Annotated in this window: 86 protein-coding genes and 3 pseudogenes (1 of these 89 running past the window's edge); 44 read left to right on the top strand and 45 right to left on the bottom strand. The window is 71.2% G+C overall.

The window, feature by feature from the left end; genetic code table 11:
• Both KUM49_RS40755 and KUM49_RS40750 read left to right on the top strand, forming a co-directional pair.
• A protein-coding gene (locus KUM49_RS40755) for a SpoIIE family protein phosphatase (RefSeq protein WP_308406980.1) crosses the window boundary here: on the top strand, positions 1–948 show its 3' end. Its footprint begins 1,173 nt before the window's first position; only the last 948 of its 2,121 coding nucleotides appear in the window; its start codon lies off the left edge, out of view; it ends in the stop codon at positions 946–948.
• 91 nt (positions 949–1,039) lie between these two features.
• Positions 1,040–2,023 (top strand): SDR family oxidoreductase, encoded by a 984-nt coding sequence (locus KUM49_RS40750; RefSeq protein ID WP_217241982.1) that lies wholly within the window; start codon positions 1,040–1,042, stop codon positions 2,021–2,023.
• Positions 2,024–2,123: 100 nt separating this feature from the next.
• On the opposite strand, the gene KUM49_RS40745 is transcribed toward KUM49_RS40750, so the two are convergent.
• The 5 genes from KUM49_RS40745 to KUM49_RS40725 all read right to left on the bottom strand — a co-directional run bounded on the left by KUM49_RS40745 (position 2,124) and on the right by KUM49_RS40725 (position 5,922).
• Positions 2,124–2,369, bottom strand: coding sequence for a hypothetical protein (locus KUM49_RS40745; protein ID WP_217241981.1), 246 nt, complete (start codon positions 2,367–2,369; stop codon positions 2,124–2,126).
• A 19-nt stretch (positions 2,370–2,388) separates the two neighbouring features.
• On the bottom strand, positions 2,389–3,663 hold the full coding sequence (locus KUM49_RS40740; RefSeq protein ID WP_217241980.1) for a cytochrome P450: 1,275 nt from the start codon (positions 3,661–3,663) through the stop codon (positions 2,389–2,391).
• A 63-nt stretch (positions 3,664–3,726) separates the two neighbouring features.
• On the bottom strand, positions 3,727–4,035 hold the full coding sequence (locus tag KUM49_RS40735; RefSeq protein ID WP_217241979.1) for a hypothetical protein: 309 nt from the start codon (positions 4,033–4,035) through the stop codon (positions 3,727–3,729).
• A 58-nt stretch (positions 4,036–4,093) separates the two neighbouring features.
• Positions 4,094–4,747 (bottom strand): response regulator transcription factor, encoded by a 654-nt coding sequence (locus KUM49_RS40730; protein ID WP_217241978.1) that lies wholly within the window; start codon positions 4,745–4,747, stop codon positions 4,094–4,096.
• Positions 4,735–5,922 carry a histidine kinase gene (locus tag KUM49_RS40725; protein WP_308406979.1) on the bottom strand — a complete coding sequence of 396 codons (1,188 nt, stop codon included), beginning with the start codon at positions 5,920–5,922 and terminating at the stop codon, positions 4,735–4,737. Before KUM49_RS40725 ends, KUM49_RS40730 begins: the two co-directional genes overlap by 13 nt.
• A 135-nt stretch (positions 5,923–6,057) precedes the next feature.
• Between KUM49_RS40725 and KUM49_RS40720 the strand changes: the two genes are divergently transcribed.
• From KUM49_RS40720 to KUM49_RS40710, 3 genes are all read left to right on the top strand, one after another.
• Complete coding sequence (locus KUM49_RS40720; RefSeq protein ID WP_217241977.1) at positions 6,058–7,605, top strand: alpha/beta hydrolase; 1,548 nt, start codon at positions 6,058–6,060, stop codon at positions 7,603–7,605.
• A 187-nt stretch (positions 7,606–7,792) separates the two neighbouring features.
• Positions 7,793–8,707 carry an expansin EXLX1 family cellulose-binding protein gene (locus KUM49_RS40715; RefSeq protein WP_217241976.1) on the top strand — a complete coding sequence of 305 codons (915 nt, stop codon included), beginning with the start codon at positions 7,793–7,795 and terminating at the stop codon, positions 8,705–8,707.
• 352 nt (positions 8,708–9,059) lie between these two features.
• Positions 9,060–9,821 carry an SDR family oxidoreductase gene (locus KUM49_RS40710; RefSeq protein ID WP_308406978.1) on the top strand — a complete coding sequence of 254 codons (762 nt, stop codon included), beginning with the start codon at positions 9,060–9,062 and terminating at the stop codon, positions 9,819–9,821.
• Positions 9,822–9,969: 148 nt separating this feature from the next.
• Here the strand turns inward: KUM49_RS40710 and KUM49_RS40705 are convergent, their stop codons facing one another.
• From KUM49_RS40705 to KUM49_RS40695, 3 genes are all read right to left on the bottom strand, one after another.
• Positions 9,970–10,842 (bottom strand): helix-turn-helix transcriptional regulator, encoded by an 873-nt coding sequence (locus KUM49_RS40705; RefSeq protein ID WP_217241975.1) that lies wholly within the window; start codon positions 10,840–10,842, stop codon positions 9,970–9,972.
• 485 nt (positions 10,843–11,327) lie between these two features.
• Positions 11,328–12,548 (bottom strand): metallophosphoesterase, encoded by a 1,221-nt coding sequence (locus KUM49_RS40700; RefSeq protein WP_217241974.1) that lies wholly within the window; start codon positions 12,546–12,548, stop codon positions 11,328–11,330.
• Between the two features lie 228 nt (positions 12,549–12,776).
• Complete coding sequence (locus KUM49_RS40695; protein ID WP_217241973.1) at positions 12,777–14,243, bottom strand: non-reducing end alpha-L-arabinofuranosidase family hydrolase; 1,467 nt, start codon at positions 14,241–14,243, stop codon at positions 12,777–12,779.
• Between the two features lie 900 nt (positions 14,244–15,143).
• Between KUM49_RS40695 and KUM49_RS40690 the strand changes: the two genes are divergently transcribed.
• The 11 genes from KUM49_RS40690 (at position 15,144) to KUM49_RS50475 (ending at position 35,190) form a co-directional block, all read left to right on the top strand.
• Complete coding sequence (locus tag KUM49_RS40690; RefSeq protein ID WP_217241972.1) at positions 15,144–16,574, top strand: endo-1,4-beta-xylanase; 1,431 nt, start codon at positions 15,144–15,146, stop codon at positions 16,572–16,574.
• Between the two features lie 845 nt (positions 16,575–17,419).
• A complete protein-coding gene (locus tag KUM49_RS50480; protein WP_217241971.1) occupies positions 17,420–20,656 on the top strand; it encodes an EAL domain-containing protein in 3,237 nt (1,078 codons plus the stop codon).
• Positions 20,657–20,728: 72 nt separating this feature from the next.
• Positions 20,729–24,013, top strand: a complete 3,285-nt coding sequence (locus tag KUM49_RS40680; RefSeq protein ID WP_217241970.1) for an amino acid adenylation domain-containing protein — start codon at positions 20,729–20,731, stop codon at positions 24,011–24,013.
• A complete protein-coding gene (locus KUM49_RS40675) occupies positions 24,010–24,798 on the top strand; it encodes a leucyl/phenylalanyl-tRNA--protein transferase (protein WP_308406977.1) in 789 nt (262 codons plus the stop codon). Before KUM49_RS40680 ends, KUM49_RS40675 begins: the two co-directional genes overlap by 4 nt.
• A 167-nt stretch (positions 24,799–24,965) precedes the next feature.
• The gene (locus tag KUM49_RS40670; protein ID WP_217241968.1) at positions 24,966–25,379 is read left to right on the top strand and encodes a two-component system response regulator; all 414 of its coding nucleotides are present in this window, start codon (positions 24,966–24,968) and stop codon (positions 25,377–25,379) included.
• Positions 25,379–25,753, top strand: a complete 375-nt coding sequence (locus tag KUM49_RS40665) for a response regulator transcription factor (protein WP_217241967.1) — start codon at positions 25,379–25,381, stop codon at positions 25,751–25,753. The genes KUM49_RS40670 and KUM49_RS40665 overlap by 1 nt, the downstream gene beginning before the upstream one ends.
• Positions 25,753–26,850: a HEAT repeat domain-containing protein gene (locus KUM49_RS40660; RefSeq protein ID WP_217241966.1), complete on the top strand. Its 1,098-nt coding sequence runs from the start codon at positions 25,753–25,755 to the stop codon at positions 26,848–26,850. The genes KUM49_RS40665 and KUM49_RS40660 overlap by 1 nt, the downstream gene beginning before the upstream one ends.
• Entirely contained in the window at positions 26,847–28,334 is a 1,488-nt protein-coding gene (locus KUM49_RS40655) for a glycosyltransferase family 2 protein (RefSeq protein WP_217241965.1), read from the top strand. Before KUM49_RS40660 ends, KUM49_RS40655 begins: the two co-directional genes overlap by 4 nt.
• A complete protein-coding gene (locus KUM49_RS40650; RefSeq protein WP_217241964.1) occupies positions 28,331–30,430 on the top strand; it encodes an ATP-binding protein in 2,100 nt (699 codons plus the stop codon). The genes KUM49_RS40655 and KUM49_RS40650 overlap by 4 nt, the downstream gene beginning before the upstream one ends.
• 369 nt (positions 30,431–30,799) lie before the next feature.
• On the top strand, positions 30,800–33,589 hold the full coding sequence (locus tag KUM49_RS40645; RefSeq protein ID WP_217241963.1) for a response regulator: 2,790 nt from the start codon (positions 30,800–30,802) through the stop codon (positions 33,587–33,589).
• Positions 33,590–33,648: 59 nt separating this feature from the next.
• The gene (locus KUM49_RS50475) at positions 33,649–35,190 is read left to right on the top strand and encodes a GGDEF domain-containing protein (RefSeq protein ID WP_217241962.1); all 1,542 of its coding nucleotides are present in this window, start codon (positions 33,649–33,651) and stop codon (positions 35,188–35,190) included.
• Between the two features lie 74 nt (positions 35,191–35,264).
• Here the strand turns inward: KUM49_RS50475 and KUM49_RS40635 are convergent, their stop codons facing one another.
• The 4 genes from KUM49_RS40635 to xylB all read right to left on the bottom strand — a co-directional run bounded on the left by KUM49_RS40635 (position 35,265) and on the right by xylB (position 41,226).
• The gene (locus KUM49_RS40635) at positions 35,265–36,788 is read right to left on the bottom strand and encodes an aldehyde dehydrogenase family protein (RefSeq protein WP_217241961.1); all 1,524 of its coding nucleotides are present in this window, start codon (positions 36,786–36,788) and stop codon (positions 35,265–35,267) included.
• Positions 36,789–36,937: 149 nt separating this feature from the next.
• Positions 36,938–38,209 carry a GAF domain-containing protein gene (locus KUM49_RS40630; RefSeq protein WP_217241960.1) on the bottom strand — a complete coding sequence of 424 codons (1,272 nt, stop codon included), beginning with the start codon at positions 38,207–38,209 and terminating at the stop codon, positions 36,938–36,940.
• 266 nt (positions 38,210–38,475) lie between these two features.
• Positions 38,476–39,684, bottom strand: coding sequence for an ROK family transcriptional regulator (locus tag KUM49_RS40625; protein WP_217241959.1), 1,209 nt, complete (start codon positions 39,682–39,684; stop codon positions 38,476–38,478).
• Positions 39,685–39,780: 96 nt separating this feature from the next.
• A complete protein-coding gene (gene xylB, locus KUM49_RS40620; RefSeq protein WP_217241958.1) occupies positions 39,781–41,226 on the bottom strand; it encodes a xylulokinase in 1,446 nt (481 codons plus the stop codon).
• Positions 41,227–41,343: 117 nt separating this feature from the next.
• Between xylB and xylA the strand changes: the two genes are divergently transcribed.
• Positions 41,344–42,510: a xylose isomerase gene (xylA, locus tag KUM49_RS40615; RefSeq protein WP_217241957.1), complete on the top strand. Its 1,167-nt coding sequence runs from the start codon at positions 41,344–41,346 to the stop codon at positions 42,508–42,510.
• Positions 42,511–42,886: 376 nt separating this feature from the next.
• Positions 42,887–43,219, top strand: coding sequence for a hypothetical protein (locus tag KUM49_RS40610; protein WP_254402540.1), 333 nt, complete (start codon positions 42,887–42,889; stop codon positions 43,217–43,219).
• 164 nt (positions 43,220–43,383) lie between these two features.
• On the opposite strand, the gene KUM49_RS40605 is transcribed toward KUM49_RS40610, so the two are convergent.
• Positions 43,384–44,652: an SWF or SNF family helicase gene (locus KUM49_RS40605; protein ID WP_217241956.1), complete on the bottom strand. Its 1,269-nt coding sequence runs from the start codon at positions 44,650–44,652 to the stop codon at positions 43,384–43,386.
• Positions 44,649–47,504 (bottom strand): DEAD/DEAH box helicase, encoded by a 2,856-nt coding sequence (locus tag KUM49_RS40600; protein ID WP_217242149.1) that lies wholly within the window; start codon positions 47,502–47,504, stop codon positions 44,649–44,651. The genes KUM49_RS40605 and KUM49_RS40600 overlap by 4 nt, the downstream gene beginning before the upstream one ends.
• A 172-nt stretch (positions 47,505–47,676) precedes the next feature.
• Between KUM49_RS40600 and KUM49_RS40595 the strand changes: the two are divergent.
• Positions 47,677–47,951 (top strand): annotated as a pseudogene (locus KUM49_RS40595) (fatty acid desaturase); the annotation flags it as partial.
• A 116-nt stretch (positions 47,952–48,067) separates the two neighbouring features.
• On the top strand, positions 48,068–48,250 hold the full coding sequence (locus tag KUM49_RS40590; RefSeq protein ID WP_217241955.1) for a hypothetical protein: 183 nt from the start codon (positions 48,068–48,070) through the stop codon (positions 48,248–48,250).
• Between the two features lie 154 nt (positions 48,251–48,404).
• On the opposite strand, the gene KUM49_RS40585 is transcribed toward KUM49_RS40590, so the two are convergent.
• Positions 48,405–49,286 (bottom strand): hypothetical protein, encoded by an 882-nt coding sequence (locus KUM49_RS40585; RefSeq protein WP_217241954.1) that lies wholly within the window; start codon positions 49,284–49,286, stop codon positions 48,405–48,407.
• Between the two features lie 133 nt (positions 49,287–49,419).
• A complete protein-coding gene (locus KUM49_RS40580) occupies positions 49,420–49,716 on the bottom strand; it encodes a hypothetical protein (protein WP_217241953.1) in 297 nt (98 codons plus the stop codon).
• A gap of 99 nt (positions 49,717–49,815) precedes the next feature.
• Here KUM49_RS40580 and KUM49_RS40575 point away from each other — a divergent pair, with 99 nt between their 5' ends.
• Positions 49,816–50,721, top strand: coding sequence for an oxygenase MpaB family protein (locus KUM49_RS40575; protein ID WP_217241952.1), 906 nt, complete (start codon positions 49,816–49,818; stop codon positions 50,719–50,721).
• Positions 50,673–51,248 (top strand): annotated as a pseudogene (locus KUM49_RS40570) (alpha/beta fold hydrolase). Before KUM49_RS40575 ends, KUM49_RS40570 begins: the two are co-directional and overlap by 49 nt.
• A gap of 23 nt (positions 51,249–51,271) precedes the next feature.
• Here KUM49_RS40570 and KUM49_RS40565 read toward each other — a convergent pair.
• Positions 51,272–51,871, bottom strand: coding sequence for a class I SAM-dependent methyltransferase (locus tag KUM49_RS40565; protein WP_217241951.1), 600 nt, complete (start codon positions 51,869–51,871; stop codon positions 51,272–51,274).
• 152 nt (positions 51,872–52,023) lie between these two features.
• Here KUM49_RS40565 and KUM49_RS40560 point away from each other — a divergent pair, with 152 nt between their 5' ends.
• From KUM49_RS40560 to KUM49_RS40540, 5 genes are all read left to right on the top strand, one after another.
• On the top strand, positions 52,024–52,797 hold the full coding sequence (locus tag KUM49_RS40560) for an MHYT domain-containing protein (RefSeq protein ID WP_217241950.1): 774 nt from the start codon (positions 52,024–52,026) through the stop codon (positions 52,795–52,797).
• Positions 52,798–52,858: 61 nt separating this feature from the next.
• Positions 52,859–55,393 carry a nitrate- and nitrite sensing domain-containing protein gene (locus tag KUM49_RS40555; protein WP_217241949.1) on the top strand — a complete coding sequence of 845 codons (2,535 nt, stop codon included), beginning with the start codon at positions 52,859–52,861 and terminating at the stop codon, positions 55,391–55,393.
• A complete protein-coding gene (locus KUM49_RS40550) occupies positions 55,390–55,827 on the top strand; it encodes a roadblock/LC7 domain-containing protein (protein ID WP_217241948.1) in 438 nt (145 codons plus the stop codon). Before KUM49_RS40555 ends, KUM49_RS40550 begins: the two co-directional genes overlap by 4 nt.
• 22 nt (positions 55,828–55,849) lie before the next feature.
• A complete protein-coding gene (locus KUM49_RS40545) occupies positions 55,850–56,263 on the top strand; it encodes a DUF742 domain-containing protein (protein ID WP_217241947.1) in 414 nt (137 codons plus the stop codon).
• A gap of 103 nt (positions 56,264–56,366) precedes the next feature.
• Positions 56,367–56,972 (top strand): ATP/GTP-binding protein, encoded by a 606-nt coding sequence (locus KUM49_RS40540; RefSeq protein ID WP_217241946.1) that lies wholly within the window; start codon positions 56,367–56,369, stop codon positions 56,970–56,972.
• A 15-nt stretch (positions 56,973–56,987) separates the two neighbouring features.
• On the opposite strand, the gene KUM49_RS40535 is transcribed toward KUM49_RS40540, so the two are convergent.
• Positions 56,988–57,416 (bottom strand): PPOX class F420-dependent oxidoreductase, encoded by a 429-nt coding sequence (locus tag KUM49_RS40535; protein WP_217241945.1) that lies wholly within the window; start codon positions 57,414–57,416, stop codon positions 56,988–56,990.
• Between the two features lie 94 nt (positions 57,417–57,510).
• Here KUM49_RS40535 and KUM49_RS40530 point away from each other — a divergent pair, with 94 nt between their 5' ends.
• Both KUM49_RS40530 and KUM49_RS40525 read left to right on the top strand, forming a co-directional pair.
• Positions 57,511–57,924: a roadblock/LC7 domain-containing protein gene (locus tag KUM49_RS40530; RefSeq protein WP_217241944.1), complete on the top strand. Its 414-nt coding sequence runs from the start codon at positions 57,511–57,513 to the stop codon at positions 57,922–57,924.
• Between the two features lie 127 nt (positions 57,925–58,051).
• On the top strand, positions 58,052–59,029 hold the full coding sequence (locus KUM49_RS40525) for a DUF6397 family protein (RefSeq protein ID WP_254402539.1): 978 nt from the start codon (positions 58,052–58,054) through the stop codon (positions 59,027–59,029).
• Here KUM49_RS40525 and KUM49_RS40520 read toward each other — a convergent pair.
• Together KUM49_RS40520 and KUM49_RS40515 are read right to left on the bottom strand one after the other, a co-directional pair.
• Positions 59,016–59,882, bottom strand: a complete 867-nt coding sequence (locus KUM49_RS40520; RefSeq protein WP_217241943.1) for an acyl-CoA thioesterase II — start codon at positions 59,880–59,882, stop codon at positions 59,016–59,018. The genes KUM49_RS40525 and KUM49_RS40520 overlap by 14 nt on opposite strands.
• 19 nt (positions 59,883–59,901) lie before the next feature.
• Positions 59,902–62,415, bottom strand: coding sequence for a DEAD/DEAH box helicase (locus KUM49_RS40515; RefSeq protein WP_217241942.1), 2,514 nt, complete (start codon positions 62,413–62,415; stop codon positions 59,902–59,904).
• A 145-nt stretch (positions 62,416–62,560) separates the two neighbouring features.
• Between KUM49_RS40515 and KUM49_RS40510 the strand changes: the two genes are divergently transcribed.
• Complete coding sequence (locus KUM49_RS40510; RefSeq protein WP_217241941.1) at positions 62,561–63,355, top strand: metal-dependent hydrolase; 795 nt, start codon at positions 62,561–62,563, stop codon at positions 63,353–63,355.
• Positions 63,356–63,630: 275 nt separating this feature from the next.
• On the opposite strand, the gene KUM49_RS40505 is transcribed toward KUM49_RS40510, so the two are convergent.
• The 4 genes from KUM49_RS40505 to KUM49_RS40490 all read right to left on the bottom strand — a co-directional run bounded on the left by KUM49_RS40505 (position 63,631) and on the right by KUM49_RS40490 (position 68,270).
• Positions 63,631–63,882: a type B 50S ribosomal protein L31 gene (locus KUM49_RS40505; protein ID WP_217241940.1), complete on the bottom strand. Its 252-nt coding sequence runs from the start codon at positions 63,880–63,882 to the stop codon at positions 63,631–63,633.
• Between the two features lie 54 nt (positions 63,883–63,936).
• Positions 63,937–64,407: a DUF5709 domain-containing protein gene (locus KUM49_RS40500; RefSeq protein WP_217241939.1), complete on the bottom strand. Its 471-nt coding sequence runs from the start codon at positions 64,405–64,407 to the stop codon at positions 63,937–63,939.
• Positions 64,408–64,695: 288 nt separating this feature from the next.
• Positions 64,696–66,477, bottom strand: coding sequence for an ABC transporter ATP-binding protein (locus tag KUM49_RS40495; protein ID WP_217241938.1), 1,782 nt, complete (start codon positions 66,475–66,477; stop codon positions 64,696–64,698).
• Positions 66,474–68,270, bottom strand: a complete 1,797-nt coding sequence (locus KUM49_RS40490) for an ABC transporter ATP-binding protein (RefSeq protein ID WP_217241937.1) — start codon at positions 68,268–68,270, stop codon at positions 66,474–66,476. The genes KUM49_RS40495 and KUM49_RS40490 overlap by 4 nt, the downstream gene beginning before the upstream one ends.
• A gap of 186 nt (positions 68,271–68,456) precedes the next feature.
• Between KUM49_RS40490 and KUM49_RS40485 the strand changes: the two genes are divergently transcribed.
• From KUM49_RS40485 to KUM49_RS40475, 3 genes are all read left to right on the top strand, one after another.
• Positions 68,457–69,209 (top strand): L,D-transpeptidase family protein, encoded by a 753-nt coding sequence (locus tag KUM49_RS40485; RefSeq protein WP_217241936.1) that lies wholly within the window; start codon positions 68,457–68,459, stop codon positions 69,207–69,209.
• A gap of 57 nt (positions 69,210–69,266) precedes the next feature.
• Positions 69,267–70,889: a peptide-N4-asparagine amidase gene (locus KUM49_RS40480; RefSeq protein WP_217241935.1), complete on the top strand. Its 1,623-nt coding sequence runs from the start codon at positions 69,267–69,269 to the stop codon at positions 70,887–70,889.
• A 172-nt stretch (positions 70,890–71,061) separates the two neighbouring features.
• Positions 71,062–72,537 carry a cation:dicarboxylate symporter family transporter gene (locus KUM49_RS40475; protein WP_217241934.1) on the top strand — a complete coding sequence of 492 codons (1,476 nt, stop codon included), beginning with the start codon at positions 71,062–71,064 and terminating at the stop codon, positions 72,535–72,537.
• A gap of 68 nt (positions 72,538–72,605) precedes the next feature.
• On the opposite strand, the gene KUM49_RS40470 is transcribed toward KUM49_RS40475, so the two are convergent.
• On the bottom strand, positions 72,606–73,061 hold the full coding sequence (locus tag KUM49_RS40470) for a MarR family winged helix-turn-helix transcriptional regulator (protein ID WP_217241933.1): 456 nt from the start codon (positions 73,059–73,061) through the stop codon (positions 72,606–72,608).
• A gap of 93 nt (positions 73,062–73,154) precedes the next feature.
• Here KUM49_RS40470 and KUM49_RS40465 point away from each other — a divergent pair, with 93 nt between their 5' ends.
• Positions 73,155–74,972, top strand: a complete 1,818-nt coding sequence (locus KUM49_RS40465) for an ABC transporter ATP-binding protein (RefSeq protein ID WP_217241932.1) — start codon at positions 73,155–73,157, stop codon at positions 74,970–74,972.
• A 43-nt stretch (positions 74,973–75,015) separates the two neighbouring features.
• Complete coding sequence (gene mltG / locus KUM49_RS40460) at positions 75,016–75,858, top strand: endolytic transglycosylase MltG (RefSeq protein ID WP_217241931.1); 843 nt, start codon at positions 75,016–75,018, stop codon at positions 75,856–75,858.
• Positions 75,859–75,871: 13 nt separating this feature from the next.
• Here mltG and KUM49_RS40455 read toward each other — a convergent pair whose 3' ends face one another.
• From KUM49_RS40455 to KUM49_RS50950, 5 genes are all read right to left on the bottom strand, one after another.
• Positions 75,872–76,948: an NAD(P)-binding domain-containing protein gene (locus tag KUM49_RS40455; protein WP_217241930.1), complete on the bottom strand. Its 1,077-nt coding sequence runs from the start codon at positions 76,946–76,948 to the stop codon at positions 75,872–75,874.
• A 63-nt stretch (positions 76,949–77,011) separates the two neighbouring features.
• The gene (locus KUM49_RS40450; RefSeq protein ID WP_217241929.1) at positions 77,012–78,037 is read right to left on the bottom strand and encodes an ABC transporter substrate-binding protein; all 1,026 of its coding nucleotides are present in this window, start codon (positions 78,035–78,037) and stop codon (positions 77,012–77,014) included.
• A gap of 41 nt (positions 78,038–78,078) precedes the next feature.
• Positions 78,079–78,819: an ABC transporter ATP-binding protein gene (locus KUM49_RS40445; RefSeq protein WP_217241928.1), complete on the bottom strand. Its 741-nt coding sequence runs from the start codon at positions 78,817–78,819 to the stop codon at positions 78,079–78,081.
• On the bottom strand, positions 78,792–79,676 hold the full coding sequence (locus KUM49_RS40440) for an ABC transporter permease (protein WP_217241927.1): 885 nt from the start codon (positions 79,674–79,676) through the stop codon (positions 78,792–78,794). The genes KUM49_RS40445 and KUM49_RS40440 overlap by 28 nt, the downstream gene beginning before the upstream one ends.
• 140 nt (positions 79,677–79,816) lie before the next feature.
• Positions 79,817–79,900 carry a putative leader peptide gene (locus tag KUM49_RS50950; RefSeq protein WP_313884353.1) on the bottom strand — a complete coding sequence of 28 codons (84 nt, stop codon included), beginning with the start codon at positions 79,898–79,900 and terminating at the stop codon, positions 79,817–79,819.
• A gap of 166 nt (positions 79,901–80,066) precedes the next feature.
• On the opposite strand from KUM49_RS50950, the gene KUM49_RS40435 reads away from it, so the two are divergent.
• Positions 80,067–80,489, top strand: coding sequence for a secondary thiamine-phosphate synthase enzyme YjbQ (locus tag KUM49_RS40435; RefSeq protein WP_217241926.1), 423 nt, complete (start codon positions 80,067–80,069; stop codon positions 80,487–80,489).
• 358 nt (positions 80,490–80,847) lie between these two features.
• On the opposite strand, the gene KUM49_RS40430 is transcribed toward KUM49_RS40435, so the two are convergent.
• The 5 genes and pseudogenes from KUM49_RS40430 to KUM49_RS40410 all read right to left on the bottom strand — a co-directional run bounded on the left by KUM49_RS40430 (position 80,848) and on the right by KUM49_RS40410 (position 86,545).
• Positions 80,848–81,069 (bottom strand): hypothetical protein, encoded by a 222-nt coding sequence (locus tag KUM49_RS40430; RefSeq protein WP_217241925.1) that lies wholly within the window; start codon positions 81,067–81,069, stop codon positions 80,848–80,850.
• A 314-nt stretch (positions 81,070–81,383) separates the two neighbouring features.
• On the bottom strand, positions 81,384–82,283 hold the full coding sequence (locus KUM49_RS40425; RefSeq protein WP_217241924.1) for an amidohydrolase family protein: 900 nt from the start codon (positions 82,281–82,283) through the stop codon (positions 81,384–81,386).
• A gap of 365 nt (positions 82,284–82,648) precedes the next feature.
• Positions 82,649–83,890, bottom strand: a complete 1,242-nt coding sequence (locus KUM49_RS40420; RefSeq protein ID WP_217241923.1) for a VWA-like domain-containing protein — start codon at positions 83,888–83,890, stop codon at positions 82,649–82,651.
• Positions 83,887–85,078: pseudogene (locus tag KUM49_RS40415) on the bottom strand (AAA family ATPase). The gene KUM49_RS40420 and the pseudogene KUM49_RS40415 overlap by 4 nt, the downstream one beginning before the upstream one ends.
• Positions 85,079–85,159: 81 nt before the next feature.
• Complete coding sequence (locus tag KUM49_RS40410; RefSeq protein ID WP_217241922.1) at positions 85,160–86,545, bottom strand: hypothetical protein; 1,386 nt, start codon at positions 86,543–86,545, stop codon at positions 85,160–85,162.
• A 222-nt stretch (positions 86,546–86,767) separates the two neighbouring features.
• On the opposite strand from KUM49_RS40410, the gene KUM49_RS40405 reads away from it, so the two are divergent.
• The 5 genes from KUM49_RS40405 (at position 86,768) to KUM49_RS40385 (ending at position 95,223) form a co-directional block, all read left to right on the top strand.
• Positions 86,768–87,943, top strand: coding sequence for a cytochrome P450 (locus KUM49_RS40405; RefSeq protein WP_217241921.1), 1,176 nt, complete (start codon positions 86,768–86,770; stop codon positions 87,941–87,943).
• Between the two features lie 12 nt (positions 87,944–87,955).
• Positions 87,956–89,164: a cysteine desulfurase-like protein gene (locus KUM49_RS40400; protein ID WP_217241920.1), complete on the top strand. Its 1,209-nt coding sequence runs from the start codon at positions 87,956–87,958 to the stop codon at positions 89,162–89,164.
• A gap of 22 nt (positions 89,165–89,186) precedes the next feature.
• Entirely contained in the window at positions 89,187–90,002 is an 816-nt protein-coding gene (locus KUM49_RS40395; protein ID WP_217241919.1) for a DUF427 domain-containing protein, read from the top strand.
• Positions 90,003–90,114: 112 nt separating this feature from the next.
• On the top strand, positions 90,115–93,489 hold the full coding sequence (locus KUM49_RS40390) for a pyruvate carboxylase (RefSeq protein WP_217241918.1): 3,375 nt from the start codon (positions 90,115–90,117) through the stop codon (positions 93,487–93,489).
• Between the two features lie 270 nt (positions 93,490–93,759).
• Entirely contained in the window at positions 93,760–95,223 is a 1,464-nt protein-coding gene (locus KUM49_RS40385) for an alpha-amylase family glycosyl hydrolase (RefSeq protein WP_217241917.1), read from the top strand.
• Positions 95,224–95,259: 36 nt separating this feature from the next.
• On the opposite strand, the gene KUM49_RS40380 is transcribed toward KUM49_RS40385, so the two are convergent.
• From KUM49_RS40380 to KUM49_RS40340, 9 genes are all read right to left on the bottom strand, one after another.
• The gene (locus tag KUM49_RS40380) at positions 95,260–98,169 is read right to left on the bottom strand and encodes an AAA family ATPase (RefSeq protein ID WP_217241916.1); all 2,910 of its coding nucleotides are present in this window, start codon (positions 98,167–98,169) and stop codon (positions 95,260–95,262) included.
• A 163-nt stretch (positions 98,170–98,332) separates the two neighbouring features.
• Entirely contained in the window at positions 98,333–99,340 is a 1,008-nt protein-coding gene (locus tag KUM49_RS40375; protein WP_308406975.1) for a (-)-alpha-amorphene synthase, read from the bottom strand.
• Positions 99,324–100,715, bottom strand: coding sequence for a cytochrome P450 (locus KUM49_RS40370; RefSeq protein ID WP_254402538.1), 1,392 nt, complete (start codon positions 100,713–100,715; stop codon positions 99,324–99,326). The genes KUM49_RS40375 and KUM49_RS40370 overlap by 17 nt, the downstream gene beginning before the upstream one ends.
• 351 nt (positions 100,716–101,066) lie before the next feature.
• On the bottom strand, positions 101,067–103,964 hold the full coding sequence (locus tag KUM49_RS40365; RefSeq protein ID WP_217242148.1) for a glycosyl hydrolase 115 family protein: 2,898 nt from the start codon (positions 103,962–103,964) through the stop codon (positions 101,067–101,069).
• A gap of 451 nt (positions 103,965–104,415) precedes the next feature.
• The gene (locus KUM49_RS50470) at positions 104,416–106,293 is read right to left on the bottom strand and encodes an NlpC/P60 family protein (protein WP_308406974.1); all 1,878 of its coding nucleotides are present in this window, start codon (positions 106,291–106,293) and stop codon (positions 104,416–104,418) included.
• Between the two features lie 342 nt (positions 106,294–106,635).
• Complete coding sequence (locus KUM49_RS40355) at positions 106,636–107,694, bottom strand: NAD-dependent epimerase/dehydratase family protein (RefSeq protein ID WP_217241913.1); 1,059 nt, start codon at positions 107,692–107,694, stop codon at positions 106,636–106,638.
• A 174-nt stretch (positions 107,695–107,868) separates the two neighbouring features.
• Complete coding sequence (locus KUM49_RS40350) at positions 107,869–109,563, bottom strand: DapH/DapD/GlmU-related protein (RefSeq protein WP_217241912.1); 1,695 nt, start codon at positions 109,561–109,563, stop codon at positions 107,869–107,871.
• A gap of 49 nt (positions 109,564–109,612) precedes the next feature.
• Positions 109,613–110,296, bottom strand: a complete 684-nt coding sequence (locus KUM49_RS40345; RefSeq protein ID WP_217241911.1) for a response regulator transcription factor — start codon at positions 110,294–110,296, stop codon at positions 109,613–109,615.
• Positions 110,293–111,150, bottom strand: coding sequence for a sensor histidine kinase (locus KUM49_RS40340; RefSeq protein WP_374200265.1), 858 nt, complete (start codon positions 111,148–111,150; stop codon positions 110,293–110,295). The genes KUM49_RS40345 and KUM49_RS40340 overlap by 4 nt, the downstream gene beginning before the upstream one ends.
• A 160-nt stretch (positions 111,151–111,310) precedes the next feature.
• Between KUM49_RS40340 and KUM49_RS40335 the strand changes: the two genes are divergently transcribed.
• Complete coding sequence (locus tag KUM49_RS40335) at positions 111,311–112,018, top strand: ABC transporter ATP-binding protein (RefSeq protein WP_217241909.1); 708 nt, start codon at positions 111,311–111,313, stop codon at positions 112,016–112,018.
• Complete coding sequence (locus KUM49_RS40330) at positions 112,015–114,327, top strand: ABC transporter permease (RefSeq protein WP_217241908.1); 2,313 nt, start codon at positions 112,015–112,017, stop codon at positions 114,325–114,327. Before KUM49_RS40335 ends, KUM49_RS40330 begins: the two co-directional genes overlap by 4 nt.
• 33 nt (positions 114,328–114,360) lie before the next feature.
• Here KUM49_RS40330 and KUM49_RS40325 read toward each other — a convergent pair whose 3' ends face one another.
• The gene (locus tag KUM49_RS40325) at positions 114,361–114,843 is read right to left on the bottom strand and encodes a MarR family winged helix-turn-helix transcriptional regulator (RefSeq protein WP_217241907.1); all 483 of its coding nucleotides are present in this window, start codon (positions 114,841–114,843) and stop codon (positions 114,361–114,363) included.
• Positions 114,844–115,002: 159 nt separating this feature from the next.
• Here KUM49_RS40325 and KUM49_RS40320 point away from each other — a divergent pair.
• Positions 115,003–115,343: alpha/beta hydrolase (locus tag KUM49_RS40320; RefSeq protein WP_217241906.1), on the top strand; the 341-nt coding region annotated here is incomplete at its 3' end.

Below are 115,343 nucleotides of genomic sequence, written 5' to 3'. Positions count from 1 at the left end.
TTCTTCTCCGACCCGGAGGAGATGCGCCGCATCTACCCCGAAGCCCCGCTGATCAGCGGCAAGCAGGCCTGGGCCTTCCTGCCGCTGATCATCTCCGGCCGGCCCGTCGGCATCTGCATCCTGTCCTACGACAGCCCCCACGAGTTCCCTGCCGAGGAACGCGCCGTCCTGACGTCGCTCGCCGGGCTCGTCGCCCAGGCCCTGGACCGCGCCCGCCTGTACGACACCAAGCACGAGCTCGCCCACGGCCTCCAGCAGGCACTGCTCCCGCGCACCCTGCCCCGGATCAGCGGCCTGCGGGTCGCCGCCCGCTACCTGCCCGCGACCCGTGGCATGGACATCGGCGGAGACTTCTACGACCTGATCCGGCTGGGCGACACGGCAGCCGCGGCCGTCATCGGCGACGTTCAGGGCCACAACGTCGCCGCCGCCGCCCTGATGGGCCAGGTCCGCACCGGTGTCCACGCCCACGCGACCCTCGGCACGGCTCCCGACCAGGTCCTGGCCAGGACCAACCGGCTCCTGACCGATCTCGGCCCCGACCTGTTCACCAGCTGCCTCTACGTCCACCTCGACTTCGCCCGCCGGCGCGCGACCCTGGCCTCCGCCGGCCATCCGCCGCCGCTCCTGCGGCTGCCCGACGGCGACACCCGGCCCGTCGACGTCACGCCGGGTCCGCTCCTGGGGATCGACCCCGACGCGGTCTTCCCCCTGACCGAGATCCCGCTCACCCCGGGCGGGCTGCTCGTCCTCTACACCGACGGCCTCGTCGAGACGCCGACCGTCGACCTCGACGACTCCATCGCCCACCTCGCCCACCACCTCGCCCACGCCGACGACCGGGACCTGGACCTGCTCATCGACGAGCTGCTGCGGAAGGCCAGCGCGACCGAGCAGCGCACCGACGACGTCGCACTCCTGGTGCTGCAGCACGGAACGGGCCGGTGACAGCCGAGATGACTCGGCGGTGCCGGGTACCCGGTCCGCTGCGGAGCCGGACACGAGGCGTCCGGCTCGGGCAGATCCGAGGAGGTACGGGATGCGGTGGCGAAATCATGTGGTGGTGGTGACCGGAGCGTCCGGCGGGATCGGACAGGCCACGGCCGAGGCGTTCGCGCGCAAGGGATGCGCCGTGGTGCTGGCCGCACGCCGTGAGGAGGCGTTGGAGGCGACCGCGCAGGAGTGCGCGAAGCACCGGGGGGCGCGGACGCTGGTCGTGCCGACCGACACGACGGACGTCAAGGCGGTCGAGGATCTGGCGCGGCGTGCCGTGGAGGAGTTCGGGCGGATCGACGTCTGGGTCAACAACGCGGCCGTCAACGCCTTCGGCCGTTTCGAGGACGTGCCCCTGGAGGACTTCCGCAGGGTCCTGGACGTCAACGTGATGGGCTACGTGCACGGGGCCCGAGCGGCTCTGCGGGTGATGCGGGAGCAGGGGACGGGCACGCTGATCAACATCTCGTCCATCGTGGGTGCCGTCGCGCAGCCGTACAGCCACCCGTACAGCATGTCGAAGCACGCCGTCCAAGGGCTCGGATCGAGCCTTCGGCAGCAGCTGCGGGTGGAGGGGGTGAAGGGCATTCACGTGTGCACGGTCATGCCCGCGACCATCGACACCCCGCACTTCGAGCAGGCGGCGAACTTCACCGGGCGCAAGGTGGTCGCCATGCCCCCGGTCTACAGCCCGGAACGGGTCGCCCGAGCCGTCGTGGACCAGGTCCGGCACCCGCACCGTGAAGTGGTGGTCGGCCCCGCGGGCCGGGCTCTGGTACGTCAGTCCCGGCTGGCACCGGGACTGGCGGAGCGGGCGATGGCACGGCAGACGGACAAGACCCATCTGTCCCGCGAAGAAGCCCCGGCGACACACGGAGCGCTGCACGTACCGGCTCCCGGCGAGGGAGCAGTGCACGGCGGCTGGGGCGGGCGCCGGCGCACCGCGCTGCGCAGGACGGCCGTCGCCGCCGCGGTGGCGGGAGCGGCCGTGACCGCCGGCCGTCGGGTTCTGACCCATTCGGGAACCTGACAAGAAGCCGGCCTGAGCGGTTCGCAACGCAGGTACGCCGTACAGCGGCAAGCTGTACGGCGTACCTGCGCGCGGGCCGCCCGCCGGGCAGCCGTAGTCCTCAGCCGCCCTGCTCCCGCACGGTCGCGTCGAGGGCGGCCGCCACCGCGTCGGGATCGCCGGACGCCGACGGGTCGGCGTCCAGGCGTTCCCTGAGATCCCGGCCGGACACCACGGGCATCGCGCCGCGACAGCGCTCCGAGTCCAGGTCCGGCGCCGGGACCACCTCGGCCCGGCCGCGGAGCAGTACCAGCACGGCGTCGTCCTCACGGTTCAGCAACTCGCGGACATGCTCGCCGGTGATCATCGGATGGCCTCCTCCTGGATCAGACCGCCGTCCTCGCGGCCAGGTGAGCGGGCGCCGGTACACGGACCGCCTCCATGACGAATCCGCTGCGAACACGGGCCGGCAGGCGGGTCAGCGGGATCCGCAGGTCCTGGTCGGGCACGTCGTACTCCAGCCGGGCAAGCCGTGGGCCGAGAGCCGTCAGCAGCGCGATCGTGACGTCCTCACCGGGGCAGCGGTGACCGGTGGACCGGTCGCCACCGCCCTGCGGAACGAGCTCGTCCCGCTGGGGCGGCCGCTCCAGGAAGCGCCGCGGGGCGAAGGCGTACGGATCGGTCCAGAGGTCGGGGTCGTGGTTCTGGCCGTAGAGGTCGAGCAGGACCAGCGTGCCGGACGGGATCGGTTCCCCCCGCCATTCCAGATCGGTGACGGCCCGGCCGCCGAGGAAGGGGGCGAAGGGGTAGAAGCGCCGCAGCTCGTGGGCGAAGGCCACGGCGTACGAGGGGTCGCCCTCGCGCAGCTCTTCCCGGATCTCGGGCCTGCTGTGCAGTGCGTGACCGGCGTACGCGACGAACCAGCACACCGCGACGGTCGGTCGGATGACGTTGAGCAGTTCGACCGCGGCGGTGTGCGGGTCGAGGAACTGCCCGTCGGCGTCCCGGTGCAGGGCCACCACGTCCAGCGCCGATCCGGCCGGCGCGGTGACGGTCCCCTTCCGTACGTCGTCGACCAGGCCTCCCAGCCACGCCTCACTGCGGGCCCGCGCGTGGCGGGCCCGCCAGTGGCGCGGTCCGGGCGTGGCGAAACCGTCGACCATGGCGACCAGATCCCGGGCCAGGAGGTCGGCGTCGGCGAGGGGGATGCCGGACCACCGGCAGACGCCTCGGGTGAGGATGCGGCTCGCCTCGTCGAACAGGACGACCGACGGACGGTCGGACCACGAGCGCACGGCCTCGTCCCACACGTCGGTGACGTCGCCGACCAGGCCGGCGACCGCTTCCGGACCGGTGAGCAGGGAGAGGAACATCTCCTTGCGTACCCGGTGGGGCTGTCCGTCCAGGGTGTGCACGGCTCCGTGACCGAACAGTGTGCTCAGCACCGGACCGGGAAGCGCCGTCCGGCGCTCCACATGCCGCTCGTCGTAGAAGAACCGCACTCCTTCCGGCCCGTGCAGCGCCACGGCGTGCCGGCCCATCAGCCGGGTCCGCACGACAGGGCCCGCGGCACGGCGCCGGCGATCGGGAAGCCAGGCGTACCCCTTGGCGAGGAGGGCGAGTGAGCTGTCGGCGATCGGGGGGCGACGACTCTGATTCATGGCTCGACGAGTGCCCGGCGGCCCCGGCCGGAAACGCGGCCCGATCGCCACCGGCCGCCGCACTCACGGCCGGGGATCGATGCGCTGCCACCTCGGTCGTGCGTCAGCGCCACGGCGTCCGGCGACGGAGGCACAGCGCGGACACTGGCGTCGTACCCGGTCCGCGGCTCCGCCGGACTCCGGGAAGGTGTCCAGCCAGACGACGTGCGGGAAGCGGACCAGTTGCGAGCGGCTGAGTGACAGCCCGCACACGGTCTGGTTCATGCCCGGCTCCCAGGCGTGGACCTCACCCGCGGGCAGCCGGCGCCGGCCCTCCTCCTCGTCGGTCCACTGTCCCGAGGCGGCTACGGCGTACTGCTTGACGCGTCCCATGGCGTGCGCGGGTACCCGGCGGCCCGATCCGTGAATCGTCGTGCCGCGTTCGAACCGGTCAGAGGCGGTGGCGGTGCTCGAGGTGGGCGAGTACCGCCTGGACCCGGCGGTGACCGCTGCCGGCGGTGGCCAGGCCGAGCTTGGCGAAGATGCGCCCGATGTGTTTGTGGACGGCGTTGTCCGTGACGGCCAGCCGGTCGGCGATGGCGGTGTTGTCGTGCCCTTCGGCCATGAGGGCGAGGACCTGGTGTTCGCGCGGGGTGAGGCGGGACAGGGGGTCGTCGTCATGGCGGAGAAGGAGTTGGGCGATGACCTCGGGGTCCATCGCGGTGCCGCCGGCGGCGACGCGGCGCAGCCCGTCGGTGAACTCCGCGACCCGGCTCACCCTGTCTTTCAGCAGGTAGCCGATGCCCCCCTGGCCGTCGGAAAGCAACTCCCGGGCGTACTCCCGCTCGACGTACTGCGACAGCACGAGAACCGGCAGGCCCGCGTGGAGACGGCGTGCCCGCAGAGCGGCGTGAATCCCCTCGTCCTTGAACGAGGGCGGCAGCCGTACGTCGACGATCGTCACGTCGGGCCGGTGCTCGGCGACAGCGGCCAGGAAGGCGGGGCCGTCGCGGGTGACCGCGGCGACCTCGAAGCCCTTGGCCGCCAGAAGCAGCTCCAGACCGCTGGACAGCAGCACGTTGTCCTCGGCGATCACGACCCGCACGGCACCTCCACGGCGATCCTCGTCGGGCCGCCCGGAGGGCTGGTGATCCGGACGGTGCCGTCGAGGGCCAGCACGCGGCGGCGGATCCCGGCGATGCCGGTGCCCAGCGTCTCGTCCGCGCCGCCGATCCCGTCGTCGCCGACCTCGATCGACAGCCGGGCGCCCGTACGCCGGACGTGTACCTCGGCGCGTGTGGCGCGGCCGTGTTTGGCGGTGTTGGTCAGCGCCTCGGCGACCACGAAGTAGGCCACCGACTCCGCCGCGGCCGGGACCGCGTCCAGCGTGCCGACGTGCAGCCGGGTCGGCACGACGGAGTCGGCGGCCAGCGCCGCCAGCGCTCCGCCCAGGCCGCGGTCGGCCAGGATCGGCGGATAGGTGGTGCGGACCACGGTCCGCAGTTCCGTCATGGCCTCCTCGATGCCTTCGTGCGCCTCCCGGAGCAGCCTGGTCACGCTCTCGGGAGCGTCGGTGAGCGACTCGCGGGTCACTCCGAGCCGCACCGCGACCGCCACCAGCCGGGCCTGTACGCCGTCGTGCAGGTCACGCTCGATCCTGCGCAGCTCGGCGGCGTGGGCGTCCAGGGCTCCCGCCCGCGTCCGGGTCAGTACCTCCACCCGCCGCGCAAGTCTTTCGGTGGCCGACGGCAACAGCAGCGCCAGGCAGATTTGGGCATGCGCACGCGCCAGCAGCGGGCCGCCCCACCAGGCCGCCGCTGCGAGGACGACGGCCTGCAACGGTGCCGCGGTCAGCGCGCGCGCCCAGTCGGTCACCGGCACGTCGCCGATCAGATGCGGCCCCGAACCGGCGGGAAACACCCACCACAGCGTCATGGCCACCAACGCCGTGAACAGGTTGCCCACGCACAACAGGACGGCCAGACCGAAGGGCAGCCCCGTGGCCACGTGCGCCACCGGCCACAGCATGCCTCGGCGCGCGCCGGAATCGTCGCGCATCCGACGCCACCAGGCGCGGGGGCCCCCGGGCGGTGCCGCCGGCCGAGCCGGAACCGCGACGCCGAGCAGCCTCCTGGCCCGCCGCCGGTGCCAGTCCCCCCAGGCGTGCGCCGGAGCCGGCAGCACCAGCAGCGGCAACGCGACGAGGGTGACCAGGGCGGTCGGCAGACAACCGAGCAGGTAGCCCGTGCCGCGCAACGGCTGTGCCCAGCGTCCCGGCACGCCCGCCCCCTTCCACCCGCCGACCGAGTACTCAGTATCAGGGCACAGCGTCGGCGAGGCAGTACAGCTACCTGTACCTTCAGCCGGCAGTCGGCTGCATTCTCCGGGCGCCGAGGCGGACCTAGCGTCACGGCCATGACGAAGAAGACCCGACTGGGCACCCTGGCACGCCGGTTGGCCGCACCCGGCGCCGCCCTGGCCCTGGCGGCCTCGGGCACCGCCGCGCTCGCCACGAACGCCCCCGCCTCGGACCTCGCCGACTACCACCGGCAACAGGTCCGTTGGGCGGACTGCCGGCAGGGACCGGACGACGAACCGGGCACCGGCCTGGACCGGGCCGGTGCCCGGTGTGCCCAGGTCACCGTGCCACTGGACTACAGCCGGCCGAAGGGCCCGACGATCAAGATCGCCGTGTCGCGGCTGCCGGCGACCGATCCGGCCCGCCGGATCGGCACCATCGTGCTCAACCACGGCGGCCCCGGCGAGCCGACCCTCGGCATGCCGTTGGAGACCCGCGCGCACCTGGGCAAGGCCGGCGCACGCTACGACCTGATCGGGCTGGATCCGCGCTTCGTGGGGCGCAGCACCCCCCTGGACTGCGGATGGCCCGCCGGCCTCTGGATACGCTCGGCCGGATCCGACCGGGCGGGATTCGACCGGCAGATCGCCTTCCAGAAGGACCTCGCCGAACGCTGCGAGCGCCGGCACGGCGATGTGCTGCCGCACGTCAACACCCGTAACACCGCCCGGGACATGGACATCGTCCGCACTGTGCTGGGCGAGCGCCGGATCTCCTACCTCGGCTACTCCTACGGCGCCTATCTCGGTGCCGTCTACGCCCAGATGTTCCCCGGCCGCACCGACCGGATGGTCCTCGACAGCGCCGGTGATCCACGCCGGTGGGGCCCCAGGCCGCTGGTCGGCACGGAACCCCCCTCGGAACGGGCCCTGCGCGCCTGGGCGTCCTGGACCGCGGCACGGCACCACGACTACGGCCTGGGCCGGACTCCGCGCGCCGTGCTCGCCACCGTGGACCGGATCGTCCAGGCGTCCTCGACGCGTCCGCTGCGCGTCGGCTCCTACACGGTCGACGAGCACGTGATCCCGTACCTCGTGTACGGCGGCGTCGGCAGCGACCAGGACCAGGCGCGCGCCGGGTTCGCGTCCACCATGCGCGTGCTGGACGAGGCGACGAGCGGGGCCACCGTCACCCCGAACCCCGAACTGGAAGGGGTCTTGCGCTTCACCCTGGACGGCGCGACCTCGCACCTCGTCAGTCCGGCGGCGGCGATCATGTGCGGTGACGGCGCCGCCCCACGCGACCCGGAGGTCTACTGGAACGACATCCAGGACAGCCGGACCCGCCACCCCCTGTTCGGGCCGATCACCCACAACATCGCCCCGTGCGCCTTCTGGCCCGAACCGCCACGGGAGCAACCGGCCAGGATCGCCAACCGGGCCGCGGCACTGATCGTCTCCGCCACCGGTGACACCGCCACCACCTACCGGGGCGCCCGGGCCCTGCACCGGCAGATGACCGGCTCCCGCCTGCTCACCCTGCGCGGCGCCATCGCCCACGGCATCTACGGCGCCTACGGCAACGACTGCGTCGACCTGAAGGTGAACGCCTACCTGGAGTCCGGAACGCTCCCCACCAAGGGCCTGACGTGCCGGAAGCCGTGACCGGAAGCTGTGAAGGGAGGCCGTGACCGGAAGCCGCGAGCGGTCCGGGCGTCCCGTTCACGCGGCGCCCGGACCGCTCCCGGCCCCAACTGCGCCCCGGAACCGGGCTTGCCGCCCTGCCCCGGGTCTGGCACGATCACTGCGCCCGTCACTCACCACTCCCGGTGGCGGCCGTCAAGGAGGTCCGGTGTACAGGCGCTGGCTGTTCCTCTCGGCTGCCGCGGTGCTCATAGTCGCCTCCCTGGTCGTGGTGCTCCTCCCCGAGGGCGAGGCCGACACCAGGCACGCCGCGCCCACGCCGGTCGCCGGCACCTCGGCGAACGCCCCGACCGCGACGGGGTCTCCGCGCCCCTCCGGCAGTGCGACCACCGCGTCGGCGAAGCCCTCGGCCAAGGCCACCTCACGGACGCCGTCCGCCGACGCGACCACCGCGTCGGCGAAGCCGTCGCCCACGGACGCCCCGCAAGCGGCGTCCGCCGGCGCACCGTTGGCGGGACGCATACGGCCCGGCGTCACCTACGAAGGCGTCGCCACCTTCTACGACTCCGACGGCGGAGGCGCCTGCCTGTACGACCCGAGCGACGACGTCATGACCGGCGCGATGAACTCCACCGACTACGAGTCGGCGAAGGCCTGCGGCGCGTACGTGTCGGTCCGCGCGGCCGACGGGACCTCCATCACCGTCCGCATCACCAACGAATGCCCGGGGGAGTGCGCTCCGGGGCAGATCGACCTCAGTGCGGAGGCCTTCGCCAAGCTCGCCGACCCCACGCTCGGCCGGATCGCGATCACGTGGAAGCTGGTGAGCCCCGCGAGCTCAGGCACGATGTCGGTCCGGTACAAGACGGGGTCCACGCGCTACTGGTGCGGCATCCAGGCCATAGGGCACCGGAATCCGGTGGCCCGTCTGGAGGTTCGCGCCGGCAGCGGCTGGCGTCAGCTCTCCCGTACCGACTACAACTACTTCATCTCCGAAGACGGCACCGGGTGCGGCGGCGCGATCAGGGTCACCGACATCTTCGGAGAACGGCTCACGGTCGACGGGCTCGCGATCCGTCCGGACGTCGTACAGCCCACGAGGGTCCAGTTCGCCGGCCACTGACCCCGCCGCCCGGTCGTGCCGCACATCTGCTTCTTGACGGCACGGATGAAGTGACTGCTGTCGGCGGACCGTCAGTGGGCATCGTGTTCCGACCTGCTCGGTCGGCCGTCCGGCGAAGCGACCCGAGCCGGCATGTTCCAGCCTCCTGTGACGGACGTACGCGCTCACTGACTCGTCGGCCAGTCCCGCCAGTTGGCTCGGCCACCACGATCCGCCGGCTGGGCCGGCCGTCGGGGTGGGTGCAGTACTCCTAGGAGGATCCCGGCCTTCTCCTGCCCTCGAAAGCACGGCAAGTTCGCAGGTGAACGATCCGTTGGCAGGGCTTCAGCCCTGGCTGAGCAAGGAGGACGCGGTGACTCGGACAACCCCGGAGATCACAGAGCAGGACAGCCGGAAGGTCGTACTCGTCACGGGTGCCACAAGCGGCATCGGCGAAGGCATCGCCAGGCGGCTCGCTGCGGAAGGGCACCACGTCGTTGCCGGCGGGCGTCGGGAGGATCGGCTGACCAGCCTGGCCCAGAGCATCCGGGCCGACGGCGGCAGCATCGACGTACGACGTCTCGACGTCACCGACCGGGCCGACGTGGCCAGGTTCGTCGACGAGACCGTCACCGCTCGGGGGCACATCGACGTGATGGTCAACAACGCCGGCGTCATGCCGCTGTCGCGGCTCGACTCACTGCTGGTGGACGAAGGGGACCGGATGGTCGATGTCAACGTCAAGGGACTGCTGTACGGCATAGCGGCGGCCATGCCGCACTTCCAGCGCCAGAGCAGCGGGCACTTCATCACCATTGCGTCCGTCGGCGCCTACTCCGTGGTTCCCACGGCTGCCGTGTACTGCGCCACGAAGTATGCGGCCTGGGCGATCACAGAGGGCCTGCGGCAGGAGGCTGACCCGTTCATCCGGGTCACCACCGTCTCACCGGGCGTCGTCGAGTCCGAACTGGCCGACACCATCACCGATCCAGGAGCCGCGGCGGCGATGAAGGATTACCGCTCGGCTGCCATCCCGCCCGATGCCATCGCTCGTGCGATCTCGTATGCGATCGGTCAGCCCGCCGATGTCGACGTCAACGAGCTGGTCATCCGGCCTGTGCGGCAGCGCCCGTGACGTTCTCGGCCGCCCGGGTCGTGCCGCCGCTGCGGAACCCGGCCCGGGACGACGGAACTCGCCCGCGCGGCGCTGGAAGGGGCGACGGCGTCGCCTCCGTCGTGCGGGTCCGTGGCCCGCCGCAGCGGAGGGAACGGCCGAGGCGTGTTCAGTCGCCTGTGCCGATGTCCCGCTGTACGGAATCCGCACCGTGCGCCGTCTGCGTCGCGGCGAGGCTGCCGAGCAGTGACAGAGCGTGGTCGGAGGGACCGCCGGGCTCGGCCTGGTAGACGACGAGTTGTTGGCCGGGCGCGCTGTTGATGGTCAAAGTCTCGTAGTCCAGGGTGAGTTCACCGACGACCGGGTGCCGGAAGCGTTTGGTCTCACGCCGCTTCTGGCGGATGTCATGACGCGACCACAGCCTGCGGAACGCTTCGCTCTTGAGCGACAACTCGCCCACCAGCTCGATCAACCGCGGATCGTCGTAGTCGGTTCCCGCCGCCTCGCGCAGACCGCCGACCGTGTTGGCGGCGACCCGGTCCCAGTCCGGGTAGAAATCCCGGGCGTCGGGGTCGAGGAAGACGAGCCGCATCAGGTCCCCGCTGTAGGTGTGGCCGGCGAACAGGGCGCCGCCGAGGGGGTTGTGCGCGAGTACGTCCATACAGCGCCCCAGGATCACGGCAGGCGTCCCGGTCCAGGTGTTCATCATCCGCAGCAGAACGGGACTCACCCGCTGACGCCGGGCGGTCTTGCGGGAACGGCCCGGCACGGGCCGGGCCAGTTGGTGCAGATGAGCCGTGGCGTCGTCGTCCAGCAACAGTGCCCGGGCCAGCGCGTCGACCACCTGTACCGAGGGGCTTCTCTCGCGGCCCTGCTCCAGGCGTATGTAGTAGTCGGTGCTCAGCCCGGCCAGCGTGGCCACTTCCTCCCGGCGCAGGCCCGCCACACGGCGGTGGCCGGTCACGGGCACGCCCTGCTCCTCGGGCTGCACAAGGCCCCGCCGAGCTCGCAGGAACCGCCCCAGCAGGTTGTCGCTGTCCATGCCATCGACAGTAGCCGCGCACCCCCTCCCGTGCGGCTGCGCAGGGTGGCCGCGATACTCCCAGGCTCGTCGGCTTGGGTGCCGGGGGGCGCTGAACCACGGCAAGTGCCGCGAGCTTGCTGCGTCGTCGTGGCGCCGCCCCCACTCCGTGCACCCCGGTGTCGTCGCCGTGCGACTACTGGTTGAGCACTTGGCGAACAGGGCCTTGTCCGTACGCAACCTGAACCTGCGGCGGTCGCTCGACGCGCACCGGTGCGTGCAGGACCCAGCCGTGCCCGGCCCGGCGGAGTGGTTCGGTCAGGTTGAACGGCCCGATGCCGTGGGTCTCGAACTGGCGCAGTCGCCTGGTCAGGCGGGTCGTCTCGGCCGGCTCGCTTCGGACTCCGAGGCGAGCAGAAGGGGCTGCTTCGGACCGGGCAGCGGCGGCAGCACTCCGCCGAGGCGGGTCGGCAGGACCACAAGGGGATGTGTCGCCCCGGCGAGTGCTACATCGCGGTGGGCGGGTGCGGGGAGCGGAGTACGAGCAGGGTGATCTCGCTGGGGGCGAAGACGCGGAACGGCGGGCCCCAGAAGCCGGTGCCGCGGCTGGTGTAGAGGAGGGTGCGGGGACCGTGGTGACTGAGGCCGGCGAGGGCGGGCTGGTCGATGCGGACCAGGTGGTGGAAGGGCCAGATCTGGCCGCCGTGCGTGTGGCCGGAGAGTTGGAGGTCGATGCCGGCGGCTGCTGCCCGGTCGATGAACTTGGGCTGGTGCGCCAAGAGCAGGACAGGTAGGTCGGGGTCGGCGCCGTCCAAGGCTCCGGCGAGGTGGGCGCGGTGGCCTGCCAGGCCGGAGGACTCGGCGGTGACGTCATCAACGCCGGCGACCACAAGGGCGTCGCCTCCGCGTTCCAGCAGCAGATGGCGGTTGCGCAGCGGCTCCCAGCCCAGCTCGTCCATCAGGTCGACCCAGCCCTGGGCCTCGCTGTAGTACTCGTGGTTGCCGGTGACGTACACACGGCCCCGGGTGGCCCGCACGGTTGCGAGCGGGGCGGCCTGGGCGCGGCGGCGTTCGGCCGTGCCGTCCGCGATGTCACCGGTGTGACAGACCAGGTCGGCTTCCAGGGTGTTCACCGTCTCGCACACCCGTGCCGACCAGCGGGCGCGATCGAGCGGGCCGTAGTGGGTGTCGGTGATGAGGACGACGCGGAAGCCGTCCAACCCGGCACCCAGGCGTGGGAGTCGCACGTCGAGTCGGCGCACGCGCGGCACGCGGCGGGCTTCGGCGTACCCCCAGGCGAGCAGCACGGCGGTTATGCCGAGGACGGCCCAAGTGACGATTCGGGCCCGGTCCTGACTGTCGCCGACGCCGGCCACGGTCAGGGCGAGCCGCAAGAAGACGCCGAGCAGAACGGACCAGGTGAACAGAACCCAGCTCGTGCCCAGCAGGGTGTCACCGATGATCGCTGCCCGGTCCTGCTGACGCCGGCCGTGGCCGCGCGCCATCGCGAGCGGCATCCCGACCAGGCCGACGACGAACAGGGCGGTGCCGGCCGGCGCGACGGGCAGCGGCCAGTTCTGGCCGGAGAACAGGAGCACCCAGCAGGGCACGGTCCACAGAAGTACGGGGGCGATCAGGGGGAGATAGCGCATCAGGCGGTGCAGCCGGCTCTGCCGCGGAGCTTGCGCTTCGCTGTCGGGGGGTCGGGTGTTGCTGGTGTCGCTCACGCTTCCCCTGTCTGACCGGGCTGCCGTTTCGCGCACTGTATCCGGTCGCCCTCGGGCCGACCGGACCGGCGTTCATGGGAGCGGCGTCCTTCGGGCTGGTGGATGTTGCCCGGTCCCGCGTCCCGTCGCCGTATGAGCGCTGACGTTGTCGCATGACCCGGGCGGGCTCGGCCTTCCGCCGAGCCCGCCACGCCGACTCCGTACGGGAGCCGGACTCGAGTCACGCCGTCAGCGCTGCAGTGTCAGCAGACCAGGACGGTAGGGCAGGAGGCCGTAGTCGCCGCCGGAGTTGGGGCTGCGCCCCTGGTAGAGCAACTGCAGATTGCAGGGATCGACGGTCATGGTCTGATCGGGGCTGGTGCGGATCAGTTCGCCATGGCTGATGTCGTTGGTCCAGGTGGCGCCGCTGTTGGCCTTGCCGGCGAAGGGATTGCTCTCGGTCGCGGCCTGGGGTGTCCATGAGCCGTTCAGACTGGTGGCCGTGAACGAGCGGAAGTAGCGGCCCTGCGAGCCGATCGCCTCGACGATCATGAGGTAGCGGTTCTGCCCCTGCAGCTTGTAGACCTGCGGGGCTTCGAACAGGTTGTTCGTCGTGTCGCTCATGACCACTGTCGAGGTCGCGCCGAAGCTGCCCGGGAAGTTCCCGATCGGCATACTGGCCCGGTAGATCTTGCCGTTGTCACCGGCGAAGAACAGGTACATGTTCGTCCCGTCACCGATGAGCGTCTGGTCGATGGGTCCTGTCCCGGAGTCGCTGATGCTGGCGGTGGAGAGCACCTGCTGGGATGACCAGCCATTGGGGTTGGTGGGGTCGCTCGACGTCCGGTAGGAGAAGGCGGTCCCGCCCCACTGGTAGGCGAGCACCCAGATGTTCTTCGGCGCGAAGTAGAAGAGCGTGGGTGCGACGGTGGAAGTTGACATCGTGTTCTGGCCGGCCGAGGCCATCTCCGACCAGTTGGTGAACAGGCCGAAGTTCATCGAACCCCAACTCGTCCCCGTGTCGTGCGTCGTCGCGTAGACGAGTTGCCTGCCGTTGTAGGGGACGACGGTGAAGTCCTTGAGCGAGACCCACCCCGGCTTGGGCTGCGCCAGCGCGCCCGTTGATGTCCAGCGGTAGGTCGACGGAAGATCGCACGGGCCGGGGCTGTCGCCGCCGACCTTGACGAGCTGCCACTGCTGGTTGGTGCCGCCCCAGTCGTCGTACTGGACGATGTTCCCGTTGTCGGCGCTGGAGGCGCCTTGCACTTCGAGGGCCTTGTTGCTGTGGCGCGAGATGAACCGCACGTAGCCGTCCGAGCTGTCGGCCAGCCGCCACTGCTGGTTGGTGGCGTTCAGGTCGGCCCACTGGACGATCGAGCCGCCGTTCGCGGTGGACCAGTTGTGGACGTCCAGCACCTTGCCCGAGTGGCGGGACTTGATGCGGTGGTAGCCGCCCCCGGAATCGACGAACTGCCACTGCTGTTGGTTCTGATCGTTCCTGGTCCACTGGGTGATGCGGGCGCCGTCGTTGGTCGCCATGTTGTAGACATCCAGGGCCTTGCCGCTGTTGCGGTTGACCAGCACATACGAGGCGTTGGGGTCTACGGTCGCCGCGCGGGCGGGCTGGGCGCCGAGGAAGGTGGCCACGAGCAGCAAGGGGGCGAGGACGGCGAGTAACCGTCTGAGGCGGACCGGGGAGGGGTGGCGAAACCACATCAGAGAGCACTCCTTTGGGGGCGGGGATGGGGGACCCGATGAACCGCGGAGCGGACTGCCGGGGCTGGGACGAGCTCGAAACATTTCGAAGAATTCCCGGAAGCTTTGACGCCACAAGCTAGGAATGTGGGGCGCTCTGGTCAAGGCCTGTCGCCGATCTGTCCACAAACAGCGCCTCCCCTTCGGGCTCGACAAGCTGCCGCGCCGACCGGAAACACAGCTGTACGCGATACGGCTCACCGGTCCAGGGCGTCCGCGCGGAGGAGAGACGTCGAGAAAGCGGCGTCCGCGCACTCGTCCCTGCCTCGGCCCTACGGCTCTGCCGACTGCGGCGGCGGGGTTCGCGGTCCGGCTCGCCGGGATCCGGAAAGTTTCGGGCGAGGAACGGAAATTTTTTCTGCGCGGAGTATTGACGATGCATCGTCAACACATCAATCATCCCTGCCTGAGGAACCGGCCATAGTTCGAGATCTCGAACCGTGTCGGCCCTGAGCAATCTGTGCGGCACGGCAGATCCACGCACAGCTGCACGACAGATCCGCGCATCCCTCAGAACACCTGCGCCACCCCATGTCGGTCCGGTGAGGTTCGCACCAGCGCACCCTGGCTCTCCGCGTAGTCGGAGAGGCGCGCGACGCCGCGTGACGGTCCCCCGGCTGAGTCGCGATGGAGTGCCCCCATGCCTGTGTCGAAACACCGCCGCCGCCCGCCGTACGTCACTCGACGGCCGACCGGAAGCCGTCCGTGCCGGTTGAGAGCGTCCCGGTCCCATGACCGCGCTGTCGGGTAATTCCGTGCTGCCCGGGCTCCGGCCCGCCCCCTCCGTCTGCCGAGTGGGAGCGGACGACGCATTCCCCGGCGCTTCAGTCCTTCCGTGATTTCTACCTTGGAGGCACATTCATGGGCTCGTATGCCCTTCCCGGACCCGTAGTCCGCCGCAAGATCCGCGGCCTGCTGTTGGCGCTGGTCGTCGGCGTCCTCGGTGCGGCCGCCGCACTGGTCGCACCGCCGACCGCACACGCCGCCGAGAACACGCTCGGCGCCGCGGCGGCGCAGAGCGGCCGCTACTTCGGCACCGCCATCGCCTCGGGCAGGCTGGGCGACTCGGCGTACACGACGATCGCGGGCCGTGAGTTCAACTCGGTGACGGCCGAGAACGAGATGAAGATCGACGCCACCGAACCGCAGCGGGGCCAGTTCAACTTCACCGCCGCTGACCGCGTCTACAACTGGGCGGTGCAGAACGGCAAGCAGGTGCGCGGCCACACCCTGGCCTGGCACTCCCAGCAGCCCGGCTGGATGCAGAGCCTCAGCGGCAGCACACTGCGCCAGGCGATGATCGGCCACATCAACGGCGTGATGGCCCACTACAAGGGCAAGATCGCCCAGTGGGACGTCGTGAACGAGGCCTTCGCCGACGGCAGTTCGGGAGCCCGGCGCGACTCCAACCTGCAACGCACCGGCAACGACTGGATCGAGGTCGCCTTCCGCACCGCGCGCGCCGCCGACCCGGCCGCCAAGCTCTGCTACAACGACTACAACGTCGAGAACTGGACCTGGGCCAAAACCCAGGCCATGTACGCCATGGTCCGGGACTTCAAGCAGCGCGGCGTGCCGATCGACTGCGTCGGCTTCCAGTCGCACTTCAACAGCGGCAGCCCCTACAACAGCAACTTCCGCACCACCCTGCAGAACTTCGCCGCCCTCGGCGTCGACGTGGCCATCACCGAACTCGACATCCAGGGCGCTCCGGCCACGACCTACGCCAACGTGACCAACGACTGTCTGGCCGTTCCGCGCTGCCTCGGCATCACCGTCTGGGGTGTGCGCGACACCGACTCCTGGCGAGCGGAGCAGACGCCGCTGCTGTTCAACGGCGACGGCAGCAAGAAGCCCGCCTATACCGCCGTCCTCAACACACTCAACGGCGGCTCTTCTACGCCTCCTTCGGAGTCCGGACCGATCAAGGGCGTCGGTTCGGGCCGCTGCCTGGACGTGCCCGGCACCAGTACCACCGACGGCACCCAGCTCAACCTGTGGGACTGCAACAACCGCACCAACCAGCAGTGGACGTACACCGCCGCCGGCGAGCTCAGGGTCTACGGCAACAAGTGCCTGGACGCCGCCGGCACCGGCAACGGCACCAAAGTCCAGATCTACGGCTGCTGGGGCGGCGACAACCAGAAATGGCGCCTCAACTCCGACGGATCCATCGTCGGCGTCCAGTCCGGCCTCTGCCTCGACGCCGTCGCAGGCGGCACAGCCAACGGCACCCTGATCCAGCTCTACTCCTGCTCGAACGGCAGTAACCAACGCTGGACCCGCACCTGATGGGACCTGCCGCAAACAAAAGGTGAGTCGCTGAAGACCTACGTAAGTCCTGGTCAATCGCATCACAGCGGCAAGGCGGTGGACGCCTCCAGCGCGTCCACCGCCGACGGCGCGCTCTGGAAGAAGCCCAGCTTCTTCGGCGAGTAGCTCACCAGCAGATTCTTCGTCTGTTGGTGGTACACGCGCCGCGTCCGCGCTGACCTGCGAAAACGGGACCGCGGTCAGAGGCGGGCCGTGACCTGGTCCGGGAATGGCCCGGACCTTGGTCCCCGACACGTGGCCCGAATCGCCCGGGCGTCCAGCAGAGACAACGGGCGACGCGCTCTGGCGCCTGCTCGGCGGGCGGTGCAGTGTGGGCACGCGTGCCGCTGACCTGTGTGAACAGCGCCCCGGCGAATCGGGCCGCTTCGCCGGCCCGTGGATGGTCCGGGTCATGCTCCTTACCCATGGACCACTGGCGGCCTGCCTGCGGGGCAAAGGTCCGGCGGTGAACGGAGAGCATGGGCTCGACGCTCCGTCAGTGGCCGATCGTCGCCGGGAGGACCCGGCCCGGTTTCCGCGTCCTCCATTTTCACGCATGTGGTGGTATCTCGCGAGGTGACTCGGTATCTCTCCGTGGGCGTGCGGGAAATGGCAATCTCGGTACGCTGGATGAAGGACACGTCGATGTCTCGGTGTAGAAGGAGTCCGCATAACGGCGAACCGTGTATACCGCAGACCGTGTATACCGGCGACCGTGCATACCGGAAAATCGTGTTCACAGGCGATCAGGGCCGAGTCCCGGCCTGGCGCACGGAGAGTTCCCCTTAAGTCAGCCCGGCCCCCACGGGCTTCTCCGCCGCCCGGTGCCGTTCGCCCAGCTCAGCCGGTCCGAAAAGTGGCCCATCAGGAGGTTAGTTGGGATGAACGCGCGACTGCGAAGCCAGGCTGCGATGGCCGCCGTCAGTTCATGCATCGTCGTGCTGACCGCGTTCTACTACGTATTTCCGGAAAAACGGCTGCTCTTCGTCGCCATTGGAGCGACCGGCGTCATCGGTATCGTCCTTGGTGTCTTTCTCAACCACCCGGCGCATCGACTCCCCTGGCTGTTGCTCGCCGCGGGGAACTTCGCCTTCGCCGCAGGCCAAGCCACCCAGATCATCCTCATCCAGTTGCTCGACGAGGAGATCCCGTTCCCGTCGATCGCCGACGGCTTCTATCTCGCCGCATATCCGCTCTATGCGGCCGGGCTGCTGGGCTTCGTGCACTGGCGCACAGGTTGGCGCGACCGGGCGAGCCTCGTCGACGCGCTGACACTGACGGTCGGCCTGGCTCTGCTGTCGTGGCTCTTCCTCATCGATCCGTACGCCCGTGCCGCGGGTCTGAGCTGGTGGCAGAAGGCGTTCGCCATCGCCTATCCGCTCGGCGACATCCTCGTCCTGGCGATGCTGCTGCGGCTGCTCGTCGGACGGGGCGGCAAGAGCCGCTCGCTCATGCTGCTCACCGTGGGCACCCTCGGCCTGCTCACCGCCGACGTGCTTTACGGGCTGATCCAGCTGAACGGAACGTGGCGCACGGGTAGCGCGGTCGAACTCGGCTGGGCCGTCCTGTACGGCGCCTGGGCGGCCGCCGCGCTCCATCCGTCCATGCGTCGGCTGACGCAACCGGTGCAATGGCGAGCCGAGACCGGCACGGGCCGGCTGAGCCTGCTCACCCTGGCGTCGCTGATCGCCCCGGCCATCCTCCTGACGGAGGCGGTGCGCGGCGTCAGGTCCAACGTCGGCGTCATCGGGGTCTTCTCCGCAGTGCTCTTCCTCCTCGTGCTCTACCGTCTGTCGGGGGTGGTGGCCACCCACCGGCGGGCGGTCGGCCGGGAGAAGGTGCTGCGCAACGCGGTGTCGTCGCTGGGCGGAGCGGGCGAGCTGCGGGATGTGGCCGCCGCCGTCCACTCCGCGGTGACGCAGCTGATGTCGCACGGGCCACCGCGTTCCGCGCTGCTCACCCTGCCGGACAACACGTTCTGGGTGAACGGGGCGCACGACGCCCTGCGCGGGCCCCTGACCGTGCGGGCGACCGCAGCCGTACGGGAACTGATCGCGTCCGGCGAGAACCGCCTGGTGAGCCTCGACGGTGTGGGGCCCGATCTTGCCGCCCGCCTCATGGGCTCGGACAAGGAGCCGACCCGCACCGGCCACGCGCTGGTCTGCCCGCTCGCCGCGCAGGATCACCCCTCGGGCGATCCATTGATGGGGGTGCTGATCGTGGCCGGGAACGAGCAGGACCTGCTCGTGCTCCGCGACACGCTGGCGACTCTCGCCGCGCAGGCAGCACTTGCCGCCGCGCGGGTCACCCTCGCCCAGGAGGTCAACCGGCGCAACAGCGAGATGTACTTCCGCACGCTGGTGCAGAACGCCTCCGAGGTCATCCTGATCCTCGACGACGACGACCGGGTCCGTTACGCCAGCCCCTCAGCCGGCCAGGTGCTCGGCGTTCCGGACCTGCAGGGCACCCTCCTCGTCGATCTGGTGCCACCGCAGGACAGCCGCGCGGTGGTCGAGACACTCGGCCGGATACGGAAAGGCGAGTGCCAGAGCAAGCGCGAGCACTGGCGCATGCTCCGCGCCGACCGGTCGTCCATCGAGGTCGAGGTGAGGTGGAGCGACCTGCGGGAGGAGGCGACCGTCGGTGGAGTCGTGCTCACCTTGCGGGACGTGACCGAACAGCGCAAACTCGAACGCGAACTCACCCACCAGGCGTTCCACGACTCGCTCACCAACCTGGCCAACCGCGTGCTCTTCCAGGACCGGGTCAACCACGCTCTGGCGCAGGCTCAGCGCGACGGCACGGTGGTCGGTGTGCTCTTCATCGACGTGGACGACTTCAAGGTAATCAACGACATACACGGCCACGGTGTGGGCGACGAACTCCTGGTCGCGCTGTCACTCCGGCTGCAGACCGCCGTGCGTGCCTCCGACACCGCCGCGCGCATCGGCGGCGACGAGTTCGCACTGCTGGTGGAGGGCTCCGTCACGACGGAGGGTGTGGAGCGGTTCACCGAACACCTGATGAGCGTGTTCGCCGAGCCGTTCCGGCTCAGTGTGGGGCCGATGAGCACGTACGCCAGCATCGGCGTCGCGACGACGGAAGACAGCATCGACTCGGTCGAACTGCTGACACACGCTGATCTCGCGCTGTACTCGGCGAAGATGGCGGGCAAGCGCCAGTGGCGCCACTACCACCCGGAACTGCAGAGCGGCATGGCTGAGCGTGCCAATCTGCAGGAGGCCCTGGACAGTTCGACGATCGAGACTTCCTTCCTGGTGCTTTACCAGCCCATCGTGGAGCTGGCCAGCGGTCGGATCGCCGGCTTCGAGGCGCTCGTTCGCTGGCCGCACTCCACGCGCGGCATGGTGTTGCCGGAGCAGTTCATCACGCTGGCCGAGGAGAGCGGGCAGATCGTCCCGCTCGGCGCGTGGGTGCTCGACCAGGCCGCGGCCGAGACGGTCCGGTGGAAGGACTCCGTGCTGCGCGGCGGGGCGGCCGACCGCAACGTCCCTTACATCAGCGTGAACGTGTCGCCACGTCAGTTCCGGGACGACGAGTTCTACAACGTGGTCCGGCGTGCCCTGGATCTCTCCGGCATCGAACCGTCGTCTCTCGTACTGGAACTGACCGAGAGCGTGCTGATGTACAACGACGAACGTATCCTGGCCGAGATGAATTCGCTCACAGACCTCGGTATCCGTATCGCGATCGACGACTTCGGAACGGGCTACTCGTCGCTGAGCTATCTGCGTGAGTTCCCCATCTCGATACTCAAGATAGACAAGTCGTTCGTCGACGAACTCGGGCACTCGTCGGAACAGTACGCCCTTGTCGAGGGCATCACGCATCTCGCCGACACCCTCGGCCTCACGGTTATCGCCGAAGGAGTGGAGAACGTGAGGCAGCAGGAATTGCTGATCTCCATGGGCTGCCGGTTGGCTCAGGGGTATCTCTTCGCCGAACCGGTCAGCGCCGAGGAGGCGGAACAACTCATCCTCGCGCCGCCGCTCGGCCGCCTGGCCGGATTGCCTGTGAGGCCCGTGGAAGGGGAGCGGTGATGGCGGCGGCCCTTTCCCGCTAGGGGCGCAGATCGTGCTCCGCAGGGCGCCGCGCGAAGGCAGGAGGCCCGAGTGACGGAACGTGAACAGTTGCCGGCAGAGTCGGCTGCACCGTGCGTCGTGCTGCGCAACGACGAGGAGCAGTACGCGATCTGGCCCGCCGACCGCCGGATTCCGGCCGGGTGGCGTCGGATCGGCGGACCGGAGTCGGCCGCGTGGTGCGCGAGTCTGGTCGACCGCCTGTGGACCGACATGCGGCCCGCGAGCGCCCGCGCCGAGGGCCGGCCCCCGGAGTCCTGGCCGAGCACCGTGCCTGAGCTGGTCCGGGAGCGGGCGCGGCGTGAGCCGTCCGCTCTCGCGGTGCTCTCGGACGACAGTCGGCTCAGCTACGCCGAGCTGAGCGGCCGCGCCGACCGGCTTGCCGACCAGTTGCGGGAGGCGGGCGTCGGCGCGGAGTCCGTCGTCACCGTGTGCCTCGACCGCGTGCCCGAGCTGATCGTCGCGCTGCTGGCGGCGCTGAGCTCCGGAGGCGCGTTCCTGCCCCTCGACCCGGCGACTCCACGGCAACGGATGGTCGCACTGCTCGGGGAGACCGGTTCACGCCTCATCGTCTCGAGCCGCGAGCACGCCCCGATGTTCGCCGGGTGCGAGGCGCGGATCGTCTACGCCGAACCCCCCGGAGCACCGGCCACGCAGGCGCCGCTGGAGGCACCGCGGCCGGCCCGCGGCCCCCGGCCGGACGACCTCGCCTACGTGATCTACACCTCCGGATCCACCGGGCCCCCCAAGGGGGTGATGATCAGCCACCGGTCACTGGCCCACTCGCTCACCGCGGTGGCCCGGGCATACGAACTGACGCCCTGCGACCGGGTGCTGCACGCGGCGGCGCTCGGCTTCGACACCTCACTGGAGCAGATCTTCGCCACGCTGATCAGCGGCGCGACGCTCATCCTCGCGGGAACAGCGACGTGGGCGCCCACCGACCTGCTGCGCCGCCTGCCCGAGCTCGGGATCACCGTCGCCGACCTGCCCCCCGCCTACTGGCACCGGATCGTCTCCGTGGCGGACCGCGGCGAGATCAGCGCGTCGCTGAGGCTCGTCATCGTGGGCGGCGAGATCGTCACCGCGAAGGACTGCCGCGCCGTTCTGCGCCGGATCCCCGGTGCACGGCTCGTCAACGCCTACGGGCTCACCGAGACCACCATCACCTCCACGCTCTGCGACCTGAACCAGGAAGCGCTCGCCGCGCCGGACACCGCCATCGCCCCGGTCGGCAGGCCCCTCGAGGGCAACCGTGTCCACGTGCTCGACGCCGAACTACGCCCGGTGCCGCCGGGCGAGCGCGGCGAAATCTACGTCGGCGGTCAGGGGCTCGCGCGTGGTGTCTGGCGGCAACCCGCCCTGACCGCACGGCAGTTCCTGCCCGAACCGTACGGTTCCGCGCCGGGGGACCGGATGTATCGCACCGGGGATCTGGGCCGTTGGCGCTCGGACGGCAACCTGGAAGTCCTGGGCCGGATCGACGACCAGATGAAGATCCGCGGGTTCCGGGTCGACCCGGCCGAGATCGAGGCCGCGCTCGTCTCCCGCCCGGAGATCGGCCAGGCGATGGTGGTGGCCAGGACACGCGAGGACGGCGACCGGGACCTGATCGCGTACTACACGCCGGCCTCGCCGCAGGCGGCCGGCGGCGAGGCGGCGCTGCGACGGCTGCGGCCGGCACTCGCCGAGGTCCTGCCGGGCTACATGATCCCGGCAGCGTTTCACGCGGTGGAACGGCTGCCCGTCGCGCCCAGCGGAAAGCTCGACCGCAGGGCCGTGCCGCAATCCGGGACCGCGGCGACGACGGCCGGCGCTGACGACCGTCCCGTGCCGCAGGGGCTGGCCCAGCTGTGGTGTCAGATCCTGGGTGTCGACTACGTCCGTCCGCACGACGACTTCTTCGAGCTGGGCGGCAACTCGCTGCTGGCCATGGAGATGCTTGCCCGGACCCGTGTCATATTCGGCATCGGAGTCACACAGATCCGCGACCTGACCCGTTCGCTGCTGCGGCAGCCGATGCTATCCGCGTTCGCCGAGTCCGTTCGCCAGGCACGTGCCGGCACACTGACCCACCCGGAGGGCGGAAGCGTCGACTTCGCCTCGGAGACCGATCGGCGCGTTCCGGCGGTGGGCCGTGACGCGCCGGCTCCCGATCACCGGCACCCCGGCGACGTCCTTCTCACCGGGGCGACGGGATTCTGCGGCGCGCACATGATCGACGAGCTGCTGCGCAGCACGACGGGCCGGATCCTCTGCCTCGTCAGGGCCTCGGACGAGCAGCACGGCATGGAGATGATCCGCTCGAGCCACCAGCGGTACGTCCTCAGCGATCTGTCCAGCGCGCGCGTCCAGCCGGTCGTCGGCGACCTGGGCAAGCCCGGACTGGGGCTGTCTCCCGGCCGGTTCGAGGAGCTGGGATCGACCGTCGACGCCGTCTACCACTTCGGCGCCCAGGTCAACTTCATCTACCCGTATCACGAGTTGCGCGCGGTGAACGTCGACGGAACATACGAGATCATCCGCCTCGCCGCCGGCAGGGCCGTCCCCGTCCACTTCGCCTCCAGCATGGCGGTGCTCGCCGGATTCGGGCCGGCCGGGGTGCGCGAGGTGACCGAGAGCACGCCCCTGGGCTTCCCGGAACATCTGTCGGTGGGATACGTGGAGACAAAATGGGTCGCCGAGGCGCTGCTGAAGAAGGCGTCCGACGCGGGCTTGCCGGTCGCCGTCTACCGCCTGATGGACATCACGGGCAGCAGCGGTACCGGCGTGGTGAACACCAGCAGCGAAATGGCCGCCCTCATCCGCTTCATCGGGCGGACCGGGCTGTGCCCTGACGTCCCGCTGCCGCTGGACTTCCTGCCGGCCGACCGCCTCGTCCGCGCAATCGGACACATCTCCACCCGCCAACCCGCGCGCGGTGAGGTCTACCACCTCACCAACCCCCGTCCCACCCTGCTGGATTCGCTGGCCGAGCGCATGCGCCAGCGGGGATATCCGGTGCAGAAGATCCCCTACGCCGAGTGGATCGCCGCTCTGGTGAAGTACGCGGCCGGACACCCCACCGACGCGATAACACCGTTCGTCCCGCTCTTCGTCGACCTGTGCCACCACGCCGACATCACCGTGAGCGAGATGTACTTCCAGGGTGTTTTCCCGGAGTTCACCCGCAACAACGCGGAACGGGCACTGGTGGACGCCGGGATCGACATTCCGCCCGTGGACGCGGAGATGATGGACCGCTACATCCACTACCTCGAACAGCCCGAGCCCGTCCGGCAGGTGAACAACCGAGGGCAGGGAGCGGCACGGTGGTGAGCCGATGCCCCGGCTGGGAGGCACTGGACGTGCTGGCGGCAGCGCCCGACGGTCCGGTGGCCTTCTGCGCCGACCTCAGTCCCGTCGGCCTCCTGGCGGCGTACCGCGCCGGGGTCTATCCGTTCCCGGCATCCGACGAGTACACCCGCGCCCTCAACGAAGTGGTCTTCGCCGATCAGGTCCAGGAGGGCGGCATCCGGCTCGTGGGGGAGGAATTGGCCGATCCCTTCGCCGTCTCCTGGTGGTCACCCGACCCCAGGCCGGTGCTGCCCGTCTCGGCTGCCCACCTGAGCCGGAGCCTCGCCCGGCGGCTGCGCAACCGGCTGCCGTGGTCGACCAGCCTGGACCGCGGGTTCGAGCGGGTCGTCCGCGAATGCCGCGGCGACCGTGTCCCGCTGTGGCTCACCGAGGAGCTGATCGCGAGCTTGATCCGCCTGCACGAACTGGGTCACGCTCACAGCGTCGAGGTGTGGGAGGACGGCAATCTGATCGGCGGCGTCTTCGGCCTCAGGGTCGGACCGGTCTTCAGCATGGACTCGATGTTCTTCCGGCGTCCCGGCGCCTCGAAGGTCGCGGTGAGCGACCTCGCCGCGCGTTTCGCACATGTCGGCGGCGAGCTGCTCGACGCGCAGCGGGACAGCCCGCACGTCCGCGACCTCGGCTGCATTCTCCTCCCGCGAGAGCAGTACGTGCGACACCTCCGCCGCACCGCGCGCGACAGCCTCCCGATGCCCACCGCCACCTTGCCCGCCCGCCGCCTCGCCCAGCCCGCGCGATCGCGCTGACCGTGTTCGTCGCGCTGCCCGGCGCCCGAGCCTGCTCATCTGCCGTCCTCTGCCGGAGCCTGTTCGTCACAGTCGGTGATGGGTGAGGCGGTGTCCAGCGGGATCGTTGGGTCATATGTGGTGAAAGTGAACTATTGGTTCTAGCTTGTGACTGACAGTCTGACTTCGTGGACAGGACGGTGATGTTCCCACCGCGCGTACTCGTGATCGAGGACGACCAGGATGTGAGCGCCCTGCTGGAGCGGCACTTCCGCGAGCGGGGATGCCCCGTGGCCGTCGCGTACTCGGGGGAAGAGGGGCTCGGGCTCGCCTTCGCCGACCCTCCGGACATCGCGGTCGTCGACGTGTTGCTGCCCGGCATCGACGGACGGGAGGTCGTCCGCAGACTGCGGGCGGACGAGCGGACGAGGGGATGCCGTCTGGTCGTCTCCTCGGTGCTCGACCCGGAAGATCTGATCGGCCTCGCGGACGAGGTGCTGGCCAAACCGTTCCGGCAGTCGGCCGTGGCACGGCTCGTGGACTCCTACCGAAACTCCCTGGCCCATGAGTCCCATGAGTCCCATGAGTCCCAGGAGGAGTAATGGCTCATGTCCTGATAGCCGACGACGACGCGGACATCCGGGATCTGGTGGCGTTCAAGCTGACCCAGAGCGGTCACCAGGTCACGGCCGTGGAGGACGGAATGGCGGCGCTCCGGGCCGCGCGTGAGAACACGGTGGACCTGGCACTGCTCGACATACGGATGCCGGGCATGTCGGGTCTGGACGTCTGCCGGGAGCTGCGCGCGGCGTCCCAGACCGCGACGCTCCCCGTCATCATGATCACCGCCCGGTCCCAGGAAGCGGACGTCGAGGTCGGCTTCGCGGCGGGAGCCGACGACTACATCATCAAGCCGTTCAGCCCGCGGGAGCTGTCCAGCAGGGTCACCGCGGTGCTCAACCGGGTGGAACGGTGATGCCCACCGGCCTCCTCGGCGGCGCGTTGCTGGGCCTGCTGGCCGTCGTCTCGGTGCTGAGCCTGCTGATCGTCGGCAACCGGCTCGTCCGCAGGCACCGACAGCGCAGACGCGAGCGGATCGCGGCACCGGTGCGCGGTCTCCTGCTGCAGCTCCTGTGCGCGGAGGACGACGAGCAGACCGAGCTGCTGCACCGGCTGACGGAGATCGACAGGCGGACCTGGGCCGCCCTGGAGCCGAACCTGACGGCGCTGCTGGGGAAGGTCGCCGGCGGAGCCCGTACGGCGCTGGTCCGCCTGTACGAGCTGCGCGGGGCCGTCGTGGACGCCGTCGCCGCCCTGTCGAGCCGCAGCGCGGTCCGGCGGGGGCGCGCCGCCCAGGTGCTCGGTCAACTGCGCCACCGTCCCGCCGCCCCGTCGCTGTGCCGTCTGCTGGCCGACCGCGACCCCGAGGTCCGCCTGGCCGCCGCACGCGCGCTGGGCCGGTGCGGGGGACCGGAGTCCGTTCCGTTCCTCCTCGAGGCCCTCCACGGACCGCGGGCGGTGCCGCCCGCCGTGGTTACCAGGGCGCTGATCTCCCTGGGACCGGAGGCACAGCGGAGTGTCGCCGCGGGACTGGAACATCCGGAGCCTCTCGCCAGAGCCGTGACCATCGAGGTCATCGGCGCGACCGGCGTGGTCTCCCATACGTCCGAGATCGCCCGTGCACTGCGCGAGGACCCCCAGATGGAGGTACGCATCAAGGCGGCACGCGCGCTGGGCAGACTGGGTATGCCCGACGGCCTGGAGCCGCTGCTGGCGGCTGTCCGGCCCGGTCAGCCGGTCGCCCTGCGCATGGTGGGCGCCGGGGCCCTCGGCACTCTGGGAGCCGTCGTCGCGACGGGCCCGCTGGCGGAGCTGCTCGGCGATCCCGACCCACATGTGGCGGCCACCGCGGCTCGCGCGCTGCTGCAGCTCGGCCCGGAAGGGCAGGCCGCGCTGCGCGCGGTGGCCGAGGACCGCTCCCGCCGACAGGCCGCCGCCCAGGCCAGAGCGGTGCTCGCCGAATCGGCGGTCGGGGCCGCACGCCACGACGTCCGCGCGGAGGTGGCTCTGTGATCACGGCGGCAGACGAACCGTGGGCGTCGCTGCTGGGCGCGGCGCACACGCTGCTCACCGTGTGCGACGGCGTGGTGATCATGTACTTCCTGGCCATCAACACCGCATATCTGGTGCTCATCCTGATCGCCCTCGGGGAGTTCGTCAGAACGCTGCGCCGGGCTCCCTTCGCGGGCCATGACGAGGCCGCCACCAGCCCCCTCACCCCACCCGTGTCGGTGATCATGCCCGCGTACAACGAAGCGGCCGGCATCGTCGAAGCGGTACGGGCCATGCTGCTGCTGCGCTATCCGGAGTTCGAGGTCGTCGTCGTCGACGACGGCTCCACCGACGGCACGCTGGACGCCCTGCGGGACGCCTTCGACCTCGCCGAGGTGGAGTACGTGATGCCCGACGACGTCCCCGTACGCGGCAGGGTCACATCCGTTCATCTGCCCAGGGGCGGCCCGGTGCGCCTGGTGGTGGCGCGCAAGGACAACGGCGGCAAGGCCGACACGCTAAACGTCGGGATCAACCTGGCGCGCTATCCGCTGCTGTGCATGGTGGACGCCGACTCGATCCTCGACTCCCAGGCGCTGCTCGCGGTGGCCAAACCGTTCTGCGACGATCCGCTGCGGGTGGTCGCCTCCGGCGGCGTGGTCGGCCTCGCCAACGGCTGCACTGTCGTGGCGGGGCGGGTGGTCGAGGCGCGTGTGCCCCCGGACGTGCTCGGACGCGTTCAGGTCGTCGAGTATCTTCGCGCCTTCCTGCTCGGCCGCACCGGATGGTCCAAGCTCGGCAGCCTGCTGGTCATCGCCGGGGCCTTCGGCCTCTTCCGCAAGGACGCGGTCGTGGCGGTCGGCGGGATGGACCCGGACTGTATCGGCGAGGACGCCGAACTGGTCATCCGCCTCCACCGGCACATGCGCGAGCAGGGTCGTGACTACCGCATCGTCTTCGTCGCCGAGCCGATCTCCTGGAGCGAGGCACCGTCGAAGCTGACGATCCTGGCCCGCCAGCGGCGGCGGTGGCACCGCGGCCTGACGGAGATCCTGCTCAAGCACCGCCGCATGATCGGTAACCCCCGCTACGGCCGCATCGGACTGCTGGCACTGCCCTTCTACGTCGTCTTCGAACTCCTGGCCCCGCTGGTGGAGCTCGCGGGACTGATTCTCGTACCCCTGGGCGTACTGATCGGTGCGGTGAACGTTGACTTCCTTTGGCGCTTCATGCTCGCCGCCTACGCCTACGCCATCGTCGTCAGCATGGTGTCGGTCGGTGCGGAGGAGTACGCCTACCACCGCTTCACCCGGTGGCGGGACGTCTGGGGCGCCGCCGTCGGCGTGGTCGTCGAGAACATCGGATACCGCCAGTTGACAGCGTGGTGGCGGCTGCGCGGCATGTGGGACGCGTTGCGCGGGTCTCCCCAGGTATGGGGTGCCATGACCCGTGCGGGATTCGACTCTCCCGGTCAGGAGAGGGAGAGCGGAGGTGATCGTGCATGAGCCGGGCTTCCAGGCGGGGCAGCGGTCGGGTGGCGCACCGGCTCGGCCTCGCGTTCGGACTGCTGATCCTTCTGATCGCCTTGTGCGGAGCCGGTACGCTGATCGGCGCGCTGGTTCTGGACAGCCAGCGCGACCGGATCAGCGACCGCCTCCACCCCGCCGAGATCGACAATCTGCGCCTGCTCAACGCGGGCATCAGCGTGCAGCGTTCGATGCGGGGCTATTTGGTCACGGGTGACCGGAGAGAGCTCGCCGCCTTCCGTGCGGCCCGGGACAGCATCCCGTCGATCATCGAGGGCGTCCGTGGGCACGAGGTCGCGGACGAAGGCGATCTCGCGGCGCAGCAGCGGCAGATCGAGGCGTATCTGCGACTGGCCGACGACCAGGCGCACACAAGTCCGGGAAGCGCGCAGGCCGTCGCGCTCACCCGGGAGGCCAGCCGGCGGTTCGGCGCGTTCGAGGCGACCAACGCCCGTCTGAACGATCAGCTGAACGAAGAAGAGCAGCGTCTGGAGGGGAACGCCGACGCGGTGATCCGGGCGGGCGTCGCCGGGCTCGGCGCCGCGCTGGTCGCGGCCCTCTCCGTGGCCGTGTACACGTCGGTGCACGCCACGCGCGCCCTGACCGGGCCGCTGCGGAGGACCGCGTGGACGCTCGGCCGGCTCACCGCGGGAGACCGTGCGGCCCGGGTCGAGGTGACGGGGCCGGAGGAGATCCGGGCGGTGGCGCGGTCGGTCAACGTGCTCGCGGACGAGAGCGACCGGCTGCGGGCGGTCGAGAAGGAACGGCATCGGCTGTCGACGGCCGCGAGGGAGACCGGCATCCGGATCAGGGACCGCCTCGAGGTCGACTATGTCCTCGACGCGTCGTGCCACGGCATCGGCGAGGTCATGCACGCCGACTACGTCTTCATCCTGCTCGCCGAGGACGGCGGCTCAGAGTTTCCCGTGGCCCGGGTGTGGTCCGCGGAGCGCGGCCTGCTGCCCGACGAGGAGCAAGGAGGCATACCGGCGCTCCCGGCGGACGTGGTCCGTGACCACTACCGGCGGGGAACGGCCTGGTTGGTCACCGACCTGCCCCAGTACGTGTCCGACACCAGACCGATGCCTGGCGCCCCCGGCTCCTTCGGGACGACCGGGATGCCGGCGGAGAACCGCGCTGCCGCGGCGGCGCTGGGCCTGTACTCGGCGGTGGTCATCCCCATAGGGGTGGGGGAGGAACCGATCGGTGCCGTGTCCGTTGCCCGTACCAGCGCCGACCGACCTTGGCGTCCGGTCGAGGTCGAAATCGCCGAGTCCATGGTCGGCGGTGTCGGCCGGGCGCTGCACACCGCCCTTCTCTACGAGAAGGAGTCGGGCCTGGTGGACAAGCTGCGCGCCCTGGACAAGGCCAAGAGCGACTTCCTGTCCACCGTCTCCCATGAGCTGCGCACCCCGCTGACGAGCATCGTGGGATACATCGAGCTGCTGAAGGACGAGGACACCGGTCCGCTTTCCCCGTCCCAGCTGCGGATGCTGGACGTCGTCGACCGCAATGCCAACCGGTTGCGGGCACTGATCGAGGACCTGCTCACGCTCTCCAGGATCGAGTCGGGAGCGTTCACCTCCCAGAAGGCACCGGTCGACCTGCGACGGCTGGTGACCTCGGCGGCCGACGCGATGAAACCGGCCGCCGAGGCCGCCTCGGTCACACTGGAGACGCGGTGCCCCGAGCAGCCGCTGGTGCTGGAGGCGGACGGCGAACAACTCGACCGGGTCCTGATGAACCTGCTGTCCAACGCGGTGAAGTTCACCCGCGGCGGCGGGAAAGTGAGCGTACGAGCCGACGCGCAGGACGGGGAGGCGGTCCTGAGCGTGAGCGACACCGGCATCGGCATCCCCGCGGCCGAGCAGGAGAAGCTCTTCCAGCGGTTCTTCCGCGCCTCGAACGCCACCGAACAGGCCATCCCGGGTACCGGTCTGGGCCTGACCATCGTGCACACGATCGTGGCGAACCATGGCGGCCGGACGGAGGTGAGCTCCGAAGAGGGCCGGGGTACCACGATCACCGCCTGGCTGCCGCTCACCGGTACGGACGGTGGGGCGGGCTCCGCCTGAACGGCACCGCCCCGCGGCCTCCCGGGGCGCCCGGCACGCCGGCCCCGCCCTGACCGGACCTCAGTTGTCCAGCCCCGCAGGGGCAGTCCGGTACGTGCGCGTCGGCCGTCAGAAGGCCGGCACCGGAAGCCATGGGCATGAGGGTGCCTGGCAACCGGGCTACTCGGATGGCCGTAGCCCGACCGCAACCCCGGCTCGGCGTCCGCTTCTTCGATTTGCGATCTTCAGTGGTTCATTCTTTGCTGGAAATGTTCGACGAGCGGATCGCTTGATCTCCGTCATCGCACGCCGCACCGAAACCGTCGCGACTGGTCTGTTCGGTGGTCCCGGCCGCGCCTTGTGGCAGTGCCTGACATGTGGAGGCGGACGATGGAACCGGAATCGAAAGCCGGGCCAAGGCAGTATGCGGCCGACGACGAGGAGCGGTTTCGGCTGCTGCTCAAGAACTCTCCGGACATGGTCTTCCGCCGGACGATGGAGGGCGTCTACCAGGAGGTGTCCGCCGCGGGGCAGGCATTGCTGGGCCGTCCGGTCGAGGAGATCGTGGGGACCTCGCTGGAGTCCTGGCTCCATCCGGCCGATCTGGAGGAATTCGAGTGGGCGGAGCGGGATCTGCTCCGCGACGGCCGGGTGTCGGTGTGTCTGCGTCTGCGGCATGCCGACAGGCACTCGATGTGGACGGAGTTGACGTCCTGGGTGGTGCGGGGACCCGCAGGCGAGCCGATCGAAGTACGCGGGTTCGTCCGTGAGGCGGAAGGCCAGCGGCGCAGGGAGGAAGCGCTGCGGCTGTTGCAGGACCAGGCACGTTCGGTCATCGAGACCGCCCGGGACGCCTTCGTCTCCATCGACGAGGACGGCCTGGTCATCGACTGGAACCTGAGCGCAGAGAGGCTGTTCGGGTTCAGCCACCGCGAGACGGTGGGCCGTCCGCTGACGGAGACGATCATTCCTGACCGGTACCACGCCGCGCACAGGGCCGGTCTGCAACGGGTGCTGGCCGGCGGAGAGGCTCATGTGCTGGGCCGTCAGGTCGAACTCACCGCCCGTCATCACGACGGCCACGAGATCCCGGTCGAACTGGCGGTGTGGCGGCTGAAGTCGGCGAAGGCGCGCTGCTTCAACGCCTTCATCCGGGACATCAGCGAGCGCAAACAGGCCGAAGCCGCTCTGGCGGAGGCCCGCGACCAGGCGATCGCCGCGTCCCAGGCGAAGTCGCAGTTCGTCGCCTCCATGAGCCACGAGATCCGCACCCCCATGAACGGCGTCATCGGGCTGAGCGACCTGCTGCTGGGCACCGAACTGGATGCCGAGCAGCGACGTTACGCCGAGGGCATTCAGGCCGCCGGCACGGCACTGCTGTCGCTGATCAACGACATCCTGGACTTCTCCAAGCTGGAGGCGGGCAAGCTCGAACTGGACGAGGTCGCTTTCAGCCCGCAGGTGCTGGTGGAGGAGGTCGTCTCGCTGGTGGCGCAGACCGGGCAGGCCCAGGGTCTGGAACTGCTCAGCGACTGCCATCCCGACCTACCCGCGATGGTGCTCGGCGACGCCGGCCGATTGCGGCAGATCCTGCTCAACCTGGCGTCCAACGCGGTGAAGTTCACCAAATCCGGCGAGGTCGTGCTTCGTGCCAGCCCGGCCCCGTCCCGTTCACCCGCAGAGCAGGCGCCGTGGCTGCAATTCGAGGTGGCCGACACAGGCATCGGTATCGCCGGGGCCGATCAGGCACGGATGTTCGACGCCTTCTCCCAGGCCGATGCCTCCACCACCCGCCGCTACGGAGGCACCGGTCTGGGCCTGGCCATCTGCCGCAGGCTCACCGAGGCCATGGGCGGCTCCATCGGCGTCAACAGCCGGCCCGGCCAGGGCAGCACCTTCTCCTTCGTGGTACCGGTTCGCGCACCCGACGCCCCCGAACAACCCCCGGCCCCACCGCACCCCGACATCCTTCGCGGGCTGCGGGTCCTGGTCGTCGACGACAACGACACCAACCGGCTGATCCTCGACACGCAGCTGCGCAGATGGCACATTCAGCCGGCCATGGTCGCCGGCGGCCCTCAGGCACTGGTGGCTCTGCACGAGGCAGAGGCCGCTGGTCGCTCCTTCCACCTCGCCCTTGTCGACATGCACATGCCTGACATGGACGGCCTGGAACTCGCCCGCCGGATCACCACCGATCAGAACTTCGCCCGCGTGCACATGCTGCTGCTCACCTCCGGCCCCCCGCCGCCAGCCGCCGAGTTGCAGGCGGCCGGGATCGCCCAGAGCCTGTCCAAGCCCATCCACCAGTCGCAGCTCCTGGACGCCCTGGTCGAAGTGGCCACCCGGACAACGCCGGTGGCCAGAGCGGCTCCGAAAGCGCAGGCCCCCCGCACGCCCCGGCCCGCCCACCGGGGCCATCTCCTGCTGGTCGAGGACAACGAGATCAACCAGATGGTCGCCCAGGGCATGCTCACCCGGCTCGGCTACAGCACGGACACCGCCGCAGACGGCGCCCAGGCCCTGCGCATGACCGAGGAACACAATTATCAGGCCGTACTCATGGACTGTCATATGCCCCGGATGGACGGCTACAGCGCCACCCGGGAACTGCGCCGCCGGGAACGGGACCACGGCCGTCACCTGCCGGTGATCGCCATGACCGCCAGCGCCCTCGCCGAGGACCGGGAACGGTGCCTGGCCGCGGGCATGGACGACTACATCTCCAAACCCGTCAGCGCCGACAACCTGGAACAAGCCCTCGCGCACTGGGTCCGCCCCGCCGACCCACAGGCGGACAACGAGGACCTGCGCACATCCATCGAGCAGCGGCTGGACGAACTACGCGGCGCCGGCACCCCGGCCGAGCACGAACTGGTGGACAGGCTGGTGGACCACTTCCTCGTCCGGGCCCCCGAGATGACCAGTTCACTCTTCCACGCGCTCGACCGCCACGACACGCAGGAGATCGCAGATCAGGCCCACAGCCTCAGAGGTGCGGCCGGCAACATGGGCGCCGAGGGCCTCGCCGCCCGCTGCCGGGAGTTGGAAGAACACGCGCGTGCCGGACACCCGGCCTCACTGGCCGAGATCGCTCCCCGCCTCCAGGCCGAACTCGACCGCACCTGTCGCACTCTCGAGACGCTCCGCTCCCAAACTCCCGGCCGCGAACCTGGTTGAGGAGCCGCCCGCACACTGCCGCCCGGGCGCGTAGGGGCCAGAGGAGGGAAGGACAATCTGTGGGCAAGGTTCAAGGCCTGTCGCTCGCCCGCCGTGATGCGGCGGTCTGGGTGTATGCGGCGGCAGGGACCACGATCATCATCATCTATCTGGTCAGTTCCTCCTCAGCGCGTTACATGCTGCCCGTGATGGTGGCCGCCTCGGTCGTCTTCGCGATAGCAATGGGACTCGCCAGGAACAGGCCCCCGTCGTTCGTTCCGTGGTGTCTCCTCGCGGCGGCAATGGCGCCGTACACGGTGGCGGACGCGATCTGGGGCATGTACCAGGTCCGCGACGCAGACGTTCCGTTCCCGGGTGTGGCCGACATGCTGTACCTGGGCAGCTACCTGTTGTTCGCCGCGGGACTGGTGACGTTGGCCCGGCAGCAGACAGGCCGTCTGCACTGGGCGGGGCTGCTGGACGCGGCAATCGTCACCCTGGGGTTCTGCATTCTGTCGTGGGCGTTCATCATCGCCCCCTACCTGCGCAGCGAGCTGTCCGCGTGGCCGCTCGCGGTGTCCATCGCCTATCCCGTCGCCGACCTGGTGCTGTTGTCCGTGGCCGCGCGGCTGATGCTCGCCACGGGCAAGCGCACTCCGTCGTTGCTTCTGTGCCTCGGATGGTTGCTGGCCCTCCTCGCCGCCGACGGCCTCTACTACGGAACGATGGCGACGACCGGGACCGCGATCGCGGAGGACGTGTCCGAAGTGGGGTGGATGGTCTCGTCCCTCCTGCTGGGGGCTGCGGTGCTGCACCAGTCGGTCGGCCGTCCGGCACAACTGTCGGACGGCAATGAGAGCATGCCCCGGCGGCGACTGTCGATCCTGACCGCGCTCATCCTGGTGGGGCCGTTGATCATGGTGGCCAATGTCGGGGGTATCCGGTACCAGCCCGTGAACGTCACGGTGATCGTCGGCATGCTGGCGACCCTTTCGCTGCTGTTGGTGCTGCGCATCGCGTTCCTGGCCCAGTACGCCCAGAGCAGGGCCACCGAAGCGCGGACGCAGGCCCACGGCCTCGCAGCATCACTGCGAGAGCAGGAAGAGCTCCAAAAGCAGCTGAGCCATCAGGCGACCCACGACCCGTTGACGGGTCTGGCCAATCGAGCGCTGCTGGACGAGCGCCTGGAATCCGCTCTCGGCCGGTGCTCCGCCACTTCCCCCGCCGGACTGCTGATGCTCGATCTCGACGGCTTCAAGGAAGTCAACGACTCGCTGGGGCACCCGTCCGGCGACGAACTGCTCGTTGACGTCGCACGGCGGCTGACAGGCAGGGTCCGCGAGCAGGACATCGTGGCCAGGCTCGGCGGGGACGAATTCGCACTGCTCGTGGACGGCATGGGCGCGAGAGCACTGTACGACTACACCATGCGGATCCTCGACTCCTTCAAGGACTCCTTCATCCTCGCCCACGGCCATTCGGTTCACGTGACAACAAGCATCGGAGCACGGAACATCACCAGGCCGACCACGCCGGCAGAAGCGCTGAGGGACGCTGACATCGCCCTGTACCGAGCCAAAACCGCAGGCAAGAACCAAGCCGTGTTCTTCGAATCGCCGTAGCGGAGTCGTGAATCGGCTGGGCGACAGGCGCCTGACGGGTGCTAAGACCACGTCAGGCGCCTGACTTCGGGCGCCTAGAAGAAGCCCAGCTTCTTCGGCGCGTAGCTCACCAGCAGGTTCTTCGTCTGCTGGTAGTGCTCCAGCATCATCTTGTGCGTCTCGCGTCCTATGCCGGACTGCTTGTAGCCGCCGAACGCGGCATGCGCCGGGTACGCGTGGTAGCAGTTCGTCCAGACGCGTCCCGCCTGGATCGCCCGGCCGGCGCGGTACGCCGTGTTGATGTCCCGGGTCCACACGCCCGCGCCGAGACCGTACAGCGTGTCGTTGGCGATTTTCACCGCGTCGTCGAAGTCGTCGAAGGACGTCACCGAGGCCACCGGGCCGAAGATCTCCTCCTGGAAGATCCGCATGCGGTTGTCGCCCTCGAAGATCGTCGGCTGGACGTAGTAGCCGCCCTTCAACTCGCCGTCGTACTCGACGCGTTCCCCACCCGTGAGGACCCTCGCCCCCTCCTGCCGGCCGATGTCCAGATAGGAGAGGATCTTCTCCAGCTGGTCGTTGGAGGCCTGGGCGCCGATCATCGTGTCCGTGTCGAGGGGATGGCCCGGCTTGATCAGCTCGGTGCGGGCCACGGCCGCCTCCAGGAACTCGGCGTAGTGGCCGCGCTGGATGAGGGCCCTCGACGGGCAGGTGCACACCTCACCCTGGTTGAGGGCGAACATCGTGAAGCCTTCGAGCGCCTTGTCGCGGAAGTCGTCGTCCTTCGCCCAGACGTCGTCGAAGAAGATGTTGGGCGACTTGCCGCCGAGCTCCAGGGTGACCGGTTTGATGTTCTCCGACGCGTACTGCATGATCAGCCGCCCCGTCGTGGTCTCGCCGGTGAACGCCACCTTCGCGACCCGCGGGCTGGACGCGAGCGGCTTGCCCGCCTCCGCGCCGAAGCCGTTGACGATGTTCACCACGCCCGGCGGGAGAAGGTCGGCGATCAGGCTCATCCAGTAGTGGAGGGAGGCCGGGGTCTGCTCGGCGGGTTTGATGACGACCGCGTTGCCCGCCGCGAGGGCCGGGGCCAGCTTCCAAGTCGCCATCAGGATAGGGAAGTTCCACGGGATGATCTGCGCGACGACGCCGAGCGGCTCATGGAAGTGGTAGGCCACGGTGTCGTCGTCGAGCTCGCCCAGTGAGCCCTCCTGGGACCTGATCGCGCCCGCGAAGTAGCGGAAGTGGTCGATGGCGAGCGGGATGTCCGCCGCCAGCGTCTCCCGCACCGGCTTGCCGTTCTCCCAGCTCTCGGCGACGGCCAGGGGTTCGAGGTGGGCCTCCATGCGGTCGGCGATCTTCAGCAGGATGCCGGAACGCTCGGTCACCGACGTGCGGCCCCAGCCGGGCGCCGCCGCGTGCGCCGCGTCCAGGGCCCGTTCCACGTCCTCCGCCGTGCCGCGTGCGACCTCCGTGAACGGCTGCCCGTTCACCGGCGACGGGTTCTCGAAGTACTGTCCGCGGGCCGGCGGCACGTACTCGCCCCCGATGAAGTGGTCATAGCGCGCCTGGTAGGAGACGATCGCGCCCTCGGTACCGGGCGCCGCGTAACGGGTCATGCTGTCGGCCTCCTTCAGAAGCGCTGCCCGCCGTTGGGCAGCTCTCGGCGCGAGGTTAGAGAGCGCGAGGTTGCAGGTACGTTGCGTGCACCAGGGGTCGGGTACGGGGGCGCGGTCGGCCGTGGCACCGGCAGCCGACGAGGCCTCGGTCAGCGCCCTGACGAGCGTGCCGTCGGCGCCGCCAGCTCCGACTCGAGCCCGGTGAGGCGGGCCCGGATCGTCGCCGTCGGCCGGACCGCGGCGAGTGCCTGCCATACGTCGAGGTCGTCCTCGCCCCAGGGGGCGTGGGCCCAGTCCGCCAACAGGTCGGGATCGCGGCGGGCGACCAGCGCCGTACGCAGTCCGTCGGCGAGACGACGCCTGAGCCTGACCACCGACGGGGCCTGGGAGCCCGGCAGCAGCGGGCCCGGATACGCGGTCGCCGCCGCCGTGACGGCACCGGTCTCCAACCGCCGCTCCAGCACCGCGACATCGGACTCGACCGGCACGGTGAGCCGGTACGGCCGTGACGCGAGCAGGCCGGGGCCGAGCACCCGGCGCAGCCGCGCCAACTCGGCGCGCAGCGTCACCGGCGTCACCGACTCGTCCTCGTACAGCGCGCACAGCAGCTCGTCGCCGGTCAGGCCCTCGGGATGGCGGGCCAGCAGCACCACGATCTCGCTGTGCCGACGGCTGAGCCTGATCGTGCGGCCGGCGGTGTGCAACAGCGCCTCGTCGCGGCCCAGCGCGGTCAGCTCGGCCAGGTCGGTGGCGGGCCCCTCGGGTGCGAACAGCGCCAGGTGGGACTCGGCGGCCCGCGCGACGGCCTGCACGAAACCCAGGCTGTGCGGATGTGCGAGCCCGTCCCCGCCGGTGATGTCCACCGCACCGAGCACCCGCCCGGAACGGGGATCGTGCACCGGCGCCGCCGCGCACGTCCAGGGCTGCACCCGACGGATGAAGTGCTCGGCCGCGAACACCTGCACCGGCCGGTCGACGGCGACCGCCGTACCCGGCGCGTTCGTGCCGACCGCCGTCTCGGCCCACCGGGCACCCGGCACGAAGTTCATCCCTTCAGCCTGTGCGCGAGTGGCCGGATGGCCCTCCACCCACAGCAGCCTGCCGTGCGCGTCGCACACCGCGAGCAGGTGCTCGCCGTCGGAGGCGAACGTGCCCAGCAACTCACGGAACAGCGGCATCACCCGCGCCAGCGGATGCTCGGCTCGGTAGGCGCCGAGGTCCCCGTCCATGAGTTCCACGCTCGCGGTGCCGTCGGGCCCGACGCCGGCCCGCGCGGAACGCCGCCACGAGTCGGCCACCACCGATCGCACCGGCCGCGGCACCCTGCCCGCCTCGGTGAACGTCTCATGCGCGCGCCGCAGCATCCGCACGCGCTCGGCGGGGTCGGCCCCCGGCTCGAGGGCCACCCAGGGATCGCTCAAACCGGCCTCCCTGAAGGGCGATGCGCTCGGGGACATCGTCACGCCGGGTGCCCGTCCGGACAACCGTTTCGACCGCGCTCATCCGAAAGGCGGCCCCGCCGCTCCGGGGCAGACGCCCGCCGGCGACGTGACACGAAGGCCGCACCTCTCGCGAATCACCGTACGGGGCTTGCCGGTTGAGCAGAGGCGCACACGGTGTTTCTGTGGACGAGGGCGCGATGGTGGAAAACCTCCTCACCCGCTTGGGGGGTGGAGTCGGCAGGGAATCACGCCCGTTCGGCGACGCCTGCCGGGTCGTCGAGGACCCCCCGCACCACCGAGTGCGCGGCCCCCAGCAACGGTCCCTCGGAACCCAGCCGGGACACGGACACCGGGCACGCCGGCCCCGCCGTGCGCCGGGCCAGCTCCTCCCGCAGGGACGGCAGCAGCCACGGCGCGAGCCCGGCCAGCGCACCGCCGAGCACGACGCCCACCGGATCCAGCAGGTTGACCGCCCCGGTCAGCGCGATACCGAGCGCCTCTCCCGCGTCGCGCAGCGCACGCCGTACGTTCTCGTCACCGTCCGCGGCGCGCCCCGCGAGCAGCCCGACGCGGTCCTCGCCCGGCTCCAGACCGGCCGCCCGCAGCACCGCCTCCTCGCCGGCGTACTGCTCCAGACACCCCCGCCCGCCGCACGGACAGTCCGGCCCGTCCGGCCGTACCGGCACATGCCCCAGCTCGCCCGCGAATCCGCGCGTTCCGTGCAGCAGCCGTCCGTCCACCACGACCGCCGCGCCGATGCCGATCTCCGCCGACACGTGCAGGAAGTCGCGCGGGGTGCCGTCACCGAGCCAGAGTTCGGCCAGCGCACCGAAGTTTGCCTCGTTGCCGACGGCCAGCGGGAAGGCGGACGGCAGCAGGGCGCCGAGGTCCGTGTCGTGCCAGTCGAGGTTCGGGGCCCGTACGACGGTGCGGGCGTCGCGCGCCACCAGCCCGGGCACGGCCACGGCGAGCCCCGCGGGCCACAGCCCCTCGCGCTCCGCCTCCCCGACCACCGCGCGGACCAGCCCGGCGAGCTCCTCGATCACGGGACCGGGGGCGCGGCCGCGGTTCGCGCCGTACCGCACGGCCCTGGACCGCACCTGACCGCGCAGGTCGACCGCGCAGACCGCGAGGTGGTCGACGCCGATCTCGGCGCCGATCCCGGCGGGACCGTGCCCGCTGACGGCGAGTGCCGATCCAGGCCGGCCCACCCGGCCGGGCCGCTCGGGGCCCAGCTCCTCCAGCAGTCCGGAGCGTATGAGCTCGTCGACGAGGGTCGACACCGCGGCGCGGGTCAGACCGATGCGGGAGGCGACGGCGGCACGGGACAGCGGCCCCTCGGCGCTGACGGTGTGCATCACCCGGGCGAGGTTGCGGCGGCGCATGCCCTGCTGGGTGTCGGGCAGGGCACGGCCGGGACCGGCCGGGTGGGCCTCGTGCGGCGGTGCGGTCATGCCTCCGTCCGTCCTTGGTCGGTGTGTTCGACGGTCACCCGCAGGTGGGGCGGCCGATGGTCACGAGAAGGGTGCCCGCCAGCCACAGGGGCGCCCTCAGTGGTCTCCCGTCCCCCGCTCCAGCAGCGGCGCCGCGTCGGAGAGTACCCCGGCGATCCTGGCCAGCGTCGCCTCGTCACGCTCGACGGCCTCCAGCACCGGCCCGGCGGCCGTGTTCCAGCGCCGGGCGACCGCGGCCGGGTCCTCGCCGGTCAGCAGGCCGGCCGCCTGAGCCGCCGCGCCGAGCGCCACCAGCTCCTTGGCCTCGGGCACCTGCACCGGGCGCCCGGACAGCCGCCGTACGGTGTTCTGCCAGGCCGTGCCCCGGGCGCCGCCGCCGATCAGCAGCAGCGGGGCCGAGCGGTCCGCGTCCTCGTCGAGGACCAGGTCGAGCGCGCCGAGCAACGAGTGCACGGCTCCGTCGTACGCGGCCTGCAGCAGCTGTCCGCCGGTCGTGTCGTGGCGCAGCCCGTGCAGCAGTCCCGAGGCGTTCGGCAGTGCGGGGGTCCGCTCGCCGTCCAGGTACGGGAGGAGGGTGACGCCGGTGGTGGGTTCGACGGCCTCGCGGTCCAGCCCCAGCAGGGCCGCGACACGGTCCACGGCGAGGGTGCAGTTCAGGGTGCAGGCCAACGGCAGCCAGTCGCCGTGGGCGTCGGCGAAGCCCGCCACGGTGCCGGTCGGGTCCGCGGGGCGGCGCTTCGACACGGCGTACACCGTGCCCGAGGTGCCCAGGCTCATCACCGGCGTACCGGGCCGCAGGCCCAGGCCGAGCGCGGCGGCCGCGTTGTCGCCGGTGCCGGGAGCCACCAGGGTGCCCCTGGAGAACGGCAGGTCGTGGCGGTCGCGCACGGTGCCGGCCACTTCACCGGGCCGGACCACCCGGGGCAGCAGGGCGGGGTCGAGCCCCACGTGGGCGAGGATCTCCTGGTCGTACGACTCCGTGCCCGAGGCCCACCAGCCGGTCCCGGAGACGTCGCCGCGGTCGGTCGTGCCCTGCCCCGTGAGGCGCTCGGTGAGGTAGTCGTGGGGGAGGCGTACGGCCTTGGTCGCCCGGACCGCCTCCGGCTCGTGTTCGGCCAGCCACGCCCACTTCGTCACCGTGAAGGACGCGGCCGGCACGGAGCCGGTGCGCTCGGCCCAGAACTTCGCGCCGCCCAGCTCCTCGGTCAGTCGCCGGGCCTGGGGCGCCGAGCGCACGTCGTTCCACAGCAGGGCCGGGCGGACCGGCTCGCCCTGCGCGTCGAGCGTGACGAGCCCGTGCTGCTGTCCGCCGATGGACACCGCGGCCGCCTCGCGCGCCGCGTCCCCGCACTGACGCAGGGCCTCGCACAGGGCGTCCCACCACTGACGCGGGTCGCTCTCGCGTCCCGCCCCGGAGGACACGGTGTGCGGCGCCTGACCGCTCGCGACGACCTGTCCGGTCGCCACGTCGACGACCAGCGCCTTCGTGGACTGCGTGGACGTGTCCACGCCGACGACGAGCGGACCCTCGGCTGCTGACATCGGGCTCTCCCTAAATTTTTCCGCGGCTCTGCGGGGTCTGTCTTCCCAGAGATGCGTTCGCATACTAATTTGTAAACGGCCATGACGAAATAGTCTCAGCACGCAAGGAGCCGCGGCATGAACTACCAGCCCACCCCTGAGGACAGGTTCACCTTCGGCCTGTGGACCGTCGGCTGGCAGGGAAGGGACCCGTTCGGCGACGCCACGCGGCGTGCCCTCGACCCGGTCGAGACGGTGCAGCGCCTGGCCGAGCTCGGCGCACACGGCGTGACCTTCCACGACGACGACCTGATCCCCTTCGGGTCCTCGGACACCGAGCGCGAGGCGCACATCAAGCGCTTCCGGGAGGCCCTCGACGCGACCGGCATGAAGGTGCCGATGGCCACCACCAACCTCTTCACGCACCCCGTCTTCAAGGACGGCGCGTTCACCGCGAACGACCGCGACGTACGCCGCTACGCCCTGCGCAAGACGATCCGGAACATCGACCTGGCGGCCGAGCTGGGCGCCAAGACCTACGTCGCCTGGGGCGGGCGCGAGGGTGCCGAGTCCGGCGCCGCCAAGGACGTACGCGTCGCGCTGGACCGCATGAAGGAGGGCTTCGACCTCCTCGGTGAGTACGTGACCGAGCAGGGTTACGACCTGCGCTTCGCCATCGAGCCCAAGCCGAACGAGCCGCGCGGCGACATCCTGCTGCCCACGGTCGGCCACGCGCTGGCGTTCATCGAGCGCCTTGAGCGTCCCGAGCTGTACGGCGTCAACCCGGAGGTGGGCCACGAGCAGATGGCCGGCCTGAACTTCCCGCACGGCATCGCGCAGGCCCTGTGGGCGGGCAAGCTCTTCCACATCGACCTCAACGGGCAGTCCGGCATCAAGTACGACCAGGACCTGCGCTTCGGCGGCGGCGACCTGCGTGCAGCCTTCTGGCTGGTCGACCTCCTGGAGAACGCCGGTTACGACGGCCCCCTGCACTTCGACTTCAAGCCGCCGCGGACCGAGGACCTCGACGGCGTGTGGGCGTCGGCCGCGGGCTGCATGCGCAACTACCTCATCCTCAAGGACCGCGCGGCCGCCTTCCGTGCCGACCCGGAGGTCCAGGAGGCCCTGCGCACCTCGCGTCTGGACGAGCTGGCCCAGCCCACCGCGGCCGACGGCCTGAAGTCCCTTCTCGCCGACCGCGGCGCCTTCGAGGACTTCGACGTGGAGTCGGCCGCCGCGCGCGGCATGGGCTTCGAGCGGCTCGACCAGCTGGCGATGGACCACCTGCTGGGGGCGCGCGGCTGACCGCACGCGCGTGCCTCGGTTTCTGAGGGTGCTCGGCATCCGAGTGACCTCGGGGTCTCAGTGACCTCGGTTTCTGAGTGGCCTCGGCTTCTGAGCGATCCCGCGCGGAATGTTCCGGAATCATGCGGTCCAGGGCATGGGGCCGCATCAACTTCCGCGCGGGGCTCGCGCCCGTGACCGCTTCGAGGCGACTCTGGTCGCTATGGCCATGCCGCCCGTACCGCCTCAGCCGCCCGGGCCACCGGGTGACACGCCGCCTCCGGGCGACGGTTTCGGACCGCCTCCCGAAGGCTTCGGCCACAATGGACCGACCCCGTACGGAGGTTCGGCTTCGTACGAGGGCTCCTCACACGGTGGTTTCTCGTCGACCCAGCCGATGACTCCCACCGGCGCACCGGGCGGGCCGTCCGGCGGCCCGGCAAGACGCCGAAACCCGTTGTTCGTCATCCTGGCCGTGATCGCGGCCGCGGTGGCCGTCGCCGCGGTGGTCCTCATGGCGTCGGGCAACAGTGACTCGCCGGACGAGAAGGCACCCCCCGAGAGCAGCGCGGGCACGAGCGGCGCCGCCTCGCCGTCCTTCAGTCTCCCGACCGAGCTGCCCAGCAGTCTGCCGACCGATCTGCCCTCGCAGTTCCCCACCGAGCTGCCGAGCGACTTCCCCAGCGACTTCGAATCGCTGATCCCGTCACTCGGCGACGTCCTTCCCTAGCCGGAATCCGCGCCAGCCGCGCACCGACGTCACCGCAGATGGACGCCCGCCGCAGACCGGCGGCTCCGCGGACCGACGTCGGGCGCCGTGTGCTGGCCGCACGGACGGCCCGACCGGAGGGCGAGCGGGCCGTGGGCTCACGCGCGCGACGCCCTCCATCTCGCTCAGGAGGTTTCCTCCTCGGGGCCGTCCTCCGCCGAAGCCAGCGCGGTCGCGGGATCCTGGGCGGCCCCGCCGACGGGCACCCAGCGACCGCCCTCCTTCCGATACGGCCACCAACGGCCGTCGCGCCCCAGACGCACCTGGCTGGGCGCGTCGACGACCGTCCACCGGTTGGCCTGCGCCCGCAGCGTCGGCCGTTCGTCCTCGTCCCAGGCCGAGTCCAGGGCGGCACGCACGCGTGCGAGCGTTTCGCCTTCCACGGTCCACTCCTCCTCGCACACCGCCAGCGCGGCAGGGCCCCCGTGCCCCCAGGCCCGCACGGCCAGGGCCAGCTGCTCCCGGCCGCGTCCCGACCCGTCGGCCAGCCGGTCCAGAACGGCCTTGGCGGGGGCGCCCGCAGCGAGGCGGACGGCATCTTGAGCCGTCGTCAGCTCCGCTTGGACGACAGGCGATCCGGGACCGGTCCGTAGAGCCTCGCCGAGCAGGCGGTGGGCCTCCACTGCCGTCCGGGCGGCCAGGAACTCCAGGGCCGCCGGATCGATCCCGGGCGCGGGCGGGGTCTCGGTGTCCAGGGCCGACGGCACGCCCGGCTCCTCGGGCAGTCCGGGCGGAGCGGGCAGCGGCGGCAGGACTTCCCCGGCGGCGTACGCCTGCGCGGCATCCACGCCCGCCGGTTCGGCGACCACCGTGGCGGGCGCGGCGCTGCGCTTCTGGAGGGCGTCCAGCAGGGCGCGTTCGGAACGGCCCCGCATCAGCAGCAGCACGAAGGGATCCTCGTCCAGCAGGCGCGCCACCTGGTGGCACAGGGCCGCGGTGTGTCCGCAGTGGTCCCAGGCGTCGCAGTCGCACTCCGGCTCCAGATCGCCGACGCCCGGCAGCAGTTCGATGCCGGCCGCAGCCGCGTCCTCGACCAGGTGGGGCGGCATGTCGCGGTCCAGCAGCGCCGCCACGTGCCCGGCACGCTCGACGGCCATGTCGAGGAAGCGCTCCCACTGCTCGTCCGACAGCTCCGCCAGCAGCACGTCGGCCCGGTGTGCGGTGCCGTCGCTGTCCTGTACCACCGCGATGATGCGTCCCGGGCGCACAGACACCGCGCCGACGGCTCCCGCGCGCGCGAGTCGGCGCCCCGCCTTCACCTGCGCCGAGTCCAGTGCCGTGTCCTCCAGGGCCTTGAGCCAGGCCAAACCCCACCACGTCTGCGCGAAGCCCCTTACGCGCGCGGGAGGCAGCGCGGCGAACGTGCGCTCCGTGTCACGGTCGTACGCGTTCATCGTGCGCCCCCTCGCAGTTCGACCAGCTCGGCCAGCTCCTTGTCCGTCAGTTCCGTGAGTGCCGCCTCACCCGCGCCGAGCACGGCGTCGGCCAACTGCCGCTTCCGGTCGAGCATGTCGGCGATGCGGTCCTCGATGGTCCCCTCGGTGATCAGCCGGTGCACCTGCACGGGCCGGGTCTGGCCGATGCGGTACGCGCGGTCGGTGGCCTGCGCCTCGACCGCGGGGTTCCACCAGCGGTCGTAGTGCACGACGTGCTCGGCCCGGGTGAGGTTCAGGCCCGTGCCCGCGGCCTTCAACGACAGCAGGAAGACGGGGACCTCACCGTCCTGGAAGCGCCGCACCATCGCCTCCCGCCGGGGAACGGGCGTCCCGCCGTGCAGGAACTGCGAGGGCGTGCCGCGGGCCGCCAGGTGTCGCTCGACGATCCGGGCCATCTGCACGTACTGCGTGAAGACGAGGACGCTCGCCCCCTCGGAGAGGATGGTGTCCAGGAGTTCGTCCAGCAGCTCCAGCTTCCCGGAGCGTCCGGCGATCGTCGGCCTCTCCTCCTTGAGGAACTGCGCCGGGTGGTTGCAGATCTGCTTCAGGCTCGTCAGCAGCTTCACGATCAGCCCGCGCCGGGCCATGTCGTCGGCGCCGGCGATCTCAGCGAGGGTCTCGCGCACCACCGCCTCGTACAGGCCTGCCTGTTCCGGTGTGAGTGACACGGCACGGTCGGTCTCGGTCTTCGGCGGCAGTTCCGGGGCGATTCCCGGATCGGACTTGCGGCGACGCAGCAGGAAGGGCCGTACGAGCCGGGCGAGCCGCTCCGCGGCTGCCGGGTCCTGACGGCCCTCGACGGGCTGCGCGTACCGCGTGCGGAAGCTGCCGAGCCGGCCCAGCAGACCCGGAGTCGTCCAGTCGAGGATCGCCCACAGCTCCGACAGGTTGTTCTCCACCGGCGTGCCGGTGAGCGCCACGCGTGCGCGTGCGCCGATCGAGCGCAGCTGCCTGGCGGTCGCCGAGAACGGGTTCTTCACATGTTGGGCCTCGTCCGCCACGACCATGCCCCACGGCACCTCGCCGAGCCGGCGGGCGTCCAGGCGCATCGTGCCGTACGTGGTGAGGACGAACTCCCCGTCGGCCAGGTCGTCCAGGCTGCGGCGCGCCCCGTGGAATCGGCGCACGGGGGTGCCGGGCGCGAACCTCTCGATCTCGCGCTGCCAGTTGCCCATCAGGGACGTCGGGCACACGACGAGCGTGGGACCGGCGGACTCGGCGTCCATCTGCCGGTGCAGATGCAACGCGATCAGGGTGATGGTCTTGCCGAGTCCCATGTCGTCGGCGAGACAGCAGCCCAGCCCCAGCGACGTCGTCCGGGCCAGCCAGCTCAGGCCCCGCCGCTGGTAGTCCCGCAGCGTGGCGGCGAGCGCGGCGGGCTGTGCGACGGGCTCCTGCGCCTCGGGGTCCGCGAGGCGCTCCCGAAGAGCCGCCAGCCAGCCCGTGGGATGGACGTCGACCCTGCGGCCGTCCACCTCCGTGGAGCCCGTCAGAGCGGCGCTCAGGGCGTCGATGGGCGTCACCTTGCGGTCCTGCCGGGCGCGGGCGCGGCGCACTTCCTCGGGGTCGACCAGGACCCACTGGTCGTGCAGGCGCACGACGGGCCGGTCGGCCTCGGCGAGCCGGTCGAGTTCTTCCCGGGTGAGCCGCCGGCCGCCCAGCGCGAACCGCCAGTCGAAGGCGAGCAGCGCGTCGGCGGACAGGAACGACGGAGTGGCCGCCGAGACCTTGAAGGGCCCCGTCTTCTCGTCCGGCGGACCGACCACCGCGCTGGCGGTGAACCCGCGGGCCAGTCCCTTCGGCCAGTGCACCTCGACTCCGGCGCCGAGGAGGCTGCGGGCCCCCTCCCCGAGGAGTTCGGTGACCTCCTCGTCGGCGAGTTCGAGGGCGTCGGGCACGGACGCCGAGAGCAGCGGCGCGAGCGGCGGCCAGGCCCGGGCGGCGCGGCGGAGCGCGAGCAGGGCGTCCATCCGCTCACCCGCGCCGAACACCTCGCCCGCCGTGCCGGAACCCGTCCACACCTCGACGGCGTCCGCGACGAGCGTCGGGTCGCTCACGCTGTGCACCTGCAGCACGGCCCGGAACGGCAGCACCGTGTCGTCCCGAGCCTCGGTCAGACCGGGTGCCTCGATCCGCAGCGAGAGCCGTACGCCCGCGTCGTGGCCCGCGGCGACGTCGGCGGCCCACGGGCGCTGCTCGGGCAGGTGCTGCGGTTCCGGCGCCGCGTAGGCGGTCCCGCCGGTCGCCAGGGGGGCCGCGGGAGAGCGGGGCAGCGTGTCGGCGACCGCGTCCAGGAAGGCGCGCAACAGCCGCTCCGGGTCGGGCAGGCGCAGGGGCCGGACGCCGTCCAGGGGCACGGCGTGCGCCTCGGGCGGCATCGCGGCGGCGAGCCGGCGGATGTGTTCCACGTCCGCCGTCCTCAGAGGGCCTGTGCGCCAGGCGTCGTGGTCGCTCGGGGAGAGGCCGGGCAACAGCAGGCCGCGTGCCGTGAGGTGCAGGGCCAGCACGGCGGCCGCGCCCCAGAACGCGGACGCGCGGTGTGCGTGTTCGCAGGCACGCGCGCGCGTGAGGGCCGGCAGCGCGTCGCGCACCGGCAGCAGGAGGGCCGGCACGGTCACCAGTTCGACACCGTCGTCGCCGGGCAGGGCGACGGCGAGGTCTTCGACGGTCCCCGCCGCCAGGGCGGGAGGGGCATCGCCGTCGGGCCGCCAGAAGGCGACACGGCCGGTGCGAGCCGGATCGCCGGGCACGAACAGGGCGCAACAGCGAGCCAGTTCGGGAATCTGGGTCGATGGTGCCGGGGAAATCATCTGCACAGAGATGCCGATTCCTCAAATTTGACTACCAGGTCGGCCGCCGAGGGTACAGCACTGCCGCGCCCCACCTGGCAAGGCAGGAAAGTGACCTGTGCCACTCTTTGTGGGGGTGTCGTCAGCCCGCTCTCCGAGCGGTGCTGCCCCGGCCGCACACGGGGGTTGCAGCGGCGAACCGTTGGGCCATCTGCGCCGGCAGGTTCTCACCTCGCGCAACATTCGCGGCTGTGCGGTGACCGACTGGGTTCTCGGCGGCCTCGACCACCAGATCGAGCGCCACCTCCTTCCCAGCATGCCCCGCCCCCATCTGCGGCTCGTCCGGCCACTGGTGCGCGCACACTGCCGGGAGTTGGATATCCCTTACGCGGAGACGGGCTCGTCGACTCCTACCGACAGGCTCTGCAGCACATGCACCAGGCGGGCGACCTCCTGCGGAGGGAGTAGGGGCGCGCGTCGGGGATGTCTCAGGGGCGTCTCAGGGTCGCGGTTCGGAACCGCGAGAGGCGCGGACCCGTTTTTCTGGACAGAGAGCGGCACTGGCCGCGGAGGAGGCGACGCACATGTCGAAGAAGGCGAAGATCGCCGCAGGAGGTGTGGCGGTCGGGCTCATCCTGCTGATCTGGCTGCCCTGGTGGGCCGCGCTCCTGATCGTCCTGGGAGTCCCTGCGGCCGCGTACCTCACGCTGGACCCCTCACAGCGGCGCAGGCTGCGCCGCGTCTCGCGAAAGGAGCTGGGCCGCTGACGCACCACCGCGTCGGCTCGGGCCGAGCCGACCAGTGCGCCGGATTCCACCATGGAGCCGCTCGCGGACCTGCCGACCGGCATGGTCCGCGGGCGGGCGGACGCCCCACGGCGCTCAGGAGATCAGCCGCGAACCCGACGCCGCCCGGCCCGGCTCAGAGCGGGCGTACGGCCATCTTGTCGAGCGCCTCCAGGAGACCCGGCAGCTCTGGGCCCCGGCCCACCGGCAGGACCTCGCCGGGCTCGTCGTCGAGCAGGACGAACGCGATGTCGTCGGTCCTGGCCACGAGTGACCAGCCGGGACCGTCGGCACGCAGCGTCCGCGCGTCCCCGGGAGCGAAGGAAGACCGGACGCGACCGAGGGGAGGAGGCGCGTCCACGTAGGCGCGGGCCTCCGCGAGGACACGCCGGATGCCGCCGTGCCCCGCGCGTCCGTCCTTCCCGGCTTCCCGGGCGCCACCGGTGCTCTCGGACGGCTCGTCGTCGTCCGCGGTGCCGGAGTTCCCGTCGCCGAGGTCGTCGCCGCGGTTCTGGAAGGCCGCGTCGTCGATCTGCTCACGCCAGACCGCCCACTGGAGGGCGATCTCGTCGGCGCCCAGTCGCCGCTGGGCCGACCCCCAGACGGTGGTGTCCGGAGGCGTCAGCGACGGGCCCTCCGCGACGTCGGGGTCGGGGTCGTGCGGCGCCGGCACGCCCGGTGCCGCGACGGCGACCGCGAGCGGCCAGCCCGGCAGGGCGGCGACGACCGTGCGTTCGTCGGGCGACAGATCGTGCTCCATGCCGCAGTCCCAGGACGCGATGGCGACGGCGACCAGCGACACGTCGTCGACGACGACCGTCCACCGGGCGCCCTCGCCGTCCTGGCCGAGCACCAGGCCGTACCCGTCGGCCAGCGGCGCGAGACCGAGCGTCGCGCAGGCCTCCGGATAGTCGTCGCCCAGCACGCTCGGGAACTTCGCCGGCGTCAGCAGCACCGCCGTCAGCACATAGAGCGCGTCGTCCGCGGCGGCGACGGCGTCCTCGTCCGTCCCGGCCATCCCAGCCTCCCCATCGGTTCGTCCAACGGCGCGCACCCTAGTGCGCCCGGAAGGCGCTTGTCACGACTCCCCGGCACACCGGAGCTGCAGTTTTCCGGCCGGACGGGGCGAAACGACCGCCAAGGCACGCGCGTCAGGCCACCGGAAGCCCCAGAAGTGCGCGCGCCACCGTCCGCGGCGACTCGTCGCGCTCCCGGGCGAGCGCGATGACGGCCCGGCATGCCAACTCGTTCACCCCGAAGGACAGCGCCTCCGGCGACACCCAGCCGGCGGTCTCGTCGATCCGCTCCTGGTCGTCCTCCGCGCAGGCCGACACATACGCGGCGGCGGCTTCGAACAGGTTGTGCGAGCGGGTGTCCCGGCCGGTGTCCGTCTCGGCGCGCAGGGCATGGACGAATCTGGCACCGGACTTGCGGATCCTGTCGAACATGCTGACCACCTTCCCCCTGTGTGGTTGCCATGGCTGACCGTTCATCTTCCGCTACCCAACGTAGAGTTGGAGCTTCGGCGACAGAAGGGGGACGGCGCGGTGAAGCGCTTCGAGCGGCTCGCGCAGATTCGGACGATGGACCCGGAGAAGGACGCCACCGAGGTCTACCGGCTCTCCGTGGCGTACGAGTTTCCCTGGGACTTCACCCGCGCCCTGGAACTGGCCCTGTACCGCACGTACGCCGTGCCGAGCATAGGGCGACTGCTCGCGGAGACGGCGGAGCTCACGGACCGGACACAGAAGCGGTACGACGACACCTCGCTGCTTCTCGACGCCGTGGTCGAGCACGGTTTCGTCAGCGAGCAGGGCCGGACGGCTATCCGTCGCATCAACCAGATGCACCGCAGCTACGACATCGGCAACGACGACATGCGGTACGTGCTCTGCACGTTCGTCGTGATGCCCAAGCGCTGGATCGAAGCCTATGGCTGGCGTCGGCTGTCGCGTCACGAGATCGTCGCCTCCACCGTCCACCACCGCACACTGGGACGGCACATGGGCATCAAGGACGTACCGGAGACCTACGAGGAGTTCGAGGCATGCCTCGACGCCTACGAAGAGGCCCACTTCGCCTGGGACCCGCAGGCACGACGGGTCTCCGACGCCACACTCGACCTGATGGCCTCCTGGTACCCGCGCCCCCTCGCGCCGCTCCTGCGCACCACGACGCTCGCCCTGCTCGACGACTCGCTCCTGAAGGCCTTCCGCTACCCGCCTCCCAGCGCCGCCACCCGCGCGGGCGTCCGCCGCGCGGTCCGGCTTCGCGGCAGAGCCGTCCGGCTGCTGCCGCCGCGGCGCTCACCACACCACGCGCGCCACAACTGGGAGATCAAGGGCTACCCGGACGGCTACCGACTGGAGGACCTGGGCACCCGCCCGGTTCCGGGAGTGCAGGGCTGCCCGGTACGCCGCACCGGCCCGTCAGCGATCATCTCCGGCGAGTGAGCCCCGATGTCGTGGGCGAGAGGGGCAGCATGAGGCAGGCCGAGTTCGACGGCAAGGGGCTGGAGAACCACGCCTGACGCCCTGGCGGCGGCACTGGACGCGGCCGACGTGGCAGGCGCGGAGCTCATCGGGCACAGCATGGGCGGCACGGTCGCCCCCGTGCTCGCCCATCGTCGGCCGGACCTGGTCTCGCGGCTCGTCCTCACGGAGGCCAACCTCGACGCCTCCCCGCCGCCCGGGCCCGGACCCGAGCAGCGATATCGCCTCCTACGACGAGGACGCGTTCGTCGACGGCGGATACGCGCGCGTGCTGAAGAGGGCGCGGATCGGACCCCGTCATGCGCACGATCCTGGAAACGCTGTCGGTCGACCGGGCCTACCTGCAGGGCGAGTGCAGCGGTGGCCTCGACGGAAGGAAGGACCTGGAGGCCGCGGGTGTACGCGTGGTGACCGTGCCCGGCGCCGGTCACAACGTCATGTTCGACAACCCCGACGCCTTCGTGGCGGTGATCGCCGGACAGGGCTGAGGCGTCGGTTCGGGCGGGCGGCGTCAGCCCTCGCGGACGGCCAGAGCCAGGAACCGGTCGTCCCGGTCGACGTACGAGGTCAGGCGCCACCCGGAACCGGCCAGCAGAGGACGGAGGACAGGCTCCGCACGCAGATCGTCCGGGGTGATCCGCCGGCCCTGGCGTGCGGCGAGCGCCGCCCTGCCGATGGGGTGGAACAGGGCCAGCGTGCCGCCGGGGCGCACCACGCGCGCCAACTCCCGCAGGTTCTCGGCGGGATCGGGCAGGTGCGAGATGAGGCCCGCTCCGAACACCGCGTCCAGTGACCGCGAACGCAGCGGCAGCGCGGTCACGTCGGCGAGCAGCAACCGCCCGTCCCGGTCCCGTCCGGCCCGTACGGCGGCCTGCAGCATGTCAGGGGTCAGATCGGCCCCGACGACCACTCCCGAAGCCCCCACGGCCGCGCGCAGCGACGTCAGGGCCCGTCCCGTGCCGCAGCCCGCGTCGAGCACGCGATCGCCCTCGCGCAGTCCCAGGTCGGCGACCGCGGCGGCGTAGACCGGACCGTCGTCGGGGAACCGGCTGTCCCAGTCGGCGGCACGCGCGGCGAAGAACTCCTGGACGTGTGTGTGGTGGTCGCTCATGTTCCGCATGATCCCTCACCGACACGGATGGCGCCCGGGCGCACACGTTCGAGCGCCACGCGATCGTTCAGGTACACCTCTGCGCCAGATTGCAACACCTTTCGAAATGCGCCCTCTTTGTGCGCCCCTGCCCGGACTAGCGTCCCGGAGCCATGGGACACCTGGACCACGCCGCCCTGGGGTGGCTGACCCCCGCGCTGTCGTACGCGATGGCCTGCATAGGCGCCGCACTCGGGCTGCGCTGCACCGTCCGCGCGCTCGGCGCCACCGGGCGCTCGCGCCGCAACTGGCTCGTCACCGCGGCCTCCGCGATCGGCACCGGCATCTGGACCATGCACTTCGTGGCCATGCTCGGCTTCAGCGCCGGCGGCACCGACATCCGCTACGACGTGCCGCTCACGATCGCGAGCCTCCTCGTCGCCATGATCGTCGTCTGTGCCGGCGTCTTCGCCGTCGGCTACAGCCGTGACCGCACCCGCGCGCTCTTCCTCGGCGGACTCACCACCGGGCTCGGCGTCGCGAGCATGCACTACCTGGGCATGGCCGCGGTACGGCTTCACGGCGCCGTCACCTACGATCCGGTGCTCGTCGGACTCTCCGTCCTGATCGCCGTCGTCGCGGCGACAGCGGCCCTGTGGGCGGCCCTCAACATCAAGTCGCCCGTCGCCGTCACCCTCGCCTCGCTCATCATGGGGGCGGCCGTGAGCAGCATGCACTACACCGGGATGTTCGCGGTGAGTGTGCGCGTCGAGCCCTCCGGGGCGGCCCTGCCCGGGGCCACGGCGATGCAGTTCATCTTCCCCCTCGCCGTGGGCCTCGGGTCCTACCTCTTCCTGACCTCGGCCTTCGTCGCGCTGTCGCCGACCTCGGGGGAGCGCCGGGCCACCGCCTCCGCCCAGCGGCCGATCGAGGGCGCGGCCCACTAGCGGCCCCGGACCCCGCACTGCCCGGACGGCACCTCCCGAACCACTCCCGAGCGAGGAGGCCATGCGTACACCGCGTAGGACCCCCACAGCCGGCGCCGAGACGCCGCTCCACACCCCCGCGCGCGGCCGCCGCGCGCATGCCGGACCGCCGGCCGACGAAGGCCCGGACGAATCCGCGGGCGCGATACCGGAGGACGCGCCCCCGCGCGCGGGACGCCGGATGATGCGCCCGCGGACCGTCCGCGCGAAGATCGTCTGCCTGCTCATGGTGCCGGTGGTCTCCCTGCTCGCCCTGTGGGCGTACGCCACCGTCACCACCGCCCAGGACGTCGCCCGCCTGCGGCAGTTGCAGCGCGTGGACGCCGGAATCCGGGCCCCCGTCGCCGTGGCCGTGACCGCGCTCCAGGCCGAACGGGCGGCCGCCGTCCGCTACGCGACCGACCCGTCGGCCGGGCAGAACGGCGACCTGAAGAAGCTCGCGGAACGCACCGACCGCGCGGTGGCCGCACTGCGGCTCGGGGACGCCAACACCGTCGCCGACAGCGAGGAACTGCCCGCCGGAGTGGCCCGGCGGCTCGAAGCGTTCGTCACCGGCACCGAACAACTGCGGTCACTGCGCACGGCCGTGCTCGACCGCCGCGCGGACTGGGACGAGACCTACGGCCGGTACACGAAGACCATCGGGAGCGCCTTCGCGGTGGGCGGCGCCCTCACCGGCATCCAGGACGCCGAACTCGGCTCCGACGCGCGCGTGCTGCTCGAGTTCTCCCGCGCGGGAGAGGCACTGGCCCAGGAGGACGTGGTCCTCGCCAGCGCGCGCCTGACCGGGGGCCTCTCGGGCGAGCGGCTGCGGTTGTTCACCGGAGCCGTCGACACGCGCCGCGCCCTCACCGAGTCCGCGGTCGCCGACCTGCGGGGCTCCGAGCGCGCCGCCTGGCACCACCTCGCCGGCGGCGGCGCCTACGCCACCGTGGGCGCCACCGAGGACAAGATCCTCGCCGTCGGCGCGGGCGCCCGCGCGATCGACGCGGCACCGGAAGCCGCCTGGAGCGGTGCGCACGCGCGCGTGCAGGACGGCATGCGGACCATCGAGGAGGAAGCGGGACGCGATGTCGCCGACCGGGCCGACCCGTTCACCCGGGGTCTGCTCACTCCCGCAGGCGCCGCGGTACTCCTCGGCCTCGTCGCCGTCGCCGCCTCCCTCGTCATCTCCGTACGCATCGGCCGCGGGCTGGTCATCGAGCTGGTGAGCCTGCGCAACAGCGCGCTGGAGATTGCCCGCCGCAAACTTCCCGAAGCCATGGGGAAGCTGCGCGCGGGCGAGGAGATCGACGTGCAGGCCGAGGCCCCGCCCGGACCGCCCGCGGAGGACGAGACCGGCCAGGTCGCCGAGGCCCTGAGCACCGTGCACCGTGCCGCGCTGCGGGCCGCGGTGGAACGTGCGGAGCTCGCCAGCGGCATCTCAGGAGTCTTCGTCAACCTCGCCCGCCGCAGCCAGGTCCTCGTCCACCGCCAGCTGAGCCTCCTCGACAGCATGGAACGCCGGTCCGACGACCCGAACGAGCTCAGCGACCTGTTCCGGCTCGACCACCTCACCACCCGCATGCGGCGCCACGCCGAGAGCCTGATCATCCTCTCCGGTGCGGCCCCCGGCCGCGCGTGGCGCATGCCGGTCTCCCTGACGAACGTGGTCCGCGCGGCCGTCTCCGAAGTCGAGGACTACGCGCGCGTGGAGGTACGACAACTCCCCGACGCGTCCGTGGTCGGCGCGGCCGTCGCCGACCTCACCCACCTTTTGGCCGAGATCATCGAGAACGCCGCCCAGTTCTCGCCGCCCCACACACGCGTGCGCGTCACCGGCGAGCCCGTCGGCAACGGCTACGCCGTGGAGGTCGAGGACCGAGGACTGGGCATGGGCAAGGACACCCTCGCCGAGGCCAACCGACGCATCGAGCAGTCCGAGACACTCGACCTGTTCGACAGCGACCGGCTCGGCCTCTTCGTGGTCAGCAGGCTCGCCGCCCGGCACGGCATCAAGGTCCACCTGCGCACCTCGCCCTACGGCGGCACCACGGCGGTCGTTCTGCTGCCCACAGCCCTGCTCCACGCCGGCGCGGCACAACGGCCTGCCCGTCGCGAGGAGGACGCGGAGCGACCCGCGGAACACGAGTTCGCGCGCGTGGCCGCCACCACACAGCACCACGAGTCCGTCCCGGCCCCGGCCGACCGGCCCGAACTGGTCGCACCGGTACCGGCACCGGCCGCGGCCCGGGCCACGACCGACACCCCACCCCCCGGAGTCACCGCCTTGCGTCTGCACCGTCCGCCGGACGACGCCGCCGAGGACTCGGACGACCTTCCGCGCCGGGTACGGCAGGCGAACCTCGCCCCTCAGCTGCGTGAGCGGCGCTCCGAGGAGCCGGCCCACGCCTCCGCCACCCGGAGCGACGACCAACGCACCCCCGAACTCGTACGGGACCGCATGGCGGCGTACCGCGAAGGCTGGGCCCGCGGCGGCGGCAGGCAGCCCGGCCGCGGCGACGCCCCGGATCCCCCGGCCGGCAGTGACAGCAGCAGCGAAGGAGACCCCGAATGATCCAGGACCCGAGCATGAGAGCCGCACAGCGGTCCGGCGAACTCGACTGGCTGCTGGACGACCTGGTGGTGCGCGTGAGCGCGGTACGACACGCCGTGGTGCTGTCCAACGACGGGCTCGCCGTGGGCGCGTCGACCGACCTGAGGCGTGAGGACGCCGAACACCTCGCCGCCGTCGCCTCCGGTTTCCACAGTCTGGCCAAGGGCACCGGCCGGCACTTCGGTGTCGGAGGCGTGCGCCAGACCATGGTGGAGATGGACGACGGCTTCCTGTTCGTGGCCGCCGCGGGCGACGGCTCCTGCCTCGCCGTCCTCACCGCCGTGACCGCCGACATAGGCCTCGTCGCCTATGAGATGGCACGACTGGTCAAGCGCGTCGGCGAGCACCTGTACACGCCCACCCGCGTCGGCGCGCGGCCGCCCGCCGCCGGATGAGGCGAGAAGGCGGTCCACGCAGATGACCGAGGACATGACGGGCGCCCTGCGGGAGCAGGGCAGCCAGTGGTACGACGGCGAGGCCGGGCCACTCGTCCGGCCGTACGCGATGACGGGCGGACGCACCACACCCGGCCCCACCGGGGTGCGCTTCGACCTGATCGCCCTCGTCACGCTGGACGCGGGGGCGCCCGGCTTCGACGACGACACCGCTCTGGGGCCGGAGCACCGGGCCCTGATCGACCTGTGCCGTCCGGAGACGCAGTCGGTCGCGGAACTCGCGGCGGGCGCCGACCTGCCCGTGGGCGTGGTCCGGGTGCTCCTCGGCGACCTGCTCGAACTCGGCTGGGTGACCGTCAGCCGTCCGGTGCCGCCCGCGCAGCTGCCCGACGAGCGGATTCTGCGCGAGGTGATCGAGGGACTGCGAGCGTTGTAGATGAAAGTCGAGAACCGGATCCCTCGGAAAGAAGCCGCAGTTGTCCCCATGCACACACCCTCTGACGCCAACCGTTTGCCGGCCCTCCCGAGAGAAGTGATCGATGGTCTCCGATGACTCCGACGCCCAGGACGGCGAGACGGCCGCGCTGGCGCTGAAGATACTGGTCGCCGGCGGGTTCGGCGTGGGCAAGACCACCCTGGTGGGCGCGGTCAGCGAGATCCGGCCGCTACGCACCGAGGAACTGCTGAGTGAGGCAGGTCAGTTGGTGGACGACACCGACGGCGTGGACCAGAAGGTCACCACGACGGTCGCCATGGACTTCGGCCGCATCACCATCCGCTCCGGCCTGTCCCTCTACCTCTTCGGCACGCCGGGCCAGGACCGCTTCTGGTTCCTGTGGGACGAACTGTCACAGGGTGCCCTCGGCGCGGTGGTCCTCGCCGACACCCGCCGACTGGAGGACTGCTTCCCCGCGGTCGACTACTTCGAGCACCGGCACATCCCGTTCGTGGTGGCCGTCAACTGCTTCGCCGACGCCCGGACCTACGGCGCCCAGGACGTCTCGCGCGCTCTCGATCTCGACCAGGGCACACCCGTGGTGCTCTGCGACGCCCGTGACCGTGACTCGGGAAAGGAGGTGCTGATCCGGCTGGTCGAGTACGCCGGGCGGATGCACACCGCCCGGCTGCTCGACTCGGTCAGCTGACCCGGGCGGTCGCTCTCAGTCGGCGACCGCCTTCTGCGCCAGGACCTTGTCGATCGAGACACGGACGAGGAGTTCGCCAGGTACGCCGTTGCGCGTGCCGAACTCCTCCGCCCGTTCCTCGCCCATGTACCGCGCCCCGATGCGCCCCGCCCAGTGCCTGACCTCGTCGAGATCCTCGGAGAGCTGGGCGCGGCCCTGTATGACCACGAAGCCGAAGGGCGGCCGGTCGTCGTCCACGCACAGGGCGACCCGGCCGTCCCGGGCCAGGTTGCGTCCCTTCACGGTGGTCTTTCCGGTGTTGAACACGACCTCGTCCCCGTCGAGCAGGAACCAGATCGGCATCAGGTGCGGGCTCCCGTCGGCCCGCACGGTCGACAGCTTTCCGGTGCGGGTGCCGTACGAGACGAACTCCCGCCATTCCACGTCGGTCATCTTCTGTGCCATGCCCCTATCCTCCTTGCCCCGGCGCCGGTGGTGGGGAAGGCTGGCGGAGAGATCCTCCGGCGAGGAGGAGACGTCACACGGGGAGACGGGAAACATGGGGCAGAACCAGGGACTTGGCTGGCTGTTGGACGACTTGACCGAGCGCGTCGAACACGTGCGGCACGCCTTGGTCCTGTCCAACGACGGCTTGGTGACCGGGGCGAGCACGGGTCTTCGCCGGGAGGACGCGGAGCACCTGGCCGCCGTCTCGTCCGGACTGCACAGCCTGGCCAAGGGCTCGGGACGGCACTTCGGCGCCGGCCGGGTGCGGCAGACGATGGTCGAGTTCGACGACGCGGTGCTGTTCGTCACCGCGGCGGGCACCGGCAGCTGTCTGTGCGTGCTCAGCGGGGCGGAAGCGGACATCGGTCAGATCGCCTACGAGATGACCCTGCTCGTCAATCGGGTCGGCGAGCACCTCGGCGTGGACGTCCGACAGCCCGAGCGAAGCCCGGAAAGAGACCTCTGACCTGCACATTCGACATCCCTCGTGGAGTTATCCACAGGCCCGCCGCGTTGCCCGTCCAACCGGCTACGGTTTTTGTCACGGCGAGCGCACACAGCGTGAGCATTCGACTCCACGGGGGAGATCGACCATGTCCGTCGACACCATCACCACATCGCAGCGCCCTTCCTGCGCACCGAGTCGTGCGGCTCGGGAACTGAAGCTCAAGCGAGGCGAGTTCGACCTCGCCGTCCACCTCGGGTACATCCAGACCGTGCCTGACGAAGGGGGCGGGGGCCGTCGCGTCACTCGTTCCGAGATCGACCGGCTCAGCGCACACGAAGGCTTCCCGGAGTTCCTTCGGACACGTGTGACGGCTGTGGGCACCACGGAAGGGGCTGCCCTCATGGAAGTGTCCCCAGGAAGGTTCACGCGCCTGGCACGCCTGGGCCTGGTGGTGCCGGTTTCTTTTTACCTGAACCGCTACCGAGCCATGGTCTGGCGGTATCTGGCCGAGGAGCTACGGGAGTTCGCGGCCGACGAGAAGAACACCCGGCTGCTGACGGCGCGCATGCCGGAGGGAATGCGCGGACAGCTGGACGCCGGGCTGGATCTGCGCGCTCGCAACTGGCGCGGACGCCACCTGGGATTCCTGCTCCGGCAGGCCGGCGACCCGTGGGAGAAGGCCGGGGCGGTCGCCGCCTTCCTCGACCCCCTCCAGATCGCGGAACTCGTCATCGACCCCTACGAGCGCTCCCACCTGAACCGCTTCAGGCCGAGGCCGCCTGCCCACGGCACACCAGGCTCGCCCGCCGCGCACCTGGCCGAGCGGATCATGACGGCGGACGCCCCGGACGAGATCGGCTGGCTGCGGGCCGACCTGCTCCGAGCCGTGGAGGAAGCACGCGAGCACCGGCCGGCACCGCGTCCGGCGACGAAACAGGTCCACGCGACGGAACGGGTTCCCGCGGCCGCGCACCACGGCCGACCCCTGCCAGGGCAGCCGCAGCCGCAGCCGCCCCGGAAACTGCTGGGTTGGCTCCGCCGCGGCAACCCCCGGCCTGCAAGGCATGAACGACCCGCAAGGCGTGAACGGCCGGTAGGGCCTGAAGGGCCTACAAGGCCCTGAACAACCCCTCCTGGACGACCGACACGAGCAGGCGCCCTTCCACGTCGTAGATACGGCCGCGGGCCAGACCGCGTCCGCCCGTGGCGATCGGCGACTCCTGGTCGTACAGGAACCACTCGTCCGCGCGAAACGGCCGGTGGAACCACATGGCGTGGTCCAGCGACGCCATGTCGAACCCCCGCGGACCCCACAGAGGCTCGACCGGGATGCGGACGGCGTCCAGGAGGGTCATGTCGCTGGCGTAGGTCAGTGCGCAGGTGTGCACGAGCGGGTCGTCGCCGAGCGGTCCGACCGCGCGCATCCACACCGCGCTGCGCGGCTCGGCGTCCTTGACCTCCTCGATGGTCCAGCGCAACCGGTCCACGTAGCGGATGTCGAAGGGCTGGCGGCGGGCCATGCGCTCCAACTGCTCGGGCAGCGCGCCCAGATGCTCCCGGATCTCGTCCGTGACCGTCGGCAGGGAATCCGGATCCGGGACCTTGCGGGACGGCGGCAGCTGGTGCTCGAAGCTCCCTTGCTCAGGCTTGTGAAAGGAGGCGGTGAGATTGAAGATCGTGCGGCCCTGCTGCACCGCGGTGACCCGGCGGGTCGTGAACGCCCGCCCGTCCCGCACCCGTTCGACCTGGTACACGATCGGCACGCCCGGCCGCCCGGGGCGCAGGAAGTACGCGTGCAGCGAGTGCACCGGGCGGTCGCCCTCCGTGGTGCGGCCGGCGGCGACCAGTGCCTGGCCGGCCACCTGGCCGCCGAAGACCCGCTGGAGGGATTCGTTCGGGCTGAGCCCACGGAAGATGTTGACCTCGATCTGCTCCAGGTCGAGCAGGTCGACGAGTCTCACGGCCGGGTTCGTCATGGGTGGGATTCTCCTGTGCTCACAGCTGGCCGACGTCGGTGACGCGGACGATCGCACGGCCTTCGGCATCGGAGGCCGCCAGGTCGATCTCCGCGCTGATGCCCCAGTCATGATCGTCGTTCGGGTCGTCGAAGATCTGTCGCACGCGCCACAGGCCGTTCTGCGGCTCCTCCTCGATCATCAACAGCTTGGGGCCGCGGGCGTCGGGACCGGTGCCGAGATCGTCGTACTCGTCCCAGTACTTGTCCATCGCCTCGCCCCAGGCGTCGGCGTCCCAGCCGGTCTCGGCGTCCAGCTCGCCGAGCTGCTGCACCTGGTCCAGGGCGGCGAGTTCGACGCGGCGGAACATGGCGTTGCGGACCAGGACGCGGAAGGCGCGGGCGTTGGCGGTGACCGGCTTGACCTGGTCGGCCTTCTCCTGGGCCTCCTCGGCGGTCATCTCCTCCGGGTTCGCGAGCTGCTCCCACTCGTCCAGCAGGCTGGAGTCCACCTGGCGGACCATCTCGCCGAGCCACTCGATCAGGTCCTGAAGATCCTCGGACTTGAGGTCGTCCGGGACGGTGTGGTCCAGGGCCTTGTAGGCGCTCGCGAGGTAGCGCAGCACGATGCCCTCGGTGCGGGCCAGCTCGTAGTGGGACACCAACTCCGTGAAGGACATCGCCCGTTCGTACATGTCACGGATGACGGACTTCGGGGACAGGGGGTGGTCGCCCACCCAGGGATGGCTCTTGCGGTACGTGTCGTACGCGTGGAAGAGCAACTCCTCCAGGGGCTTGGGGTAGGTGACGTCCTGGAGTCGCTCCATGCGCTCCTCATACTCGACGCCGTCCGACTTCATCGCGGCCACGGCCTCGCCGCGCGCCTTGTTCTGCTGGGCGGCGAGGATCTGCCGCGGGTCGTCGAGCGTGGACTCCACCACGGACACCATGTCCAGGGCGTAGGACGGCGACTCGGGGTCCAGGAGCTCGAACGCGGCGAGTGCGAAGGTGGACAGCGGCTGGTTGAGCGCGAAGTCCTGCTGAAGGTCGACCGTGAGGCGGACGATGCGACCCTCGGCGTCCGGTGTGTCGAGCTTCTCGACGATGCCGCCGTCCAGCAGCGAGCGGTAGATGGCGATCGCCCGCCGGATGTGCCGCAGTTGCTGCTTGCGCGGCTCGTGGTTGTCCTCCAGGAGGTGCCGCATCGCGTCGAAGGCGTTGCCGGGCCGGGCGATCACCGACAGGAGCATGGTGTGCGTCACCCGGAAACGGGAGGTCAGCGGCTCCGGGTCGGAGGTGATGAGCTTCTCGAAGGTGCTGTCCGTCCACCCGACGAAACCCTCGGGCGCCTTCTTGCGGACGACCTTCCGGCGCTTCTTCGGGTCGTCGCCCGCCTTGGCGAGCGCCTTCTCGTTCTCCACCACGTGCTCGGGAGCCTGCGCGACGACGTAGCCCGCCGTGTCGAATCCCGCGCGTCCGGCACGGCCGGCGATCTGGTGGAACTCACGGGCACGCAGCGTGCGTACGCGAGTGCCGTCGTACTTGGCCAGCGCCGTGAACAGCACCGTCCGGATGGGTACGTTGACGCCCACGCCGAGTGTGTCCGTGCCGCAGATGACCTTCAGCAGTCCGGCCTGCGCGAGCTTCTCCACCAGTCGGCGGTACTTGGGCAGCATGCCCGCGTGGTGGACGCCGATGCCGTGGCGCACGTAGCGGGAGAGGCTGCGGCCGAACTTGGTGGTGAAGCGGAAGTTGCCGATCAGCTCGGCGATCTGGTCCTTCTCCTCGCGCGTGCACATGTTGATGCTCATCAGGGCCTGCGCCCGCTCCACGGCCTGCGCCTGGGTGAAGTGCACGATGTAGACCGGCGCCTGCCTGGTCTCCAGCAGCTCGGTCAGCGTCTCCGTGAGCGGAGTCAGCCGGTATTCGTAGGAGAGCGGCACCGGGCGGGTGGCGGAGCGGACGACCGACGTCGGCCGGCCGGTGCGGCGGGTGAGGTCCTTCTCGAACATCGCGACGTCGCCGAGGGTGGCCGACATCAGGATGAACTGCGCCTGCGGAAGTTCCAGGATGGGGATCTGCCAGGCCCAGCCGCGGTCCGTCTCGGCGTAGAAGTGGAACTCGTCCATGACGACCTGGCCGACGTCCGCGCGCTTTCCGTCGCGCAGGGCGATCGAGGCGAGCACTTCGGCGGTGCAGCAGATGACGGGAGCGTCGGCGTTGACGGACGCGTCGCCGGTCAGCATGCCGACGTTCTCGGTGCCGAACATCTTGCACAGCTCGAAGAACTTCTCCGAGACGAGCGCCTTGATCGGAGCCGTGTAGAAGGTGACCTCGTCACGGGCCAGCGCGGCGAAGTGGGCGCCCGCCGCGATCATGCTCTTGCCGGAGCCGGTGGGCGTCGACACGATCACGTTGGCACCGGAGACCGCTTCGATCAGAGCCTCCTCCTGGTGCGGGTAGAGCGTGAGACCGCGCTCCTGGGCCCACGACTCGAAAGCGTCGTAGAGGGCGTCGGGGTCGGCGGTCGGCGGCAGCTGATCGATGAGGGTCACCCACCCATCTTGCCTGCCCTTCTCCCCTACAGGGGAATCGGATGCGGGTACGAAGATCGCGAACGCTACGCTGTGTCGGCGACGGAGCGTCAGCGCGCCCGGTCAACTGGACAGCGGCACACGAACAACGGGGCGGGCAGCGGCGATGATGGGACCAGCACACTCACTCTCGGGCGCCGCGGCCTGGCTCGGCGTCGGTGCCGCGGCCGCCGCGACGGGACACACCATGCCCTGGCCGGTCCTCCTGGTCGGAGCCCTGATCTGCGCCGGCGCCGCGCTCGCCCCGGACCTCGACCACAAGGCCGCCACCATCTCGCGCGCCTTCGGACCGATCTCCCGTGGCCTGTGCGAGATCGTCGACAAGCTCTCCTACGCCGTCTACAAGGCCACGAAGAAGCAGGGCGACCCACGCCGCTCCGGTGGGCACCGCACACTCACGCACACCTGGCTGTGGGCCGTGATGATCGGCGCGGGCGCCTCGGTGGCGGCGATCACCGGCGGGCGCTGGGCGGTGCTGGCGCTCCTGTTCGTGCACATGGTGCTGGCCATCGAGGGCCTGCTGTGGCGGGCGACCCGGGGTTCCAGCGCCGACGTGCTGGTCTGGCTGCTGGCCGCGACGAGCTCGTGGATCCTCGCCGGCATCCTGGACAAGACGGGCAACGGCTCGGACTGGCTGTTCACAGATCCGGGCCAGGAGTACCTGTGGCTCGGGCTGCCGATCGTGCTGGGCGCGCTGGTGCACGACATCGGGGACGCGCTGACCGTCTCCGGCTGCCCGGTCCTGTGGCCGATCCCGCTGGGCCGCAAGCGCTGGTACCCGATCGGCCCGCCGAAGTTCATGCGGTTCAGGGCCGGCAGCTGGGTCGAGCTGAAGGTACTGATGCCGGCGTTCATGCTGCTCGGGGGAGTGGGCTGCGCGGCGGCGCTCAACTTCATCTGAGTGGCGGGGCCGACCCGCGCCACGCTCCGGGTAAAGGGCTCGCGCTGCGCCGGGCACTGTCTCTACCCTGCCCGGAGCGGGACTGCGCAGTTCCCGCAGGTTGCGGAGCCGTGGCAGAGCGGCCCATTGCGATCGGCGTGAGCGAGGCCCCTCTCACGCCGAGTGACGGGGACCGGGCGGGCCTGCCCGTCCCGTCCGCGGGTTCGAATCCCGCCGGCACCGCAGCCGACCAGCACCGCGTCCGCACACGAGCTGACCGGCCCGCCGGGGCGGTCTCAGCCCGTCCGGCCCCCGTAGCGCCGCTCGAACTGGGCGATGCGGCCCTCGGTGTCCACCGTCCGTGCCCTGCCGGTGTGGAAGGGGTGGCTCTCCGAGGAGATCTCCACGTCCACCACCGGGTACGTCTCGCCGTCGTCCCACTCGATGGTCTGATCGCTGGTCGCGGTGGACCTGGTCAGGAAGGCGTAGCCCGCGGCACGGTCACGGAAGACGACCTCGTGGTAGTCCGGGTGCTTGTCCTGCTGCATGGATGCTCCTCCTACGGCGTCGGTGAAGCGCCCGAGGGCGCGGGGACGGCGGGGTCAGCCGGACAGGGTCTCCTCGTCGACGATGTGCACCGCGGCCTCCTCGGCGGAGGCTGCCGCACCGTCAATGCCCACGTCCGTGGCGACCAGCGCGCTCTCCTCGTCCTCGTGTGCTCCTTCGTCGGGTGCCACGAGGCGGCCGGAGCGGGCCGAGCCGACCTCGTTGTCGAGGAGTTCCCCGTCGGTGCCCTCGCAGTCGCCGATGCCGTCGTCCTCCGGGACGGCGGGCTCCGGCAGCTCCTCGGCGAGCCGCTGGTCCAGCGTCTCGCCCTGCCGGCGCTCGGCGGCCGTCACGCCGCTGTGCTCCACCGCCCAGGGCCGCTCGGGAGGGGACCAGCCCCGGTCGAGGGGGTCGTCGACACCGTCGTTGTCCAGGGTGTCCTCCGCGTCGAGCAGTCCCGCGTCGTCCTGGATCTCGGACCCGTCGGGCTGGTAGACGTCGTCCCCCCATCCGTCGTCGCTGTTCACGGGTACCTCCAGGTGATGAGGGCGGGCACGTCCTCCCCGCGGCCGGCGACCGGCCGCGGGCGTACGGGCCACACGCGGCGCGCTTCGGCGAACCGCGTGCACCGCGAGCGCTCCCCGAGCCGGTGCCGGTTTCCAGCCTTCCACCCCTTTTCGGAACCGCGCAACGCCACGGGCACGACGGCCCGCGGACGGCTCACAGCGGACCTGCCTCCGCGCAGCCCGCACGGGGACGTACCCGCCGCCGTCCGCCCGCCCGCACCGCGGCCGCGGTGCGGGCGGAACCCTCGCTCACCCGTGCCAGGACCGCCACAGCGCCGCGTACGCGCCGTCCGCGGTGACCAGCTCGTCGTGGCTGCCCAGCTCGCTGATGCGGCCGTTCTCGACCACGGCGATCACGTCCGCGTCGTGAGCGGTGTGCAGTCGGTGGGCGATGGCGATCACCGTGCGGCCGTCGAGGACACGGGCGAGGGAGCGTTCCAGGTGCCGGGCCGCGCGCGGGTCGAGGAGGGAGGTCGCCTCGTCCAGAACCAGCGTGTGCGGGTCGGCCAGCACCAGGCGGGCCAGCGCGATCTGCTGGGCCTGGGCCGGAGTGAGCGCCAGACCGCCCGAACCGACCTCGGTGTCCAGGCCGTCGTCGAGCGCACGAGCCCAGCCGTCGGCGTCGACCGCACCGAGCGCCGCCCACAGCTCGGCGTCGTCGGCGTCGGTCCGGGCGAGCAGCAGGTTGTCGCGCAGGGCCCCCACGAAGACGTGGTGTTCCTGGTTGACGAGGGCCACGTGCTCGCGGACCCGTTCCGCGGGCATCCGGGAGAGTTCGGCGCCGCCGAGGGTGATCCGGCCGTCCCGGGGCGCGTAGACGCCGGCGAGCAGTCTGCCCAGGGTGGACTTGCCCGCGCCCGAGGGGCCGACCAGGGCCAGCCGGGTGCCGGGGGCCACCTCGAGGGAGACCTTGCGCAGCACGTCCACGCCCTCGACGTAGCCGAAGTGGACCCGGTCCGCGTGCACGTTCCGCCCGTCGGGGGCCACCGCGGCATCCCCGGCATCCGGTTCGATGTCCCGGACGCCGACCAGCCGGGCCAGCGACACCTCGGCGACCTGGAGCTCGTCGAACCAGCGCAGGATCAGGTTCACCGGGTCCACGAGCATCTGTGCGATCAGCGCACCGGTCGTCAGCTGACCGACGTCGATCCAGCCCTGCAGGGCGAACACCCCGCCGAGCATCAGGACCGAGCCGAGCACGGTGACATGGGTGACGTTGATGACAGGAAAGAGCACCGACCGCAGCCACAGTGTGTAGCGCTCCCAGGCGGTCCACTGCTTGATCCGGCGCTCGGACAGTTCGATACGGCGGTGGGCGAGCCGGTGGGCCTCGACGGTGCGCCCGGCGTCCACGGTCTCGGCGAGCGCGGCTGCCACGGTGGCGTATCCGGCGGCCTCCGAACGGTAGGCGGACGGCGCCCGGCGGAAATACCAGCGGCAGCCGACGACCAGCAGCGGAAGGGCGATCAGCACGGCGGCCGCCAGCGGCGGTGCCGTGATCACCAGCCCGCCCAGCAGCAGGGCCGTCCACACCACGCCGATCGCGAGCTGGGGCACGGCCTCGCGCATCGCGTTGCCGAGCCGGTCGATGTCCGTCGTGATCCGGGACAGCAGGTCGCCGGTCCCGGCCCGCTCCAGGACGCCCGGCGGCAGCCCGACCGACCGCACGAGGAAGTCCTCGCGCAGGTCGGCCAGCATCCGCTCGCCGAGCATCGCGCCGCGCAGCCGCACCGCGCGCACGAACACGGCCTGGACGACGAGCGCTGCCACGAACAGCGTGGCGGTCAGCTCCAGATGGAGTTCACGCGCGCCGTCCGACAGCCGCTCCACGAGGCCGCCCAGCAGCCAGGGGCCGACCATCGAGGCAAGCACGGCGACCGTGTTGACGGTGATGAGGAGCAGGAAGGCGCGGCGGTGTCGGCGGAACAGTTCGGCCACGTAGGCGCGTACGGTCGCGGAGGCTCCGACGGGCAGCGTGTTCGCTGTCGTCGGGGCCGCCGGGTCGTACGCCGGTGGCGCCACGCCGATCATGCTGTCTCCTCGATTTCTGTCAGTTCGTCGAGCTCTTCGAGTACGCCGTTCAGGGCGGTCTCCTCGTCGGTCTCGCGGGTCACGACCGCCCGGTACCGGGCGTCCTGGTGGACGAGTTCGCGATGTACGCCGACCGCCACGACCTCGCCGTCGTGCACCAGGACGACTCGGTCCGCGCGGTCGAGGAGCAGGGGCGAGGAGGTGAACAGCACGGTCGTGCGCCCCGCCCGCAGCTCGCGCACGCTCTCCGCGATCCGTGCCTCGGTGTGCGAGTCGACGGCGGAGGTCGGCTCGTCAAGGACCAGTACCTCCGGGTCGGTGAGCAGCGACCGGGCCAGGGCGAGCCGCTGGCGCTGGCCGCCGGACAGGGAGCGTCCGCGTTCGGTGATGCGGGCGTCCATCGGATCCTCGGCGCCGAGCGACCCCTGGACCAGGGCGGTCAGCACATCCCCGCACTGTGCGGCCGCCAGGGCCTTCGCGGCGTCGACGTCACCCGACGCGGGCACGTCGAGCAGCTCGCGCAGTGAACCGGACAGCAGGACCGGATCCTTGTCCTGGACGAGGACGGCCGTCCGGGCGGAGTCGAGCGGGAGCTCGTCGAGAGGCACACCGCCCAGCAGTACCGACGCGCCTTCCTCCGAGGGGTGGCCGCCCAGCCGTTCCGCCAGGCGCCCAGCCGTGTCCGGGTCGCCGCAGACCACCGCGGTGAACCGGCCGGAGGGGGCGAGCAGACCGGTCGCCGGGTCGTACAGGTCACCGGAGGGCACCTCGGCGGCCCGCGACCCGACGGTGTCGGTCGCCCGCTCCAGCGACAGCACACGCGCGGCCCGTTTGGCCGAGGGGCGCGAGAAGGAGTAGGCCATCGCGATCTCTTCGAAGTGGCGCAGGGGATAGGTGAGGACCATGACCGAGCTGTAGACGGTGACCAGTTCGCCGACGCCGATGCGGCCCTGCCGGGCCAGCTGGACGCCGTACCAGACGACCGCGACCATCAGCAGCCCCGGCAGCAGCACCTGGATCGCGGAGATGAGGGCCCACATCCGGGCGCTGCGCACGGCCGCGTGGCGGACCTCCTGGGAGGCACGGCGGTAGCGGTCGAGGAAGAGTTCCTCGCCACCGATGCCGCGCAGCACGCGCAGTCCGGCGACGGTGTCCGAGGCGAGTTCGGTGGCCCGTCCGGCCTTCTCGCGCTGGAAGTCGGCACGCCGGGTCGCGCGGGGCAGCAGCGGCAGCACCGACAGTGCCAGCACCGGCAGGCCCACGGCGACGACTGCGCCGAGCGCGGGTTCGTAGACGACCAGGCCGACGCAGACCAGCACGACGGTGACCGCCGCAGCGGTGAACCGCGACCAGGCCTCGACGAACCAGCCGATCTTCTCGACGTCACCCGTGGAGACGGCCACGACCTCGCCGGCCGCCACGCGCCGGGTCAGTGCCGAGCCCAGCTGGGCGGCCTTGTGGGCCAGCAACTGCTGGACGCGGGCGGCCGCCGTGATCCAGTTGGTGACGGCGGTGCGGTGCAGGAAGGTGTCGCCGATCGCCTGCCCGGCGCAGCACAGCGCCAGCAGCCCGCCGGCGAGAGCGAGTCGCCGCCCGGAGTCGTCGACGACGGCCTGGACGGCGAGACCCACACAGAACGGCAGCGCGGAGACGGACAGGAAGTGCAGCAGTCCCCATGCCAGTGACTTGAGCTGGCCTCTCAGCTGATTCCGGAAGAGCCACCACAGGAATCGGGGACCTGAGCGCGCGTCGGGCACGCCCGGATCGGGATACGGAAGGTCTTGGATCTGCATGACGTCCCAGTGGCTCGTGTCAGGGGGGAGGGAGCCGCGAACGGCGGCAGCAAACCGTGAAAGGTTCGCGTCGCAACGTGCTCGGAGGCAACCGGTTTTTCGCTGCGGTGCACAGAACCGGCTACCGGTGCGGACCGGCACCCGGTGCGCAGACCCGGCTCCCTGTGCTGGTGGGACCATGGAGCGATGCGGCGGGGCAGCGGTGCAGGGCGTGCGGTGGTGGCGTCGGTGGTCGTTGGGTTGCTTCTGGCGGTCACGTCCGCGTGCGGGGGCGGCGCCGAGCCGAGCGGCAAAGGGGACGCGGGCTCCGTCGGGAAGGCCGCACCGACCCGCCCGGCCGGCGCCGACCCGACGCGCACGACCCGCATCCCCGTTGTCGGTGACCGGCTGCAGCGGCGCATCCCCGCCGACTCCCGCCAGGTCGTGGCGGTCTACGGCGAAGCCAGAAACTCTGCGGACTCCGTGGTCGTGCTCTACACGAAGCACGGCACAGCCTGGGACCGGACCCGCAGCTGGCCGGCACACAACGGCAAGAAGGGCTGGACCGCCGACCATCGCGAGGACGACGACCGCAGCCCGGTCGGTGTGTTCACGCTCAGCGACGCGGGCGGCGTGCTGCGGGACCCGGGGGCCGAGCTCCCGTACACGCGATCCAGCGCGTTCGCGGCCCCGCGCTGGTGGCCGAAGTCGTACTGGCACGACTTCGACCACGTCATCGCCATCGACTACAACCGCGTCAAGGGCACCCCGCCGAACGATCCGACCCGCCCCGAAGGCACCTCCAAGGGTGGCGGGATCTGGCTGCACCTGGACCACGGCAGCGGTACGTCGGCGTGCGTCAGCCTGCCGGAGCCGGCGATGCGGTATCTGCTGCGGACGCTCGACCCGGATCGGCATCCCGTGGTGGTGATGGGGGACAGGGCCGGCCTGAAGACGTAGGGCTCACGCGGGAGGCCTCATTGCGGGGGACGCCCGACTCGCCGTAGAACACCGGCCATGAAGAGACGGATCATCATGTCCATGCTCGCCGGAGGAACCCTCCTGGCGAGCACCCTCCTCGGGGCGACACCCGCGCCTGCCGCGGAATCCGGTAGCGCCCCACCCCAATCCGCCGAAGTCCCCGTCGAGTTCGGCAGCGACTGGCGCGACCCCATCACGGCCGCCCCGCCCATCACCAAGCCCGCCGGAAGGTCCTGCCAGGTCACCGTCGCCGAAGCGCGGTTCCGCGACTTCACCCCCTACAAGGGCATGTACACGCCCCCGGGGGGCTGCGGCGACAGCTGGAGCAAGGTCGTGCTGCGCATGGACGGCACGGTCAGGGGACGGCAGTTCGACCGGCTCGGATATCTGCACCTGGGCGGGGTCGAGATCTTCCGTACGTCCACGCCCCAGCCCTCGCCCGACGGCATCGAGTGGTCCGTCGAGAAGGACGTCACGCGCTACAGCGACACCCTCCGCGGCAGCCAGGACGTCGAGATGCTCATCGGGAACGTCGTCGACGACACGTACACCGGGATCATCGACGTCAAGGTCACGCTGACGTTCTACGCGGGCAAGCCGGCCGCCACGCCGGACCGGGTCCTGACCCTCGACGACCGGTCCACCCTCACCACTCCGCGCAACAGCGAACGCATCCTCGCCGAGGTGTACGCCACCGGATCCGGCGGCGGCTGTGAGGAGTACTGGTATCTGACGGTTCCCGAGGAGGCGCCGTACTCCTGCCGGGCCGACGGTGGTCCTTATCGCGAGGTGCAGGTCAAGGTCGACGGGCAACTCGCGGGCATCGCCGCCCCGTTCCCGACCGTGTGGACCGGCGGCTGGTCCAATCCCTTCCTCTGGTACGTCGTTCCGGGACCGCGCGCCTTCGACATCAAGCCGATCGAATACGACCTGACGCCCTTCGCCGGTCTCCTCAACGACGGCCGCCCGCACCGCGTGGAGGTCTCCGTCGTCGGCGTGGCCGAGGGGCAGAGCGGCTGGAGCGTGCCCGTGAACGTCCTCGTCTGGCAGGACGCGAAGAAGGCGCACGTCACCGGGAAGCTCACCGCGCACCGGGCCGGCGACCTCGACGACTCCTCGACGTACACGCCCGGGGTGGAGCACCGGGTGGACACCGAGGGTGACCACCGGCTGACCGTCGCCGGATACGTAGACACCTCGCACGGCCGGGTGACGACCACCGTCAGCCGCTCCCTGGCGAACACCTCCACGCATCGCTGGACCGACGGCGAGACCACGGACACGCTGGACGCCGTGTGGACGGACGACGAGTCGGTCACGGTCGAGGGACGCGGACCGGCTCGCACGACGCAGACCCGCCGGACGTACACGATGGACGGCACGACCACGCTGGGCGCGGCCGACCGGCTGCGCACCGTGCTGACCCTCGGTGACCGTGCCGCGGTCGACGAGTCGGTGGGTGGCCGGCGCACCGCGTGGTCGCGGCTCGACGACACCTACGCCGGCGACGCGACGTACACGGTGAACGTGCCGCGCGACCAGCGGCACGCGGTCGGCACGACGGGTGAGCGCTACCGGATGCGCGGTTCGAGCGGGTGCTACGACCGCTCGCTGAGCACCGTTCAGGGGGTGTTGACCGAGGATCACAGGGGCTGCTGAGGGCAGTTGTGTGCGATGCGTCACACGAGACGTGATTTACGCGGCTGCAACACAGAGGTCTTGTGGGCGATCAACGGCGCCTCCAGAGTGATCGGCACGGAAACCGCTTTCCGTATCGCAGAAGTCCCGTCCCCCGCTTCTGTGGATCACCGTCCCCCCTCAAGGAGTGCCCGTGCCGCCGTCCGTCCCGTCTCTGCCGCGACGCGTCGCACGCATACTGCGTACCTCTCTCTTCGCGCAGGTCGCCTGCGCGCTCGTGCTCGGAATCGTCGTCGGGAAGCTGTGGCCCGACGTGGCCACGGATCTCCAGCCGCTCGGCGACGGTTTCACGCGGCTCATCAAGACGATCATCTCGCCGCTGGTGTTCTGTGTGGTCGTCGTCGGCATCGCCAAGGCCGGTGACCTCAAGGCGTTCGGCCGGATCGGGCTCAAGGCGCTGATCTGGTTCGAGGTCGCGAGCACCCTCGCCCTGATCATCGGCCTCGTCGCCGCCAACCTCGTCCAGCCCGGCTCGGGGATGAACGTCGACCCGTCCACGCTCAACACCTCCGCGGTGGACGCGAAGACGGGCGGCGGCTCGCTGCCCTCGACGACCGAGTTCGTCGTCGACGCGATTCCCACCAGCTTCGTCGGCGCCTTCGCCGAGAACTCCCTACTGCAGGTGCTCATCCTGGCCTGCCTGGTGGGCGCCGCGCTGCTCCACCTCGGGCACACCAAGGTGCCCCAGGTCCTGCCCGCCATCGAGCAGGCGCAGGAGATCATCTTCGCGGTCGTCGGCTTCATCATGCGCCTCGCCCCGATCGCGGTGTTCGGTGCGATGGCCGTCCTGATCGGCCAGTACGGTCTCGGCGTGATCGAGACGTACGCCAAGCTGATCATCCTGTGCTACGTGGCCGCCGCGCTCTTCATCCTGCTGCTCGCCGTCGCCCTCAAGGTGGTCACCGGACTCAGCCTCTGGAAGTTCGTCCGCTACATCCGCGAGGAGATGCTTCTCGCGCTCGGCACCGCCTCCACCGAGTCCGTCATGCCGCGCGTGATGCAGAAACTGCGCAAGGCCGGTGCCCGCGACGACGCGGTCGGCCTGGTGCTGCCGACGGGATACTCCTTCAACCTCGACGGAGCCTCGCTCTACCTGTCCATCGGCACGCTGTTCATCGCCCAGGCCGTCGGCGTGGACCTGAGCCTCGGTCAGCAGATCACGGTGGTTCTCGTGCTGATGCTGACCAGCAAGGGCATGGCCGGCATCCCGGGTTCGGCCTTCCTCGCCCTGTCCGCGACCGCCTCCTCGCTGGGGGCCATCCCGGCCGGTGCCGTCGCTCTGCTGCTCGGTGTGGACCGCATCATGGACTCGATGCGCGTCGTGACGAACCTGCTAGGCAACTGCGTCGCCGTCTTCGCCGTCTCCCGCTGGGAAGGCGCCCTGGACGCCGACAGGGCGAAGAAGGTTCTGGACGGCGAGTTCGTGCCGTCGGCGGACGACGACGAGAGCGTGCCTACGGCCGACACCGAGATGGCCACCGAGAAGGCCGTCGTCGAGACCGAGAACGCAGCCGCCAAGGAGCCCGCCCTCAAGAACGCCGCCCCCGAGGAACCGCTCTCCGCCGTACCCGCGCAGTCGTCCAAGGAACCGGCCCCCGAGGCCGGTTGAGGATACCCCGCCCGCAGGCCGCGGCCGCCGCTCCAGCACTACGGAGCGGCGGCCGCGGCCTGCGGGGTTCAGCAGTTCCGCCCCCGCACCGGCGTCCCGTCCACCAGCGTGACCAGCAATCCGCCGAGCACCTCACGTTGTTCGTCGCTCAGCGGTGCCAGGATCTCCTCCGCGGCGGCCCGGCGCGCACCCCGTAGCTCCAGCATCGCCTTGTGCCCGTCGTCGGTGAGCTCGATGCGGATCACCCGGCGGTTGGTCGGGTCCGGAACCCGTCGTACCTTGCCGCTCGCCTCGAGACCGTCGACGAGGGTCGTCACCGCCCGGGGCACCACTTCCAGCCGGTCGGCGAGGTCGGCCATGCGGGGCGGCGAGTCGCAGTGCGCGAGAGTGCGCAACAGGCGGGACTGGGCCGGCGTGACGCCGAGATCGCGCCGCTCCAGGTGCCGCTTCTGGATCCGGTGCACACGACGGGTGAGCCGCAGCAACTGCTCGGCGAGCACGCCGTCGGGATCGGGGGTGGTCATACGGGAACAATATCAGGACTAAGTTCATTGTGAGCATAGGTAACAATGAGCTAAGCTCCGTCAGTCCCGACCCCCTCACCCTCCGTAGGAGCCATGCGCGAAGACATCACCCGGACCTCCTCTTCCAGCACCCCGGCCGACGAACCCCGCCAGGTGCGCCGCATCCTCAAGCTGTTCAAGCCCTACCGCGCCCGGCTCGGCGTCGTCGGTCTGCTGGTCGGCGCCGCGTCCCTGGTCACCGTGGCGACCCCGTTCCTGCTGAAGGAGACACTGGACGTCGCCATCCCCGAGGGCCGCACCGGACTGCTGAGCCTTCTGGCGCTCGGCATGATCCTCAGCGCCGTCCTCACCAGCGTCTTCGGCGTGCTGCAGACCCTCATCTCCACCACGGTCGGCCAGCGTGTCATGCACGACCTGCGCACCGCGGTGTACGGCCGCCTGCAGCGCATGTCCCTCGCCTTCTTCACGCGCACCCGCACCGGCGAGGTCCAGTCCCGCATCGCCAACGACATCGGCGGCATGCAGGCCACGGTCACCTCGACCGCCACCTCCCTGGTCTCCAACCTGACCAGCGTGGTCGCCACGATCATCGCGATGGTCGTCCTCGACTGGCGCCTGACGGTCGTGTCCCTGCTGCTGCTGCCGGTCTTCGTGTGGATCAGCCGCCGGGTCGGCAACGAGCGCAAGCGGATCACCACCCAACGCCAGAAGCAGATGGCGGCGATGGCCGCGAGCGTCACCGAGTCGCTGTCGGTCAGCGGCATCCTGCTCGGCCGCACGATGGGCCGCTCCGACTCGCTGACGAGGAGCTTCTCCGAGGAGTCCGAGCAGCTGGTCGACCTCGAAGTGCGGTCGAGCATGGCCGGCCGCTGGCGCATGGCCGTCATCTCGATCGTCATGGCCGCCATGCCCGCCGTCATCTACTGGACCGCGGGCCTCGCCCTCCAGTCGGGCGGCCCCGAGATCTCCATCGGCACCATCGTCGCCTTCGTCTCGCTTCAGCAGGGCCTGTTCCGCCCGGCGGTCAGCCTGTTGTCGACCGGCGTCCAGATCCAGGCCTCGCTCGCGCTCTTCCAGCGCATCTTCGAGTATCTCGACCTGCCGATCGACATCACCGAGCCCGAGCACCCGGTCCGCCTGGACCACGTCAAGGGCGAGGTGCGCTTCGAGAACGTCGAGTTCCGCTACGACGGCGACGGCAGCGACGACAACAAGGTGAGCCCCGTCCTAGACGGCATCGACGTCACCGTCCCCGCCGGCGGCAGCCTCGCGGTCGTCGGACCGACCGGCGCCGGGAAGTCCACCCTCGGCTATCTCGTGCCGCGGCTGTACGACGTGACGGGCGGCCGCCTCACCCTCGACGGGGTCGACGTCCGCGACCTCGACTTCGACACCCTCGCGCGCGCGGTCGGCGTCGTCTCCCAGGAGACCTACCTCTTCCACGCCACGGTCGCCGACAACCTGCGCTTCGCCAAGCCGGACGCCACCGACGAGGAGATCGAGCAGGCGGCGAAGGCGGCACAGATCCACGACCACATCGCCTCCCTGCCCGACGGCTACGAGACGGTCGTCGGCGAGCGCGGTCACCGTTTCTCCGGCGGCGAGAAGCAGCGCCTGGCGATCGCCCGCACGATCCTGCGCGACCCTCCCGTGCTGATCCTCGACGAGGCGACCAGCGCCCTGGACACCGGCACCGAACACGCCGTCCAGGAGGCCATCGACGCACTCTCCGCCAACCGCACCACCCTCACCATCGCGCACCGCCTGTCCACCATTCGGGGTGCCGACCAGATCATGGTCCTGGAGGCCGGGCGCATCGCCGAACAGGGCACGCACGAGGAGCTGTTGGAGCTGGACGGGCGGTACGCGGCGCTGGTCCGCCAGGACGCCCGACTGGAGCCGACAAGATGACGATATGCCGGATTTGTGTGCTTTAGCGGGTTACCGTGCCCGCATGCACATGAACACTCCGCCACGGAGCACGATTCGACTGACGCGCCGGGGCCGGGTCGCCCTCATCGCGACCGGGGCCGTCGTGGCCGGCACCGCCGTGGCGGTGCCGCTGCTGAGCCTGGACGGTGACGCGGAGCCGAAGCCCAGGACGCTGGTGATCCCGGAGGGCTGGCGGGCCGGCCAGGTGTACGACGCGGTCGACAAGGCCCTCGCCCTGCCCGCCGGCAGTGCCAAGAAATCCCTGGCCAAGGCCCACCTGAAGCTGCCGGCCGACGCGGACGGCAACCCGGAGGGCTACCTCTTCCCGGCGACGTACCCGCTCCGGGAGAAGGCGACGCCCGAGGCGCTTCTGACGTTCATGGTCGACACCGCGAACCGCAGGTTCAACGGCGCCCCGATCGCGGCGGGCGCGCAGCGCAACGCGATGAACGTCTACCAGGCGGTCACCATCGCGAGCATCGTCCAGGCCGAGGCGGCCACCAAGGCGGACATGGGCAAGGTGGCCCGGGTCGTCTTCAACCGCCTGGAGCGCGGCATGCCACTGCAGATGGACTCCACCCTCAACTACGCGCTGAACCGCTTCACGCTGAAGACCACCGCCGCCGACACGCGGATCGAGAGCCCCTACAACTCGTACCAGCGCATGGGCCTGCCTCCCACCCCCATCGACAACCCGGGCGAGGACGCGGTGCGCGCCGCGATCAACCCGTCCCCGGGCGACTGGCTGTACTTCGTCACGGTCAAGCCCGGCGACACCCGCTTCACCGCCGACTACGCCGAGCACCAGCGCAATGTGGCGGAGTTTAACGCCCACCGGAAGGCGAGCCCGCGGTCCACGCGGTGACCGCGGGGGGCGCTCACGCGGCGACCGGCTCCTGGGCGAGCAGCCGCCTGATGTCACGTACGGCGGCACGGCCCGCCCGGTTGGCGCCGATGGTGCTCGCCGACGGGCCGTAGCCGACAAGGTGGATCCGCGGATCGGTGACGGCCCGCGTGCCGTCGACCCGAATACCGCCGCCGGGCTCGCGCAGCTTCATCGGCGCAAGATGGTCGATGGCGGCCCGGAAGCCGGTCGCCCACAGGATGACGTCGGCGTCCACGCGTCGTCCGTCACTCCACTCCACGCCGTCGGGTGTGATCCGGTCGAACATCGGCAGTCGGTCCAGGACCCCGTCCTCGATCCCCTGCCGGACCGCGTCGTTGAGCGGCAGCCCGGTCACCGAGACCACGCTGCTCGGCGCCAGCCCCTGCCGCACCCGCTCCTCGACGAGCGCGACGGCCGCGCGGCCCGCGTCCTCGTCGAAGGGGCCCTCACGGAAGACGGGCGGCCGCCGGGTGACCCAGGAGGTGGCGGCCGCGTACGGAGCGATCTCCAGCAGAAGCTGGGTGCCGGACGCCCCTCCGCCCACCACCAGGACCCGCTGCCCGGCGAACTCCTCGGGCCCGGGGTACTGCGCGGTGTGCAACTGCCGTCCCCGGAAGGTCTCCTGGCCCGCATAGCGCGGCCAGAACGGCCGGTCCCAGGTCCCGGTCGCGTTGATCAGCGCCCGCGTCGCCCAGCTCCCGGCAGACGTCTCGACGAGCAGCCGCCCGCCGGCGCCCTCGTGCACGGCACGCACGTCCACAGGCCGCCGTACGCGCAGGTCGAAGGTGCGCTCGTACGTGGCGAAGTACTCGGCGACGACCTGGGAGGACGGCCGTGCCGGGTCGCCGTCCGTGAGTTCCAGGCCGGGCAGGGAGTGCATCCCGTGCACCTTGCCGTACGTCAGTGAGGGCCACCGGAACTGCCAGGCGCCGCCGGGCCCGGGGGAGTGGTCGAGCACCACGAAGTCGCGGTCCGGCTCGAAGCCGGTGCGCCGCAGGTGATAGGCGCCGGCCAGTCCTGCCTGACCGGCGCCTATGACGACCACATCGACCTCGCGCGTGTTGTTCACGGTTCTACTAACAGTGAGGCGGTCGTGGGTCTTCCCGGGGGCCCGGTATGTCCGCCGGCCCTGTCAGGAGCCGCCGGAGGCGCGGGCCGGCGTGGTCGACGCCGGCAGGTCACCGTTGAACCGCGTGTCCACGAAGGCGCCGAAGTCCACCTTGTGCGGGATCAGCTTCAGCTCGGTGAACGCGTCGGCGATCTCCTGCTCGGAGGCGATGAGCTGCTTGTCGACGGCGACGGAGATCCGCGTCGCGTTGGTGCGCCGCACCGAGGCCAGTGCCACGTCGTAGGGCAGCCCGGTGTCCTTCGCCCAGACCTTCGCCCACTCCTCCTGATGGTCGTGGACCCAGGAGGTCGCCCTCCGCAGCCGCTCCAGGTAGTCCTTGATCGCCGCGGTCTTCTTCTTGTCCTTCAGTGCGCCGGGCGCCGCCACCTGGAAGGTCAGCCCGTTCGTCACCCCCTCGCCGGTCGTCAGGACGCGGCCCTGCTTGGCCTGGAGGATCTGCGAGGTGTACGGGTCCCAGACCGCCCACGCGTCGACGCTGCCGGACGTGAACGCGGCCAGCGCGTCGGCCGGCTGGAGGTACTTGACCTTGATGTCGGCGACGCTCAGCCCGGCCGCCTTCAGGGAGGCGACCAGCTGGTAGTGCGCGGACGAGCCCTGCGCCACGGCGACCGACCTGCCCTTGAGGTCCTCGGGCCTGGTCAGTTTCGAGCTGTTCGGCACCAGGATGGCGTCGCCCTGGGAAGTGCCGTGCCAGGCGGACACGACCGTGATCTTCGAACCGGCGCCGGCCGCGAAGACGGGCGGGGTGTTGCCGACGCCGCCGATGTCGACGGCCTTCGCGTTGACGGCCTCCAACAGTGGTGGACCGGAGGTGAAGGTAGACCATTTGATCTTGTAGTCGAGGTTCTTCAGCTCGTCGGCGGCGCGCAGGATGGCCTCCGAACCGCCCTTCTGGTCACCGACGTTCAGCGTCAGGGAGCCCTGGCCGTCGGTGTCGCCACCCGTGGAGGCGGCAGAGTTCCCGCCGCAGGCGGTGAGCAGCAGGGCGAAGGGGAGGAGCAGTGCGGCGGGGGCGAGGCGTCGTCGCATGGTGGTTCCGTTCTGGCTGGCTGAGGGTGGTGGAGAGGAGGTCAGGCGGCTTCGGCGGCGGTGTCGACGCCCAGACGTTCCAGGAGTCCGGCGCGCAGTGCGGCGAAGCGCGGGTCGGTGATGTCGCGAGGGCGGTCGAGGCCGATCTCCTGCTCGTGCGCGATGACTCCGTCGTCCATGACCAGGACGCGGTCGGCGAGCAGGACCGCCTCCTCGACGTCGTGCGTGACGAGCAGCACGGCACATCCGCGGCGCTGCCACAACTCGCCCACCAGACGCTGGGCCTTGATGCGGGTGAGCGCGTCGAGTGCGCCGAACGGCTCGTCGAGCAGCAGCAGATCGGGCTCACGGACCAAGGCACGGGCCAGCGAGGCGCGTTGGGCCTCGCCGCCGGAGAGGGTCTTGGGCCAGGCGTCGGAACGGTGACTCAGACCGACCTCGGTGAGGGCCTGCTCGGCGACGGCGCGTTCGGGCTTGCCGGGCAGCCCGAGCAGCACGTTGCGCCACACCTTCTTCCACGGCATCAGACGCGGCGCCTGGAAGGCGACGGCCTTGCGGCGCGGCACCAGGACGGTGCCCTCGATGTCCCGGTCGAGGCCGGCGAGGATGCGCAGCAGGGTGGACTTGCCGCAGCCGCTGCGGCCGATCAGGGCGACGAACTCGCCCTTTTTGAGGTCCAGTTGGAGGTCGTCGATGACCGGGCGGCCGTCGAAGGAGCGGGTGAGCCCTTCGACGCGTACCGCCGATCGTGTGTCTATCGGCCGGTGAACGTCGGTCGCCATTGCAGCAGCAGCCTTTCGAGGGTACGGACGACGAAGTCGGCCAGCAGGCCGAGGAAGGCGTAGACGATCAGGCAGACGACGATCACGTCGGTCCGCAGGAAGTCCCGCGCCTGCACCATGAGGAAGCCGATCCCGGAGTCCGCGTTGATCTGTTCCGCGAAGACCAGGGCGAGCCAGGCGATGCCGAGGGAGTAGCGCAGGCCGGTCATGGCCCCGGGCAGCGCTCCCGGCAGGACGACGTGCCGCACGAGCCCCCACCGCGACAGGCCGAGGGACTCCCCGGCCTCGATCAGCTGGGCGTCGACGCCACGGATGCCGGCGTACACGTTGAGATAGAGCGGGAACGTCACACCGAGCGTGATGATGGCGACCTTCGGAGCCTCGCCGATGCCGAACCAGATGATGAACAGCGGGATCAGTCCCACGAAGGGCACGGTCCGCAGCATCTGGACGGGTGCGTCCACCAGGTCCTCGCCGATCCGGAACAGGCCCGAGACGAGGGCGAGTCCGGTACCGACGACAGTGCCCAGCAGCAGTCCGACCGCCACGCGCTGCAACGAGGTGCCCATGGCGGAGCCCAGTGAACCGTCGGCGACCAGGTCCCGGGCGACCTGGGCGATCCGACCCGGCGATGCGAGCACGTCGGCGGTCAACACACCGGTGCTGCTGAGGAGTTGCCACAGCGTGAGCAGCAGGAGCGGACCGGTGGTGCGGCGGAGCCAGCGGGGGACACGGGTGCGGCGGGAGGAGCTGGGGAGGATGGGTTCGAGGTCCGGTTCCGGCGCGGTCGCACCTGGATGCGACATAGGGGAAATATCAGGTTTTGGCGAGCCGGGCGGGGCATGGCTGATGCTCATGAGTGCTCCACGGGAGGTGAGCGTCCGGGGGAGGGGCGCGCGTCTCGGCCCCGCGACGTCACCGGCGGGTCAGAGCACGCGGGCGTGCTGCAGCGCGGGCGAAGGGGGGCCGAGGAACGGCGAGAAGGCAGAAAGAGGCGTCAGCGGCCGCGGCGACACGCGGCGGAAGCCACCCGCAGCAGGTCGATGTGACCGCGCGTGGTGAGAAGGGCTGAACGCAACATGCGGCCGAAAGTAGCCAGATGGCGTGGCCATGGTCAATGGCCGTCTCGCGAAGTGGACCACGGCTGTCAGGGGAGTGGACACCCGTATCAGCGAAGTGGACCGCCCGATCGGAGGGCGAGCGAGTGGTCGCGTGTGAAACGCGGCTCCCGGGTCAGGATGGGAGACATGTCAGACGCTTTCACCACCCGAGTCCTGAACGTGGCCACCGGCTCCACGGAGCGGATCGCCGACCTCACCCGTGACTGTGAGGCCTTCCTCAGGGAGGCGGCCGCCGGTCGCGACGGCCTGCTGAACGTCTTCGTGCCGCACGCCACCGCCGGAATCGCGATCATCGAAACGGGTGCCGGCAGCGACGACGACCTCCTCGCCGCCCTGCACACCCTGCTGCCCGCGGACGACCGCTGGCAGCACCGCCACGGCAGCCCCGGCCACGGCCGCGACCACGTCCTGCCCGCGGTCGTCCCGCCGCACGCGACGCTGCCCGTGCTGAACGGCCGTCTTGAGCTCGGGACATGGCAGTCGGTGTGCCTGGTCGACACCAACCGTGACAACCCGGACCGTCAGGTGCGGTTGAGTTTCCTGGGGTGAGGGACCGTGCTGGGGCGGCCGGGTCACATCCGCCCAGCAAGACGGACACCTTGTGGGTGCCCGCAGCGCAAAACCGCCGGGTCCGCGGTGATGAGAATCACATCACCGCCGCCACCCGAAGCCGCCACCCGAAGCCGACTGCCAGGCAAGTCGATCATTCAGCCAGGGCGTCGGAGGTGTCCTCCTCCACATCCGGCGCCGCCTGGAAGGGATCCCTCATCGGGGGCGGCGATACCGCCGTGGTGTGGAGGTGGGTCGGCTCCGGGTCGGAGAACAGCGGGATCGTAGCGATGAGACGTCTCACTTTCATTGCGGGCATGCCAAGTAGAGCGGTGCCGCCGGTGTGCGCAGGGGCCGTTTAGAGATTAGTCAACTTGTTGTACGGGCTCATGATCCGCGCTTCGAGCGAACCGAAGTCGACGACGACCGCGATTCCCTCCTCAACGGCGGTCACGCGGCCGAGGCCGTACACGTCGTGTGTGACTCGGCTTCCTACGACGAACTGCTTGGACGGGGGTGAGGCCGGGGCCAGGAAGGGGCTGGTCGGCAGATGACGCTTGGGCACGGGTGACTTTGTCATTGTCACCAGTATGCGCCTGCCGGATCGCCACAACCGGCGCGCTGCTGCCACTTGCCATGATCGATCAACAAAATTCTCCGCGTTGAAGATCAGATGGCGTGCCGCGCGGCCTTCTTCAGCCGTGCGCAGGGCCGCTCGACGGCTTGAACGGGTGGATGGATCGGATCGTTTCCGGCGATTGGATGGATAGCAGGAGATATGTCACGTGGCGTTCGTCGGAGCCGTCACGTTCTTCTCGGCGTCACGGGAGGCGGTGTCGCCGGTGGTGGCACGAGATGCCGTGCCCTGCGACGCCGCGCCGGCCCGGTGAGCGTTCAGTCCTTTCCGGTGAGCAGCCGCCGCGGATTGGCGATGCGGAAGGCGTACGCCGCGGCTCCGCCGAGACCGAAGCCGGGATGTTGCGGCGGCTCCGCGTAGGGCCGGTCCGAGCCCTGGACCACCGCGTCCACACCGAGGGCGCGGACGATCGCGTCGACGGCGCGCGGACCGTACGACGACGTCTCCACGAACACACCAGGGTCCACCTCCTCCTGGCTGCCGCCACGGGCGGCGAAGCGTTCGGCGTGCAGCGGGGCGAGCCCGGCCAGCAACGCGAAGCACACCCGCAGGTGCGGATGGCGCGGCCGGCCGAAGGCACGGAAGGCGAACCAGGCGGCGTGCATCTGCTGGACGTAGGGCACCATCGCGGGCCACCAGCCGGGCCCCTCGGACCCGCCGGCCGCGGGCCCGGGGTGGACGAACAGCGGGAGGTCCCGCTCCTCGAGCAGTTCGAGCAGCGGGGCGCACCGCGCGTACCCGGTCGCGTCGGCAAGGGCGTTCGCGGGGAGCTGGAGTCCGGCGAACCCCCGGTCGAGGTCCCTGGCCGTCGCGCTCGGGTCGATGTCCCGTACGCAGGCGGCGGCCCAGCCGCCGAACGGCTCAGGGAGCGCGGCCGTGCCCTCGTGGTAGGCGTCGAGCAGGGGCCGTGCCTTGGCCGAGGGCAGCCACTCCACGCCGATCGGGGCGGACAGCGAGACGAGCACCTTGCCGAGACCGTCGGTGGCGGCGAGTTCCGTACGACGGGCGACGTCGTGGTCGGCGGGAGGGATCTCGTAAGGCGGCTCACCGTCCAGAAAGAGCGTCCAGCCGTCCAGGAACGGCGGTTCGCGGCGGGATCGCAGCGCCGTCACCAGCGACGGGATCCACAGATGCTGGTGTACGTCGACGTTGGTCATGACGCTCCTCCCACCAAGGCGCGAAGTGCGCCCGGACGTCGTCGGACCCCAGGATGTCGTGGCTACCCGCCTCCACGTCCACCCCGGAGGACCGGTCGTCCTCCGGGCGGGGCGCGATCACCCCGACAGCCATCACTCTGCTGCATCTCACGTCCCTCCACACCCATTCTGTGACCCCTTGGTCCAGGATTGGCCCGGTGGCCGCGCTGACACCTGAAATCCGCCCCGCCCCGGCCCCTTCGCGTGCTCGCCCGTCTCGGCGCGGGGGGGCATGGGCCGCGCGTATCCGGTGCGCACGGCGCCGCGCCCGTCCACCGCGTCCTGAACCCGTCGAACGTCCAGGGGCAGGACGGAGCGGCGGGCGCCTAGCCGATGTCCACGACGCGTGCCCAGGCGGGCGGCGAGTCCGGCACGTAGTCGGGATCGTCCTCGTTCCCCGAGCCGCCCGTGTGCTGCCGGGGGAACAGACCCACCACCGTCCGGCACGGTGGCCGGGTGTCCGGCCAGGGCGTCTGTCCGTCGGTCAGGACCACGACGACGTCGGGTCGTGGCCGCGTTCGCAGCGCCCTGGCGAAGCCCGTGCGCAGATCCGTGCCCCCGCCGCCCATCAGCGGTATGCCCTCGCCCCGGCACAGGGGGTGCACGACCCGGGCCGCCGCATCGCACGGCAGCACGGCGACCAGGTCGCGACGGCCGCCCACGGCACGGGAGATCGCGGCGACCTCGAGGACCGCGCTGCCCAGTTCGGCGTCACTGACCGACCCGGACGTGTCGATGATCACGCAGACGCGGGGCGGCCTGCGCCGCAGACTCGGCAGGACGACGCCGGGCACGCCGACCGAGCGCCGAGACGGCCGGCCGTAGGTGTAGTCCTCGCCCGCACCCGGGCCGGAGGCCGCGGAGCGGACCGCCGCTCCCAGCAGCTCCCGCCACGGCTGCGGCGGATGGAACGCCTCCTCCGCCCACCGCTGCCACCCCTTGGAGGCGCTTCCGGGCCGGCCGGTGATGCCCTGCGCCACCCGGAACCGGACCGCGTCCCGTTCCTGCTCGCTCAGACCGTGCGCGCCGTCCGGCCCCAGGTCCCACTCCCGTTCCCGTCCGTCGGCGCCACTGCCGCAGTCCAGCCAGGAAAGGTCCTGGGTGAGCGGCCCGAGCCGGAACTGACGCAGGTAGTCCTCCATGAGCTGTCCCACGGGCAGGTGCAAGGACGCGGGCACGACAGCGCCTTCGGGAAGTACCAGCCCGTCCCCGAAGACGTCGTCGTTGATCTCGCAGTCGGCGGCGATGTTCATCCGCAGCCGTTCTCCCGGGCCGGTCAGCCCACGTTCCCGCGCGACCCGGTCGCTGCGCCCGTGATGGTCGCGCAGCAGGTGCGACACCTCGTGCACCCACACGCCGGCCAGTTCCTCCACCGGGGTCCGGTCCACGAACGCGGGCGAGACATAGCACCGCCAGTGCCGGTCGACGGCCATGGTCGGCACCCGCCGCGACGCGACGGTGTGCAGGGCGAACAGGGCCGTCGCCAGGTAGGGCCGAGCCCGGGCGGCGTGCAGTCGGGCGGCGAACAGCTTGTGGAGGTCCAGCGCAGCCGGTGCCTCGGTACTCATCGTCCGGACCCTGTGACGACCGAGCCCTTGGCCGCCGCTCGATCGGCAGCGCGATCCGCCGCACGGTCCGCCCGCCGGGACAGGGACACCACTCCGGCGAGCCGCTCGATCGAGGCCGGAACGTCCCAGTCCTCCTGACGCAGCGAGGCGAGGGTGGTCGCGGGGACGACCACCAGGTCCGGGGCTCCGGTCTCCACCGCCCGGACCAGGAGCGCCCAGGCCGCGTCCCAGCGGGCCCTGTCCGGGCGCCGGCGCACCGCGTCCACCACACCGTCCAGTACGGCCTGGCGAAGATCGCCCCGCTCGGGCAGTACCGCACCCGCCGGATCGGCGAGCACCGCCTCGGGGTCGGGGAGGTCCATCCGGTCCAGGCTCGCCAGCAGCTCAAGCCCCGGACCGTCCCCCACGGTGCCCCTGACCAGCAGGGAGAGCACTTCCCGGGAGGAGCCGGCGGCGGTCGCGAAGGCGACCAGGCACAGCGTCATCTCCCAGCTCCGGGGTGACGGCCAGGCGCCGCCCCGGCGCGTCTCACTGCTGGGCAGCTGGTGCACGAGCTTGGGGCGGGCGGTGAGCAGCCCGCACACCGCCCGCCGGGCGAAGTCCACGGCCTGCGGCAGCTTCGCCGGGTCGAGCCGCGGCAGGGTCGCCCGGGGCCAGGTCCCGCCGAGGCCGCGTACGACGACCTCATGGTCGTGGGTCCACTGCAGATGGACGAAGCGGTTGGCGAGCGGCGGGCTCAGCTCCCAGGACGAGCCGGAGCAGCGCGGCCTGCACGGCCGGCGGTGCGGTGGAGAGCTCGTCGAGGAACAGCAGCCCCCGGCCGGCCCGCACCAGTCGCACCGCCCAGTCCGGCGGGGCCATCGGCACACCCTGTTCCGCGGGGTCGTCCCCGACGACGGGCAGCCCCGAGAAGTCGGACGGCTCGTGCACGCTGGCGATCACCGTGGTCAGCGGAAGGTCCAGGGCCTCGGCGAGCCGGGTCAGCGCCGCGGTCTTGCCGATGCCCGGCTCGCCCCACAGCAGGACGGGCAGGTCGGCGGCCACGGCCAGGGTCAGGGCCTCCAGTTGGACGTCGGGCCGCGGTTCGGTGGTGGTGTCGCGCAGCAGGCTCAACAAGTCGCCCGCGACGTCGAGTTGGGAGTCGTGAACAGGGGCGGAGGGGACAGCGGACAGGGTGCATGTGGGCATGTGTGATCACCTTTTGGCCAGTGGGTGGGGGAGATCCCCCAGGGCATTGAGTGGTGGTGAGGGGACCTGTGGTCCCCGAGGTCAGCGACCGGTCGTGTGGCGCGGATGCGAGCGGTGGTGACGAGGACGGGGCAGTCCCGGGCGGACGCGGTCCGGTCCGGGTCCGACCAGGCCGGCCCTGAACAGCCCGTAGGTGATCCGCCGCTCCGCGGCGGCCTCGAGTTCGTCCCGCAGGGCGCCGTCGCGCAGCGCCGCGTCGGGGCCCAGCAGCCCCTCGACGACGGCCAGCGCACCGGCGATGTCGCCGTGGTCCAGGCGTTCGCGCACGCCGGTGAGGCAGTCCGGACGTCGGTGTGCCTCGTCGATCGCCCGCAGACAGGGAAGCGGCGAGCCGGTCAGCGCGACCAGCAGCTCTTCCCGGCGGATCTCGTCGGGGTCGTGGTCCAGCGGGGCCAGCACCCCGTCGACCAGGCCGATCCGGTGCCGGGCGCCCCGGCACTCCACGAGACGCGGGTGCCCCGCCCGGTCCGAGGCCCGGGACGGCCCGGGCGGCGACCAGTCCGGTACGAGTGCAGAGGCGACCAGCGGATGCAGCCGCTCGGCCTCGATCGCACCGCTGCGGATCAGCTCCAGGTCTGGCGGCACCCAGGTCGCCGCGTCGGGCAGCAGCGGCAGAGCGGAGGTGTCCCCGCCGCTCGGCGCCGCGATCCGGACGGTCGGCGGCCCGACGTCGTCCATCCCTTCCAGGACCAGCCGATGCCGCCTCCCGAGCCGCACGACGACGGCACCGGAGGACCGCTCCTCGGCGTCCAGCAGGATCCCCGCCTCGGCCGCCCACCGGTCCACGGCCCAGCGACGCCCGTGCGGCGCCGTCCGGGGCAGATCCGGGACGGGCAGAGGCCGACCGCCGTCTGCAGGCCCGTCGGCCCCGGACCTGGTCCGCAGCTCATCGGTCCTGCGTACGTCCCACAGATGGCGGTGCAGGTCCAGGCGGAAGCGCCGACTGGGCCAGGGATGCGGATGGCGGTCGGTGCCGCCCTGCGCGGGGGAGCCGTCCCACAGCGCGAGGCTGATCCGCTGACCGGCGTCCGCCCAGGCGGGCGGCGTACGGACCACGAGATGCACCGGGCCGGCACGCCCGGCGGCCTCGTACCGGGCCAGCGAGACGGTCAGTCCCGGACGCAGCAGCCCGTCGGGAGCGATCCTCGGCAGGTGCCAGCGCAGCAGGTCCGGGGCCAGATGGCGGAGATCGGCGCGGATCCGGGCCGCGAGCTCCCGGCCATGGGTACGCGCCACGGAACGCAACTGGAGATCGACATCGACGCCCGCGGCGGCACACGCCCCCGCCCAGTCGCCAACGTGCCGACGGGCGGTCGCGGTCTCGATCATGGAGGGCGGCACGGCGAACTCTCGCACGCGCGGCCAGAAGGAAAGGCGGGAATCCTCGTGCGCGGTTCTGGTGAGCATCAGCACTCACCTTGCGCGGACGGGGCCCCCAATCTGCCAACAGAATGAGTCGTCATCGTCGCGGAGCATAGCGTCCCTCACTCCGGTCTGTCAGCAGTGATTCAACTTCCCGGTCGGTGGACAAGTCCGTGCGCGGGCGCGGTGGTTAGCCTTGGCTGTGATCGGTTTCCCCCCTCCCGTCCTCGTCCCCATGTCCCTCCTCATCCCCGGCACGGGTTCATGATGAGTGTCGTCGACTCCTTCCCGCTCGGCGCCGCGACCACCCTGGCCGGACTCGCCGAGGACCCGCACCCGCGACTGGCGCTGCTGCGGGCGCACGAGCCCGTGTCCTGGCTGCCCGAGCTGGACGGATGGCTGGTGACCCGGCGCGATCTCGCTATGGGCGTGATGCGGGACGCCGCGACCTTCACCGTCGACGACCCCCGGTTCTCCACCGCCCAGGTCGTCGGGCCGAGCATGCTGTCCCTGGACGGTGCCGACCACGCCCGTCACCGTGACCCCTTCGCCGCTCCGTTCCGCCCCCGAGAGGCGCACGACGGTTTCGCCTCGTACATCGAGCAGGAGACCGACCGGCTCATCACCGCACTGGAACCGGCCGGCGCCGCCGAACTGCGAACCGCGTTCGCCGGTCCGCTCGCGGCCGCCGTCGTGACCGAGGCACTCGGGCTGGCCGGCACCACCGCGGCCACGGTGCTCTCCTGGTACGACTCCATCGTGCGGTCGGTCTCCGACATCACCGCCGGACTCGACGCCGGACCCGCCGGCGCGGTGGCGTACGCGCAGCTGAAGGCCGCCGTTGAAGCCACCGTCTCCGACCGGGACGCCGCCTCTCTCCTCGGCTCCGCGGCCGCGCGGCTGGGGCTGCCCGAGGTGGCGTCCAACGCCGCCGTCCTGATGTTCGGGGGCATCGAGACCACCGAGGCGATGATCACCAACGCGCTGCTGCACCTGCTGCGCCATCCCGGCCAACTCGCCCTCGTCCGGGCCGATGCGGGCCTGCTGGACGGCGCGACCGAGGAATCGCTGCGCCTCGAACCGGGCGCCGCGGTCGTGGACCGCTACGCCACCCGCGACACCGTGCTCGGCCCGGCCACGATCCGCCGCGGTGACCTGGTCACCGTCTCCCTGACGGGCGCGGGCCGGGACCCGGCCGTCTTCCCCGACCCCGACCGGTTCGACGTCCGCCGCGCGAACGCCCGCCTCCACCTGGCCTTCGCACACGGCCCCCACCGCTGCCTCGCCGCGCACCTCGCCCGCCTGGAGACCCGCATCGCCCTGCGGAGCCTGCTCGAACGCCTTCCCGCCCTGCGCCTCGACCCGGACCGCCCGACCGCGCCGTACGGCCTGGTCTTCCGCAAGCCCCCCGCCCTGCACGTGCTGTGGGACAGGGCTGCCTGACAGGAGCATCTCGTGACGTACGACCTCACCGCCATCCGCTCCCAGTTCCCCGCCCTGGCGGCCGGCACCGCTCACTTCGACGGCCCAGGCGGCACCCAGACGCCCCGACCGGTCATCGACGCCATCGCCGACGCGTTGGCGCACCCCTTGTCGAACCGGGGGCACACGGTGCCGGGGGAGCGCAACGCCGAGAGCATCGTCGTCGAGGCCCGCCGGGCCATGGCCGACCTGCTGGGGGCGCAGCCGTCGGGGATCGTCTTCGGCCGCAGCGCCACCCAGCTCGCCTACGACTTCTCCCGCACCCTCGCCAAGACGTGGTCCCCCGGAGACGAAGTCGTCGTCACCCGCCTCGACCACGACGCCAACATCCGTCCCTGGGTCCAAGCCGCCGACCGGGCCGGTGCCACCGTGCGCTGGGCCGACTTCGACCCCGCCACCGGGGAGTTGACCGTCGACGACATCCGCGCCGTGCTGTCCGAACGCACCCGGCTGGTCGCCGTCACCGCCGCGTCCAACCTGATCGGCACCCGGCCCGCGATCGACGAGATCTCCCGACTGGCGCACGACGCAGGGGCGTTCACCTACGTCGACGGCGTCCATCACACGGCCCACGCGTCGGTCGACGTGGAGCGGCTCGGCGCGGACTTCTTCGTCTGCTCCCCGTACAAGTTCCTCGGCCCCCACCACGGTGTCCTCGCCGCCCGCCCGGAACTGCTGGAGACGCTGCGGCCGGACAAGCTCCAGCCCTCCACCGACGCCGTCCCGGAGCGCTTCGAACTGGGCACCCTGCCCTACGAGTTCCTCGCGGGCACCACCGCGGCGGTCGACTTCCTCGCCGGCCTGGACACGGGTGCCGCCGGCACCCGACGGCAGCGCCTGATCGCGGCGTACTCGGCGCTCGAAGCGCACGAGGACAGCCTGCGTACGCAACTGGACAAGGGGCTGTCCTCGCTCGAAGGCGTCACGATCCACTCCAGGGCGGCGGACCGCACCCCCACCCTGTTGCTGACGTTCGAGAAGCACGGCACGGTGGACGCGTACCGCTTCCTCGCGGAGCGCGGCGTCCACGCGCCGTCGGGATCCTTCTACGCCGTAGAGGCCTCGCGCCGACTGGGCCTCGGCGACACCGGCGGCCTCCGCCTGGGCCTCGCGCCCTACACCGGCACGGAGGACGTCGACCGGCTCCTGACCGGGTTGTCCGAGTTCCTGACATCCCGCTGAGCCGCTGAAAGGAGAGCAGGTCATGAGCACATTCCCCACCGCCCGGGCCGTCCGGACCACGCCGGAAGGCCTCCTGTGGGAGCCCAGCGCACGCTGGGTCCGCGGCCGCAAGGGCGAGGTGACGGTCGTCGACAGCCGGCACCCCGTCCTCGTCTGGGAACCCGACGTCCCCGTCCCGCTGTACGCCTTCCCCCGCGAAGAGGTCCGCGAGGACCTGCTCCGCCCCGCGAAGAACCCCCCGACGGGAACGCACACCGGCTCGCGGATCTTCTACGACCTCGAAGCCGACGGTAAGACCGTGGAGAACGCGGCCTGGAGCTTCCCCGCCGCCGACCTCGCCGACCACATCGCCTTCGAGTGGTTCCGGCGCGTCGGCCGGGGCCTCGACCACTGGTACGAGGAAGAGGAGGAGATCTTCATCCACCCCCGCGACCCGCACAAACGGGTGGACGCGATCCCCAGCAGCCGGCATGTCGTGGTCGAGATCGACGGCACTGTCGTCGCGGACACCCGCCGCCCGGTCCTGCTCTTCGAGACCGGTCTGCCCACGCGGTACTACATCCCGCGCGAGGACGTCCGCCTCGACCTGCTCGAGCCCACCGACCACAGCACCGGCTGCCCCTACAAGGGCACCGCCGGGTACTGGTCGTGGCGGGCCGGCGCCGACGTGCCGCCGAACCTCGTCTGGAGCTACCCGGACCCGCTGCCCGCCGTGGGCGCCGTCAGGGACCTCCTCGCCTTCTTCAACGAGGCGGTCGACATCACCGTCGACGGCGAACGTCAGGAGCGCCCGCTGACCCCGTTCACCAGGATGCTCTCGGCACCGTCACCGGAGTGACCGGCGCACAGTATCCCGAAACCGACACCCCCACGTGACCTGGCTCTCATGGCAGGGCGGGGCCATTGCCGCGAGCATGGTGAGTCTCACCGGCAGTTCGAAGGGATCCGGGATGCTCCGCAAGGTACTGGTCGCCAACCGAGGCGAGATCGCGATTCGCGCCTTCCGCGCCGGCTATGAGCTGGGTGCGAGGACCGTCGCCGTCTTCCCGCACGAGGACCGCAACTCGCTGCACCGGATGAAGGCCGACGAGGCCTACGAGATCGGCGAGCCGGGGCACCCGGTACGGGCCTACCTCTCCGTCGAGGAGATCATCCGCGCGGCCCGGCTGGCCGGTGCCGACGCCGTCTACCCGGGCTACGGGTTCCTGTCCGAGAACCCGGAACTGGCGCGGGCCTGCGAGGAGGCGGGCATCACCTTCGTGGGGCCGAGCGCGCAGATCCTGGAGCTGACGGGCAACAAGGCCCGTGCGGTGGCCGCCGCCCGCGCGGCCGGCGTACCGGTGCTGGGCTCCTCGGAGCCCTCCGCCGACGTGGACGAACTGGTACGGGCCGCCGAGGACATCGGCTTCCCCCTGTTCGTGAAGGCGGTCGCGGGCGGCGGCGGGCGCGGCATGCGCCGCGTCCAGGAACCCGCCCAGCTGCGCGAGTCCATCGAGGCGGCGGCGCGCGAGGCGGCGTCCGCGTTCGGCGACGCCACCGTCTTCCTGGAGAAGGCCGTCGTCGAACCCCGTCACATCGAGGTGCAGATCCTCGCCGACGGGCAGGGCAACGTCATCCACCTCTTCGAGCGCGACTGTTCCGTGCAGCGCCGCCACCAGAAGGTCATCGAGCTGGCGCCCGCGCCCAACCTCGACCCGGCGCTGCGCGAGCAGATCTGCGCCGACGCGGTGCGGTTCGCCCGCGAGATCGGCTACCGCAACGCGGGCACCGTGGAGTTCCTGCTCGACCGCGACGGCAACCACGTCTTCATCGAGATGAACCCGCGCATCCAGGTCGAGCACACGGTGACCGAGGAGGTCACCGACGTCGACCTGGTCCAGGCGCAGCTGCGCATCGCCGCCGGCGAGACCCTCGCCGACCTCGGCCTCTCCCAGGAGACCGTCACCCTGCGCGGCGCCGCCCTGCAGTGCCGTATCACCACCGAGGACCCCGCCAACGGCTTCCGCCCGGACACCGGCCGGATCAGCGCCTACCGCTCGCCCGGCGGCTCGGGCATCCGCCTGGACGGCGGCACCACCCACGCCGGTACGGAGATCAGCGCGCACTTCGACTCCATGCTGGTCAAGCTCACCTGCCGAGGCCGGGACTTCACGACCGCGGTCCGGCGGGCCCGACGTGCCGTGGCCGAGTTCCGCATCCGCGGGGTCGCCACGAACATCCCGTTCCTGCAGGCGGTCCTCGACGACCCGGACTTCCAGGCGGGCCACGTCACCACGTCGTTCATCGAGCAGCGGCCGCATCTGCTCACCGCACGCCACTCCGCCGACCGCGGCACCAAGCTGCTCACCTACCTCGCCGACGTGACGGTGAACAAGCCGCACGGCGAGCGGCCCGACCTGATCGACCCCACCACCAAGCTGCCGCGGCTCGCCGACTCCGAGCCGCCCGCCGGCTCCAAGCAGCAGCTCACCGAGCTCGGCCCCGAGGGGTTCGCCCGCCGGCTGCGCGAGTCGGCGACCATCGGCGTCACCGACACCACCTTCCGCGACGCCCACCAGTCACTGCTCGCGACCCGGGTCCGCACCAAGGACCTGCTCGCCGTCGCCCCGGTCGTGGCCCGCACCCTGCCCGAGCTGCTGTCCCTGGAGTGCTGGGGCGGCGCCACCTACGACGTCGCGCTGCGCTTCCTCGCCGAGGACCCCTGGGAGCGCCTGGCCGCCCTGCGCGAGGCCGTGCCGAACATCTGCCTGCAGATGCTGCTGCGCGGCCGCAACACCGTGGGCTACACGCCGTACCCGACCGAGGTGACCGACGCCTTCGTACAGGAGGCCGCGGCGACGGGCATCGACATCTTCCGCATCTTCGACGCGCTCAACGACGTAAGCCAGATGAGGCCCGCGATCGACGCCGTACGGGCGACCGGGACCGCCGTCGCCGAGGTCGCCCTGTGCTACACCAGCGACCTGTCCGACCCGAACGAGCGGCTGTACACCCTCGACTACTACCTCCGCCTGGCCGAGCAGATCGTGGCCGCGGGCGCCCACGTCATCGCCGTCAAGGACATGGCCGGCCTGCTGCGCGCACCGGCCGCCGCGAAGCTGGTCTCGGCCCTGCGCCGCGAGTTCGACCTGCCGGTCCACCTGCACACCCACGACACGGCGGGCGGCCAGCTCGCCACCTACCTCGCCGCGATCCAGGCCGGCGCGGACGCGGTGGACGGGGCGGTCGCGTCCATGGCCGGCACCACCTCGCAGCCGTCCCTGTCGGCGATCGTCGCGGCGACCGACTACTCCGAACGGCCGACCGGCCTGGACCTGCGGGCCGTCGGCGACCTGGAGCCGTACTGGGAGAGCGTCCGCAAGATCTACGCCCCGTTCGAGGCGGGCCTGGCCTCGCCGACCGGACGCGTCTACGACCACGAGATCCCCGGCGGGCAGCTGTCCAACCTGCGCACCCAGGCCGTCGCGCTGGGCCTCGGCGACCGGTTCGAGGACATCGAGGCGATGTACGCCGCCGCCGACCGCATCCTCGGCCACCTGGTGAAGGTCACCCCGTCGTCCAAGGTGGTCGGCGACCTCGCCCTGCACCTGGTCGGCGCCGGGGTGACGCCCGCCGAGTTCGAGGAGACGCCGGACCGGTTCGACATCCCCGACTCGGTCATCGGCTTCCTGCGCGGCGAGCTCGGCACCCCGCCCGGCGGCTGGCCGGAACCGTTCCGCACCCGGGCGCTCCAGGGCCGCGCCGAGGCCAAGCCCGTGCAGGCGCTGACGCCCGAGGACCGTACGGGACTGGAGAAGGAACGGCGTGCGACGCTCAACCGGCTGCTGTTCCCCGGGCCGACCCGCGAGTTCGAGGCGCACCGCCAGAGCTTCGGCGACACCAGCGTGCTGGACAGCAAGGACTTCTTCTACGGCATCAGGCCCGGCAAGGAGTACGCCGTCGACCTGGAGACCGGCGTGCGGCTCCTCATCGAGCTGGAAGCCGTGGGCGAGGCCGACGAGCGCGGTATGCGAACCGTGATGTCCGCGCTCAACGGCCAGCTCCGGCCGATCCAGGTCCGCGACACCGCCGCGTCCTCCGACGTGCCCGTGACCGAGAAGGCCGACCGTTCCAACCAGGGCCACGTCCCCGCGCCGTTCGCCGGGGTGGTGACGCTCGCGGTCGCCGAGGGCGACGAGGTGGCGGCCGGTGCCACGGTGGCCACGATCGAGGCGATGAAGATGGAGGCCACGATCACCGCCACGAAGGCCGGACGGGTGTCCCGGCTGGCCATCAACAAGATCCAGCAGGTGGAGGGTGGCGATCTGCTGGTGGAGATCGCCTGACCACGGGAGCAGCCACCGTGGGCCCCGCGTGTGATTGCGGCCCTGTCCGACCCGCCCGACCTGTCCGACCCGCCCGACCTGTCCGACCCGCCCGACCCGCCCGACCCGCCCGAGTCCGGACGGGTCGGGCGGGTCGGCTCGCGGAGGGCCGACAACGGCGTGGCACCCGCACGCTCACCCGCTTACCCGTGGCGATGCGACACATGGCACAGCGACGGCGGCCGCGCGTCCCTACCGCCCTCGAAGGACCCGGGAGGAGGAACCCCTGTCATGACCGTGATCCTCGAGATCAACACCCTCGTCTGGCTGGGCGAGTTGAGTGAACGCCACGGGCGCCGCATCACGCTGGGCGAGGTGCCGGACCAGGTCTGGGACGAGATCGCGCGGCCCGGCATCGACACCGTCTGGCTGATGGGCGTCTGGGAGCGCAGCCCGGCCGGCCTCGCCATCGCCCTGCGGGACGAGACCCTGCTGGCGTCGTTCCGCGAGGCGCTGCCCGACGTCACCGAGGCGGACATCGCCGGATCGCCGTATTGCGTACGGAACTACGTCGTCGACGCCTCCCTCGGCGGCCCGGAGGGCCTGGCCACCGCCCGCGACCGACTGGCCGCCCGCGGCCTCCGACTGATCCTCGACCACGTCCCCAACCACGTGGCCCCCGACCATCCCTGGCTCACGGCCCACCCCGACCGCCTGATCCAGGGCACCGCGGACGACCTGGCCCGCGCGCCGGACGCCTTCGTCGAAGCCGGCGGCCGCAGCTACGCCCGGGGCCGTGACCCGTACTTCCCGCCCTGGCCGGACGTGGTCCAGGTGAACGCCTTCGCCGACGACCTGCGCTCGGCGACCGTGGACACACTGGTGTCCATCGGCGACCAGGCGGACGGCGTGCGCTGCGACATGGCGATGCTGATGATGAACGACGTCTTCGCCAGGACGTGGGGCGACCGGGCGGGGCCGGTTCCCGCCGAGGACTTCTGGCCGTACGTCATCCCGCGCGTGCGCGCACGCCACCCGGATCTCCTCTTCGTCGCTGAGGCGTACTGGGACCTCGAAGGGGCCCTCCAGCAGCAGGGCTTCGACCATTGCTACGACAAGCGGCTGTACGACCGCCTGTGCCACGAGAACGCCGGTTCCGTCCGCGCCCATCTAGGGGCTGGCCTCGCCTACCAGCACGGCCTCGTCCGCTTCCTCGAGAACCACGACGAGCCGAGGGCCGCCGCCACCCTGCCCGGCGTACGAGGCCAGGCGGCAGCCACCGCCGTCGCGACCCTCCCCGGTGCGACGCTCTGGCACGAGGGCCAGTTCGAGGGCCGCCGGGTACGCCCGCCGGTGTTCCTCTCCCGCAGACCGCAGGAACCGGTCGACGAGCCCCTGCGCGAGTTCTACGGCCGCCTGCCGCGGGTGGCGGCCGCCGTACGCCGAGGCGAGTGGCGGCCGTTGACCCCGGAGGCCCTGCCGGACAACGACACCCACCGTGACCTGCTGGCGTGGACCTGGGCGGACCAGGACACACGCCACGTGGTCGTCGTCAACCACTCCGACCGCCCGGCCCAGGCGCGGCTTCCCCTCCCGTGGGTCGACCTCCGAGGCGGCGAGCACCGCCTGACCGACCTCCTCACGGACCGGACGTACGACCGCGACGGCGACGAACTGACCGGTCCCGGCCTGTTCGTGGCCCTCGACCCGTGGGCCGGACATGTTCTGGCCGTGCCGGCTCGGGGGACCTCGTAACCGCTGGTCTCGCCACTGTCCGCGTCACTGTCCCCCTCACCGCATGGGCCGCGGAAAGGTCTTCAACGCCCCGGCGAGCCCCGCGGCGTCGGTGCCGACCTTGCGGTAGGCGGCGGACAGCAGTTGCCGTACGCCCTGCTCGGTGAGGCGCAGTTCCTTCGCGACCACCGCCACCGGGTGGCCCTGGGCCGTCATCTCGGCGGCTCGGCGTTCGTGGGCGGTGAGCGTGTCCGTCTGGCTGTAGCGCAGGGGGAGTGGGCGCATTCCGGCGGCGGAGAGTTCCTCCCTGGCCTTGGCGGCCACGGCCTCGGCACCGCAGTGGACGGCTGTCTCCAGGCCTCGGTAGAGGTGGTCGGCGGCTTCCTGGAGCCGGCTGTTCCGGGACAGCGCGGCGCCGTGGCCGACCAGGGCGCGGGACAGTTCGTAGGCGGCGGGGGACTGCTCAAGGTGTTGGACGGCCTGTGCGTGCAGGTCCAGGGCCGCGGGGCCGCCGGTGACCTCGGCCTGAACGTGCAGGGCCTGGCCGATCACGGACGCCGCGCCGAAGTCACGGGCCCGCTTGACGGCGTCCTCGGCGAGACGGACCGCCCGGTCGGGGGCGCTGGGGGCGACAGCGGACGCCAGGTCCAACTGCCAGGCACACCAGGACGGGTTGCGCCAGGCCCGTGCCTCCAGCCGCTCCCCGACGTCGGACAGCAGGCACTCGGCTTCCGAGCGCCGACCCTCGGCCAGCAGCAGTTCGGCGTACACCGTGCGCGGGTCGGGATAGATGACGGCGTTCGGGACGACCTCGCCGTAGTGGTACTGGTCGGCGAGGCGGCGGGCTGCGACGGCCCGGCCGCGGGCCAGCAGGATCTGGATCAGAATGCCGATGGCGAACCACTGGGCGGGTACGGCGCCTTCGACCCGGTCGGCGATGCGCAGGCCCTCCCGCCCGAGTTCCTCCGCCTCGGCCAGGCAGCCGCGGCGGTAGCGGATGTAGCCGAAGAGGGTCTGTCCGACGGCCAGGTGGGAGCCCCGCCAGCCCTTGCCCTCGCACTCGGCCATGCCCTTGATGAACAGCTCTTCGGCCCGCAGCGGCTGGTCGCAGTACATGAACGTGAGAGCGACCGAGACGGGTACCTCGAAGCCACGGTTCTCGTCGGTCCAGCTCATCCCGCCGCGCAGAGCGTCCTCGGCACAGGTGAGGACGGTCCGGCGCGGTTCACCACGCACCAGCGCGTCCCATGCCCGCAGGCCCAGGATGTAGCGCTCCTCCAGTCCGCGCCCGGGCAACTTCTCGGCCAGGCGTGCCAGCCGGCGGGAGCGGGCGGGAGAGTCGGGCTCGTCCATGCGGAACGCGCTCCACACGAAGTGGTCGGCCTGCATCCGCAGCCGCGTCCGCGGGTTGGTCGCCTGCCGTGCCTCGTCGGCCGCCACGGTCGCGGCCTCGGCCAGTCGGTCGGTGTGGGCCAGGGCCTGGGCCAGCCGGTAGACGATGGAGGCACGGAGGTCGGGGTCGACTCCGGGCTCCGTCAGTGCCTCCCGGAGATAGCCGACCGTGGCCGTGGGTTCGATGAGAAAGGTCGAGCACGCGAGTTCGTGGAGGAGTACGGCCCGGTCCTCAGCGGGAGGCGGCTCCCGCAGGGCTCGGCTCAGGGCACGTCGGGCCGCCTCCGGGGCCCCGGCCCGAAGGTACTCACTGGCGGCCGCCCGCAGGCATTCCACCGCCTCGGGCCTGCCGTCACAGGGAACTTCCAGCAGGTGCCGGGCCGCGGCGGTGGGGCCGAGCCCGGCGGCGCGGACGGCCTCCGCGGCCGCGTTGTGCAGACCTACCCGCAGGCCGGACGGGATGGCCCGGTAGATGGTCGTGGCGATCAGCGGGTGGACGAATTCGAGCCCGCCCCCTGGGCCCTGGTCGTGTGCCAGGATCCGGGCCGCGCGCAGCCGCTCCGTGGCCTCGGCGGCCTCCTCGACGCCGATCACCGCGAGGTCCGCGGCGAGCTCCGGTGAGAAGGACCCGCCGAGCACGGCAGCGGCCCAGGCGTAGCGGACGGTGGCCGTACCGAGCCGTTGGAGGCGATCGAGCAGTCCGGGGCCCTTGACGGCCGCTGCGAGATCTCGCATCAGGGGCAACTCGTGCAGCATGCCCCGGACGTGCCGCTCAGCGAGCCGGAAGGCGAGTTCGACGGTCTCGAACGGGCTCCCACTGGTGACCGTCCAGCACTCGTCGCAGAAGTCGTCCTCGGCCTGCTCTCCCACCTTGTCCCTGATGATCCGCGCGACGGCGTCGGCACTCAGCGGCCCCAGGGCATGGGGGCGGTTCCCGTGGCGTTCGAAGACCGTGCGAATGGCATGCGCCTCGGGCGGCATGTCGTCGGGCCGATAGGCGGCGACGATCAGCAGGGGGACATCGGCGGCCCGCGGCGCGAAGGAGGCGAGCCAGCTCAGGGACTCGGCATCGGCCCAGTGCAGGTCGTCCACGAGCAGTACGACGGGCGCCTTCTTCACCGCCAGACGGGTCATGACCCAGTCGAGGCCGTCGCGCACTCCTGTCGGGTCCGGCACGTGGGAGGTGTCGCTCGCCTCGAGGCCGAGCGCGACCGCGACGATGTCGTACCAACTCCCCAGGAACGAGCGAAGCTCCGTGTCGTCCATCGTGGCCAGGGCAGGCTGCAGGAGTTGGCGCACCACGCGGAACGCCAGCCCCTGCTCGTTCTCGCCACCCTTGCCGGAGAGCACCGTGCAGCCGTGCGCGACGGCGCGGGCACGTGCCGCGGCGACGAGGGTGGTCTTCCCCATGCCGGCCGGACCGGCGAAGACGAGGAGTTCGCTGGACGGCGTGCGCGGCACACCCTCGGCCGCTTCGCGCAGCTCGGTCAATGCGCAGTCGAGCGCTCGCAATTCCCGATGGCGTTCGAGCAGAGGACGGTACTCGGTGAGGGATTGCCGCAGCCCAGGCGCCATGTGCGCTACCGCTTCCTGTCGTTGATCCGCGGAGGACGGCGCCGAGCGTACGCCCTCAAATACACGCGGCGGTCGGGTTCGCACAGCAGAACGGCATTGCGAGTGAACTATCCACGGCAGAGCTCCGAGTGTCCGTCCCTCGGGTATTATGTCCGGCTCACCTTCATGGAACGGCATACGCGTCCGAGGTGTCCGCGTAGCGCGGCACCGTGCGGGACCAGTAGTAACAGCCGCGAATCCAGCCGATCATGCCGTCCAGATAACCGACGCCGGCGGGACTCAAGTCCAGCCTGACTTCCTCGTGGAGCGACTCGAACTCGCAGATCGTGCTGTTGATCAGCCGGATGGCCAGCATGACGGCGGTCGGCAGCGGGCAGCGGTGCAGCCGCTGCCGGGCGAGGGCGACATTGATGACTCCCCCCGCCCGCTGCTCCTTGACCGCGGAAAACAGGTCGGCCGTCCACACGGCGGCGTCGACCGAAAGGCGGTTCAGCCGCCGTACGCCGGGGTGGTGGAGGTCATGGAGGGTGAGTTCGCGGTGCTGCGCCGCCTCGTACAGGGGATAGAACGGCTCGATGCCCGCGGTGAGCGAACGGATCGAGCCGCACAGCCCTGCCCCCAGGGGCACGGAGTCGCTCTGTGCCACCGCCTCGTACAACAGCCCGTGCACGTACTCACGGCTGTTCCACGCCCAGCGGGCCGCCTGCGCGGGAGTGCACCACTGCCGGACCTGTCGGTGGAGGTCGGCGAGGGCGGCCCCGAGAGTCGTGCTGGGGGGCCGGCCGTCCCTGAGGATCTCCACGCTCTCGGTCAGCATGGGCAGCAGCCGGCCCGGCTGTCGGCGGCCGACCTCTTCGGCCCGGTCGTCGAAGATGAACTGGTAGGCGATCTGGTTGGCGACGATCTGGAGGAGGTCGGCGTCCATGGACGGGCTGTTGTGTGCCGCGAGCTGGGCGGGGCGCGTGGCGGTGATCATGGCCGCCACCTCCGGGTCGTCGGTCAGCCCCCAGGCGCGCAGCCAGGTGTCGACGCCCGCCGCCGCCTCGGCGGCGTGGCGATTGCTCTGGAACGGGAAGGGCATGTACAGGTGGGCGTCGATCAGATCCCTGAGGCTGCCGGTCGTGATCACGTCCTGCGGAACCGCTGCGATTTCCTCATGCGTCGTCGACACCGTTGTCACCTGCCGTTCGGGGGTCCTGTACGCGGGCTGCTGCGGTCGCTCGGGGAGCGAGGGATCGTGCACGGGGCGTCGAGCCGGCCGGTGCGTGCGCACGCGGCTGGCACGTCATCACCAGTGAGCGCGGCCCCAACGTCGCTGCCGGGCGCAGCCGTTCGGCGTATCCGGGCAGGTGGCGCAGCCGCCAGCGGCCGGCGATGGTCGCGAGGGCCAGCGTGGCCTCCGCCATGGCGAAGGTGTCGCCGATGCACTTCCGGCTGCCCGCGGCGAAGGGTTGCATCGCGCCGCGCGGATCGGCGGTGGCCCGCTCCCGGAGCCAGCGCTCGGGAAGGAAACGCTCGGGTTCGGGGAACGAGGCGGGGTCGTGGTGCAACAGGTAGGGGCTGTACAGAACGGTGGTTCCGAGGGGGAGCCGGTGCCCGGCGAGCGTCGTCTCCCGGGTGGTGACGCGCGTGAAGAGCCAGCCGGGCGGTCGGTGCCGCAGGGTCTCGGCGACGACGCACCGGGTGTAGGTGAGCCGCGGCAGCGCGTCGTGGCCGGGCCGTCGCCGGCCGGCGGTTACGGCGTCGACCTCGGCATGCAGGCGACGTTCCGCCTCGGGATGCCGGGCCAGCAGATCGAAAGCGGAGGCCAGGCACAGGGCGGTGCTCTCGGCTCCGGCGAGCAGCAGTGTGACGAGCTGGTCGTGCACCTCCTGTTCGGTGACCTCTGATGATCCGTCGCGTGCGGCGGCCAGGAGCGTTTCGAGTACGTCGTCCCGGTCGTCGTCCGGGCCGCGGCGCCGGCGCTCCGCGACAACCTCGCCGACGATCGCGTGCACCCGGGCGACCGCCCGCCTGTAGCGCAGGTTCGCGGGAGTCGGGACGCGGAACAGAGCGTCGACCGGCACGGCCGTGCGGACGAACAGGCCCCGGACGATGACGGCGAGACGGTCGCCCACCTCGGCCGCCGCGGCGGCGCCGAGCGAGTCGGAGAAGAGGACGTGGTTCATCACCCGGGTCGTCAGGGCCATCGTCGCCGCACTGACGTCGACCTGGTCCCCGGCCCGCCAGTCGCGGCACGTCAACTCCGCTTGCCGGCCCAGCATGTCCGTGTGGTCGGCAACCCGGGAGGGACGGAAGTCGGGTTGCAGCAGCCTGCGTTGGCGTCGGTGCGTGTCCTTGCCACACGTCACCAGCCCGTTGCCCATCAGCGGCCGCAGCCTGTTGTACAGCGGTCCCCCCTTGTCGAAGGTCCGCGGGTCCATGAGGACCTGGTGGGCCACTTCGGGGTGGCACGCCATCCAGGCGCGGAGCGGGCCCAGACGTACTTCGACCAGATCACCGCGGGCCGGCAGGGAATTCAGGAAATCCAGCGGCCGACGGAACAAGGCGATAGAGTGGCCGATGGACGGGAATATGCCCGGAGCAGTACCCACGGTCCATGCTCGTTCTGTCTGAGGTACGGCATTGCTCATCGAATACCACCTGTCTCAGTCGACGCGCGAAAGTCGGTGGTCGATCCACCGACTTGGCGTTCGAGACATGTCCTGCCCAGTCCAAGCTGCTGACGGTGCCCCGAATCCCCTGTACGCGGGGGCGCACAGGAGCACGAAGACGCATTGAGCAAGCGACCTTGGGTGTGCAATACACCCAAGAATTGTCGCCTTCTGTCACTCAGGCGTCTTTCGTGCTCCTTTTTCGCATGCGGCGAATCCGAAGGGAATGGACGGGCCGGGCAATCAGAGGTGGGGATCGGGGTTGAACACCGGGTGATAGCTCTCCGGCGGCGCGAGATAGGTGGCGGGCAGGCCGCCGGTGTCGACGACGATCTGGTCCACCGCGATCGCGGGGTCGACCATGAAGAGCCGCAGGACGTGTTCGCCGGGTTCGGTGACGGTGATGGTGGCGGTCAGCTTCTCGATACCCTCCTCCACGTTGCGGGCCCAGGCGTCGCCGCGGTTGCCGGTGGCGACGGACTGTCCGGACAGCACGGTGACCGGCTGGTCGTCGAGGGCGACGGCGATCCGGCGGTGACCGCGTTCGTCCAGGGAGGGCAGCCGGAAGACGGTGACCGGGAAGCTCCCGGCGCTCGCGAAGCGCACCCGGTACCTCAACTCCGGCGCCCGGGCGGCGAAGTCCTCGGTGACCGGGGCGGCCGTCGACGGCACCGCCTCCATCGCGCCGGTACGGCGGCCCAGCCCGCGCACGGTCCGCCAGCGGGATCCGCCGCGCGCCACCCGGTGCTGGAAGTGCACGGCGTCGATCGACACGTATCCGTGCGCCTCGACGAACCCACGGGCCCGACGGCGTGCCCGCTCCCCGTCGTTGACCACCCGCAACGGCACCTCGACACGCTGCCCCGCACCGGTGACGACGACCGTGGACTCCTGCGCCCCCTCGGGAACGCGCGCCCAGTCGATCTCCACCCACACCCGGGTCTGCTCGGTGATCGAGCCGCCCGTCGTGCTCAGCCGGACCCACGGGTGACCGGTCTCGGCCGCCCAGTCCACGCTCAGGAAACCGGTGTTGAAGACGTCCAGGAAACGCCGGCCGCGGGTGTAGGAGGAGAAGGAAAGCGGCCGGTCCACCCCGGCCTCGTTCCCCTCGGCCGCCACCCCGAGCCCCGAGGTCTCCTTCCGGGCGACCCTGGTGACGGCCGGACGGCCCGGCGCCTTCGGGATCTGGGAGGGGTACGGATTGACGATCCCGTCCCACTTCCCGCCCGCCACCTCGGTGTTGTACCGCTTGGTGATCGCCGCTTCCTCGGCATGGGCGGCCTCGGCCAGGTCCGCGAAGCGGTTCGCGCCGGCCCCCCGCCCCTGCCGGACCGCGAGCGCGTTGCGGTCCGCCCAGTAGTACTTCAGGTTCATCAAGTACGCCCCGTGCACCGGGTACTCGACCAGCTCGTAGTAGGCGTCCCGGTAGGCCTCGGGCAACTTGGCGCCCAGGGCCCGGGCGCGCTCCAGCAGCCGGCCGTAGGCGTCCGTCCGGCGTCCGGCCTCGTCACCGTGGTGGATGACGGAGAACATGCCGCGGTCGATGAACTCCGGGCGCCGCTCGGCGGCGAGCCGGTAGTACTCCGTACGGATCGCGGCGATCTCCGGTCCGTGGCGGCGCCCGAACTGCCGCCCGGCCCACTCGGCCACGAAGTCCTCGACCTCGTCGGCGTCCCACCGGTCCACGTCCCAGGCCATGTCCATGGAGAAGGACAGCCCGGTCTCGATCGACTTCACGTCACCGACGTTGAAGATCCACATCCGGTCGACGCCGTGCTCGTACACCCGGCGCAACTCCTGCCACACCTTGGACAGTTGGGTGGTGTCCAGCCACAGATAGCTGCGCGGGCGGCCCCAGTAGGAGAGGTGGTAGTAGATGCCGTTGCCGCCCGCGCGGACGCGCTCCGCCTCGTTCGGCAGCTGGCGCATGTTGCCGTGGTTGTCGTCCGGCCAGATCAGCGTCACGTCGTCGGGGACCCGCACGCCCGCGTTGTACAGGTCCAGGACCTCCTTGTACGGAATGAAGATCTGCGGCTCGGCCGCCGCGCCGACCTCCTCGGCCAGGATCCGGCGCTGGTCCGCGATGATGTCGTTCATCACCACGACCTTCTCCGGAATGGTCGTCGCGTGCTTCGTCTCCAGCGCGGAGTCGTGCAGCCCGCGCATGCCGAGCGTCCAACTGCTCTCGTACGACGCGTTCTGCCGCGCTCTGGCTCTCCAGTAGTCGGAGATGACACCCGGGTTGACCGTGTAGTCGTACAGGGGCAGGGTGCCGTCCGCGCCGGGATGCTCCTTCGCCCACGGCTCCCACTCGTGGACACCGTTGCGCAGCAGCGCCTCCGGGTGACTGGAGCCGACGACGATGCCGTAGCTGTCGGCGAGTTGGGGATTCTCGCGGTGCTTGTTGAAGAAGTCGGAGTACGGATGCATGGCCGGCCACAGGTAGTTGGCCTTCAGGCGCAGCAGCAGTTCGAAGACGTGTTTGTACGTCTCGGGGCCGATGTTCTTGTCCGGCTCCTGGGTGCGACGCGACCACGTGGTGAGGTTCTGCTCGTCGTTGATGAAAATGCCCCGATAGCGGACGGAGGGTTCACGCCGTTTGAGGGGTTCCGCCGGCACCGTCACGGTGTCGCGGCGTACGACGGGCACGTCGGCCCACCAGTACCAGGGCGAGACGCCGATACGCTCCGAGGTGTCGTACACGCCGTAGACGGTGCCGCGCCGGTCGCTGCCCGCGATCACCAGGGCGCGGTCCACTCCCGGTAAGGGGCGCTCCACCACCTGGGTCACCGACGCCTCCCAGCGCCCCTTCACCCCGGACACGTCCAGACGCCGGTCCGCGACGAGCCGGTCGATGACGGGACTGGCGCCGAGCGTGCCCACCAGGACCAGGTGCGTCGCCCGTTCGGGCAGGGAGTGCAGCAACCGCGGCCGTACGCCGCTGACCCGTTCGATGTCGGCGGGCAGGTCCCCGGCCGCGCGGACCACGGCATGGTCGTCCGCCGCGTCCACGAACACGTCCGCGGCGACGCCGCCCTGGACGAGGGGGAAGGCCGGGCGGTGCGAGGGGGCGGCCTCGGCGGCCCGGGCGGTCGTGGGAAGAACCCCCGGGAGCAGCGGGGCGACCCCGGCAGCCGTCATTCCACGCAGGAACGACTTGCGGGTCCATGACTGCGAGGAACCCTGCGGTTCGTTGTGCGGCACGAGACGCTTCCTTTCCGCCCCGGGCACCCTCGGCGGCTCCTCGTGCGGACCGTCCGGCGGGGCTGGGCGCAGGGGCTGGGGAGTAGGCCGAAGAGCGACGGAAGTGGAACGCTTGCGCGGTCATGCGCGGGTGGGCAAGCGATTAGAAAGCGCTTGCTGTCGCACCTTAGGTCAGGGCCGGACGAGGCGTCCAGAGTCGTGCGTGACCGGAGTGCCGACGGGGGAGCGGACAGGCGTGTGAGGCGCCAGGGGTGCCGGGGCGTCGGCTGGATGCGACCGGCATTGTTGCTGCCGCACTCGTCGGCGGGTGCGGCAGGTGCGGCGGGTGTGGCGATGCTGGCCTTGCTGCGGCCGGTCCTGCGTCCTGCGTCTGCGTCCTTGCGGACGTTCAGGCGGGCCGTACTGCGCCGCGGATCGCCGACTCCCCTGCGTAGAAGACGGATTCCTCGCGGATGTACGCCCCCGGGCCCGGCGCGTGGATCATCGTGCCGTTGCCGATGTAGAGGCCGACGTGGCTGAGGTCGTCGTAGAAGAAGACCAGGTCGCCGACGCGCGTGTCGGCAAGGGGCACCAGCGTGCCGGAGGCCGCCTGGGCGAGTGTGGCGCGAGGAAGGGCGACGCCGGCGGCCCGCCAGGCGGCCTGGATGAGGCCGGCGTTGTCGTACGACCCCGGGCCGGCCGCGCCCCAGACGCACGGCTTGCCGATCTGGGCGCGGGCGAAGGCGAGCGCGCGGGAGGCCTTGGGTTCGTGGGCCGGGGCTTCCGGTGCCTGGGTGAGACCGACCGGTGCCGGTGCCGGTGCCAGTGCCGATGCCGGTGCCGGTGCTGCGGGGGCGAGGGGGATGCCCGCGCCGGAGGTGCCGTCCGTCTGGAACGGCGCGGTCGTGGGGAAGGGCGCGGTGGTGCCGAAGGGCGGCTGTGCGGTGGTGGGTGCGGCCGTGGCGGCGGGGGTGGCGAACGTGAGGGACGCGTCCGAGGGCAGCGGCGTGTTCGGGGGGAGCGGAGCGGCCGTGGTGGGGGGCGCCATGGCGATGGACGCGTCCATGGAGGGCGACGCGTCCACCAGGGGCGAGTTCGTGGCGAGGGGTGTGTTGGTGGTGAGCTGAGCGCCCATGGGGGGAGGCGTCGCCGTGGCGGTGAACGGGTCCGTGGCCGGCGGCGTTTCCATGGCGAAGGGCGTTCCCGCGTCGAAGGACGTGCCTGCGCCGAAGGATGTGTTCGGGGTCAGGGGTGCGCCCGTGGCGGTGAACGGGTCCGTGGCCGGCGGCGTTTCCATGGCGAAGGGCGTTCCCGCGTCGAAGGACGTGCCTGCGCCGAAGGATGTGTTCGGGGTCAGGGGTGCGCCCGTGGCGGTGAACGGGTCCGTGGCCGGCGGTGTCTCCATGGCGAAGGACGTGCCCGTGGTGAGCGGCGAGTCCATGACGAGGGACGTTTCCGTGGCGAGCGGCGCGGCCATGCTGGTGGCGGTCGGCTGCTGTTGCTGCCAGAGCGGGTCGGGGTCGAGGCGGGTCTCCGGGGCCGGGGCGGGCCATATGTCCTCGGCCGGGCCGGACTCGATCGCCGTGAGCGACGTGCTCGGCTGGGCTGCCTGAGCGGTGCGCGTGGTCAGCAGGTCGCGAGCTGTAACGAGTTGGCGCTGGATGCGTTCCTTCGAGGTCCGCAGCGAGGACTGCCCCGACTCGGCCGCGGCGGCGGGCAGTGCCCTGGGAGCCGCCTGCTGCCCGGCGTCCGACTGCGCCACCGGCGCGGACGGCAGCGCCGGTGTGGACCCGGCGGTCAGCTCCGGGGCGGAGCGGTCGGCTGCCGCCTGGGCGGGGATGCTGGGGGCGGCCACCGGGCGCGCGGGACGGGCGGCGGCCGGTGGGGCCTGCCTCCGGTCGGTCGGAAGGGCTGCCGGAACGGTCGGCCCCAGCTTGGCCCGTGCCACGTCGAACCACTGCCGGGCGACGTCGGTGATGGCGGGATCGGCCTGCCTGCGCGGGGCGTCGTCGGTCCGGGCGTCGACGCGTCCGCGGTCGGTGACCGGAGCCGCTCCCCCTCGCCCGGTGTCGGCGGGCGAACCGGCGCGTTGGCGGGGGATCGCCGCCGCGCGGGTCGCGTTGAAGGTCCCGGTGTCGCTCTCGGCCCGGTTGTAGAGGTTGTCGACCCGCTGCCGGACCTCTTCGCGGCTCGGTCCGTCGTCTCCGGTCGCGGGAGTGGCGCTCGCGGTCTGGGAGAGGAGGGCCACGGAGGTGAGAGCCGCCGTGGCGAGTGCGGAGTTGCGCATGCCCGGGAGATTGATCCCTCCGGGTCGCGGGGTTCGCTCCGGCGCCATGGAAGACGTACTCCTTCCGTAACCCGTGCCCGAACTCCGCTAGCCGAAGCGGCTGGTGGGCCCGGTCAGAGGGTGACTCGACCAAGAAACGCGCGACACGGCGGGGTTCGCCAAAGGAAGTCGTGCGGTCAGGCGGCCAACTTAACCAACTTGTGTGACTGGTGTGAAGATTGAAGGGTGAAATGCCCGATACGTAACTGTGACCTTCGTCGTGTTGCTCCGACGGGCCTCCGACGGACCTGCGGCGGTGCGTGAACCCGTTCCGGCCGGGTCGCGCCCCTGACGCGACGCCGGTCAGCGCGCGGCCCGCTGCCCCTGCCAGGCCTCGTAGTGGTCCAGCACCGTCTGCTCGACCGGGCGGTAGCTGACGCCGAGTTCGCGCACGCTCCTGCTGTTGTCCACCCGGAAGCGGATGCCGAGGTGCGCCCGGATGTACTCCTGGGTCAGGCCGAAGGCGGGGCCGAGGACGCGCACCGGCCAGTGCGGGAGCGCGGTGCGCGGCAGGCGCACGGCACGGGGGTGCCGCGCCCGGATGATGCGGGACATCTCGTGGAACGACGTCATCGTCTCGGCCGCGACGATGTAACGCCCTTTCGCGTCGGGGTTCTCGGCCGCCGCGATGTGCGCGTCGGCCACCTCCCGTACGTCGGCCGTGGTGAAGGCGAAGTCCGGTGCTCCGTAGAAGAAGTAGCCCTTGAACAGTTCCTCCAGCAGGAAGAGGCTGCCGGACTCCGACGCGGGGGAGAGGGAAGGGCCCAGGATCAGGCCGGGGTTGACGGAGACCATGCGCCAGCGGTCCTGGGCGGCCTCCGCCTCCCACGCCGCGCGTTCCGCGACCGTCTTCGCGTAGTGGTAGGGGTTGTTCCGCACCGTGCTGGTGGTGTTGAAGTACTTCTCCGAGAGCACCTGGCCGTCCATGGCCAGCACGTCGGCGTAGTCGCCGAAGATGGCGCCGACGGTGGAGGTGAAGACCAGTCGCTCGACCGTCGGCGTTCTCTCCAGGCTCGCCAGCACGTTGCGGGTGCCGAGCAGGGCCGGGTCCACCATGTCCCGTCGGCCGTCCTTGATCTTCTCCGGCATGAGGAACGGCGACGCCACATGGAAGACCACCCGGCAGCCGCGGATCGCGTCGTCGAAGGACCCCTCGCGCAGCAGGTCCGCCTCGAACAGGTCCAGCAGGCCCGGGAACTCCTCCTGCATCTCCCGCAGCGGCCTGACCTTCACCGTGTGTGCGAGGCTCCGCACGGTGGTGCGCACCGCGTAGCCACGCTCCAACAGCCGTCGGACCAGATGACTGCCGACAAAACCACTGCCGCCGGTCACCGCGACGACCGTCGCCCCGCCTTTGCCCACGCCTCACTCCTCAGTCCCGCTCACCGGTACCCCCGGGGGCACGCGATCCGTGCCCCCGGCCAGAGTCGGGCATGCCCTTCCGGAAGGGAACATCAATGGCCGAGTTGTGATCGTTGTCGGTGGCTCCGGGAGGGCATGTGGGTGTGCGGTGGGTGTTCTGTCCTGTTGTCGGCGTCAGAGCCGCGGCCCTTGCTCGGGGTGTCTCTGGTCCTCGGCACCTCTGCGGGCCGCCTCGGGCCGGTGGATGCCGCGGGGGTGGTAGCCGAGTTCGTCGGAGCGGCCCAGCAGGTCGGCCAGGAGCCAGATGATGGCCAGCCACATCTCGGTGCCCTGGAGGCCCGGTTCCGGGCCCGGGCCCGCCGTGCCCGGGCCGAAGCCGAAACCACGGCCGTCCCGCCATCGGGGGAGGGCGAGGGCCAGCTGCCGCTCGGCCCAGGCGCGGATCTCGGCGGTGCGGTAGCCGGCGGCCCCGGAGCCCGTCCCGAGCTGCCGTGTGCACAGCCACAAGGGGTGGGCGACGTCCAGCACATTGCAGGCGTTCTCCTGGCCCGCCCCGAAGTACCGGGTGTCCCGGGCGTGGTCCAGGACGGCGTCCACGACCCGCTCCGGGTGTGGCACGGGCAGTCCGAACTGGGCGAACGACCCGCGCGTCAGTCGGTAGTAGCCGTTGACCACCTGCAACCGCCCGGCGCCGGGTGAGGGGACGCCCCACATCCCCGTCCAGGGGTCGGCGCGGGTGAGCAGCCAGCCGAACAGCGCCTCCAGCGCTCCGGGCTGCGTTCCGCCGCCGTGAGGGCGCCGCAGGTTCCCGTGGGCGGCCGTGGCCCAGGCGTCGATCCAGGCTCCGGCGCCCCAGGCGTTGTCCCGCCAGGGCAACTCGTCCAGTCGTGCGACGAGTTGTGAGGCCGTCATGTGCTGGACGCCGCGCACCGGATGGGGGAGGGCCACGCCCAGCAGGTTCAGCGCGTAGCCGACGCACAGGACGTGGTAGAGCGCCGCTCCCTCGCTGGGAAAGCCGTCGTCCGGCAGGGACGCGCCGAACTCGGGCACCAACCCGGTTGCCGGGTCCTGGAGCGCGGCCAGGCGCCCGCTGTGCTCGTCGGTCGTCAACTGCCCCGGGGCGGCGCCCAGCAGCAGGTCGGCGATCTCCACGGCGTCGCAGTGCGCCCGGACGGTGGGCGCGGCGCCGGGACGGTCGACGTACCGCTCGCCGTCCCAGCAGCGGGCCAGCAGGTCGGGAGCCTGGGCGCGGGCGGTGTCGGCGATGCGGCTGAGATCCGTGCCGCCCGCAGGGGCCGGCGCGGTGTCCCGGCGGTCACGGATCGGGCGGGCCGGATTCCCCGCGGCCACCGTCCACGCCGGAAGGTCCTTCGTGACGACCGCTCCCGCGCCGATCACACAGTGGTCGCCGAGGGTCACGCCGTCCACCACGACCACGTGCGAGCCGATCCACACGTCGTCCCCGACCTTGATCCCCCTGCTGGTGAGCGGTTGCCGGTGGACCGGCCGGTCGGGGTCCATGGAGTGGTTGAAGCCGAGCAGCGAGGTGTGGGCCCCGATCCGTACACCGTCACCCAGTGACACGGCACCTCGCACGGTGGTGAACGGGTTCAGCGTGCAGTCCGCGCCGGCGGCCAACTCCCCGGTGACATAGGCGTGGGCGGCGATGTACGAGCCGGCCCCGAGCCGCAGCCGGTCCGGGAACACGGCAGCCGACTCGGCGACGTAGCACCGCTCGCCGATCTCGACGTCCCCGCCGATCGCCCGCTGCCGTTTCCGCTGGGCGAGGCGCTGCTCCTCGGTCGCCTCCGCCGCGAACAGCCAGGGGCAGTGGTCGAAGTGCCGTACGGACGGCTCCTGGTGATCCATGGGCCGTACGCTAAGCGTCCCGGTATCTCACCGGAAGGGCTCGTGAGTCTCACCGGTCCGGCAGCCCACCCGGCCTGACCAGCCCCGTCTCATACGCCAGGACGACGGCCTGGGCGCGGTCGCGCAGGGCCAGCTTGGCGAAGATGCGGGCCACGTGCGACTTCACCGTGGCCTCGCTCAGGGTCAGCTCGGCGGCGAGCTCGGTGTTGGACAGGCCGCGGCCCAGCAGGGTCAGGACCTCCAGTTCGCGAGGCGTCAGGGCGGCGAGATCCGCGGGCGCCACGCCGGGACGGTCGCCGTGCGAGGCGAAGCGCTCCACCAGGCGCCGGGTGATGGACGGGGCCAGCAGGGCGTCACCCGTGTCGACCAGCCGTACGGCCGCCGCCAGGTGTTCCGGGGTGACGTCCTTCAGCAGGAAGCCGCTGGCCCCGACGGACAGCGCGGTGTAGACATAGCGGTCCAGGTCGAAGGTGGTCAGCATCAGCACCCGGCAGTGCGGGGCGTGTGCCAGGATGCGGCGCGTGGCCTCCAGACCGTCCATGTTCGGCATGCGGATGTCCATCAGCACGACGTCCGGGCCGAGTTCGCGGGCCATGGCCACCGCCTCGGCGCCGTCGGCCGCCTCGCCGACCACCTCGATGCCCCGCGCGTTCAGGATCAGCCGGAAGCCGGTGCGGATCAGGTTCTGGTCGTCGGCGATGAGCACGCGGGGTGTCCGCTCGGCCGTCGTCACGGGCGGTCCAGGGGGATGCGCGCCCGGACCCGGTAGCCGCCGCCGAGCCGGCGCCGGGCGTCCAGGTCGCCGCCGTAGACCGCGACCCGCTCGCGCAGGCCGAGCAGTCCGCGTCCCGTGCCGTCCCGGTGCCGGGGTGCCGTCCGCGCGGGCGCCGCGCCGGTCAGGACGCTCGGGCCGGTGTTCAGCACCTCCACCCGCAGCGCGTGGGCCGCGTACCGTACGGTGACCTCGGCCTTGCCGCCGTCGCCGTGTCTGAGCGCGTTGGTCAGCGCCTCCTGGACGATCCGGTACGCGGTCACGTCGATGCCCTGCGGCAGCGGGCGCGGTTCCCCGGCGATCCGTACCTCGACGGGCAGTCCGGCGAAGGAGACCCGGTCGACGAGCGGACCGAGCCGGTCGAGGCCGGGCTGCGGAGCCAGCTCCACCGGGTCACCGCCGTCGCCGACGGGGCCGGGATCCACGTCCTCGCCGCTCGCCGACGGCGCCAACAGCCCCAGCAGATGCCGTAGATCGGTCATCGCACCTCGTCCCGCGTCCTCCACCGCCCGCAGAGCCCCCTCGGCCTCCTCCGGCATCGTGCCCAGTACCTCGCGGGCCGCCCCGGCCTGCACCACCATCAGGCTGACGTTGTGGCTGACGATGTCGTGCAACTCCCGGGCGATACGGTCGCGTTCGGCCGCGACGGCCGCCTGCGCCGCGCTTTCCCGCTCCCGCTCCAGCAGCCAGCCGCGCTCCCCGACCGCCGCCTGCCACCGGCGCCGCGTACGCCACAGCGCGACCGCCAGCCCGAAGGCCGCCGCGCACGCCACCCCAAGCGCCGCCATCAGCGCGTTCGTCTCCCCGTTCCCCACGGGCATCACCTTGGCAGACCGGCACGGGATCCGCATCAGCCTGTGGATCCAGGGCCCTGCATCTCCAGGATGAACGGGCGCCCGATGTGCCATCCGTGGAGGGATGTTCAGGCCGCCGTACCCTCCGTAGCGTCTTCCGCATGATCACTGAGGAGAGCACATGATCACTGGGGAGAACAGGGGAGAGGCCGTCGTACGACTCGGCGGAGTGCGCAAGGAGTACGGCGAGACGACCGCGCTGGACGGAGTGTCGCTGGAGATCCGGGCGGGGGAGTCGGTCGCCGTGATGGGGCCCTCGGGGTGCGGGAAGTCCACCTTCCTCAACATGATCGCCGGGTTGGACCGGCCGACCGGCGGCACGGTCGTCGTCCACGGCGAGAACGTGGGGGAGTTGAGCGAGAAGGGCCTCGCCCTGTACCGGCGCCGCCGCATCGGCATGATCTTCCAGTTCTTCAACCTCGTCGACGACCTGTCGGCGCTCGACAACGTCGCGCTGGCCGCGCAGCTGACCGGTACCCCGGCCCGGCAGGCCCGCCGCCGCGCCCTGGAGCTTTTCGAAGAACTCGGCATCGCGGACCGCCGAAACGCCTACCCGGCGGTGCTCAGCGGCGGTGAGCGCCAACGCGTGGCGGTGGCACGGGCCTTGATGAACCGTCCGGCGCTGCTGCTGGCCGATGAGCCGACCGGCGCCCTGGACAGCCGTGCCGGCGAGCAGGTGATGGACCTGCTCCTCGACCTCAACCAGATCGGCCAGACCCTGATCCTGGTGACCCACGACGAACACCTCGCCCGGCGTTGCGCCGGCCGGCTGGTCGAGTTCGCCGACGGCCGGGTCACCGGCGAGCACACCCTGGAGCCGTCCGCATGAGGGCGGTGTGGCGGGCCGCCCGCGCGGCGGTGCGGCGGCGCAGACTCCAGACCCTCGTCATCGCCCTGGTCACGCTGACCTCGGCGGCGGCGATCGTGGTGGCGCTCGGCCTGGTCGACGCGGCCTCGGCCCCCTTCGACAAGGCCTTCGGCAAGCAGCGCGGCGCGCATGTCGCCGCCGCCTTCGATCCCGCCAGGGTCTCGGACGCGGAGCTGGCGCGGACGGCCCGGCAACCCGGCGTCGAGGCCGCCGCCGGGCCCTTCGCCCAGGCCGCGGTCGAACTGCCGCGCGGGACCATGGACTTCGGCCTCGGCACCGACCTCACCGTCGTGGGCCGGGACGACCCGGCGGGCCCGGTGGGCCGGCTGGACCTGTGGGCGGGGCGCTGGGCCACCGGGCCGGGCGAGGTGGTCCTGAACCGGCAGTCCGACTGGACCGCCGACGACCTCGGCAAGAAGCTCCGGGTGCCCTCGGGCCCGGACCTCACCGTCGTCGGGTTCGCCTTCGACCTCGGCCGGACCGCGGACGCCTGGGTCGCCCCCGAGCAGATCGCGGCCCTGCACCCCACCGCCACGCAGATGCTCTTCCGCTTCACGGACGCCTCCTCGCAGGACCGGCTCCGCGCGAGCCTGGCCGCCGTCACCGACGGGCTGCCGCCGGGCGCGCTGACCACCTCGCAGTCGTACCTCACCCTCAAGCAGCAGATCGGCGGTTCGGCCCGCGCGTACACGCCCTACCTGATGGCCTTCGGCATCCTCGGCATCGTGGTGGCGGTGCTCATCGTCGCCAACGTCGTCAGCGGCGCGGTGATCTCCGGCTTCCGGCACATCGGCATCCTCAAGGCCCTCGGCTTCACCTCGGGACAGGTGCTCGCCGTGTACCTCACGATGATCTCCGTCCCCGCGGTCGCGGGCTGTGTCCTCGGCACCGTCGCCGGCAACCTCGTGGCCCGCCCCCTCTTCGAGTTCGTCTTCACGGGGCCGGACGCCGGGGTGTTCCACGACAGCGTGGGCATCGCGCCCTGGGTGAACGTCCTCGCCCTGCTCGGCATGCCCGGCGTATGCCTCCTCGCCGCGCTCGCCCCGGCGGCCCGCGCGCACCGGCTGCCCGCGGCGCGGGCGATCAGCGCGGGCAGCGCCCCGCGCGCAGGGCGCGCCCTGGGCATCCAGCGGCGGCTGGCGGGCAGCAGGCTGCCGCGCTCGGTGAGCCTGGGCGTCGGGCTGCCGTTCGCCCGGCCCGGGCGCAGTGCCCTCACCCTCGCCGCAGTCGTCCTGGGCGTGACCACCGTGACCTTCGCGACCGGCCTGGCCGCGTCGATGACGAGGTTCGGCGAGGCGGGCCGCGACGCCTTCCAGGTCACGGTGTACGTCGGCACGTACAAGGACGGCAAGGAGATCCGGCCGACGCACACCGACGCCGAACTCCAGTCACTGCTGCGGTCCTTGCCCGGTGCCGGCGAGGTCACCGCGCGGGCGGACGTCGAGGTGCGCATGGCCGGCTCCGCGCAGGAGGTGATGCTCGAAGGCCGCCGGGGCGACCGGCCACAGCTGGACAGCGTCCTGACCGACGGCCGGTGGATGCACCGGAGCGGCGAGATCGTCGCCGGCTCGGCCTTCCTGCGCCACAACGACCTGCGGGTCGGCGACCGCGTCCGTCTGGAGAAGGGCGACCGGTACCGGACGCTGGCGATCGTGGGGGAGTACATGCACAACGACCGTCGACTCGTCGTCACCGACCAGTCGACGCTGACCGCCCTGGCTCCCCAGGAGAAGCCCATCGCCTACCACGTCAAACTACGCGAGGGAGCCGACGCGGCCGCCTACGCCCGCGCGGCCCGGGCCGCCGACCCCGGGATCCGGCCGGACCCGGTCGGCGCCAACACCGTCACGCAGACCATCGTCGGCTCTGCGACGGCCCTCACGGTGATGCTCGCCGTGGTCGCCTCCCTCGGCGTCTTCAACACGGTCGTCCTCAACACCCGCGACCGCCGACGCGACCTCGGCATGCTCAAGTCCATCGGCATGACGCCACGGCAGGTCACGGCGATGACGGTGACCTCGATGGCGATGCTCGGCGCCCTCGGGACCGTGGTCGGCGTACCGCTGGGCATGCTCGGCCATGAGCTGGTCGTCCCGCGGATGGCGGAGGCCGTGGACATCACCCTGCCTTCGTACATGACGGACGTGTGGCAGGCGCCCGCGCTGCTCGCCCTGGCCCCGGCGGGTGTGGCGATCGCCGTCCTGGGTGCGTACGTCCCGGCGCGCGGAGCGGCACGGCTGACGGTCGCCGAGGTGCTGCACAACGAGTAGGCGGCCGGCTGCTCCGCCCCGCGTCTCGGAAACTCAGTCGGCGGCGACGTTCGAGGTGAGCAGGCGGAGCAGTTGCTTGGCCAGGGCGTCCTGCTCCGGGGTCAGGCCCATGGCGTCGCCGATGGCGAGCGGCACCGTACCCGCGCGGTCCCGGAGCCGGGCTCCTGCGTCGCTGAGGCGGATGGCGACCGAGCGCTCGTCGTCCGCCCGCCGCTCGCGGTGCAGCAGGCCGTTCGCCTCCAGGCGCTTCAGCAGGGGGGAGAGGGTGCTGGACTCCAGCTGGAGCGAGGCGCCCAGCTCACGTACCGATATCGAGTCCTGCTCCCACAGCACGAGCATGACCAGGTACTGCGGATAGGTCAGGCCCAGCTCGTCCAGCAGCGGCCGGTAGCGCGCGGTGACCGCACGGGAGGCGGCGTACAGCGCGAAGCAGAGCTGGTCGTCCAGGAGCAGCGACCCGTCGGCCGGTTCGGGGGCTGTGCTCACGGGTCGGCTCCTGATTCCTGTGCTGGTCATCTGTTCGCACCACCCTAGCGTTGAAGTCCAGTCGATAATATCGCGCCCTAATTAGTTGTGCACGACTGAATCGAGCGCTACTCTCCCTGTATGCCGCCTCTCCGGGCCGGGATCCTCCCGCCGGAGCCTGCCCGCGGCACCCGATCCGAGGAGATCGCCATGACCGAAACCCGCCCGGTCCTCGAGCCCGCCGCCCAGGCCTTCGTCGAGGCGACCGCGAATCCGCCGTACCTCTTCGACCTCCCGCCCGCGGAGGGCCGCAAGGCGGTCGACGAGGTGCAGTCCGGTGAGATCGGCAAGCCGGAGACCGACGAGGAGTGGATCACCGTCCAGGGCGGTCCGACGGGCAGTGTCCGGGCGCGGATCGTCAAGCCCGCCGGTGCCTCCGGCGCCCTGCCGGTCATCATCTACATCCACGGCGCGGGCTGGGTGTTCGGCAACGCCCACACCCACGACCGGCTGGTGCGCGAACTCGCCGTGGGCGCGGGGGCCGCCGTGGT

Source organism: Streptomyces sp. AC555_RSS877, from assembly GCF_019049245.1.
Lineage (GTDB): Bacteria > Actinomycetota > Actinomycetes > Streptomycetales > Streptomycetaceae > Streptomyces.
This window is presented reverse-complemented; position numbering and strand designations above follow the sequence as displayed.

Bases quoted from the DNA above. Each gene is read 5' to 3' on its own strand.
- KUM49_RS40495 (WP_217241938.1), bottom strand. From the start codon at position 66,477: ATGATCGGCGTGGCGCCACCGGCGTACGACCCGGCGGCCCCGACGACA.
- KUM49_RS40645 (WP_217241963.1), top strand. From the start codon at position 30,800: ATGGAACCGGAATCGAAAGCCGGGCCAAGGCAGTATGCGGCCGACGAC.
- KUM49_RS40365 (WP_217242148.1), bottom strand. From the start codon at position 103,964: ATGACGGCTGCCGGGGTCGCCCCGCTGCTCCCGGGGGTTCTTCCCACG.
- KUM49_RS40745 (WP_217241981.1), bottom strand. From the start codon at position 2,369: ATGATCACCGGCGAGCATGTCCGCGAGTTGCTGAACCGTGAGGACGAC.
- KUM49_RS40635 (WP_217241961.1), bottom strand. From the start codon at position 36,788: ATGACCCGTTACGCGGCGCCCGGTACCGAGGGCGCGATCGTCTCCTAC.
- KUM49_RS40470 (WP_217241933.1), bottom strand. From the start codon at position 73,061: ATGACCACCCCCGATCCCGACGGCGTGCTCGCCGAGCAGTTGCTGCGG.
- KUM49_RS40600 (WP_217242149.1), bottom strand. From the start codon at position 47,504: ATGATTTCCCCGGCACCATCGACCCAGATTCCCGAACTGGCTCGCTGT.
- KUM49_RS50950 (WP_313884353.1), bottom strand. From the start codon at position 79,900: ATGTTGCGTTCAGCCCTTCTCACCACGCGCGGTCACATCGACCTGCTG.
- KUM49_RS40565 (WP_217241951.1), bottom strand. From the start codon at position 51,871: ATGAGCGACCACCACACACACGTCCAGGAGTTCTTCGCCGCGCGTGCC.
- KUM49_RS40740 (WP_217241980.1), bottom strand. From the start codon at position 3,663: ATGAATCAGAGTCGTCGCCCCCCGATCGCCGACAGCTCACTCGCCCTC.
- KUM49_RS40580 (WP_217241953.1), bottom strand. From the start codon at position 49,716: ATGTTCGACAGGATCCGCAAGTCCGGTGCCAGATTCGTCCATGCCCTG.
- KUM49_RS40385 (WP_217241917.1), top strand. From the start codon at position 93,760: ATGACCGTGATCCTCGAGATCAACACCCTCGTCTGGCTGGGCGAGTTG.
- KUM49_RS40510 (WP_217241941.1), top strand. From the start codon at position 62,561: ATGATGGGACCAGCACACTCACTCTCGGGCGCCGCGGCCTGGCTCGGC.
- KUM49_RS40335 (WP_217241909.1), top strand. From the start codon at position 111,311: ATGATCACTGGGGAGAACAGGGGAGAGGCCGTCGTACGACTCGGCGGA.
- KUM49_RS40535 (WP_217241945.1), bottom strand. From the start codon at position 57,416: ATGGCACAGAAGATGACCGACGTGGAATGGCGGGAGTTCGTCTCGTAC.
- KUM49_RS40325 (WP_217241907.1), bottom strand. From the start codon at position 114,843: ATGACCAGCACAGGAATCAGGAGCCGACCCGTGAGCACAGCCCCCGAA.
- KUM49_RS40390 (WP_217241918.1), top strand. From the start codon at position 90,115: ATGCTCCGCAAGGTACTGGTCGCCAACCGAGGCGAGATCGCGATTCGC.
- KUM49_RS40695 (WP_217241973.1), bottom strand. From the start codon at position 14,243: ATGTGGTTTCGCCACCCCTCCCCGGTCCGCCTCAGACGGTTACTCGCC.
- KUM49_RS40560 (WP_217241950.1), top strand. From the start codon at position 52,024: ATGGGACACCTGGACCACGCCGCCCTGGGGTGGCTGACCCCCGCGCTG.
- xylA (WP_217241957.1), top strand. From the start codon at position 41,344: ATGAACTACCAGCCCACCCCTGAGGACAGGTTCACCTTCGGCCTGTGG.
- mltG (WP_217241931.1), top strand. From the start codon at position 75,016: ATGCACATGAACACTCCGCCACGGAGCACGATTCGACTGACGCGCCGG.
- KUM49_RS40350 (WP_217241912.1), bottom strand. From the start codon at position 109,563: ATGGATCACCAGGAGCCGTCCGTACGGCACTTCGACCACTGCCCCTGG.
- KUM49_RS40395 (WP_217241919.1), top strand. From the start codon at position 89,187: ATGAGCACATTCCCCACCGCCCGGGCCGTCCGGACCACGCCGGAAGGC.
- KUM49_RS40665 (WP_217241967.1), top strand. From the start codon at position 25,379: ATGGCTCATGTCCTGATAGCCGACGACGACGCGGACATCCGGGATCTG.
- KUM49_RS40530 (WP_217241944.1), top strand. From the start codon at position 57,511: ATGGGGCAGAACCAGGGACTTGGCTGGCTGTTGGACGACTTGACCGAG.
- KUM49_RS40405 (WP_217241921.1), top strand. From the start codon at position 86,768: ATGAGTGTCGTCGACTCCTTCCCGCTCGGCGCCGCGACCACCCTGGCC.
- KUM49_RS40660 (WP_217241966.1), top strand. From the start codon at position 25,753: ATGCCCACCGGCCTCCTCGGCGGCGCGTTGCTGGGCCTGCTGGCCGTC.
- KUM49_RS40720 (WP_217241977.1), top strand. From the start codon at position 6,058: ATGACGAAGAAGACCCGACTGGGCACCCTGGCACGCCGGTTGGCCGCA.
- KUM49_RS50470 (WP_308406974.1), bottom strand. From the start codon at position 106,293: ATGCGCAACTCCGCACTCGCCACGGCGGCTCTCACCTCCGTGGCCCTC.
- KUM49_RS40650 (WP_217241964.1), top strand. From the start codon at position 28,331: ATGAGCCGGGCTTCCAGGCGGGGCAGCGGTCGGGTGGCGCACCGGCTC.
- KUM49_RS40750 (WP_217241982.1), top strand. From the start codon at position 1,040: ATGCGGTGGCGAAATCATGTGGTGGTGGTGACCGGAGCGTCCGGCGGG.
- KUM49_RS40520 (WP_217241943.1), bottom strand. From the start codon at position 59,882: ATGACGAACCCGGCCGTGAGACTCGTCGACCTGCTCGACCTGGAGCAG.
- KUM49_RS40585 (WP_217241954.1), bottom strand. From the start codon at position 49,286: ATGGCCGGGACGGACGAGGACGCCGTCGCCGCCGCGGACGACGCGCTC.
- KUM49_RS40555 (WP_217241949.1), top strand. From the start codon at position 52,859: ATGCGTACACCGCGTAGGACCCCCACAGCCGGCGCCGAGACGCCGCTC.
- KUM49_RS40545 (WP_217241947.1), top strand. From the start codon at position 55,850: ATGACCGAGGACATGACGGGCGCCCTGCGGGAGCAGGGCAGCCAGTGG.
- KUM49_RS40440 (WP_217241927.1), bottom strand. From the start codon at position 79,676: ATGAGCATCAGCCATGCCCCGCCCGGCTCGCCAAAACCTGATATTTCC.
- KUM49_RS40480 (WP_217241935.1), top strand. From the start codon at position 69,267: ATGAAGAGACGGATCATCATGTCCATGCTCGCCGGAGGAACCCTCCTG.
- KUM49_RS40705 (WP_217241975.1), bottom strand. From the start codon at position 10,842: ATGGACAGCGACAACCTGCTGGGGCGGTTCCTGCGAGCTCGGCGGGGC.
- KUM49_RS40625 (WP_217241959.1), bottom strand. From the start codon at position 39,684: ATGACCGCACCGCCGCACGAGGCCCACCCGGCCGGTCCCGGCCGTGCC.
- KUM49_RS40540 (WP_217241946.1), top strand. From the start codon at position 56,367: ATGGTCTCCGATGACTCCGACGCCCAGGACGGCGAGACGGCCGCGCTG.
- KUM49_RS40330 (WP_217241908.1), top strand. From the start codon at position 112,015: ATGAGGGCGGTGTGGCGGGCCGCCCGCGCGGCGGTGCGGCGGCGCAGA.
- KUM49_RS40425 (WP_217241924.1), bottom strand. From the start codon at position 82,283: ATGACCAACGTCGACGTACACCAGCATCTGTGGATCCCGTCGCTGGTG.
- KUM49_RS40505 (WP_217241940.1), bottom strand. From the start codon at position 63,882: ATGCAGCAGGACAAGCACCCGGACTACCACGAGGTCGTCTTCCGTGAC.
- KUM49_RS40690 (WP_217241972.1), top strand. From the start codon at position 15,144: ATGGGCTCGTATGCCCTTCCCGGACCCGTAGTCCGCCGCAAGATCCGC.
- KUM49_RS40435 (WP_217241926.1), top strand. From the start codon at position 80,067: ATGTCAGACGCTTTCACCACCCGAGTCCTGAACGTGGCCACCGGCTCC.
- KUM49_RS40420 (WP_217241923.1), bottom strand. From the start codon at position 83,890: ATGAGTACCGAGGCACCGGCTGCGCTGGACCTCCACAAGCTGTTCGCC.
- xylB (WP_217241958.1), bottom strand. From the start codon at position 41,226: ATGTCAGCAGCCGAGGGTCCGCTCGTCGTCGGCGTGGACACGTCCACG.
- KUM49_RS40380 (WP_217241916.1), bottom strand. From the start codon at position 98,169: ATGGCGCCTGGGCTGCGGCAATCCCTCACCGAGTACCGTCCTCTGCTC.
- KUM49_RS40430 (WP_217241925.1), bottom strand. From the start codon at position 81,069: ATGACAAAGTCACCCGTGCCCAAGCGTCATCTGCCGACCAGCCCCTTC.
- KUM49_RS40410 (WP_217241922.1), bottom strand. From the start codon at position 86,545: ATGCTCACCAGAACCGCGCACGAGGATTCCCGCCTTTCCTTCTGGCCG.
- KUM49_RS40525 (WP_254402539.1), top strand. From the start codon at position 58,052: ATGTCCGTCGACACCATCACCACATCGCAGCGCCCTTCCTGCGCACCG.
- KUM49_RS40445 (WP_217241928.1), bottom strand. From the start codon at position 78,819: ATGGCGACCGACGTTCACCGGCCGATAGACACACGATCGGCGGTACGC.
- KUM49_RS40550 (WP_217241948.1), top strand. From the start codon at position 55,390: ATGATCCAGGACCCGAGCATGAGAGCCGCACAGCGGTCCGGCGAACTC.
- KUM49_RS40485 (WP_217241936.1), top strand. From the start codon at position 68,457: ATGCGGCGGGGCAGCGGTGCAGGGCGTGCGGTGGTGGCGTCGGTGGTC.
- KUM49_RS40590 (WP_217241955.1), top strand. From the start codon at position 48,068: ATGTCGAAGAAGGCGAAGATCGCCGCAGGAGGTGTGGCGGTCGGGCTC.
- KUM49_RS40610 (WP_254402540.1), top strand. From the start codon at position 42,887: ATGACTCCCACCGGCGCACCGGGCGGGCCGTCCGGCGGCCCGGCAAGA.
- KUM49_RS40465 (WP_217241932.1), top strand. From the start codon at position 73,155: ATGCGCGAAGACATCACCCGGACCTCCTCTTCCAGCACCCCGGCCGAC.
- KUM49_RS40450 (WP_217241929.1), bottom strand. From the start codon at position 78,037: ATGCGACGACGCCTCGCCCCCGCCGCACTGCTCCTCCCCTTCGCCCTG.
- KUM49_RS40490 (WP_217241937.1), bottom strand. From the start codon at position 68,270: ATGCAGATCCAAGACCTTCCGTATCCCGATCCGGGCGTGCCCGACGCG.
- KUM49_RS40735 (WP_217241979.1), bottom strand. From the start codon at position 4,035: ATGGGACGCGTCAAGCAGTACGCCGTAGCCGCCTCGGGACAGTGGACC.
- KUM49_RS40605 (WP_217241956.1), bottom strand. From the start codon at position 44,652: ATGAACGCGTACGACCGTGACACGGAGCGCACGTTCGCCGCGCTGCCT.